The following is a 91337-nucleotide window of genomic DNA, read 5'->3' as shown; positions in this document are numbered from 1 at the left end:
AACATTTGACTTGTTGACAACGGCACTAGCTGCGTCGTAGCCTTTGAAGGTCCATGTACCGTCATTGACAGTATCTGTGTAGGTCGCTTGCGCTGGTTGTTGAGCCGAAACAGAGGCACCATTCACATATGTTGCACTGTCGCTTGGAGTCAATGCTGCGATGGCTGCTGGAAGAGCTTTATCTGCTGTCTCGCTCTCAAAGCGATAAGTAGCTTGGTACTTCTTAGCTTCAAAGGCCCATTTCCCTACAAACTCTACATCGGCCTTGTTGACAACGGCGCTAGCTGTGTCGTAGCCTTTGAAGGTCCAAGTGCCATCGTTCACTGGGTCTGTGTATGTAGTTTGAGATGGTTGCTGAGCGGAAACAGAGGCACCATTCACATATCTTGCACTGTCGCTTGGAGTCCAACCTGTGATTTCCGCTGGAAGAGCTTGACCTGATGTGGCGCTCTCGAAGCGGTAACTTGCTTGGTACTTGTTGGCTTCAAAGGCCCATTTTCCTACAAACTCAACATCGGCCTTGTTCACGACTGCATTGTCTGCGTCGTAACCCTTGAAGGTCCAGGTACCGTCATTGACAGTATCTGTGTAAGTGGTTTCCGCTGGTTGTTGAGCTGAAACAGAGGCACCATTCACATATCTTGCACTGTCACTTGGAGTCAATGCTGCGATCGCTGCTGGAAGCGCTTGACCTGATGTGGCGCTCTCGAAGCGGTAAGTAGCTTGATACTTGTTGGCTTCAAAGGCCCACTTACCTGTGAAAGTCAAATCAGCTTTTTTCACAATCTTACTTTTGGCATCATAACCAGCGAAAGTCCAGGTACCATCATTCACATCATCTTTGTAAGTCTTTGTTGTCGGCTCTTCTGGTACAACTTTTTGCGTGTTGTAATAGCTTGAGCTGTCTTTTGGTGCTTTCTTCTGGATAAATTCAGGCAAATCAACACCAGCCGTTTCGCTTTCAAAAGTATAGCTTACATGATGCGGTCTAGGCGTTACTTCCCAGATACCTGTGAATGTCACGCGCTTGCCATTATACGTCGCATTCTTCTGATCGTAACCTTTGAAGGTCCAGACATAGTCTTTTTCTTCTTCAACTACTGATTCTTTAGCAGGTTGTTTGGCTACAATGGTGTCACCAACCTTATAAGAAGCCTCATCATTTGGAAGCATTCCCAAAATACTTTGTGGCAATGGAACACGTGCGTCAGAAGATTTGAATACATATTCTGGATTTGGAGTAGGTACCCAGCTTCCAAGGAAAGTCTGTCTACCTTTTGCTACAACGATTTTTTCTTTATCGTATCCTGCAAATGTCCAAGTTACCTTGTTTGCTGTGTCAACATAAGTCGTTTCACTTGGTTGCTCAGCATCTACTTCTGTAAGGAACAGACCGCCCATCTTATAATCAATTGGGTTTTTCGGAGTCAACTTGGTGATATGATCTGGTAATACGAAATCAGGATTAGTTGATTGGAACTCATAGTCTATACCATTTGGCGTAAAGCTCCAAGATCCTGTGATGGTCTTCACTTTTGTACCTGTAATAGCTTTTCCGTATTTATCTGTATCAAAACCATGGAAAGTCCAAGTACCTGTCGGAACAGTTACTGTAGTTGTGTCCAGTTTGCTTGCATCTTTGTAATCATCAGCTCGAGCGACAAAATCAGTGCCAGCTGGAAGCATGTCGCGAATCTTATTTGGAAGAGGATAAGCAGGAGTCGAGTTAGTAAATTTATACTCTACCCTATAGATCGTATCAGACTGATCAGTCGGAACCAAAATCCATTTCCCTCTAAAGATAACGTCTCCTGCCCCGACTGTTTTCACACGTGGAGAAATAGTCGTATTATCATCTTCATAGTAGTCATCAAAGACCCAAGTTCCTCTGCCATCAGGATCCTCAAATCTTGTTTTAGACGGCATTTTAACGCGAGCTTTTTCACCCTTGACAAATTCTCTTTCGTAAGTGATTAGATTATACAAAGTTGATGGCGGATAGATCGTTTGACCAGAATCATCTTTTGAATCTGTATAGAAGTCATAATAAACACTACGCTTAGTCGGTTCAAAGGTCCAGTGGAGAGTGTAAGTAGAGTCCTCATCGTCAGTTGGCTTTTCCACTTCCTCAGGTTGCTTAAAAACCCATGTACCATCATTTTCTTCATCTGTGTATGTGTAAAAATCGCGAAGGACATTCTTGACATTATCAGAATACTCATCTGGAGATGTCGTGATAGGAGCAGGGATTTGTGCCTTCAAATCATCAGGAATAGTCTTCCCTGGAGTATCACTGACAAAATTAAAGGAAACAACCTTATCTCTGTGTGGTGTGAAGGACCAAGTACCTGTAAAGAGGACCTTATCTTTATTGACCACTTTGCTATCAGCGTCATAGCCTTCAAATTTCCAAGTTCCCTTGTTGGCAAAGTCCATGTAGGTCGTCTTAAGGGGAGCTACTGCATTTACAGTATCGCCATCATTATAGGTATTTGTATTACTTGGCGTTAGGGCTTTAACTTCCTCTGGTAGAGATAGGCTAGGATCCTTACTGATGAACTCATAGTTTTCTGAATACTTGTCTGCTACAAAAGTCCAAGTACCTGTGAACTTAAGGTTCCATCCTTTGTGATCCCACTCGCTTACTGGTTTTTCAGTAAAATCGTAGCCTGTAAAGGTCCAGGTACCCTTGTTAACTGCATCATAGTAGGACTCTTGAGTCGGTCTAACAGACTGAACCATCTCACCTTTCGGGTATTGCTTTCTCTTTGCATACTCCCATTCAGGCATATTTGTTGGCTTCAAATTATTAATTTCCGCTGGAAGAGGCTTATCTGAGCTATCGCTGACAAACTCGTAAGTCGGTTTCCGAGGAACCCCTTTAAATACAAACTCCAATGGTATTGTAACTTTTGGTATTTCCCCATATGTAGCCGCCCGCTCTAGTTCACGACTGAAGGTTAAATCTACTACATCTTCCTCAAAGGTCCAATTTCCTTCATTTTCCGCATCATAAAAGGGTTTGTAGAGATTTTGAGCTTCATCATAGCGGAGCAAAGCAGCTACCGTGTCCAGTATATCTTTAGGTAAATGCTCATCTCGTTTATCAAACTGATTGAGAGAAAGCTTGTAATCGTATAGCTTACTTTCTAGATCTTTTATCTCCTTAGGAAGAGGTAATTTATATTCGTCACGTGAGGTCTTAGGACTACTTGGTAACTTATAAAAATTCTCAAAATCGTGCTGGTTCATAGGTTTGTAGGATACAATGACATCCTCAAAGTATTTCCAAGTTCCTACAAACTCCACATCGCCATTGTTTGCCACTTTACTTGGAGCATCAAAACCAGTCAAAGCCCAATAGCCTTTTCGATTAGGAAATTCTTCTGAAGTATAAAAAACATATTCAAATTCTTTTGGTCTTACTACTTCACCCTCAGCAAATCTTCTTCTATCTTTTGGACTCCAATTTGCAACATAAGATGGCGGAGTTTTTCCAGGTGAGCCATTAACCGCTCTATAGGTAGCCTTATATGGTGTCGGCGTAAATTCCCACTTACCTGTGAAGAAAACATCATCTTTGTCAATCACCTGACTATCATGGTCATAGCCCTTAAAGGTCCATCTACCACTTCCATCATACTCTACATAAGTTGTTTCAGTTGGCTGGATGGCCTTTACTTTATCGCCCTTTTTGTAGATTTTTGTATCTTCTGGCTTCAAGTAGTTCAGAGCAAGCGGAGTTGTTTTTCCTGGTGTAGCACTTTCAAACTCATAAAGTACTGAGCGAGGAGTTTTATCCTGATCTGGGATGAACTTCGGATTTTTATCACGAAGACCAGAATTGACAAAGTTCACGAGATTGCGATAAACCTTATCAATTTCTTCTTGCTTTGTTGCAGTTTGAAGCACACCATCAGCAGCCGTCATTACGCCATTCAAGATTTCTAGACTATCGTCTGTCTTACTTGAAAAGTCCTTGCTGCGCAAGTTTTTGAGGTAGTTCTCTAAAGCGCTCTTGTTTAGACTTGCATTTGCTGAAGCAGGTTGAGCAGTGGCTGCAGCTGGCTGGCTTGTGCCTGTAGCTGGCTGAGCATTTTTAAAAGTAGTCGAATCTGTCGCTTGACTTGCCTCTGTCTCAGCAGGCGTAGCAGATTTCAATGAGGCTTGGTTATCCCCTTGCGTTTCTGTCTGTGCTGGCGCAGGAACTGTTGTTGTGATAGCCTCTTTACTTTCTACTTGCACGGGTGCAGAAGGCGTTACTGAGACAGTCTCTTGAGTTTCTGTTTTCGCTGGTTCAGAAGTTCCCACCGAGACTTGATTTTCTGACTTATTTTCTACTTGAGCTGTAGCCACAAGCTCATCCGCATGGGCTACTTGACCCGCTCCAATCGCTGCGGGTGCAAACAAAAATCCAATCGCAAGTGATACAGTAGCAACTGATAATTTGCGGATTGAATACTTTATCTTTCTATCCTGAAAAAACATCTTTTCCTCCTTTTTGCTTTTTCGATAACTATTATAGCATAAAGAAGAGGAATTGCATATATTTTGAATTATTATTTAAGGGTTTATGATTACTTATAGGATAGGAAATTTAACCTATATAACTATATGCATTGGCCTATTTTTTCAGCAAAAATTATCTCATCCAAACAAAAAAATTGAAAAAGATAGCTAGGCTACGCTTCTTCAATCTTCTTGATTTCTTTATCTAGACGCTAGCAATCAAATATTCTATTCATCCTCCGCCGCAAAACCATCTTTTTTGATGGCATACTGCTCTATGATGCCATTATGGCCAAAGAGAACTCCGTGGAGGACTCCGCCATAAACAGCTCCGCCATCCATGCCAATCTTGCCATCCTCAGTCATCCAAAGCTGATCAGTTCCCGGCGCTTCATGCAAGAGATAAAATGTCGGTGTATGGCCAAAGACAATCGTTTTGCCAGTCTGATTGCTGCCTTCATGAAATGGCGCGCGAATCCAAACCTTTTGATAATCACTGGTCTCTCGCCAGTCTTTCAGCTCCAAATCTAGGCCGGCATGGACAAAAATGTACTGCTCTGTCTCCAATAGGAAAGGCATCTGGCGAATAAAATCTACTAAATCTACCGCCTCCGTCTTGACACGTTCCGCGTCTGCCACTCCATCTACAGGAGCATTGAGAGGCCGGCCTAAAAGCGAATTAATCGTCGTATCTCCGCCATTGCGTTGGTAGTGGTCATAAGACTTTTCAGGATTGTCCAGCCAGGTCAGAAACATATACTCATGATTACCAGAAAGACAGATAGCTCCTTTCTGATCAACTAAATCCTTGACCCGCTCCAAAACTGCTCGGCTGTCCTCGCCACGATCGATCAAGTCGCCTAGAAAAACTAATTGGCTGCGACCATCCCAGTGCTGGAGCAGCTCATCTAGCATACTAGCCTTACCATGGACATCACCAATTGCAAAATATTCTGTCATATGCGCCCCTCCTAAAGGAGACCGAAACACTAGTGTCTCAGCCTCGCTTGTTTATTTCTTTAATAATTCTCTAGCCTGCGTCAAAGCAGCCTCCGTCACATCTTCACCAGCCAGCATCTTAGCAACTTCCTGAACACGCTCGTCAGCCGTCAGCAGGCGAACCGTCGAGACGGTCGAATTCTCATCCGAAATCTTCTCAATAAAGAACTGATAATCGGCAATCGCAATGACCTGCGGCAGATGGGAAATTGCCAAGACTTGACCGTTGGAGCCAATCTTGTAAATCTTCTGAGCGATGGCTTGAGCCACACGGCCAGAAACGCCCGTATCCACTTCGTCAAAAACAATGCTGGTCTTGCCTTCCTTACGAGAAAAAGCTGACTTGATAGCCAACATGAGACGGGAGAGTTCGCCGCCAGAGGCAACCTTCACCAAAGGTTTGAAATCCTCTCCCGGATTGGCTGAGATGTAAAACTCTACTTGCTCATTTCCTTCACGGTTGAACTTGCCCTTACTGAACTGTACTTTAAAGCGCGCCTTTTCCATGTAAAGTTCTTGCAACTCCTGCTTGATTTCCGCTTCCAGCTGGGCTGCTAGACCATGACGAGCCTGACTCAGCTCCTGGGCCAGCTCTACCAGCTCTCTCTCCAAGGTCTTCAGCTCTCGGTCCATATCCTCTGAGGACAAGTTGCTGCCAGTTAAAAGGCTGTATTCTTTGGAAATCTGAGCAAAGTATTCCAGCACATCATCTACTTGGCCGCCGTATTTACGGGTGATGCTGTTAATCAAGTCTAAGCGACTCTCCACTTGCAGCAGCCGATCTCCGTCAAAGTCCAGTCCATCCAAAATATCCTCTAGGCGCTTGCTGACATCTTCCAAGACATAATAAGTCTCTGACAAGCTACCAGACAGTTCCTTGTAGGCTGGATCGTAATCCTCGATAGACTCAAGGTCATTCATAGCTGAGCGGACATTGGTCAAACTGGAAAAGTCTTCATTATCCAGCATAGTATAGGCGTTGGTCAGCGTATCGGCAATTAGCTTGTGGTTGAGCAAACGATCTCGCTCCTGATGCAGGGCAGTATCTTCACCGCTTTTTAGGGCTGCACTTTCGATCTCCGCCATCTGGAACTCCAGCATCTCAATTCTGGCCTTATGCTCCTGCTGATTTTTCTGCAGAGTCAGGACTTGCTTACGCAGGCTTCGATAGCGGTCAAAGGTTTCCTGATAGCGGCCTTTGAGATGCAAAAAGTCTGCTGAGCCAAACTCATCTAGCATGGCAATATGAAGCTGGGGTCTCATCAGCTCTTCCTGATCATGCTGACCATGGATATCCACCAAGTGCTGGCCGACAGCCTTTAGAACAGATAAATTAACCATCTGGCCATTGATACGGCTGACACTGCGGCCGTTTTGCAGAATTTCCCGACGGATAATCAGCTCATCGGTCAGCTCCCAGCCCTGCTCCTCAAAAATCTCTCGCAAAGCTCGGCTATTTTCCAGCGAAAAAAGTCCCTCTATCTCAGCTTTGGGCGCTCCATGGCGAATCACATCCGTCGTCGCACGACTACCTAGCATCATGTTCATGGCGTCAATAATAATAGACTTGCCGGCTCCGGTTTCCCCGGTCAAAACCGTCATACCTTGCTCAAAATTAAGGGAAATCTCCTCAATAATGGCAAAATTTTTAATTGAAATTTCTAATAACATAGGCTTTCCTACCAATTATTGATTTCAGCCGTGACTTTTTGGGCTGCACTTTCACTCACTGCAACGATTAGGATACTGTCATTATCCGCAATGATGCTGAAAACTTCCTCAGCAAATTCTTTACTCAGATGGCGCTTGACTACCGCCGCACTCCCTGGCACCAGATTGAGATTGAGCATATTTCCTAGATTTTGACAGGCCAAAATATTATTTTCAGCCAGCTTCAGACTATTGGTAGCTGTTTTGGGAAGATCATAGATATAGGTATTATCTTTAAAAGGGATTTTTACAATCCCTAGCTCCTTGATATCTCGTGAAACCGTTGCCTGTGTCGCTGTAATACCAGACTCCCTGAGATGTTCTACAATTTCCTCTTGGGTGCCAATCTCAAACTCACTAACAAATCGTCTGATTTTCTCTAATCTATCCTTCTTCTTCATCTTTAAATTCCTTGTGGGCTGCCTCTACGACAGCAACTAAGTCTTGCTCCAGCTCATTTTTCGGCTGCTCGCTTTTCTCCAGAAAGGCTAAAAATTCAACATTTCCATGCCCGCCTTGAATCGGAGAAAAATCCAAACCTTTGACTGAAAAACCTGCTTCCAGCATAAAGGCTGTCACAGTTTCCAGCACCGCCAAATGAACTTTCTTGTCCTTGATAATCCCCTTCTTGCCAATCTGCTCGCGGCCAGCCTCGAACTGAGGCTTGATCAAGGCCACGACCTGACCTCCCTCCTCTAAAATCTGATAGAGGGCCGGCAAAATCAGGCTGAGCGAGATAAAGCTGACATCAATGCTGGCAAAGCTGGGCCGAAAGTCAAAATCAGCTGGCTCGGCATAGCGAAAATTGAACTGCTCCATGCTGACAACCCGTTCGTCTTGGCGAAGTTTCCATGCTAACTGGTTAGTCCCAACATCAACAGCATAGACCAGCTTAGCTCCATTCTGCAGCATGACATCGGTAAATCCTCCAGTTGAAGCTCCGATATCCAAGGCCACTCGGTCTGCCACCGAAAGGCCAAACACTTGCAAAGCCTTTTCTAATTTTAGGCCGCCACGACTGACATACTTGAGTTTTTCTCCCTTGAGCTTGAGCTCTGTCGCATCATCGATTTTTTCACCCGGCTTATCAAAGCGCTCTCCATTCGCAAGTGACACGACCAGACCAGCCATTACTCCACGCTTGGCCTGTTCTCGAGTCTCAAAGAGTCCTTGTCGATAAGCCAGTACATCCACTCTTTCCTTAGCCATCCAGTCTCAAACTTTCTATTATTTTTTGAATTTCTTTAGCTGAAAAATCACTTTCTTTTTCTAGTTGCCCCAGTAGACTTTTCGCTTGTTCCAGCGTTTCATCGAAAAAGTCACTGGCTCCATCTAAGCCTAGCAAGGCTGGATAAGTTGATTTCTCAGCCGCCAGATCCTTCTGCGGTGTCTTACCGATCTGCTCAAAACTAGCCGTCACATCTAAAATATCATCCCGCACCTGAAAAGCCAAACCCAAGAGCTCTCCCGCCTGACGAAGCTTCCCTAGAACTGATTGACCAGTCTGAGCAATGATCCCAGCCGCTACAAAAGGATAGGCCAAGAGCTTACCTGTCTTATTGGCATGGATGGTCTGGAGCTGATCCATGGTCAACTTGCGGCCTTCTCCCTGCATATCCAAAACCTGCCCAGCCACCATACCAAAGGAGCCAGCCGCCAGAGACAGCTCTGCTATCAGCTCCACCTTGACCTGACTAGGGAGCTCTGCCATTGCCACCAACCCATAAGGATCCAAAAAGAGAGAATCTCCAGCCAAAATGGCCATATCCTCCCCAAATTTCTTGTGGCTGGTCAGACGGCCTCGGCGGTAGTCATCATTATCCATAGCTGGCAAATCATCATGGATCAGGCTGCCAGTGTGAATCATCTCCAGAGCTGCTGCCACTTGAAAGTGGGCAGGAGTTAATTCCAGACAAAAACCCTCCAGCAACTCCAAAAGCAAGAGAGGACGAATCCGCTTACCACCAGCCTCGACAGAATAGAGAATGGTCTCAGTCAAATCCGCTGACACTTTCTTGCTCTGATAAAAATCTTGAATCGTCAGGCCAATTTGCCTGATTTTAAACTCTCTTGTCATTCCATATCCGTTTCTGTGCCATCCGCCTGCATGACCTTGACCAAGGTCTTTTCTGCCTGATCTAGCGTCTTTTGCAAATCTTTAGACAACTGCATGCCCTTCTGGAATTCAGCGATTGCTTCTTCCAAGGCAACATCTCCATTTTCCAGCTTCTGGACAATGGATTCCAAATCAGCTAAATTTTCTTCAAATTTCTTGTCTTTTGACATCTTTTACCTCAACTTGGACCTGACCATCCCGCATAAGAATCGTCAACTGGTCCTTCTCCTTGATATCCTGACTGGACTCGATTACTGTTTCATTTTTTTGAATAATAGCATAGCCCCGCGCCACAATGCGACTGGTATCCAGCATGAGTAGCGCATCAGACAGCCGCTTGGCTTCAGCCACCTTATGGTCATAGATAACCGCCATATTGCTACGCAACAAGCGCTCTTGCTGGTTCACCTGCTCCTGATAGCGCTGCACCTGACGCAGGGGTGACAAAGATTCCAAGCGATGCTGGAGAATCTTGACCTGCTGGACTTCTTCACTATAATATTCGCGAATTTTTTGCTTTAACCGTAGATTGAGCTGATCTAACTTTTGCAGATAGCCATCATAAAGCCGTTCTGGCTGACGAAAAATAACAGATGAAGCCAATTTATGCAAGCGTTCCCGCTGGTAAGCCAGACGATTGGAAGCTGCATTAGACAGACGATTTTGCTGCTGATTCAAATGCCCCAGAAGATCCAGCTTGGTGACTGGTGTCGCCAATTCAGCGGCTGCTGTGGGGGTTGCTGCTCGTCGATCTGCCACAAAGTCAGCCAGAGTCGTGTCCGTTTCATGGCCCACACTGGAAATAATCGGAATCTGGGACTCAAATATAGCTCGTACGACGATTTCTTCATTAAAAGCCCAAAGATCCTCGATGGATCCGCCACCTCGACCTATAATCAAGACATCCAAATCTTCTCGCTCATTGGCTCGACGGATATTAGCCGCTACCTCGGCGGTAGCTCCTTCGCCCTGAACCTTGGTTGGATAAAGTAGAATGTCCACACCGGGAAAACGGCGGCTGACTGTCGTGATAATATCTCGGATGACAGCTCCACTAGGACTGGTCACCACCCCAATTTTCTTAGGAAATTGAGGCAAGGCTTGTTTAAATTTATCTTGAAAAAGACCTTCTTCTCCCAGTTTTTTCTTGAGCTGCTCAAACTGAACAGCCAAGGCGCCAATGCCGTCTGGTTCAGCCTTTTCAATGACAATCGAATATGACCCACTTGGCTCATAGAGCTGGACACGGCCAATGACATTGACCTTCATGCCCTCTTCAAGTTCAAAACCAAGCTTTTTATAAACACCTGACCAAATAGTCGCCTGAATGACTGCCTTCTCATCCTTGAGGGAAAAATACTGGTGATTGGGGCGCTTACGAAAATTAGAGACCTGACCTGTCAGATAAACCCGTTCCAAATAAGGATCTCGGTCAAACTTCATCTTCAAATAACGGGTCAAAGTCGAAACCGATAAATAATCTGGCATGTCGCTCCCTTTCTATTTTCTAGTATTTGCGTAACCTTTATTATACCAAAAAATGGAAGAAGGCGGTGCTTCTAAGTTCCCAATTTTCAGGATAAAAATCACTAAGATTTTGTACTTTCCTTGATAATTTGATACATTTCTATGCGCAACTGTTGCGCAATGAACTCTAAGGTTAGTAAACTAGGAATCGAATCGCCTGCCTCAATACGAGCCAGCTGTCTGACTGTCAAACGAGTCTCATCCTCACACAGCAATTCCCTTGTCATTTTACGTTGTTCCCGCAGTTCTCGAATTTTTTTCCCAATTGCTACTTTTAGCTCTGACATGGCACTTTCCGCACTTATCCTTTTCTACTAGTTTTTATACTTTTAACTCTCATACTTTATTTTTATTATAGCACAAAAAAGTTTTCTATCGTATTAACTTTTTTCTATAAATTAAAAAAGTAATCATGTGAGAAAGTTGATGAATCTTATACTTTTCCTAACTAAGACAAGATTTCCTAATCCACAAAAAGAGGCTCGGATTTTTCCAAGCCTCCCAAGATTTATTGACTAAAATTTTTCATCCAAGTTGGAATTCGTTGACTCAGTTCTGTCGGTAATACCACATAAACCTCTTTGGCTAATTCATCCGCTATGGCTGAATGCAAGTAGGTCGCAGCTGTTACTCTTTCAAGAAGTGAAGCCTGCTGAAATTGACCTGCAAAGCCAGCAATCATACCTGCCAAGGTATCTCCCATACCACCAGTTGCTTGATAGGGACCACCAACCTGCAACTGATAAATATCCTTTTCTCCACTCTGAAAAACTCGCGTTCCATTCCTTTTCTGTACAACTAGAGTTCCCTTAGGAAATTGGTCAACAGCCTTTTGGCTAGATTTTTCGTCCTGCGACTCGATGGGCAAGCCAGACAAGCTTTCCCATTCTTTCTGGTGAGGGGTAAAAATTGTCTGGGACTTTGGAAAAGGCAGAGCTTGCTTGGCAAAAAGTGAGATAGCGCCCCCATCCATGATCAAGATTTGTTGCTTATTTACAAGCTGTAAAACCAGCTGTAGCACTGATTTCTCTAAAGAATTTTCAGCCAAACCCGGTCCGATTAAAATAACAGTAGCCTTGCGGATCTGCTCCATTAATCGCTCTCGCTCCTGCAAATCAAAGGCCATAGCCTCTGGCAGATGGGCATGGAGGGCAGGAATATTTTCCCGTTCAGTTGCAACAGTCACCAAACCAGCTCCGCTCCTTACTGCGGCCAAGGCAGCCATGATAATAGCTCCGCCATAGGGATAGGTCCCGCCAATCAAGAGCAGGCGACCATAGTCGCCTTTATGGCTGTCTGGCGATCGATTTATAATAACCTTTTTCAAAAGCCTGTCACTGACTAGTTTCATCTTTGATCCTCTATAATTATTTAAATGTTTTCAAAAACCAATATTAGCCGCTCGAGCATTTTAGCTAAAGAAACTCGACTACCATTTTCTATCTCTGATAAGCATATCTTTATTGAATTCTAGTTGCGTAAGAGAACAGTGTTGAGCCCAACAAAAAGCATTATCTTTTTTCACTTCAAAATCAAAAGCTAAAATGACTCTCCATCTCGCCAGTTACCGCCAATAAGTATTTCCTATACTTTGACAATTTTTTCCGAAATTTCCAATCTTTATTTCGACCCGAGCAATTTTTCTTCTCCCATATTTTACCATATTTTCGCTTGATACTTAAAATGAAGAAATAAATTCAGAGCAAGATTTCTGTGGGACTATTACATTGCTTACTACCACAGTACCTAAAAAAATGGAGACTTTCATCAAAGAAAACTATACCACGAAACTCTAGCCTCATCTAAAAAGGGCCCAGCGGATTTTTAAAAACATGCAGCTGCTAATGTAACTTTTTAGTTGTAATCAAAAACGACTATCGGCTCATCCAAATAAACAAATTTATCTTGAAAACAAAAAAGGTCCACTGGACCTTTTTAACCACCTAGATATGCTTTTCGGACTTCGTCAGAAGCGAGAAGCTCTTGACCTGTTCCAGATAGAACGATTTTTCCTGTTTCAAGAACATAACCACGGTCTGCGATAGACAATGCTTTATTGGCATTTTGCTCAATCAAAAGCACAGTTGTCCCCTGCTTTTGGATATCTTGAATGATATCAAAGATTTCTTGAATGAAGATTGGAGCCAGCCCCATTGATGGCTCGTCCAAGAGCAAGAGCTTAGGAGTAGACATGAGCGCTCGACCCATAGCCAACATCTGCTGCTCACCACCTGAAAGGGTTGCAGCATCTTGGTTTTTACGCTCTTCCAGGCGTGGGAAACGAGAGAAGACCTTTTTGAGATTGGCTTGATTTTCTTCACGATTTTTCTTAAGAAAAGCTCCCATTTCAAGGTTCTCCAAGACAGTCAAACCTGGGAAAATATGGCGCCCTTCTGGAACCTGTGAAAGCCCCGCAGCCACAATCTTTTGAGCAGGCACTTTTTGAATTTCATTACCTAAAAATTCAATCTTTCCAGCACTTGGGCGAACCAAGCCAGAGATCGTGCGGAGGATGGTCGTTTTACCAGCACCATTGGCACCGATAAGGGAAACAACCTCTCCTTCGTTGACTTCAAAGCTGACATCACGGACAGCCTGAATCATGCCATAGTGGACAGATAGATTTTCAACTTTGAGCATGGACATTAGGCTTCACCTCCTAGATAAGCTTCAATAACGCGCTTGTCATTCTTAATCTCATCTGGTGTGCCGTGGGCAATCAAGCGACCGTACTCTAGTACGTAGATACGCTCAGTTACTTCCATAACCAGACTCATATCATGCTCAATCAGCATGATGGTAATATTAAATTCATTTTTAATCCGACGGATCAGAGCAGTCAGCTCAGCTGTTTCCTGTGGATTCATCCCAGCAGCTGGCTCATCCAAGAAGAGAATCTTTGGCTCTGTGGCAAGCGCTCGGACAATCTCCAGACGACGCTGTTGACCATAAGCCAAATTTTTAGCTAAAGTTTCTGCTTCCTTATCCAAGTCAAAGATAGCCAGCAATTCCAGAGCTTTTGCTTTCAATTCCTCTTCATTTTTATAAAATGCTGGAAGACGGAAGAAAGAAGCCAACACATGAGGTTTATGATGATTACCGAAAGCAATCAGTACATTATCCAAAACAGTTAAATCTTTAAAAAGACGGATATTTTGGAAAGTCCGGCTGAGACCCAGTGTTGCAATCTTGTAAGGTGTTTTACCATTCAGCAAATGACCATCCAAAGTAACTGTTCCCTCACTCGGTTCATAAACACCCGTCAAAAGGTTGAAAAGAGTTGTCTTTCCAGCACCGTTAGGCCCGATAAGACCGACCAGTTCCCCTTCGTTCAATTCCAGAGTCACGTCACTAACAGCTGTTAGTCCTCCAAAATTTTTGGTTAATTTTTTCACATCAAGAAGTGCCATTATTCTTTGACCTCCTTATTCTTTTTAAAGAGCTTAGCCAAGCTAAATTCCCAAGTACCAAGCAAGCCGCCTGGACGGAAAATCATCACCAAGATTAGGGCAAGTGAATAAACAATCATCCGAACGCTTGAGATATCTTGTAAAAGCATATTGAGGATACCCAATACCACTGCCGCAACGATTGCTCCAGTCATTGATCCAAGACCGCCAAAAACGACGATAATCAAGACATTGATTGTATTAATAAAGGAATAGTCTTTTGGTACAACAGAGCCAACAAATCCAGCCTGCAAAGAACCTGCAATAGAAGCTGTAATAGCCCCAAAAACGAAAGCAATGACTTTAATTTTTGTTGTATTGACACCGACAGACTCTGCCGCAATCTCGTCCTCGCGAACAGACAAGGTGCTACGTCCGATAGGACTGCGGAGGAAGTTAAGAGTCAAAATAGTTGTAATTACGACAAAGACATAAACCAATTGCCAAGAGGTAAAGTTAGGAATGGATAGGATACCTGCCGCACCATTAGTCAGATCGCTTCCATTGACAATCAGAATCCGTATAATTTCAGAAACACCCAGCGTCGCAATTGCCAAATAGTCTCCCTTTAAGCGCAGGGTCGGAATACCAACAAGCAGAGCTACTGCACCTGCAAGCACAGCGCCAACTAACATAGCAATAAAGAAAGTGCCATAGTTTGGAGATTTAGAGCCCATGATAGCTACTGCATAGGCACCAATGGCCATAAAGCCAGCATGCCCAAGCGAGAATTGTCCAGAAAAACCAACGATAAGATTGAGGCCAACAGCCAAGATAATATTAATCCCAATCTGCTCAAAGATTTGCAGATAGAAAGGATTGAGAATACCTGTGCTAGCAAGCACTGTCATCAATAGATAGCCAAAGAGGATCAGAGCAAGCCATAACGCATTTACTTTTAAATTATTTTTCATACATTACACCTTCTCTTTCACGTTTTTACCTAGAATACCAGCTGGACGAACCAATAGAATGATAATTAAGATCGCATACACAATTGCATCACGGAAATCTGACAATCCAACTGCTGTTGCAAAAGTTTCCAAGAGACCGATTACAAAACCACCCAAAGCTGCCCCTGGGATGATACCAATTCCTCCCAAAACTGCCGCAACGAAGGACTTGATACCTGGTGTCATTCCCATCAGTGGCTCAAGCGAGTTGTAGTAAAGGGCAATCAGAACCCCTGCTGCTCCTGCCAAGGCTGAACCCAAGGCAAAAGTAAAGCTGATCGTACGATTGACATTAATCCCCATCAGCTGGGCAGCATCGCTATCCACGGAAACAGCCCGCATGGCTTTACCCATTTTCGTCTTTTGCACAATAAACTGCAAACCAACCATGAGTAAAATAGAAATTCCCAAAATCATCAGTTGAATATTGGAAATCGAAATTGGCCCAAGCGTATAACGCACTGTTTTAATCACTTGAGGGAAGGAGCGAGTATTGGCACCTACAAAGAAGACCATCCCGTACTCCAAGAGGAAAGAAACCCCAATTGCTGTGATCAAGGCTGCAATCCGTGTTGAATTGCGCAAAGGACGATAGGCTAAGAACTCAATCACTACACCAAGGATCGCTGTTCCAACCATAGATAAAATAAGGGCTACAAAGAAGTTTAGGTGAAGGGTGTTAATCAGGTAATATCCCATAAAAGCACCAATCATATAAATGTCTCCATGCGCGAAATTAATCAGTTTGATAATTCCATAAACCATGGTATAACCCAAGGCCAGAAGCGCATAAACACTCCCCAAAATCAATCCATTAGCCAATTGCTGAAGAAATTGTTCGAGCATTCCACACCACTCTTTCTAATATAAAATAAGAGCAGAAACAACAATCTCAGACGAAGCCTTGTCTTGTCGTCTCTACTCAAACATCATAAGCAAGTAAGAAACAAGTCAAAGACTGGGTTTGTCCCCAGCCTCAGACCCTTTATTCAGGTTTAACTGTTTCAACAGTTTCTACTTTACCATCTTTCAAACCAATCATCAAGGCTGTCTTCACAGGATTGTGATCTTTATCGATGGTAATAGATCCAGTAACTCCTTCAAAGTCTTTTAACTTAGCAAGGTTATCTTTAATATCTACAGATGTTTTTGCACCCTTAGATGCTTCTGCTGCCATATAAACTGCGTCATATGAAAGGGCTGCAAACATTGAAGGTTCTTCGTTATATTTAGCTTTGTAAGCTGCAACGAATTTCTTCGCTTTATCTGTCATGTCACCTGAAGTTGAGAAACCAGATACATAATAAACATTAGTTGCTGCTGCTGGAGTTGCTTGCTCAACGAATTTGGCATCGCTAAATCCATCAGGTCCAACGATTGTTTGGTTAATTCCCAAACCACGCGCTTGGTTAACCAACTTACCAGCTTCTGTGTAATAACCTGGCACAATCAGTGCATCAAAGTCTTTACCTTTGATTTTTGTCAAAGCTGCTTGGAAGTCTGAGTCACCAGAAGCGAAAGTTTCTGTCGCAACGATTTCACCCTTGTATTCTTTCTTGAAAGCTTCTGCCATTCCTTTTGCATAATCGCTTGAATTATCATAGTAAAGAACGACTTTTTTAGCTTTCAAAGTATCAGTTACATATTTAGAAATGATTTTACCTTGGTAACCATCAGTAAAGGTTGCACGGTACAAATAATCTTGTTTATTTGTCAAATCATCTTGTGTTGCACTTGGTGTTACCAAAGGAACTCCTGCTTTACCAGCATTTGCAATTGCGGCAGCGACGGCACCTGAAGTTGCAGGACCAATGATTGTGTTAACTTTGTCTTGAGTTACCAAGCTTGTAGAAATAGTTGCAGCTTCTGCAGTTTCTGATTTATTGTCTTTATCAGTTACTTCGATTTTCTTGCCATCTACACCACCAGCTGCGTTGATTTCATCAACAGCAAGTTGAGCACCGTGTTGTTCTGCAGTACCGTAAGCCGCTACAGCGCCAGTTTCTTCAAAGTTGAAACCGAATTTAAGTGTTTTACCGATTTCTGTTCCAGTAGCAGATGAGTTGTTTGTAGAAACTTCCCCACAGGCTGCTAGAAGCGCAGCACTAGCAAAAGCTACAAGCGAAAGTGCAAATTTTTTCTTCATGAATAATCTCCTCTATTTTGTTTTTTGCTATGTTTGCAAATGATATAGTAAGAATATACCGAATTATCTGACAATTGTCAACCCAAAGAAGCCATTTTTTTAAATAATAGCGTTTTCTTGGTTTCTAAATAAACTTCCAACAAAATTCGTATCCAGATTTTGGATCTCGCAAGTCTGGATTTTTTTGATATAGGACTCTTTTGACAGGCTCTCCTTCAGAGAATCCGCCTGATCTTTTGCCACATAAAGCTGCAAATAACGGTGTTTCTTAGAATGATAAATAATATCTCCAACATGAGCCAGCTTCTTTGCATCGCGATTATAGTATAGATGAATGATGAAACCCATTCGTTCCTCTTTTTTAAACATGACAATCCTCTCTGGTCATTTGTACTCTATTGATTATATCAAAAAAAGCCCACAAATGGGGCATTTTTTCCTAGTTATAAATGAAAACTAGCTAAGATTATTATTAGCCATGATTTCATCGATGAAACCATATTCCAAGGTTTCTTGAGCACTCATCCAGTAATCACGTTCGGCATCTGCGTGAATTTGCTCAACCGATTTACCAGAATTATCAGCAAGAATTTGCTCCAAGGTCTTACGAGTCTTGAGCAAATGCTCTGCTGCAATGGCCATATCTGTTTGCTGAGTACCGCCACCAGTACCACCCATTGGCTGGTGGATCATATACTCTGCGTTTGGAAGCATGAATCGTTTGCCCTTAGCACCGCTAGAAGCAATGATAGTTCCCATGCTAGCTGCCATTCCCATGACAATCGTCTGCACATCAGACTTAATGAAGTTCATAGTATCTACAATCGCCAATCCCGCTGACACAGAGCCACCCGGAGTATTAACATAAAGATAGATGTCCTTGGTGCTGTCTTGTGCATCTAGGAAAAGCAATTGCGCAATAACAGAATTAGCCATATTGTCCTCAACAGGACCTGTCAGCATGATAATACGGTCTTTTAAAAGGCGTGAGTAAATGTCATAAGAACGCTCACCACGGCTGGTTTGTTCAATAACTACAGGAATCATGAATATTTTCTCCTTCATTCGATCTATTCATTATTATATCTTTTTGGTCAAAAAAGGTCAAATATTTGCTTTCTCTGTCGGATGACAGAAAGCAGCGCTGAGATTATCTTTGGTTTAGAAAGCACAAATCCACCGGTTTGGCAGAACTTTCCTTTTTGTAACTTCTAGCTATTATTTTGTACCAAAGAGGCGGTCACCAGCATCTCCGAGACCTGGAACGATGTAGCCGTGCTCATTAAGATGATCATCAAGGGCAGCAGTGAAAATATCTACATCAGGATGAGCATCCTGCAAGGCTTTAACACCTTCTGGAGCAGACACTAAGCAGACAAAGGTGATGTTGCTTGCGCCACGTTTCTTCAGAGAATCTACAGCCAAAATAGCAGATCCACCCGTAGCCAACATTGGATCGACAACAAAGATTTGACGTTGGTCAATGTCTTCTGGCAATTTTACCAAATATTCAACTGGCTTCAAGGTTTCTTCGTCACGGTACATTCCAATGTGGCCGACTTTAGCAGCAGGAACCAAGCTCAGGAGACCATCTACCATACCGATACCAGCCCGCAAGATTGGGACAATCGCCAATTTTTTCCCTGCAATCTGCTTTTGAACTGTTTTCGTAATTGGTGTTTCAATTTCTACATCTTCAAGTGGTAAATCGCGCAAAACTTCGTATCCCATCAGCATTGCGATTTCATCTACCAATTCACGAAAAGCTTTAGTAGAGGTATCTGTACGACGCAAGATAGACAATTTATGCTGAATTAGTGGATGAGCAATAACTTCAAGTTTTCCCATGATTGGATTTCCTTCTTTCATTTTATTCTTCTTATTATATCAAAAAAGAAGAAAAAAGGCTTGCAACAAGCAAACCTTTTCATCTATTTTGATTACTTTTTGATAGAAGAGTTTGATTTCAATTTAGGCTTTATTGATAGACTATTACACCAAACCTTCTAGGAGACCTCTCATAAAGTTCTCAGAGTTAAACTCGCCGATATCGTCAATTTTCTCGCCAAAACCAATCAGCTTCACTGGAATATCCAGTTCCTGACGAATGGCAAGCACAACACCACCGCGCGCAGTTCCGTCAATCTTAGTCAGGACAATACCTGTCACAGGCGTAATTTTTGAAAATTCTTTGGCCTGAACCAGCGCATTTTGACCAGTGGAAGCATCCAAAGCTAGGAAGGTTTCGTGCGGCGCTGCTGGATCCACCCGCTTGATAATGCGACCGATTTTTTCCAGCTCTGCCATGAGATTGTCCTTATTTTGCAAGCGACCTGCTGTATCAATCATGAGAATATCGACATTTTCAGCCTTGGCCCTTTCTAAACCGTCAAACACGACACTGGCTGGATCGCTCTTTTCTGGACCAGTCACAACAGGCACATCGACTCGGCGACCCCACTCAGCCAGCTGGGCAACTGCTCCAGCTCGGAAGGTATCTGCTGCCACCAGCATCACTTTTTTACCTTCTTGCTTGTATTTATAGGCCAATTTACCGATTGAGGTCGTCTTGCCTACGCCATTTACTCCGACAAAGAGCATGACAGTCAAACCGTTTTGGAAATTGATTTTTTCATTAAAGCGGCCATCTTTCTCATAGATATCGACCAATTTTTCAATGATTAGTTGGCGCAAGGCTTCTGGTTTCTTAGCATTTTCCAGGCGTGCTTCATAGCGCAAGTCCTCAGTTAGATTGGAAGCTACCTGCACACCGACATCACTGGTAATCAGCAATTCTTCCAAGTCTTCAAAGAAATCTTCGTCAACTGAGCGGAAATTAGCAAAGAAGGCATTGAGACGAGCACCAAAGCCAGTCCGCGTCTTTTTTAGACTGCGGTCATACTTGTCTTGAACACTCTCTTCTTGGTATTCAGTAGAACTCTCAGATGTTTCTGCGGGAGTCAGTTCTTCCTCTGCCTCTTCTCCATACTCGGTCGAGTCTACTTTTGAAGAAGTGCTTGCTTCCTGCTCACTAGATACTTCTTGCTCTGATTCGTAGTTAATTTGCTCTCTCGCTGCAGCCAAACGTTCCTGTAATTCTTGGTAATAATCTCTGCTTTCAGTCGCCGCTTCTGATTCGCTACTACTTTCCAACGCTTGATTTGCTGAAGTTTCAGACTGCTCTTCTGCCTCAGCCAAAACTTGTTCAGGACTTTCCTCGTCTTCAAGCACTGGTTCAGATAAGTCAGCTTGTTGAGTAGTTGGGGCAAATTCCTGCTCAGAAATTGCTGAATCTGTAGACTCTATCTTCTCTTCTAACACAAACTCTACTTCCTGAGTTTCCGCTGTTTCTTCATTGGAAGCAGCAAGAGGCTGGGATTCTGCCTCAAATGGGACTTCAGTCTCTGTAGTCTGATAACTCTCCTCTGCCTGCTCCTCTAACTGGGGCTTTTCTTCAAGTTCCTCTTTTTTACGTCCAAAAAGACGGTCAAATAATCCCATTCTTTAGTTCTCCTTCAATACATATTTCCGAATGGCCCAAGCAACTGCATCTTCATCATTGGTCATCGGAGTGACAACTTCTGCGACTTCCTTGACTTCTGGCACAGCATTTTGCATGGCAACTCCTAGCCCAGCCCAAGCAATCATTGACAGATCATTGGCTTCGTCACCGCAGGCCATAACTTGGCTTTTATCAATTCCCAAGTGGGCAATCAGTTTCTCCAAACCAGTCGCCTTGTGGACATTTTTCGGTGACCATTCCAGCAGCATTTCCCGTGATTTGAAAATCTCATACTGGTCAAACAGTTCGGGCGCAATATGAGGAATGGCTGCATCCAGCGGTTCCTGAGCAAAGGCTGTGACGCACTTATTGTAGGTAATTTGGCTAGAAAGGTCTTCAAAAGCAATGGATTCAAAGTTCAGAGCTGGATTAAACTCCGCATAGAGCGATACTTGGTCTGATTGAATCTGATAAACCAAGCCCCCATCAATCGCATCCAGAGGCAGACCCAATTTCTCAGTCTCTTCATAAATTCTAGCTACATCATCGTAGGCAAAAACTGTTTTATCCAAAATTTCGCCTGTATTGCGCTGAACTAGACCACCATTAAAGGTAATGGTGTATTCATCTGCCTGACCATCAGTGCCCAGCTCATGCAGGAAAAATTCCATAGCCTTAAGCGGACGCCCTGTGGTCAATACAACTTTGACACCTTGCTGCTGAGCCGCTTTGAGCGCTGCCAGATTCCCTTGAGAAATCTTTTTATCCGTAGTCAAAAGCGTCCCGTCCAAGTCCAAAGCGATCAATTTAATATCAGCCATTATAAGCCCTCCATGTAGGTCATAACAGATTGGGCCGCATGGTGGCCAATCACTTCTTTCGCAACTGCCAAAATTTCCGGCCGTGCATTTTCTGGTGCAATCGGGTGCCCCACCACCTGCATCATATGCAGGTCATTGAGGTTATCGCCAAAAGCCATGACCTGGTCCATTTCTAGGCCTAGCTTCTTAGCTAGCTCGACAAGAGCCACGCCTTTATCCACATAGTCCAGCACGATATCAATCGACTTATAGCCTGTTGTCATCGCCTTGACACCTGCGACATTTTCATTGACCCAGGCTTCGCCGTCGGCCACTGTTTCTTCGCTGAAATTGGTCGTGAATTTAAAAATCTCGTCTGTAATCTCACTAAAATCAGCAACTTTTTGGATATTTTCATTATAATTAGCGCTGAAAGAGAGATAAGTCGGATCTACTGTCTCTAGCACATAACAGCCTTTTTTCCCTGTCAGAAGCAACTCATTGATATTGACAAAAGGCGACTCCTTAAGCTTGTCAAATACCTTTAGATAAAATTCTCTTGGCATGGTTGCTTCGTATAGATCTTTTCCTTGAAACTCTACTAGGCTACCATTTTCTGCGATAAAGATAATATCATCCCGAACTTCATGAAAGAGCTTCTCAAGAGAGAGAATCCCTCGACCACTGGCAACAGCAAAGTAGATGCCCTTTTCTCTAAACTGAGCTAGCAGGTGCTTGAGCCGCTCCATATCAAACTGACCCTTGTCATCTAAAAAAGTCCCGTCCATATCTGTGGCAATGAGTCTTATCATACAATTATCTCCTTTTTTGAATTAGGGGTGTGCAAAGGGCATTTAGGGTATGCATCTTTTAAGGATTTAGGCAACCCCCATCATTTCTCATCTCTGTTAATCCTTTATATTATATCATAAAACTAACACTTCATTCCACAGATGAAAAACAGTCAGATCATATTTCTATGACCTGACCGTTTTTGATATTGTTTATACTATATCTATTTACTTTTTTATTTTATAAAATAACATCACATAAACTTTTTATATATTTAGTTATCCTAAATTCAATTTATGTTTTGCTATTTGGCAAATACGTTCTGGCGAAGCGTGGTCTACAAACTGACTTAGCAGTCTTCGAGTCGCCAGCTTCCAAGGTGTTGGTTTGCCTGGCGAATGGCTTTGATTTCGGCGTGCAGCGTGGCGTCTTGTTCCTTTTCACGTAAGTTATGACCACGCCCAATAATTTCACCATTCAAGACCACGACAGCCCCGATTGGCACTTCCGCTTGGTCATAGGCTTTCTGCGCTTCCTTCAACGCTTCCCTCATAAAGAATTCTTTTTCATGAAGTCCATGTTCTTACTGATAGACGCGCTTCGTCACGACTAGACTATGCGGTCTCTCAAACTCCTTATCTAAGTAATCTTGGTACGTTCCTGGTGAAATAAATCCTCGGGCGCTTAAAATATCGGTGCCTGCTGTCCCGACAATCGTATCGGCTAGCAATACACAGTTGGTACTCATCACAAAATACGTCTTGAATTTTGAAGAGGTAAATTTATACAAGAGTGCATCTGCTTCTTGTTTGAGCTTGTAGGCATACATTGGTTCTTCTTTGTCGATTCCAGGATGCTTAGGTTTCACCATTTTCGGTGGATCCCAAGGCACTGTCAGCGACATCAATTTGGCGATTTCCTTATCGATGGCCGCGAGTTGTTCTGGAGACAAGGCAAGACCATATCCCAGTAGGGTCTTATGATTTTCGCGTTTACAAAATTCGATGTATTTTTCACGGTCGGCACTGAAAAGTACCCCGTCCCCCATCGTTCCAAAGAGGCGCTCCGAATTCGTATCGTAGTTTCCGAATGAAATAATGCGGCCCTTATAACACAGGTCGACATGCCCGATGGCTCCAAACCCGTCTTTTGTGACATGAATAAACATCTCTAAGTTTGGTTCTGCATTTTCTTTGGCACGGTCGTAAATTTCTGAAGCCGTTTCGCCTTCTCCAAGTTCCAACGCATCATTAATTTTTTGTAAGGTTACTCGAGGAATCAGTGCAGCAAATACAAGCGGCATCCCACGACGCAAGCGTCTGCGAAGGACTTTCTTTCCAACTTCGGCCTCGAAGAACCAGCCGTCCCGAATATTGCTAATCCCATACCCGATAAAATAGAGCGAAAGGAAGAACATTTGCAAATTGCCGTCGCCCCCAAGAGAAATTAAAGTGGCTACCCCGACAACTGAAAGCCAAATGGTATCAAAGAGCAAGCGAAATCGCGGGCGAATATCATCTTTGGCATAAATATAGTATGTCACACCACTAATTCCCGCCTTCATCACTTCATTGAGTCCCATCAAGATGCTTACAATCGCAATCGGCAATGACAGGAAGAATTGATTTCCTGCTAAAAATCCGTAAAGGGAAAATTTCCCTATATTCAGCCATAACGGGTCTTTAGATGCCGCTTTACTAAACCAACGGAATAAGAAATTCCATAGTTCACGGGCCCATAAGAATGTTAAAAACAGACGTAACATCAATTCTGGGAAGCTTGGTCCGAATATAAGGAGCAATATCCCAGCAACAAGGAACGCAATCCCTTCAAAGAGGAGCTTTTTCCCCGTAATCCCTAAGTCGCTAATTTTCTTCATCAATAATACCTCCTACAGCTACCACTGGAGCAGCTTGTTCATGTTTCTCCATCCATTCTTTCACGAGACGGTAAATCACGGCAAAGATTGGTGTGAAGAAAATCATTCCTACTAAACCAAAGAGATTTCCACCGATTAACGTAGTAGCAAGGGTTAGAGCCGTTGGCAACCCTACGGAACTGCCGACAACCCTAGGATAGACGACATTGCCTTCCACTGTTTGAACGACCATAAAGACGACAACCGAAATGAGTGCTTGAATTGGGCTTTCTGTAAAGATGAAGAGCATTACGATTCCGCACGCCATAAACGGCCCGATATTCGGAATGAACGAGAATACTCCGGCCAGCACCCCAACAAGTCCTGCATATGGCAACCCTACAAGAGAGTATGCGGCAAAAATCATAACCCCAACAATTCCCGCCTCGATGATTTGACTCATCAAGAAACGGTCATACGTATCCACGATGACTTCCCCGACATAAGAATGTGCTCAATTTTGTCTTTTAGCAACACCACATTGAGAATGCGAAGCGTTAAACGTGCGAGTATTTCCTTACTTACGAGAATATTAATCATGAAGAAAATCCCCATAATCACAGAGAACACATTTGAGAAGAGCCTATAATATTCGTTGTAAATCCGCCAAGGAATGTAATGACAGACGATATACGCTTTTGTATTATCTATAACCTAGTTTATTTCCATCAACATACCTGTGCCTTCAAATTATTTTTTATTTATTATCCTCATTATACCAAGAATTCTCACAATTTACTATAACTCCTACTTTCTATTGACGAAAGAAATGTTATTATGCAGTTATACTGCCTCAAGATGATTGACTTTCGAAACATGCAATTTAACGTTTAACAAATCAAGGGTGTCTCCATAGAATCAAAGTATTTCTGATACCCATTTCCTTCTATCTATAGACAGTAAAAAGCCTTGAAACAACTTATTCAAAGGCTTTCTTAGTATTCTATTGTATCAATTACCTTATTCCGATTTCTGTTGCTACTAATTTTATACTCATACTATAAACTTTCTAAATCTTTTAACTTGACCGACACAATCTTGGAAACTCCTGACTCCTGCATGGTTACTCCATAGATGGAATCTGCCGCAGACATGGTTCCCTTACGGTGGGTCACAACGATAAACTGGCTTTCTTTGTCAAAGCGATTGAGATAATCCCCAAAGCGCTTGACATTGGCCTCATCCAGAGCTGCCTCAACTTCATCCAAGATAACAAACGGAATGGTCTTGACGCGGATGATGGAGAAGAGAAGGGCTAAGGCTGACAGGGCTTTTTCTCCACCACTCATAAGATTGAGAGATTGGATTTTCTTGCCCGGAGGCTGAACCGAAATCTCTACCCCAGCTGTCAGCAGGTCGCCTTCTGTCAAGATCAGGTCAGCTGAACCGCCGCCAAACATCTGGCTAAAGGTCAGCTTGAAGCTTTCACGAATGGCTTCAAAGGTTGTTTGGAAACGTTCCTTGACTTCGTCATTCATCTCTTCAATGGTTTCCAAGAGAAGATTTTTGGCTGAGAGGACATCGTCCCGCTGACTTTTGAGGAAATTCAGTCGGTTGCTGACTTCTTCAAATTGTTCTACTGCTTCCAGATTGACCGGTCCCAAAGCACGAATAGCCTTTTCTAAGTCTTTGACTTGGGCTTCTGCAGCTGCAAGATTTTCCAAAGAACGCGCTCTTTGATCAGCCTCTTCAAAGCTGATCTGGTAATTATCCGTCAGATTAGTCAGCAGACGACGCAAGGCATCTGAAAATTTCTCTTTTTCAGCCTCTGCCTTGGCCTGACGGCGAATCAGACTTTCGTTTTGCTGACGGGCTTGATCTAAGTTCCCTAGAATATCCTCAGACTGGCCCTCTAAGTCGTCCAGCTCAAATTTGAGTCGGATGAGGCTCTGATCCAAGTCTGTCTTTTTCTCTTGGGCAGTCTTAAGCTGCTCTTCCAAGACGGAAATATCCACCTTCTGGCTGACCGCTTCTTCCTTTTGCTCTATCAAAAGCTGCAAAGTAACGACTTCCTTGTCCAGAGCAGCCTTCTCCTCTAGCAAACGCGACAAATCATTCTTCTCAAAGCGCTGGCTAGAAGTCAGCTCCGTGCTCTTCAATTTCAGTTCTGACAAGTTAGCCGATAGCTGATCGAAACGATCCTGAACAGCGTTTTTATTCGACTTGACTTGCTCGATTTCAGCAGTAATGGCTACTTTGGAAGCCTCGATAGCCGACAGCCGCTCTTCCATTTTTTTCTTTTCAGCAAGGCCTGCTGCTTCAGTCTGATTAGCCAAATCTTGCTCCTGGAGTTGCTCCAGCTGGCTGAGTTCCGCAACCCGCTCTGCAATCTGTTCGTAGGCCAACTTGACTCTTTGCTCCGTCAAGCGGGCTTGCTCACCCTCAGACTTGATGGCTTCCAAGGCTTGCTTGGCCTCTGATAGCTGAGACTGCAAGCTTTCGACTTGCTGCTCCTGAGCTTTCAGCTTCTGGGACTGCTGCTCCATTTCTCCAAGCAGGCTGTCCAGTTCAGGCTTGATAAAGATTGTGTTATTATTGCGATTGGCTCCTCCGGCGTAAGAACCGCCTGTGCGCAGTTCCGTTCCGTCCAGCGTTACAATTCTGACTTGGTAACGTACCTGACGAGCAGCCGCACGCGCATGCTCAATCGTATCAAAAATAGCGGTTGTCCCCAATAGATTTTGGAAAATATTCTCCAAACCTGGCTCATAGGTCACCAGCTCCGAAGCTATACCTAAGAAGCCTGAACTAGCCTCAATTCTGGATTGATTTTGCTCGGGAAGTTGACGAGCCTTGATGGTCGTCAGAGGTAGGAAGGTAGCCCGACCAGCCCGATTTTTCTTAAGAAAATCGATGGCTCTGGTCGCTGCCCCTTCGTCCTCAACGATGATATGCTGACTACTTGCCCCCAGCGCAATTTCCAAAGCGGTCTGGTAATGAGGATCGAAGCTCAATTTCTCGCTGACTGCCCCGACAATGCCACCCAGACGATCAGCTTCCTGCAGGACACTTTTTACACCTGCATAGAAATTACTGTGATTTTTAAGAATAGCTTCTAAACTGGCTGCACGGGCTTTTTTATTTTTCAAATCATCCAGCAGGGCAAACATGCTGGTCTGCTCATTTTGATAAGCAGTCGCCAACTTCTCGACCTGCTCCTCCTGCTGCTGATACTGATCTAGCAAGTCTCTGAGGGCAGCCTGTGCCGCTTCCAATTCTGCTTGTCGAGCCGCTTCTTCGTCTCTACCAGCTTTTAAATCAGCCTGTAGTTTGCTAAACTCTGCCTGTTTGCTGGCCGCTTGGCTCCGCTCATTCTCCAGACGATTTTCGAGCGAGGTCAAGTCGTTGGACAAATCGGCTTCTTCTTGCATGAGCTTGACGTAATGATCCCGCAGATTTTCAATCAACTGGTCTGGGTCATCTGAAAAGTCCGCCAATTCTGCTTCCAACTGGCTCATGGCCTCTTGATTTTCTGTCAACTGGACTGCTAAATCAGCTAGATGAGCTTCCTTGGAGGAAATATCAGCTGTCAGCTGCTGGCTCTTTTCTCTCAACCCAGCCAAACGTTCTTCATTTTCTAAACGGCTGCTGGCCGCCTGACTCGATTCCAACTTAGCTAGGTCTATCTGGCGTTCCAAATCACTGATCAAACGCGTCAACTCCAAAAGACTGGCCTGATCATCAGACAGTTTTTGATTCACTTCCTGGCGTTTGACTTTGATTTCTTGGTTTTCACGCTCCAATTCATCCCGTTTCGAATAATAGGCTGCTAGCTCCTGCTTGATGCTCTCCAAATCAGCCTCTGCTGCCGTCAAATCAGCTTTATTAGACTTAATTTGAGCCACCAAGACATCCAGATAAAGCTCCTGACGCTCTTGATCCAGTTCTAAAAAGCGCTTGGCCGTCTCAGCCTGCTTTTCCAGTGGCTTGACTTGACTATCCAGCTCGTAGATAATGTCTTCCAAGCGATCCAGATTGTCTTGAGTCTGTGCCAGCTTGCTTTCTGTTTCCTTGCGACGGGTCTTGTATTTGAGCACTCCAGCCGCTTCTTCAAAAATAGCCCGACGCTCTTCTGGTTTGCTGTTAAAGATTTCCTCTACCTTCCCTTGGGAAATGATGGAGAAGGAGTCTCGTCCCAGCCCTGTATCCATGAAAAGGTCATGGACATCGCGCAGACGGACTTTTTTGCCGTCAATCTTGTACTCGCTATCACCACTGCGATAGATATGGCGCTCGACACGGATTTCCTTGCCAGCCTGCTTGATAAACTGGTCCTGATTATCCAAAACCACAACGACCGAAGCATAGTTGAGTGGCTTGCGATTCTCCGTCCCTGCAAAAATGACATCGGGCATCTTACCGCCCCGCAAACTCTTAACGCTCGACTCACCCAGAGCCCAGCGCAGGCTCTCCGTAATGTTGGACTTGCCTGAGCCATTGGGACCAACAACAGCAGTCACCCCTTGGTCAAAAACCACCTTTGTCTTGTCTGCAAATGACTTGAAGCCCTGAATTTCAATTTCCTTTAAAAACATTAGCGACTTTCCTTTTCAAATGCATCCTTGGCAGCTTCCTGCTCAGCCAGTTTCTTAGAACGGCCTTGTCCCTGACCCGCTTTTTGACCATTGATCAACACAGCCACAGCAAAGTTCTTAGCATGGGCTGGCCCTGTCTCATCTGTAACCTGATAGACAATCTCCACATCCCCATTAACCTGTAAGAGTTCTTGTAGCTTGGTCTTATAGTCAGTCACCTGCTCAAAGTCACCTGCTTCCACCTTGGGAATCATGACTTGATAAATAAAGTCCTTGACAGTCTCCACGTCCTTATCTAAAAGAAGGGCACCCAAAAAGGCCTCAAATAAGTCACCCAGAATGGTATCGCGATTGCGGCCTCCTGACTTTTCCTCACCGCGACCCAGCTTGATAAATTGGTCAAACTGACAGTCCCGCGCAAAGCCAGCCAAACTCTCCTCTCGGACAATCATGGAGCGTAGTTTTGACAAATCTCCTTCTGGTTTTTTGGGGTATTTTTTATATAAATACTCAGAAATAATCAGCTGCAGAACAGCGTCTCCTAAAAATTCCAGGCGTTCATTGTGTGAAATTTTTAAGAGGCGGTGCTCATTGGCATAGCTGGTGTGAGTAAAAGCGGTCTCTAGCAGACTGCTGTCTTCAAACACCAGTCCAAACTGCTCCAGCAGTGCATCTTTTAATTGTTCCATAGTTTCTTTTTCATGCTAGGCCAAGGCAGAGCATGAGTCCAATCCATCCTTTCTAAAATGATGTTCTTTGTGAACTATCTACCATTATACCAAAAAACAAGTGCCAACGCACTTGTTTACTTGTCTTCTTAGCGTAATTCCCTGCCTACTCCTTATCTGGGATGACCTTGAAAAGATAATAAGTAATAAAGATTGTCAGGGCGAATAAGAAAATTTTCACCCAAATAATAGGCGCGAAGGTAATGGAAATTCCCATCAAGATATAGATGGACACGATAATCTTTTTCTTGCGCTCTTTGGCAATCGAGCCAGTCTCCCGAAAATCTGCGACATAGATTTGATACATTTTGGTGTGATAAAGCCAATTCTCAATCCGCTTGGAGCTGCGTGAAAAGCAAGCAATAGACAAAAGCAAAAAAGGAGTCGTAGGAAGAAGGGGCAGAAAAATCCCCAGCACTCCTAAGGCCAAAGATAGACAGGCAATCACAAAATAAATCAAGCGCATTTGGTTTCCTCACGTAAATTTTCATAGTCGTTCTTCATTTCAATTCTTTAGCTTCCTTTCTAGTATAAAAAACAAGCTGAAAAATATAAAACTAGTTTCCCATAAAAAATAATTCTTGTCAATCCTAAAAAAAGAGGTTGGGACAAAAGTCCTAGCCTCTCAATTGTCTTTGGATTGTCGAGCAAGACGCAGTGGTTGAGTGGGTTCTACTACGCTGATTTCATCAGCTTTTACAGCCCTACTCAACTGTGCGGAGGTGGGACGACGAAATCGAATTCTAAAGAATTACCGATTTCTGTCCCACTCTCTTTCTGAGCGACTGATGATTAGATATTTACCAAAGGCGTTGCAGTGTCAGGAGAAGTATCAAAGACTTGGAAATCATGACCCACTGGCAAGTCAGCTTGAGCCAGTTGATTGACCATAGTCATATGAGCCAGCTCCTTGATATTATTTTCCTTGCTCAAATGCCCCAGATAAATGCGCTTGGTGCGATTGCCAAGTGTGCGAATCATGGTTTCCGCACCATCTTCATTGGATAAGTGCCCCAAGTCAGACAGGATGCGCTGTTTCAGACTCCACGGGTAGGCACCGCTCCGGAGAATCTCGATATCATGGTTGCTCTCAATCAAATAAGCATCTGCATTCTCAATCACTCCAGCCATGCGGTCGCTGACATAGCCCGTATCCGTCAGCATGACAAAGCTCTTGTCATCCTTCATAAAGCGGTAAAACTGCGGACAGGCCGCATCATGGCTGACTCCAAAACTTTCGATATCGAGGTCACCGAAGGTCTTCATCTTACCCATTTCAAAGATATGCTTCTGACTGGCATCCAGCTTGCCCAAGTCCTTTTCCATCGCTCGCCAGGTTGCTTCGTTGGCATAAATATCTAGATTGTACTTACGCGCCAAAACCCCTACACCATGGATGTGATCCTTGTGCTCATGGGTGACCAAAATAGCATCTAAATCCTCTGGTTTCCGATCAATTTCACTTAAAAGGCTCGTAATTTTTTTCCCTGATAGACCAGCATCGACAAGCAGGCGTTTTTGGTCTGTTTCCAGATAAAAGCAATTACCACTCGAGCCTGATGCTAGAATACTATATTGAAATCCCTTAGTCATGTTCACTTTCTGCATTCACTTCATTTTCCCAGTCATCTACACGGATAGCATCGTTATCATAAGGAAGGACAATGGTAAAGGTAGAGCCTTTGCCATATTCACTCTTGGCCCAGATAAAGCCATGATGCTGCTTGATAATTTCTTTAGCAATAGCCAGACCCAAGCCCGTTCCTCCCTGGGCTCGACTGCGGGCCTTATCCACCCGATAGAAACGATCAAAAATCTTTGGCAGGTCCTGTTTGGGAATACCCAGACCTTCATCGGAAATCGAGAGAATCAGCTGAACATCTGTTGTTCTCACAGAAACCGTAATCGTCCCACCATCAGGTGAATACTTGATAGCATTGTTCATGATATTATCAATCACCTGGGTCATCTTATCCGTATCAATCTCTACCCAAATCGGCGTAATTGAATAATCCCTAATAATCTCATATTTTTTGGTCTCATCCTGATTTTTTATCTTATCAAAACGGTTGAGGATATAGGTGATAAAGGCCGTAAAATTAGTCAGCTCAACGTCCAGATGGCTGGTATTATTATCAATCCGCGATAAGCTAAGTAAGTCCGTCACCATCCGCATCATCCGGTTTGTCTCAGTTAGTGAAACTTTGACAAATTCCGGTGCAACAGGCTCTGACAGAGCGCCATCGTCTAAAGCCTCCAGATAGGATTTTACACTGGTTAGAGGCGTCCGCAATTCATGGCTAACATTGGAAACGAAAAGCCGACGCTCCCGTTCTTCCTTGTCTTGCTCCGTTGTATCGTGCAACACTGCTACCAACCCTGATATAAAACCTGACTCCCGTCTGATCAAGGCAAATCGAACCCGCAAGCTTACGTATTCGCCGTTTTCGTCTTGAGAATCAATGGTCAATTCTGGAACATTGGTGATCAATTCGCGTAGATCGTACTCATCGGCAATATCCAGCAAATCCAAAATACTAGTATTAAGCACATCATCACGTTTGACTCCCAGCTGTTTGGTCGCCATGTCATTGATAGTGATAATCTGTCCTCGACGGTTGGTCGCAAGTACACCATCCGTCATGTAAGACAGGATACTGGATAGACGCTTGGTTTCTTGTTCCAAATTTTCATGCGTCAGGCGAATCACTTCAGAAAGATCATTGATGGAATTGGTCATGTCCGTGATTTCAGGACTGCCCTGCATATCTAAAACTTCTGAATAATCTCCTGCGATCAATCCCTTGATCTTTTGATTTAACTGCACCAGCTTTTGAGTATCTCGTCGATTTTCCAGAAGTAAAAGAGCCACAACGATGATAAAGCCGACAACAATCAGTGAAAAGACAAAATCAGGAGAAAGTACAAATTCTTTTAGCGTTTCAATCATTATTTCTTATGTAATAACCGACACCGCGGCGAGTCAGGATATACTCCGGACGGCTTGGAGTATCTTCGATTTTTTCGCGCAGACGACGAATGGTCACATCGACTGTCCGCACATCTCCAAAGTAATCATAGCCCCAGACGGTTTCCAGTAAGTGCTCACGCGTCATAACCTGACCAACATGAGTCGCCAAATGGTGCAAGAGCTCAAATTCACGATGGGTCAATTCCAATTCTTTCCCATGTTTTTTCACCACAAAAGCATCTGGAAGAATCTGCAAATCCCCAATAAACAGTTCCTTTGGACTGCTCTCGTCCACATGGCTATCTGGGATTAATTCAGAACGGCGCAATAAGGCCTTGACCCGAGCCAGTAATTCACGATTTGAAAAGGGCTTGGTCACATAGTCATCGGCACCGATTTCCAGACCAATTACCTTATCAAATTCGCTATCTTTGGCCGAAAGTACAATAATCGGCACATTGCTGGTCTTGCGGATGGTCCGAGCAACATCCAGTCCATCCACTTCTGGCAACATCAAATCCAGAATTAAGATATCCGGCTGCTCTGCTTCAAACATTTCTAGAGCTTCCTTACCATCAAAGGCTGTCAGTACTTCATAGCCTTCCTTAGCCATGTTAAACTTTATAATGTCCGAGATTGGCTTCTCGTCATCTACAACTAATATTTTTTTCATTTTTTACCTTCATATCTATACAATTTTTAAGCTTAGACATCTATTGTTTTTGTACTTGTCCTACTGCTCCATAAGCACTATTATATCAAATTTTCCTTAAAAAATACTATTTTCGCACACTATATTCCAACATTCTTGTAAAAATTTCACCCTAACTTTCTTTCTCTCAAAAATTTCAGCCAAGGATGAGGAATCCTCACTAAAATCCTTGATTTTTTTCACTTTTTCTGCAAAAATAGAGGCATAGAAAGAAGGTTGAACTATGACAAAAATCAATCAAATCATCACTTATCTTGAAAATGAAAAACAGGATGTAGCTGTTATCTCCGATCCTGTAACCATTCATTACCTAACAGGCTTTTACAGCGATCCACATGAACGCCAAATGTTCCTATTCGTCTACACTGACCATGAGCCACTTCTTTTCGTACCAGCACTAGAGGTTGAGCGTGCTTCCTCTACCGTAGATTTTCAGGTTGTGGGCTATGTCGATTCTGAAAATCCTTGGGAAAAAATCAAGGCTTCCCTACCATCTCACACCTTCAAACAAGTAGCGGTCGAGTTTGACAATCTGATTTTAACCAAGTACCACGGCCTGCGTACCGTTTTTGATGGGGCTGAATTTGTCAATCTGACTCCTTACATCAACCGCTTGCGCTTGATCAAGTCAGCCGACGAAATCCAGAAAATGCTGGTAGCTGGCCAGTATGCCGACAAGGCTGTCAATATCGGTTTTGACAATATTTCACTGGACAATACTGAAACGGACATCATCGCTCAAATCGACTTCGCCATCAAGCGAGAAGGCTATGAAATGAGCTTTGAAACTATGGTTCTGACAGGCAACAACGCAGCCAATCCGCACGGCATTCCCGGAGCCAATAAGATCGAAAACAATGCCCTTCTTCTCTTTGACCTTGGCTGCATGGTTAATGGCTATGCCAGTGATATGACACGGACCGTCGCTGTCGGGCAACCAGACCAGTTCAAAAAAGACATCTACTATTTGACTCTGGAAGCCCAACAAGCAGCGCTTGACTTTATCAAACCAGGCGTCACAGCTCATGAAGTAGACCGAGCTGCCCGCGAGGTCATCGAAAAAGCTGGCTATGGTGAGTATTTCAACCACCGTCTGGGTCACGGCATCGGTATGGATGTCCACGAATTCCCATCCATCATGGAGGGCAACGACATGGTCATCGAGGAAGGCATGTGCTTCTCTGTCGAGCCTGGTATCTACATCCCTGGCAAGGTTGGTGTCCGCATCGAAGACTGCGGTCATGTCACTAAGAATGGTTTTGAACTCTTCACCGAAACCAGCAAGGACTTGCTGTATTTTAATTAACATAGCAAAAAAGCACCAAATTTGGTGCTTTTTTGCTTACACGGGTTCTTATTTTTACTTTCTGGAATGGTGAAAATATTGTAACAAAACATCTTCGAAAGATTCTCAAAAAATGACTGATATTTTGAGTAAATATTATTTTTCAGCAACCATCAGTTGGTCAGAAAATGAATAGGACTCATAATTATTATCAGGATTATCCGTCCACATTTCACATTGCTTGATAACAGTTACAATGGCATCTTCGACACCCTCCGGTGGATATTTGTATTTCCTAAGGAGCCGTTTAACAAGCATGCGCATACGAGCACGCGCAGAATGTTTTTTCTGCCAATCAATAGTTCTGCTTTTGCGCAATGTCTCCGTTAATTCATGAGTCATTGCAACAAGCTCATCATTTTCATAAAAATCTTTGACTGCTTGTGGTTGCGTCAAAGCATCATAGAAAGCTAATTCTTCATCGGTAAGACCTAAAGAATCCCCCTCTTCGTGAGCTTTCGCCATTTCTTTGGCCATTTTCATTAATTCAGCAATAACTTCTTCATTCGAAAGCATGCCATTCAGATATGCTCTCATCGCTCGCGAAAGAATTTCAGAGAACTTTTCGGATTTGACTAAATTTGTTCTTTGATATAAGGTAATCTGCTCTTGTAATAATTTTTTTAAGAGTTCTACCGCTATGTTTTTTTCCTTCATTTTAGAGATTTCATCTAAAAATTTAGGATCAAATAACGAAAATCCTGTATCAATATCTGAGAATAAATTAATGACACCTTCACTCTTGATAGAAGCTTTTAGTAACTCATTGATACGATCATTAATATCTTTCAGAGAAAGCTTTTTACCCTCCCCAGTTATTCGTGTCAGTAATGTTCTGACTGCTTCAAAATAAGCTGCTTCAAAACGTTGCTCAGGAGTAAGCAAAGAACGACAAAGTGATAACGCTTGGCGTAAGAGTAACGATTCTTTTATGAAGAGCTCTTTCTTCTTCTCCTTGTCTACACTTGACAAGAAGTTTACCCCACCACTAATTGTTTTAGCTCTGATTAAATCACTTGATTTAGAGAGCATGAATTCTGAATAGTCAAACCCATAAAACAAATCACGACAGACTTCTAGTTTTTCAACAAACTTTGGTAAAACTGTCTTAGCTATATCAGTGTCCCCAAAGTTACCTTTGTCTCGATTTGTATAATCGTTCATGGCTTGCTTTAAAGCACTTGCAATACCGATATAATCAACTACAAGTCCACCCTCTTTATTTTTGTATACACGGTTAACACGAGCGATTGCCTGCATAAGATTATGACCTTGCATTGGCTTATATACATACATGGTTGCAAGGCTAGGGACATCAAATCCAGTCAGCCACATATCAACGACGATAGCAATCTTAAATGGGCTTTCATTGTCTTTAAACCTTTTAGCCATCTCTTCTTTATGGCGTTTATTCCCTACTATATCGTGCCATTCTTCCGGATCATTATTACTAGAAGTCATGACAACTCCAATTTTTTCTGTCCAATTCGGACGCTTTTCAAGTAAGGTACGATAAATTTTCATCGCAATCGGACGAGAATAAGCAACAATCATTGCTTTTCCAGTTAATTCCTGCGCACGATTTTCTTCATAATGGGTAATGATATCTTCACACAAGGCACTAATAGTTTGATCGGCCCCTAAAATACTATCAAGACGCCCCAATTCCTTCTTGCTTCTATCAATCGCATGTGATTCAGCGCTTTGTGCCATCAAGTCATACTCTGTATCAATCAAACGCAAGATATTTTCATCTAGTTTTAAATGCATGACACGGCTTTCATAATAGACGGGCCGAGTGGCGCCATCTTCAACCGCCTGTGTCATATCGTAAACATCAATGTAATTACCAAAAACCTCTGTTGTAGACTTATCTTTAGTAGAAATAGGAGTTCCAGTAAATCCAATATAAGTCGCATTAGGCAAGCTATCTCTAATCAGTCTGGCTGCTCCGACGACTAGTTTCGCTTCTCTTTCTCCATCTTTTCCTTTGGTAATTTTAATCTTTTCTTCAAGTCCATACTGTCCACGATGAGCCTCATCAGCCATGACAACAATGTTTCTTCTATCAGAAAGCGCCTCTTCTGACTCTGAAAACTTCTGCATAGTTGTAAATATAATGCCATTGGCTTGGCGACCAGTCAATAGTTCTTTCAGATGCAAACGGCTCTCTGCCCGAATCGGTGTCTGTCTCAGAAAATCTTGGCATTTGGAAAACTGTCCATATAACTGTTCGTCCAAATCATTTCGATCAGTCAAAACGACAATAGTTGGCGAGTCTAAAACTTTCTGCAGCAGATGAGCATAGAAAACCATGGATAGAGATTTCCCACTCCCTTGCGTATGCCAGAAAACACCTCCCCGTCCATCGCTTTTAGTTGCTTTCAAAGTAGACACTGCAGCCTTATTCACTGCAAAATATTGATGATAAGCCGCTAAAATCTTAGCATCCTCAGAAAAGCAGATAAAATTCCTTAAAATATCCAGAAATCTAGTCTTATCAAAAATACCTTCAATGAACGTGGTAAAATTAGCATACTGAGTATCTTCAAAACTACCATCAGTAGTCTTCCACTCCATAAAGCGGTCTTCACCAGCAGTAATTGTCCCAGCCTTTGAAGTGGCTAGATCCGTCATTACGCAAAAAGCATTATAGTTGAATAAAGTTGGAATTTCTTTCTGATATGTTTTAAGCTGACGATAGGCATCAGAAGCATCTGTTTCTTGGCGAGAAGGACTTTTCAACTCAAAAACAACTACTGGCAAACCATTCAAAAACACTATAATATCAGGACGTTTATTGCTCTTCTCTACAATTGTCCATTGATTAATTACAGTAAAAGAATTATTATTTACATTATCGAAATCAACTAAATAAACGAGATTAGATTGTTTTCTTCCTTGATGAAAATAGGAAACTTCTATACCGTTTTGAAGATAATTTGTAAAAATCTTATTTTTTTGAAGCAAGGAACCTGTTTCAAAACGCTGTAGCTTTTCAATTGCCTCTTGAATTGCAACAGTCGGTAGCTTAGCATTGATTCTTTCTAAAGCAGGATAAAGCTCATCCAAGTATAAAGGTGTTCTATAATCACGCTCTACATCTGGACCATAAACATATGAATAGCCCAAACTATCACGAAAAAGTTCAATAACCGCATTTTCATAGTTGTCTTCAGTAAATCCCATAATGTAGCTCCTATATCACTTTTAACTTACAGGCCCAATCGTTTATATAGCACATCTGTATAACGGTAAGAACTTATTTCTCCATTTTTAAGGTATTGCTCATGCGATTTTGGCCAATTCTCAAGAGCATATTGCATCATTTTGCTTCCAAAAGGAATGAATATTGCCAACTGTCCATTCAAACTTGACGGACACAATTCATCTTTCCTTTTGTTTTTATTTAGATTAACACAGATAATTGGCAACCCTTTCTTAATAGCAAGTTCAATTTCCCATTTTACGAATTTTGTTAAGTATTTAGTGTGTTCGCCAATTAATAAAACAAAGGCCTTACTGTTAGCCATTCTTTCACGAAGCTGTCTTTTAATTGACTCTTCCTGACTTGTATCTCTAGCGCTGTTAATATCATGAGCATCATAAAAATTAAATGATGTGTTGTCATTTTGCTTCCATGCCTTCATTAACTGATAATAACGCATATCAATATCACCATCAAAAGCAACATAAGTTTTATTACGATAGGCCATTATTCATTCTCCCTTAATTCATATAAATTTACTTGGCTGAGTAAATCATTATGTATGATAATAGTTAATTTTGCAGGATATGCAAATTTAATTTTACTAATTTTAAAAGTCCAAATCATAATCCGTAACAATTCATTAATATCAATATCCTCAAAACCATTTTTAAACCTCGTTATTCCAGAACCAAATACTGGAACTATAACCGATCTTTGAGCATATAACCTATTAATTTCGTTCCAAAATGTTAAAAGAAAATTGACATATTCTTGAATAGTTAGTTCAGCTTGATTATTTTTATTAAATCGGCTAAAAGCAGTCAAAATATACTCATCGTCTATCAAAATTGAACTTCCAAGCCCATATTTTGTCGTTTTACCATGCTGCCGTCTTACTCCCTCTTCGACAATATTATTTTTTAAATCATCATCGTTTTTAATATCAGAGTTCAATTTCTCAATATCGTCAATATAGTTGATAATAAACTGGCCATTTAATGATTGTCTGGCAATTACTTTATCATCAACCATTGTATCAAAATATTCATTGAAAGCCACCGCTTTAAGTCCTTCTTCATCAAAAATATCACCAGACTTTACAAGAACCGTCGTGAGACCTATTTTAATAACTATTTGTTTCATTCTATTTGCTCTTATCCATATAAAAATATAAATAGCTAAAAGCAATGAAATATAAGCAACGCCTGCATAAAATCGACAGTTATCAGGAATATCAAGAAAAATTAGTGCTCCTGACAATATTGCAGTAAGCGTAGCACATAATTTAGAAAATTGTTTTAAAATATCCCTATTAAATATATTTACTTTCAATTTCAATACTCCTAAAATATATTATTCATCTGACTACTAAATCATCATTTAGAGCAGATGGCGCAAGCTATTTTTAAATCTTGGTTCATTGATTTTGAACCGTTTGGTGGTGTGAAGCCATTTGATTGGAAGACAGCAAATCTTACAGATATTGCTGAGTTCCTTAATGGACTAGCTATGCAAAAGTATCGACCACTTGTTAATGAGGAAAGCTTACCCGTCCTTAAAATAAAGGAATTACGGCAAGGTATTTTTGACTCATCAAGCGATTTATGTTCTGCAAATATTAAAAGACCATATATAATTCAAGATGGTGATGTTATTTTTTCTTGGTCTGGTAGCCTTCTCGTTGACTTTTGGACTGGAGGTATTGGTGGGCTTAATCAACATCTTTTTAAGGTTAGTTCTCAAGAATATGATAAATGGTTTTACTATAGCTGGACAAAGTATTATCTTGATGAGTTCATTGCAATTGCTGCAGATAAAGCAACTACAATGGGACATATAACTAGAAAGAGTTTAGAAAAAGCTGAAATTTTAATACCAAATGACCATGACTATAAATATATCGGATTATTACTAGCACCGACTTATAACCAGATCATATCTAATCGTATTGAAAATCGTAAATTGATGGAAGTAAGAAATTCATTACTTCCAAAACTCCTCTCTGGCGAAATTCCAGTTAATCAAGCCACTAAATGATGATTTATCTTTTTATTATTCTCGATTTTAAAATCAAATGCTTGTAATACGCCTATTATTTTAGACTGCATTTCAAGTGATGGAATTTCTACTTCTAACGTATTTAAAATTGCAGTTGTCAAACTAGGAACCGCACTTCCAACATTCAAACTTGCCAAATCATAGGTTTTTAACTTATAAAATAAAAATTCAGGAATTACAATTGATTCATTGATTTCTGTATAAAATAACGTATCTACTGTCCAAAATGGTTCGGTAACAAGAAAAAGATTACCTAATGAACCCTTTCGTGGAATCAATACTGATTTTTTAGAATATAATTCAGTATCAGCATACCGCATAATACCACCTGTGCCATAAACAGGAATATTTCCATCGTTTAGTTGCTTATGATCTTTTCCATATTTGATCTTTACAATATCACCTAAATTATATTTAGTCATATTATATATGAACCTTTCACCCTATATATTTCCTATGCGAATTTTTCACATTCGCTTGATTGACCATAGCGTAGTGCATGGTTGTATCTATTTTGACATGACCAAGCAAGTGCTGGACTTGTTCGATGGGCATGCCTTTATCTATGGCGCGTGTCGCCAATGTTCTTCTGAATTTATGTGGATGGACCTTATTTAAATCTGCTTTTTCACCGATTTGTCTCAATCTTGTTTCTACCCCTCCGATTAATAGTCTATTATATGGAGAAACTAAGGAAACGAATAAAGCTGGATTATCATCCTGACGACTGTCCAAGTAGTTTATCAAGTGAATCTTTGTTCTAGCGTCGAAGTAGACGATTCGCTCACTATTCCCTTTACCAAAGACAAGGCATTCTCTTTCATAAAAATTAATATCCTCTCTATTCAATCTCACTAGTTCGCCTACCCGCATTCCAGTTGAAGCCAATAAATCAATCATGGCCAAATCACGAATCTCATCGCAAGCATCTCTTAGAAGCTCCAGCCCTTCGTCAGAAAAAGTCTCTTTGATTGTTTTATCTGTCTTTATCTTGTGAATCCTACGAACAGGACTCTTTAAAATATAGTCCTCGTCTTCCAACCATCCAAAAAAACTACTAAAGATCCGACGCATGTTGTCAATCGTCACCTTGCTTGATTTTCGCTCCTGCTGGTAATGCGCAAGATAAGTTCGCAAATCGCTGGTAGTCAAATCTCTTATGGCTGTTTTAAGACTGGTAAGCATGTTTTCAATAACTATTTTATAGTATTTCAAAGACTTCTCACTGCAGCCTTCAATCCGTTTGGCTGAAATAAATAGCTCAAGTAATTTGCCATTGCTCTTCTGTTCATTAGCTGATTTAATCTCTGCAACTTCTACATTGACAAAAGCTGCCGTTAGTACCTTTTGCAGATTTTCTAATTGTTGAGCACTTAAATGCTTGGCCATAACTGTTGTAATTTGCGTGATTAATTTATCTTTCATAAGCTACCTACCTTTCGTTTTTATTATACTCTACGGGTAGCTTAAAAAGATAAATCATCATTTAGTGGCTTGATTAACAGAAATTTCGCCAGAGAGAAGTTTTGGTAAGAGAGTGTCTCGGAGATTTTGAAGATTTTCAATTTCATATATACTATCTTGTAGAGTCTTAATCAAGGGAGAGACTATTTTTGAAAAATTTTTTATAACTTTTTCTGTAGGTATTGGAATTTTTAACTCTGCTAATCCATTCTCCCAAACAGCATAAGGCATAGTCGATCCTTTGGAGGTGCTCTGAGCGTATTCAATGCTGCTTTTTAAATTACAAGTAAGCAAACAGTATTCTAGATAAATCTTATTAAATGGACGAAGAACAAAGCATGTTGAACGCGTAATTCCTGTAAAAGGAGAGATACAAACTCTATGAAAGTATACACGCATTGCTCCCAATAGAATATCATTTTTCTTAAAAGTAATTAAACTACTTTTTGCTTCATCATTTGATTTATAAGAATTCAAACTTAAAGAATGCATTGGCAAAATATCTATTGGAACATATGGGAGTTTTTGCTTGTCCTTATCATTAATACCGTTTTTAATTAACTTAAGAACATCGCTTAACTTTCCAATTGTCCAATCATTTGGCATTTTTCCTCCAAACGGTTCAAAATCAACAAACCAAGATTTAAAAATAGCTTGTGCTATCTGCTCTAAATGATGATTTATCTGTTTATTAAGAATAATTTTCTTATCAAAAGCTCTTAATACCTCTGCAATCTTCTCTTGTTCTACCAAAGAATAAATAGGGACTTTATATTTCATAATTGCCTTTTTATCACCCCTAGGCATTTTAGTTCCTTTTGAAGTTCCTACTGCATAGTCAAAAAAGTTATCACTTGATAGGACATAGTAAAGAAATCTATTTGAAATTTTTTCATTTGCTCGAACAACTAAAACATCATTCGAACAACCTCCTGATTTATCAGCTAACCAAATCTTTTTAAAATAAGGACGAATATTTGAAATTAATATATCGCCTTTTTGAAAGACAGAAATTGTTTTTCCACTTGGCAATTTGGTAGCTTTTGTTACTCCTCCTCTTTCAGAAATCATATTTTCTGTCGAAACGTAATTATCTAAATTGACTTCATCTATTCTTATCCGTTCAGAAACATAACTACTTACTTGAGACAATTCCTCAAATTTCAAACCCAATCTCCCCCAATCTTTCTCGAATCTCATCTTCTAATTTATGGGATTTAATAAAAAGTTCTGATAGTTCTGTCGTCAGTCGGTCCATCTTCTCTTCAAATGGTTCTCCGTCATCTTCTTTTTCCTCAATACCTACATAACGCCCTGGCGTAAGAATAAAATCTTGCTTTGCAATTTCTGCTGTTTCAACAGACGCACAAAAACCTTTAACATCTTCAAGGTTTCCATTTTGAAAGGCTTCAAAGGTATCTGCCAACTTCTTAATGTCTTCGTCGCTAAAGTCGCGATGCTTACGGTCAATCATTTCTCCCATATTTCGAGCATCGATAAACAGCGTCTTTCCTTTTTGTTTTTTATTTTTACTGATAAACCAGAGACAGGCTGGAATAGTTACACTGTAAAAGAGATTAGCTGGAAGAGCTATAATTCCCTCAATTAAGTCATCTTCGATAATTTTTTTACGAATGTCCCCTTCACCGCTCTGAGTCGATGAGAGTGAGCCGTTTGCCAGAACCAAGCCAACCTTGCCATTACTAGGATCCATGTGATGAATTATGTGCTGAATCCAAGCATAGTTTGCATTGCTATTAGGTGGCGTTCCGTATTTCCAGCGAATATCATCTTGCAGTTTATCTGCTCCCCAGTTGGAAATATTAAAAGGGGGATTGGCCATGATATAGTTAGCTTTTAGTGTCGGATGTAAATCATTGAAAAAGCTGTTCGCTTGGTGCTCACCAAAATCCGCATCAATACCTCGGATAACCATGTTCATCTTGGCCATCTTCCAAGTATCTGCATTAGATTCTTGACCAAAAACAGATAAATTATTAATATTCCCACTATGATTCTCTATAAACTTAGCTGACTGAACAAACATACCGCCTGAACCACAAGCAGGATCATAAACACGCCCTCTATAAGGCTTTAATATTTCTACAATCGTTTTTACGATACTGGTCGGAGTATAAAATTCACCGCCTCGTTTTCCTTCATATGCCGCAAACTGTTCAATACAATATTCATAAGCACGCCCAAGTAAATCTTTTTCATTCTCACCTTCATACATTTGAATATTAGTAAAAATGTCTACAACTTCCCCTAAAACTCGCTTATCTAAGTCTGGACTGGCATAGATCTGAGGAAGGACATTCTCTAGACTAGGATTATCCTCTTCAATTTCACGCATAGCCTCATCCAAGACTGTGCCAATTTCCGAAGAATGGGCATGACTCGCAATAAATTGCCATCTAGCTATTTCAGGGACAAAGAAAATGTTCTCCTCTGAATATGCATCAGGATCATTCTCAAATCCGTCACCCTCTGCAAGTAATTGTTGGTATTTTTCTTCAAAAGCATCTGATACATATTTTAAAAAGATTAGACCAACAATAACTTTTCTGTACTCTGACGCTGAAATGTGCCCCCGAAGTGAATCCGCAGCATCCCATAGTTCCTTTTCAAATCCAATATTTGCGTTTGATTTTTTCGCCATTTTATACTCTTTTCCCATTTTAATCACATCCATTTTACCATATTTAAAGTAAGTTAAAAAGCACCGTTCGGTGCTTTTTTAGCTTATCAATAGTTTTATTTATCCTGTTGTCTTCTCCCCAGCCTCCAACTCCAGTAGAAAGGCTTTTTTATCCAGACCGCCGGCATAGCCGGTCAATTTGCCGTCGCTTCCGACAATCCGATGACAAGGAATCAGAAGGGAAATAGGATTATGGCCGATGGCACCACCGACTGCTCTAGCCGAGCCAATTTTTCCATACTCAGCCTGCAATTCTCGCAAAATATCTGAATAGGTAGCCGTTTGCCCATAGGGAATCTTCTGCAGCACAGTCAGAACCTTGCTTCTAAACTCAGTTACTTGAGGTGCCAATGGAATTTCATTTATTGCGGGATTTTCTCCCTTAAAATAAGCGTCCAACCAAGCAAAGACGCGTCGGCTGACTTCTGTCTCTTCCTCCTCTGCTTGCTCCAAATCATAGCCTGCCCCAAAATATTTCTGTCCCTCAAGCCAAAGTCCCAACAAGGCATTTGAGTCCGTCAAGATGAGAATCCGGCCAATCGGCGATGTATAATAAGTCTTGTACATATTTTTTCTTTCTTCGATCTTCTTGATATGCCTTATTATACCACTCTTGTCTTAATTTTTGCCACAATCCCATCTGGGTCTGTGACTTCTAGCTCTTGGGAGCTAATCCATCGGACTGGCGCTTGTAAGACCTGAGCATTTTCATAAATAGCTACTAGTTCTTCTTTCCCTTCTACTTGCGCTTCAAAATAGGCTAGTCCCAGTTGCTTCGGTTGGCGATGATTCAAGTGAGAACCTCCCCATTCATTGACTGCTAAATGATGATGATAGTTTCCGGATGCCAGCCAGCTAGCAGAAGGTACAGAAAATTTATCCTCCAAGCCTAGAAGCTTTTGGTAAAAATGACTGGCTGCTCTGCTATTTTTCACAGACAGGTGGACATGGCCCATACGAGTTCCTTCGGCAATACTAAACGGCTGGATTTCCTGACCTAGTTCATAGATTTCTTGAGCCGCGAGCGCTTCCGTCACTCCGATAATGCGGCCATCTTCTCGAATATCCCAATCAGCCTGAGGCTTGTCCCGATAAAGCTCAATGCCGTTGCCTTCTGGGTCCTCCAGATAAATGGCTTCACTATAACCGTGATCCGCTCCTCCAACCATAGGAACTTTATTTTCTGATAAATGCTTCAGGATATCTGCTAAAGCTTGACGGCTGGGAAGCAAAAGTGCCAGATGATAAAGACCGTAAGCCGACTTAACTGACTGCCGGTCACTGGTTGCTAAGAGTTTCACCAGCGCTTGTCCGTCCCTGCCCAAAGCCACCTGTCCGTCCTGCTCTTCCAAAAGCTCCAGCCCTAAAACGCGCTGATAAAAGGCCTTTTGTCTTGCTAAATCGGCCACATAAAGTGCCACCTCTCCTAGATAAATCTTGCTTTGATATTCAAAAGTCATGTTCTTTCTCCTCTCTTCAGTTTTAAATGTCAGGAGTGCTCCTGCTCCATCTTTTTTTATTTCTCCAAAACAGAGATAGATTCTTTAATATGGTTTTCCACATCTCCATTTGCTCCGAAAGATTATTCAGATTGTAATTATTTGTATTACATCTATTAGTATAGCACATCTTAATGTAATGTCGATAATTACATCTTGAAAAATTCTTAACCAAAAGAACAATCTGCTCACTAGGAAACAGATTGTTCTTTAATTTCTTTTTCGGTTGCTGCGACGACTTCGTCAAGGCTGGTCTGAGCCAATTCAGCTTCCATAGCTGCCTGAATAGCCGCCAAGCGGTCGTCCAAGACATTGTGAATGTTCTTGCCGATAGGACAGTCTGGATTGGGCTTGTCATGAAAGCTAAAGAGCTGGCCGCTCTTGCCAAGACATTCAACCGCACTATAGACATCCAACAGGCTAATGTCTTTCAAATCTTTGGCAATCTCTGCTCCTCCAGTCCCACGAGCAACGGTAATCATCCCGGCATTCTTGAGCTGGGACAGGGTCTTGCGAATAATAACTGGATTGACGCCGACACTGCCAGCAAGGATATCACTTGTCAGTTTTTGTTTTTTTCCCTCCAAAGCCAGGACAATCAGCATATGGGTGGCAATGGTAAAACGACTAGAAATCTGCATTTTTTTCTCCTCCCTCATCATTTTCTCTCACTATTATATCCCAAAAAGGGTGTAACTTCAAGAGTTACGACTGGACTTTAAGAAAGCTGCAATCTCATCTGCATAGCCTTCCCGCTCACTGATTTCTCTCAGCAGGTCGTGGTTGTGGGTATGGTGGATACCATTGACCAAGCTCTCCCGATAAATCTCATAGTAAGGCAAGTGGAGCTCCCGAGCTAATCTCAGCTCCTGCTCCACATCGTAGGCTACCCGCCGCAGGTCAACATCAGCCAGACCCGTCTCATCTACCTCTAAAATGGCATACTGGGCTCGCAAATCCTGACGCAAAGCCGAATCTAGAAAGAATGGCTGACCAATAGAACCGGGATTGATAATCAGCTGCCCCTGAGTCCCATAACGGAGAAACTGTTGGTGAATATGACCATAAACAGCAACAGCACAGTCATTTCCCTCAAAAAGTCGGTCGAAATCGCTCTGCTCGCCAATATGAATCAGCTCCCGCCCCCAATTCTTATCTGGCAGATGGTGGCTGACCGCAATCTTCAAGCCTTCTACTTCTGTCAAGATCTGCAGAGGAAGTTCTTGCATGCGGTCAATCTCTTCAGGACGGATTTCCTCTAGGACAAAATGACAGAGCCGGGTCAGGTAGAGATGGCTAGGACGATCCAAATCCAGTTTTTGATGCAGAGCATGCCAGAGACTGTCTTCCCAATTCCCTCTGACCTGGAGGCTGATGGGCAGCTGCTCCATCCTATCTAAGATATTCCTGCGACCGGTTCCTGGTAGGAGCAAGTCCCCCAAAAACCAATAGTCTGTCACTTGCTGGCTTTCCGCATCCGCCAGTACTGCTTCCAAGGCTGTGCTATTCCCATGCACATCTGATAATAAGGCAATTTTTCGTGTCATCGTGTGTCTTTCTCTTTCTTTACAAGGAATATTATATCAAAGTTCAAAAAAACTTCCACCCATCAAGTGAGTGAAAGTTTTGAAATGTTTTTTTATCAATCAACAGACTTGAGTGCTTCCAGCATATCCACCCTTCTGAGGCGGTAGTTGACAAAGAAGCCAAGCAAGGTCAAGATAAGAGTCACCGCTGTTAGAGGAAACAGATAGACTGAGGGGCTTACTTGAGGGGTTAAGCTGATAATGCTAGGCGCAACCTTCTCAATCAAAAAACGATGCAGGAAGAAACCGCCTAGAAGCCCAACTGCCATCCCAATCACTGAAAGAATAATGGTTTCTCGATAGATATAGAGGGTCACTTCCTTATTATGGAAGCCCAGAACCTTGATAGTGGACAGCTCGCGAATCCGCTCGGCCACATTGATATTTGTCAAATTATAGAGAATGACGACTGCTAGAAGAACGGAAATCAGCACTAAAATCATCATCGTATTATTAAGAGAATCAGCTAGAACGTTGAACTGCTTCACCATGCTTGCATTTTGGGAAACACTCTTGACAGACTTGAGGCTCATAAATTCATTGGCCTTGTCCACAATATTTTTGCTGGAAGAATCCTTGAGCCGCACTAGATAAGCATTTTTCTCAGGCTTTTTCCCGTAAATTTTCTGGTAGTCAGTCGCCTTCATAAAGGCAAAATGGCCAAAATGATTCTCATTGACTGCTGCGATCTTGACAGGCTTGCCACCTAGCTCTATACTGCCACCGGGGCTAACTCCAGCTATGCGGGCTAATTTATCCGAAACAACCACACCGTCCTTGAGAGTCAGCTTTTGCTGGTTGTCAGGACTTTCCATAGAAATAAAAGGTTCAAAATTTTCTTTGTCTGTAACCATTAAAGTGACTGACTCTGTCTCTTTTTTTCCTTTGTATTTCTCTGTCAAGGTTTCACTGTGAATCTCCTGATAGTCTGCAATCGAGTCATCTGCCAGCATCTTTTTCAGCTTATCTTGCTCAGCTTGATTCTCCCCAGGATTGACAGCGACAATCAAGTCGTATCGCAGAATCTCCTCAAACTGACGTTTGGGAATACCACCAATAGAAGACTGAAGTCCTAGGCCGGCAAAGAGCAGGGCAACCGAACCCGCCACACCAAAGATAGTCATAAACATCCGCTGCTTATAGCGAAAGATATTGCGAGCTGTGACCTTCTGAGTAAAGCTAAGACGTCGCCAGATAAAGGGCAGTCTTTCCAAGAAAATCTTGGAGCCCTTGACCGGTGGCTTGGGCAAAAGTAAGTGAGCTGCTTCCTCTATCAGCTCCCTTCTTGCCACCAAATAGGCAGGGAGAACACTGGAAAGAAGGGAAAGCCCAAGGGCCAGTAAACTATAGGAAATATAAAAATATGCATGAGGGGCAGAGAGCACCATCCCTCTGGTAATAATAGAAGAAATCACCCCCGACAAGAAATAATGTCCCAGCAGAATCCCTATGAGGGTACCCAAACTACCCGCCACCAAACCGTAAAGAGCAAACTTGCGAATGATATCTCGGCTATGGTAGCCTAGAGCCTTGAAGACACCTGCATTTGTTCGCTCCTCATCGACAAAGCGAGTCATGGTGGTAAAGGTCACTATAGCTGCCACCAAATAGAGCACCACCGGGAAGATATTACCAATCAACGCAATACTATTCATGGAGTTTTTATACATATGATAGCCATTACCACCTGGCAGAGACTTGCGGTCATAACTATGATAGGCCGGCTCTTTCAAACGACTCAGGTCTGCCTTAGCGTCAGCTAGCTTGTCCTTGCTAGCTGATAAGTCTTGTTCCGCCTGAGCTAGCTCTGCTTTTTTCTGATTGAGCTGGAACTCAGCTTCCTGAATCTGCTGCTGGCTCTGGCTGAGCTGTGCAGGAGGGAGGATAGAAGCGGATTGAGCTGCCGCTAGCTGGTTTTTTTGCTGGTCCAGCTGACTCTGAGCTTGCTCTAATTGTTTTTTCCCTTGGGCCAGTTGACTCTCAGCTTGACCAATCTTATCTTGGCCCTTCTGAATGGTGCTTTTGGCATCCGTCTCTAATCGCTTAAACCGGGCCGCTCCATTATCTTCAAGGCTCTTGTCCAAAGCAGTCTGGTGCTCCTCCAAACGCTCCTGATAACTTGCAGAGAAGGGAGCCAGCTTTTCTAAATCATGATAGCGCAGGCGGGCAATACTGTAAACATCTGTATCAAAGGCCTTGGGGCTGACTACAGCATAGGCTGATAAAGCCCCGCTGCCACTAGTCGCATTGCCCAAATTTCTATCAGACCAGAGCTCTGCCGAGTTGACAAAACCCACAATCTTATAAGTCTTGTTTTTCAGAACTGACCGACTGCCTGCTTTCTCGGTCAGATCAATCTCCTGGCCAAGCTTGTATTTTTTAGACCAAAAGTTAGCTAGGGCAATTTCTTGCTCATTTTTAGGAAGACGGCCTGAGGTCACTTGAAAGTTTGAAATATCCTTGGTATCTGAAAATACTCGGAGGGCCTCCTCGTCTACGGTGACATCTGTCAGATAGCCAAGCTCGACATCAGCTCCCTTGATAGCTTCCAGCTCTTTCTGATCCTCCGCATCTAATCCATAGTCCGCCATAATAGCCAAGTCCATGGTTCGCTGCTCTTTCAAGTAATCTGTTGCTGTTCTGCGCATATTGGGAGGAGCGACCTTGAGTCCCACGAGAGCTAAAGAGCCTAGCATCATGAGGATTAAAATAGATAGGAAACGGCCTTTGGAGCTAGTGAAGGAGCGCAGAATATCTTTCCAATAAATCTTTCTCTTCATATCAATACTCCAATGTACTTATATCCTGTGGCTGTTCATTGACTGTAACACTCTTGACTCTCGCATCGTGCATGCGGATAACCCGGTCAGCAATGGGAGCCAAGGCAGCATTGTGGGTCACGATAATCACCGTCGCTCCTTGATTGCGAGACATGTCCTGTAAGATTTGCAGCACTTGCTTGCCGGTATTGTAGTCCAGAGCTCCTGTCGGCTCGTCGCAGAGCAAAATTTTGGGATTTTTTGCCACAGCCCGAGCAATAGACACTCGCTGCTGCTCCCCGCCTGACAACTGCGCTGGAAAATTATTGAGACGATTTTCCATACCAACCGCAGTGAGAACGGCCACTGGATCTTGAGCATCCTTGACGATTTCAGAAGCTAATTCGACATTTTCCTTGGCTGTCAGATTAGGCACCAAATTGTAAAACTGAAAGACGAAGCCCACGTCATTGCGGCGATAGTCCGTCAGCTGGTGGGAATTGTAGTCAGCAATATTCTGACCGTCTATCAGAATGTCTCCCTCATCATTGGTATCCATACCTCCGAGGATATTGAGCACTGTCGACTTGCCTGCACCAGAGGCACCCAGGATAATGACCAGTTCCCCCTTTTCAATCTCAAAAGAAATATCGTTATTAGCGACAATTTCTGCCTCACCTACCTGATAACGTTTAAAGCTATGTTTCATTTCAATATAAGCCATATCGCTTCTCTCCTTTTCAAACCCCATCTCCTTAAATCGACAAGATGTTGATTCTAAATCACAGATATTATATAATGAGCTTAGACAAAAAGCAATAATCAGAAATCAACAAAGTGTTGATTTAAGCAAAAAGGAAGAAAAAATGGCCCAGAAACGAAAAACTAGTACCAAGGAAGACATCAAAGAAGCCTTGATTCAGCTACTATCTGAGGAAAGGTTTGATACTATCTCCATCAGCAAGCTCTGTAAACGAGCAGGGATTAATCGCGGCACCTTCTACCTCCACTACCAAGATAAGTATCAAATGATTGATAGCCTCAAAAGCGACATCATTTCTCAACTTTATAGTTATAGTCTTTTTGAAGAAGAAGGCGAATATTCCAAACAGTTCATGATAGCCAAATTTCACATACTGCGTGCTAATGAACGTCTGATCAATGCCCTAACCAAGAGCCATTATATTGACTTTCGCGGGGCTATTCGAGAGTTCATAACCAGTATCATTCTGAGCGATAAGCAAAAAGCTGCTACCCAGCGTTTTTTAGAGGAGAACTTTCATATCCCTCAGAAATACGCCCTGGAAATCTTCCTATCCAGTGTTGAGGGGATTATTTCTCTTTGGATAGCCGGCGGAGCTCAGGAGGAGCCCGAAGAAATTACTCAAATGATCCTAGCTACCTACAATTATGAGTCTTGGAAATCATGACCAGCACTCCATTTTTATAGATGAAAACTCAAAAAGGCGCAGATTCATCTGTGCCTTTTCTTAAAACGTTTCTGGTGAGCAAATAGCTTTTTGGTGATGCCCATTTAGATAAAGGCAGCAAAATCCTGTCCTATTTCACCATGTCTGGATCGTAATCATAAAATCCTGTATCGAGGAAACGATTCTTCGGATGCAATTTGTGAAGCAGCTCATCTAACAAGAAAGCTTGGTCATGACTAAATTCACCTTTTTCAATCAAGTCCCTAGCCTGAACAAAGAGCTTAGCAATCTCAACAAAATTATGGCCAGGAGTATAGAGACCTTCCAACTTCCAATGCGTAAAGCCGTGGTCAACCAATTCTGTCAACTTGGTCATCAAGTCCAAATCATTATTGGCAAAAATGTGAGTCCCATGCTTGTCCTCAAAGATCGAATAATGGCTCTGAGAATCGCTTGGTTCCGCAAGAAAGAGATCCCTCTCTCTTGATTTCGCATCATCAATGTGTGTAAAGTTATAATAATTTTGCAAAAGTGGACGTTTAGAGTGGTGGATAACGCTCGCACCATAAACTAAGACTTCTGCTGGAATCTCAAGAATTTCTGGCATTTTAAAGAGTTCTGCCGATGGAATTTCCCGCGCCAAAACAGCTTCTGACACCCCAGCATTCTTGCCCCAAAAATTAATCTGGCGGCTGCTAGTAACCATGGTTGAAGCATCATAAATCGTTTTCAACTTATAACCATCCCGCTGCAAGACGTAGAATACACCTGCATCCCCAACAGTGATATAGTCCACTTCAATCTCCTGAAGAAAATCCAAATAAGGCTTGATCTGGTCCATCATGTCCTGATGCATCAAAGCATTGACGGCAACGGTCATTTCTTTTCCTGCCTGATGAACTATTTGTGAGATACGATTTAATTCGTCATAAGTGAAGTTATGTGGTAAACGAAGACCGTAGCTTTCCTCACCGACATAAATACGATCTACTCCTGCTTCCAATAAGGCTTGAACTTGTTCTATACTTTCAGCTGTTGCTGTAATAATTATCTTTTTCATATCATTATTATACCAAAAAAATAGGAATTATGATTTCTTAATTCGATTTTATTCGTTTTGTAACTATCTTGTAATATATCTAATCATAGAAACATGATAGAATGATAAGGTACTACTAGGAGAGAGACAATGGCTGTAAGAGATTTTAAACAGTTTGAATCAGCGCCACTGCATGATTCGACAGAACAAACTAAGGAAATATCCTATCAAGAATACCTGCCCCAAGCAGAATCAGCATCACAATTACGTGAGCTATTTTTCTTTATAAATATCGCTTTATTCTGTATTTTGACAGTCTTTTTTAGCTTTATTTTTTTGTCTGCAAAAATGAGCACCTTTCTATCTTTCACACTTGCTATTGTCCTAAGTCTTATGATTATTCAAGGCTATCGCACTGTTCGAAGAAAGAAACATTGATTATCTACGAATTAAATCAAACGAGATCGAAAGATCTCGTTTTTCTTTTCTTTACCAAGCGTAATTTGGTTCCTGACAAGCACACATAGCTGCCAATAATTCTTCCGGAGTTACCTTTTTCAGTCCTCCATAGACTGGATCCTGAACGGTGTAGGACGGATCAATGTAATAAACTGCAAGGACATCACTGCCATCTGCTGATAATTCATAGCCTGTCCCCACAACATTGTGTTCACCCTTGTGACCTGGGTAGATGGAGGCATTATCAATCGTATAGTAGAGCGGATATCCATCATCAATATTCTTGCGCAGGCGCTCTTTAAAGAGTCGCATATCTTCCGAATTCGAGGCGCTACTAGTCACTGTAGCAAGATGATAGCCCGCTTGACCTGCTGGCACTTCCGCATAACCAAATAAATATTGATTTAAGACACGGATTGCATTGACATTATGGGTACCGAAGGTCTCATCAGTGCCCATCGCTCGTGCTAATTCTTCCTGACTAGCCTGAACGCCCCTGTAAGCTAGAATCATACTGACAGAAGTCGGTGCGCAAGTATTCCAAGCTTGCTGGATCTGCATTGGAACTTCCAGGCGTTTTCTGATTGGAGAAGGCGCTTCTTTGCTAGAAGGCTGTGTCTCCTCCTCTCTGACCTTTTCACTGGTCTGACTGGAGCTTGCCGACTCCGCAGAAGCAGAACTCTGGCTAGGGCTAGATTGATTAGCACTAGATTGACTACTGCTAGCTGTTTTCGAGCGGGCTTGACTCGTGCTCGAAGCCTTAGAAGAAGAGTCAGAGCTTCCAGACTGAGGGGACTCTGAAGCTTTCTGCCGAGAACAGGCTAGTAAGCAGCAGCCTAAACCAAGCAAGGCAAGTACTTTTAAATTTTTCATACCAACACCCCCTTTTATTTATATGATAGCGCTTTCTTTGCCAAAAATCAAGTTAGCTGAGGGAAAACTAAATAGTAGTAATTTTTACTTCCTATACTACTGCGACAAAGCTCCAATTCGAACAAAAAATGAGGCTTGGACTCTTTTGTCCCAGCCTCATCTTGTATATCTAGTTTGAACTTACTTATCTTCTAAATCAATGATGATTTCTTCTGAAGGGGCTTTTTCTCCTTCTTCCACCACGATATCAGAAATTTCTTCTTCAAGAATTTCCTCTTCTTTTTCAAACTTTTCTTTGATTTCTTGGAATTTATCCTGTGAATAGTCTACTACTGACTTGGTCGTATCCTTGACAGACTTCAATACCGTTTCTGCTGTAATTTCGCCATTTTCAACCTTTTCCTTGGTTTGGTTGATGGCCTTGACAGCCTGATCTGAAAAGTCCTTTACTGATTGGACAACTGCTTCGTGAGTCTTATCTGGATCTTCACGATAGTCGACAACAAAGTCTTGAACTTTTTCAGTGATTTCTTTACCTTTTTTGCTAGTTAGAAAGTACGCTGCAGCTGCACCAGACACAGCACCTAATAAAAGTGATGAAATTTTTCCCATAGTAAACCTACTTTCTTATTTTTTGAATAATTTTGTAAACAAACGAAGGGCCGTTAGACCTGCTGTTGTTTTGGCTGTCGTGCTTCCTGCTGCGATTGCTTTTTTTCCTAAAACACGCGCCTGATCATTTAAATCAGAGACTGATTCGGATAGGTCTGCCACCGCATTGAAAAGCGGATCAATCGTTGCTACTTTGTGGTTGATATCATCTGTCAACACATTGACTTTGGCAATCAAATCATTGGTTTGATGCAGGGTGACATTGACATCAGAAGTCAACACTTTGATCGTATTTTCGGTCTCATCCAGCATTTTTGCAGCCTTATCACCGAGAGTTTTGACAGTGAGGGTCATGTAGATAAGAAAGACAATCAAAGCGACAGCAACTAAAGTATAAGCAATTTCAAGCATAATATTCTCCTCTCATTCTTGATAATAGGGGGCTTGTTTTTTTCTTTGGTAAATCATAATGCCGATGCCGAGTAAAATCAGAGCTGCAGACAGCCACTGAGATACACGAACACCCAAGAACATGAGACTGTCGGTCCGCATACCCTCGATAATCATCCGGCCAAAACCGTACCAAATCAGGTAAAAAGCGGCCAATTCTCCCTGACGGAAGAATTTAGACCGCCGTCGTAAGATTAGCAATAGGGCAAAGCCAAGTAAATTCCAAAGGGATTCGTACAAAAAGGTTGGCTGGCGATAAGCACCATCTATGTACATATTGTTACGGATGAAGGACGGCAGATAATTAAGATTTTTGACCACCGCTCCATAGGCTTCTTGGTTAAAGAAATTGCCCCAACGGCCGATGCTCTGAGCGATCAAGACACTAGGTGCTGCAATATCCAAGAAATCAACAGGATTGATCAGCCTTCTCTGAGAAAAGAAATAAAGGACAAGGGCACCAGTGATCAAACCGCCGTATATGGCTAAACCACCATTCCAAATCTGAAAAATCTCAATCAGAGAGTGCTTGCCATAATAAGACCATTCAAAAATTACATAGTAAAGCCGCGCTCCAAGGATGGCCAAGGGAAAGGCAATCAGAATGAAATCAAGAATATCATCTGGAATCATCTTTTTACGTGGCGCTTCCTTCATAGCTAAGTAGACGGCTAAAATCAAGCCAGTGACAATGCAGATCGCATACCAACGAATACTAAAGGGACCGACTGAAAAAGCTATTGGATCAAGCATCTTTCACCTCATTCTGGCTAATCAGATTAGTTAGTCGTTCTTCAAAAATCTTGGTGGCATCAAAGCCCATTTCCTTAGCCCGATAGTTCATAGCTGCGGCTTCAATCACTACAGAGATATTGCGTCCTGTCTTAACTGGGATGCGGATCCGAGGAATTCTGACACCAGAAACTTCCAGTTCTTCTGCATTATTGCCCAGACGGTCAAAGGTCTTATTGGTATCATAATTTTCCAGATAGACGGCAATCTGTACCTGTGAAGAATCCTTAACTGCACTAGCTCCGTAAAGGCTCATCACATCGATAATGCCGACACCGCGAATTTCCAAGAGATGACGAAGAATCTCAGCAGGCTCTCCCCAGAGAGTCATTTCATCCTTGGCAAAGATATCGACCCGGTCATCCGCCACTAAACGATGGCCCCGCTTAACTAACTCAAGACCAGTTTCACTTTTACCAATACCACTGTCTCCTTGAATCAGCACTCCCATCCCGTAGATGTCCATCAATACGCCATGGACACTGGTTCTGACCGCCAAACGTGAGTCAAGAAAACTAGAAATTTCCCCTGATAAACGGCTGGTTGATGTGCGGCTGGTAAGAATGGCGATTTGCTTTTCTTCGGCTGCTCGCCGCATTTCTTCAGGAATCTCCAGATCACGCGCCACAATGACAACTGGCGTTTCTGGTTGAAACATTTTCAGAAGGACTTGATGACGGTTGTGGGATGTCATCTTCATCAGATAAGACCACTCCTTCATCCCAATCAGCTGAATCCGTTCTGGCGTGTAGTAGTCAAAATAGCCGGTCATTTCAAGGCCCGGCCGCGAAATATCCGATGTCGAAATCTCCTTTTCTAAGAGGTCATCACTGCCGTAAACGATGCGTAAACGGACTTTTTCAATCAAATCTTTGACCTTTACAGACATTCCCTGCTCCCTTCAAATTTATCTTTCTCTATTATAGCAAATTTTTACACTAAAAGAGTTTTTAAGATTGGAAATTAAGCAGGATTTTTCCCTGGATACTTGTAAAAATATCTGCCAGCCAGCAAAAAGGCCAGTCAAAATAACTAGCCAATCCATTTTTTGAGAATTTTTTTTTGATTTTGAAAGCAAGGATGGCTCTCGATAAAGGCTGGTATTTCTCTTAAAGGCAGCCAGAGATGGGCATTGGTTTCGCCTACCTGATAGCGAACTTGGCTCTTGTCCCCAGACACCGCCGCTTCATAGAAATCAAAGTGGCACTGGTCTTCGACAGAGCACACCTGCTCCAACAGTCTGATACTGTCGGGAACCAGGCCTGTCTCTTCTTTCAATTCCCGCAGAGCGGCTGTCTGACTATCCTCTCCTGCCAATACACTGCCTCCCGCTCCGAACTCGTAGTAGCCAGGATAGAGACTTTTATTTGCCGACCGCCGCATAAAGAGAATATCACCATCCTGATGGCGAACCAAGACATTGACACAGAGATGAAACTGCCCTTCAGGAATCTTTTCTCCTCGAACTAGGAGATGCGGGAGCAGATTTCGATTCAAGTCATAGGCATTCCAAACTTCTGTCATATTTCCTCCTTGGATAAAGTCATTCATCTTTCGGTAGCAGTTTCCATATTCAGCTAGCTACACTTCCCTAGATTCTCTCTTTTCGTTTCTTCTACATCTAGCAAAAATTCGGGAATACTCTCGAATTTTATATTTGTTATTTTACCAAAACCAACCGTCATTGTCATTGATTGGCTCGGCATCTTTCATTTTACGAGGGCCGGTTCCATACATTTCTGCTTCCACGTCTTCCTTATAAGGCATCACGACAGCCAGCAAAATATAAATCAAAATGCCTAAGCCAAAATTGGAAACTGTAAAGATGATGAATAAAAAGCGTAACAAGCCAAGATCAAAGTTAAATTTATCAGCCAATCCCGACAAAACTCCTGAAATCACTCGATTTCTTCTTAATTTATAAAACTTAGTTTTCATGATGATGACCTCAACTCTCATTCTTTCTTCCATTTTATCATAGCGAGAGAACAAAAAAATCAGCCCCAAGGCTGATTCTGCATCTATTCGTTTTTTGGTTCGCTTAGCTTCCGTTTATCTCCTCTTTTAGGAATGACAATTTCCCTCTACAACGACCGCAACGATATTTTTGAAGATTGACTCTGCGTCTGCGACGGATAAGTGCTCCACAGCTCAAGCATTCATAAATGAGAAAAGTTTGCGAGTTTGACAAGGATGGAGCGTAGCGCAGACCGTCAACTTGCTTAAGGAGGTCTTTAAAATCTCGATCCCCATGGCGGTAGCCCTTGCCCTGATAATAGAGATGATAGTGGACTAGCTCATGACGGACAATTTTTCGAAAAGTTTCAAGCCCAAAAGTTTCATAAATTTTCGGATTGAAATCTAGATGTCCGTCTTTGGGAAAGAAGCGTCCGCCAGTCGTACGAAGTTGCTTGTTCCAATAAGCTTGATGGTGGAATTCCCAGCCAAAATCTTCCAGCGAAACCTGCTTAACGTAGTTAGTTAGGTTCATTTGGCGCTATCAGAGAGAGGTTGACCTTCTCCCGCTCCACATCTAGCTTATCCACCCAAACAGTAACTAAATCGCCAACAGACAGGACTTGACTTGGATGCTTAACAAAATTCTTACTGATCTTAGAAATATGGATGAGACCATCTTCGTGGATACCGATATCCACAAAGGCTCCGAAATCGACGACATTTCGGACGACTCCTTCCAGCTTTTGACCGATGCGTAGGTCCTTGATATCTAAGACATCCTGCCGCAGAACTGGCGCGTCAAAGGAATCACGCAAATCCCGGCCAGGCTTGAGCAGATCCGCAATAATATCTTTGAGGGTTTCTTCTCCCAAGCCTAGCGCTGCAACCAAACTAGCAACCTGAATAGCTTTTAATTTAGTTTGGGCTGCTTCATCCAAACTGCTGATTTCCAGACGCTTAAAGAGCTCCTCCACAGCCTTATAAGACTCTGGGTGAACGCCCGTATTGTCCAGCAAGTTATCACTTTCAGGAATTCGCAGGAAGCCGGCTGCCTGTTCAAAAGCCTTCGCACCCAGACGCGGCACTTTCTTGATGGCCTCGCGAGACCGAATCAAGCCTTCTGTTTCCCGGTACTTAACAATATTTCCTGAAATAGTCTTATTGAGACCAGCTACATGGGCCAGCAGAGCAGGACTAGCGGTGTTGATATTAACTCCGACCTGGTTGACCACGGTATCAACGACAAAGTCCAGACTTTCAGACAGTTTTTTCTGGCTGACATCATGCTGGTACTGACCAACTCCGATGGACTTAGGATCAATCTTGACCAGCTCAGCCAAAGGATCTTGCAGACGGCGGGCAATGGAAATAGCTGAGCGCTTTTCAACAGTCAAATCTGGAAACTCATGACGAGCCAGTTCACTAGCTGAGTAGACAGATGCTCCGCTCTCATTGACGATAACATAGCTGACATTTGGATGAGATTTCAAGACTTCAGCTACAAAGGCTTCGCTTTCTCGGCTGGCCGTTCCGTTTCCGATGGCAATGATTTCCACTCCAAACTGCTCAATCAGCTCTGACAACTCCTTCTTAGAAGCTTCAATCTGAGCTGGCTTTGCTGGTGGAACTGGATAGATGACATGAGTCGTCAGCATCTTGCCTGTCGCATCCACAACAGCTAGCTTGGCTCCTGTCCGAAAGGCTGGATCAAAGCCCAGTACTACGCGACCTTTTAGAGGAGCAATTAGGAGGAGATGGCGGAGGTTATCTGAGAAGAGCTGAATCGCTCCATCTTCAGCGGTCTCAGTCAGCTCGGTCCGAATTCGACGCTCCATAGCTGGAATGATTTTCTTTTTAACTGCTTGCTGGATAGCTTCGATAATATAGGCGTTTTTCACCTTGAAGCGTACTTCAAAGAAGCGCAGGATTTTCTCCAAATTGTGCTCAAAACCAACCTTGAGAACACCTAGTTTCTCACCACGGTTAAGAGCCAAGGTACGGTAGCCTTGCATAGTCGCTACTTTTTCAGAAAAATCATAATAAATCTGGAAGACCTGCTTTTCATCCAAGTCGCCGTCTTTGAGACTGGATACGATAGAAGAATTGGTCTGTATCTCGTGGTAGGTCCAAGCCCGTAGCTTAGTGTCTTCAGAAATCGCCTCAGTCAGAATATCCACAGCTCCAGCTAGAGCAGCTTCTGCTGTCGGAAAGGCTTCACTAGTCAGTTTCTCAGCTTCTTCCTTCAGATTAGCCGCATCCTGTAAGATTAAGCGGGCCAAAGGAAAGAGGCCTGCTTCACGCGCAATGGTGGCCTTAGTACGGCGCTTCTCCTTGTAAGGCAGATACAGTTCTTCCACATCAGCCAGCTTTTCAGCAGCCTCAATCTCAGAGCGCAGCGCATCCGTTAGTTTGCCCTGCTCCTCAATCTTAGCTAAGACAGTCGCTTTACGCTCAGCCAAGGCAGTCATGCTCTTATCTAAGTCAATGATTGCCTTAATCTCGACCTCATCCAGATTTCCCGTCATTTCCTTACGGTAACGAGCAATAAAAGGAATCGTATTTCCTTCAGCGGTCAAATCTAGGACCTGTGATACTTGGCTTTCTTTAAGACCCAATTTCTGGGCAATTTTTTCAATATTTAAATTTTCCATAACACTTCTATTATATCATAATATGAAGCTGAAAAATCTATAAAGACTAGTTTAATCCATCTTTTTCTTGTTAAGATGAGTCCACTGTCTCTAATCCATCATGGCTGAAGATATCATTTTTTTTCGTTTGGTAGTATAATAGAATTATTATTTTAGAAATGAGGTGGCCCTATGGCTGTGAAATTTACCAAAACAGATGATTTAGACAAGATGTTCGAGGAGTTTGCGACCCTGCCCAAGCTTGAAAAAGTAGAATTTCCAGATGACAAAAAGAAAAAAGAAGCGCAAGAAAAGGCTAAAAAAGCATGAGTTTCTTTTCTAACCTTCCTTCCAGCGTCTTACAGGCTGGTGCCATCTTTCTCTCCATCATCATTGAAGCCTTGCCTTTTGTTTTGATTGGAAGTATTATTTCCGGCTTTATCGAGGTGTATGTCACGCCAGACAGGGTTTATCACTTCCTGCCCAAGAACAAATGGGCTCGGATTTTCTTTGGGAGCTTGATCGGTATAGTCTTTCCGTCCTGTGAGTGCGGAATCGTTCCTATTATAAATCGATTTCTGGAAAAGAAAGTTCCCAGTTACACGGCTGTGCCTTTTCTGGTAACGGCTCCAGTCATCAACCCCATCGTGCTCTTTGCGACCTACTCAGCCTTTGGTAATTCCTTCCGAATGGCTCTGCTTCGTGCCTTAGGTTCTATGGTCGTGGCTATTCTTTTAGGGATCTTTCTGGGCTTCTTTGCAGACAGCAATATTCAAAAAGAAAATCGCAAGGCTGTGCATGAGCATGACTTTTCACATCTCAGTAAGGGACAAAAGCTTTTTCAGGTCTTTGTGCAGGCCATTGACGAATTTTTCGATACAGGCCGCTATCTGGTCTTTGGCTGTCTCTTCGCCAGCATAGTACAAGTCTATGTGCCAACCAGAATCCTGACCTCTATCAGCTCAACACCAGCTGTTGCTATTCTCCTGCTCATGCTGCTATCCTTCCTGCTCTCACTTTGCAGCGAAGCTGATGCTTTCATCGGAAGCTCTTTGATTGCTAGCTTCGGCTTATCGCCAGTCTTAGCTTTCTTGGTCATTGGGCCTATGCTAGATGTCAAGAATCTGCTGATGATGAAAAACTACTTTAAGACACGCTTTATCTGGCAATTTATCAGTCTAGTTACCGTCGTCGTCTTTCTTTACTCTTGGCTTGTGGGGGTAGTGCTATGATTCGATTTCTAATCTTAGTCGGCTACTTTGAGATCACCATGTATCTGCAGCTGACAGGCAAGCTTAATCAATATATCAACCTTCATTACTCCTATCTGGCCTACTTGTCTATGATTTTGTCCTTTATCTTGGCAGTCGTGCAGCTGATCATCTGGATGAAGAAGATGGAGGTTCATAGTCATTTGACCTCTCGCTGGGCTAAGTTAGGCAGCGTGCTGCTCCTTGTCATTCCGCTTTTTGTGGGAATTTTCTTTCCAACTGTCACCTTGGATTCGACCACCGTTTCGGCTAAAGGATTTCATTTCCCGCTGGCTGAGGGAACTTCAACTGCTATTCAGCAGGACGAAGGCACTACCAGCCAATACCTGAAACCAGACACCAGCACCTACTTTACCAAAGGGGCTTACGAAAAAGAAATGCGGGCAGCCGCCAAGAAATATGTCAAGCAAGATACCATTCAGGTCACAACTGAGAACTACATGGAGGTCATGGAGGTCATCTATGATTATCCCGACGAGTTTGTAGGCAAAACGCTGGAATTCACCGGCTTTGTCTACAACGACTCTAGCGACCAGAAGAGTCAATTTCTCTTTCGCTTCGGCATTATCCATTGTATCGCCGACTCAGGTGTCTATGGCCTCTTGACGACTGGAAATACCCAGCATTTCGAGAATAATACCTGGATTCATGCCAAGGGAAAACTTGCCATGCATTACCATAAAAGTCTGGGACAAAGCCTGCCAACTCTAGAAGTTGAAAGCTTTGATAAGGTAGAAAAACCGGACAATCCTTACGTTTATCGAGTCTTTTAAATCCAAGCACCTATGAAAGCCAATTTTTATAGGTGTTTCTTTTATATGCCATTCTCTACCCTTTACTCAGTTGCTCTGACCGACTTTTCTAAATTAGAAGAGACTTGATGAAGCTCGCTCTTTAATTTTTTTCTCTCCTCTCTTAGAAAATCATGCTACAATAATACTATCTCATTTGAAAAGGAGTTGTTTTTATGAATCAAGAAAAAGTAAAGAAACGAGATTTGCTTTCTATTCTGGCTGTGGCCTTAGTCACCTTTGCTGGAATTCTTTCAGAGACCAGTATGAATGTGACCTTTCCCCACCTCAGCAAAGTATTTGGTCTGAGCTTAGGAGTGCTGCAATGGATTACAACTGGCTATCTGCTGGCCGTCGCCATCACCATAACTTTAGGCGCAACTCTAGCCCACAATTGGACGGAGCGACGCATCCTCTTTACCTCACTTTCCATCTTTACCCTTGGTAATCTGATTGCTATGATTGCCCCAGACTTTACTTCCCTTATGCTGGGACGGATCCTTCAGGGGGGAGCGACTGGGATTGCCATTCCACTTATGTTTAATCTCATCGTGGAGCGGATTCCTCGGCAGAAAATCGGCTTTTATATGGGACTGAGTGGTCTAGTTATCAGTCTGGCACCAGCCATCGGTCCGACCTACGGAGGATTCATGATTGGCTCCTTCGACTGGCACATGATCTACAGCTTTATCATGCCAGTTCCCATTCTCTCTTTTTTACTGGCTTATGTTAATTTGGAAAATTCGGCAGGCAAGAGCAAGCGTCCCTTTGATGTACTGGGCTTTCTCTCGCTCGCCACAGCTCTTTCCTTTTCTCTGATGACCATCTCCAGTTTGGAAGGGGGCGATAGTGTCAATTGGCTCTATCTAGTTATTTTCCTCCTTTCCTTTGCCTTTTTCATCTGGCGGAGTCTGACTGTTCAACACCCATTTCTGGACATCCGTATCTTAAAAGAACCAACGATTTTCTTTGGAATTCTGCCCTTTTTAATCTTCCAATTCTCCAACCTTTCCAGCAATTTTCTCATTCCCAACTTTCTCGTACTGGTCAAGAATGTCTCTACTGCCCAAGCTGGATTTTCCCTCCTTCCCGGAACTATGATCGGGGCTTTTATGTCGCCTTTTCTGGGAAAATTGTACGATAGCAAAGGCCCAAAACTATCTCTGCTAGGCGGGAATTCCCTAGTCTTTCTGGTCATGATTGTCTTTAGCTTCTTTACAAGCTGGCTCAATCTGCCTTTAATCTTAGGATTTTATATCCTCTTTACTCTGGGCCGCAACATGGCCTTCAACAATACTATGGCTTTATCGGCTTCTCAAGTCAGCAGAGAAAAGACAGCGGATGTAACTGCCCTCTTTCAACTAGCACAAACCTTTGCTGGTGCCTTGGGAACGGCAATTGCAGCTGTCCTGCTTAATCAAGCACCTGACACGACAAGCGGCGTCCACAATGTATTCAGCCTCCTGCTCCTTCTCGCAATAGGCAACTTTATTTTCTACTATTTCCTGTTTCGAGCGATTCATCAGAAGAAAGAAGCCTAATTTTCTATCCCGACTTCCCCTCGGGATATTTTCTTTGGTCAAATCCAGATTTTTCAAATACAATTTTTCTGAAAATTGTGATAAAATAGAGACAATCACATTTAGATAGGTAATAGATCTCATGTCTTCAAAAGTTATTATTACAATTTTCGGTGCCAGCGGAGACTTGGCTCAGAGAAAACTTTATCCTTCCCTCTTTCGTCTTTATAAAGCTGGCAATCTTTCGCAACATTTTGCCGTAATTGGAACCGCCCGCAGACCTTGGAGCAAGGAATATTTCGAGTCGGTCGTTGTCGAGTCAATCTCAGACCTAGCCGACAGTGCAGAGCAGGCTCAAGAGTTCGCTAGCCACTTTTATTATCAAAGCCATGATGTGCAAGATACCGAGCATTATATCGAATTGCGCAAGCTGCAAAACAAGCTCAACGAGCAATACCAGGCAGAAAATAATAAACTCTTCTTCCTTTCTATGGCGCCACAATTTTTCGGAACCATTGCTAAGCATCTCAAGTCTGAGCAAATCGTTGATGGAAAGGGATTTGAACGCCTGATTGTCGAAAAACCCTTTGGGACAGATTTGGCAACTGCCAGCAAGCTCAATGAAGATCTACTGGCAACCTTTGACGAAGAACAGATTTTCCGTATCGACCACTATCTGGGCAAGGAAATGATTCAAAAGATTTTTGCCATCCGCTTTGCTAATCTGCTGTTTGAAAATGTCTGGAACCGTCAATACATTGATAATGTGCAGATTACCTTTGCTGAAAAGTTGGGAGTTGAAGAGCGCGGTGGCTACTATGATCAATCCGGTGCCCTCCGTGATATGGTGCAAAACCACACCTTGCAACTTCTCTCCTTATTAGCCATGGATAAGCCAAAGAGCTTTACCAAAGACGATATCCGAGCAGAAAAGGCCAAAGTATTTGAGCGCCTCGTTCAGCCAAGCGAGGAAGATTTGAAACGTTTCTTCATTCGCGGCCAGTACAAGTCTGGCAAAATCAACGGCCGAAAATACATTTCTTACCGTAGCGAACCAAATGTCAATCCTGAGTCTACTACTGAAACCTTTGCCTCTGGTGCTTTTTTCATTGATAGCGACCGCTTCCGTGACGTTCCTTTCTTCTTCCGAACAGGGAAACGCCTCACCAAAAAAGGCACCCATGTCAACATCGTTTTCAAACAGATGGACTCCATCTTCGGTGAGCCTCTCAAACCAAATGTCCTAACCATCTATATCCAGCCAACTGAAGGGATTTCACTCAGTCTCAATGGCAAGGAAGTTGGAGAACTCTTTAATCTAGCTCCTATCTCATTGGATTATCGGACAGATGCCACAGCTTCAGGAGCTTCTCCAGACCCTTATGAAAAATTAATTTTTGATGTCCTTAATAACGACTCAACTAATTTCAGTCATTGGGACGAAGTAAAAGCCAGCTGGGAGCTCATCGATCGCATCGAAGAACTCTGGAGCCAAAATCAAGTGCCACTCCATGAATATCCTGTCGGATCTATGGGACCAGAAGCCTCCTTCGAGTTACTCGCCCAATTTGGAGCAAGCTGGCAATGGCAACCTGATAAAGAATAATACATACAAAAAGAGAGTGGGACAGAAATCGGTCATTCGTTAGAATTCGATTTCGTCGTCCCACCTCCGCACAGTTGAGTAGAGCTGTAAAAGCTGATGAAATCAGCGTAGTAGAGCCCACTCAACCACTGCGTCTTGCTCGACAATCCAAAGACAATTGAGAGGCTAGGACTTTTGTCCCAGCCTCTTTTTTAAACTCTTAAAGCTCTGCTAGTCTTTCTATTACAGCCATTCCTTGTAACGCTTGATATAAAGGCCTTTCACAAGGGTTACGCTAACCATATAAAGCACAATAATCAAGAAAAGGCAAAGGAAATAGGTGCCATTGAGTGGGGCAGTCTTCAGAACTGACGCAAAGAGGCTATAAGGCAAGGAAGTGACAAAGAGCGCTGCCGCCATGGTCGTCACAATGACAGACAAAGCGGGACGACTTTGCACAAATGGCAGCTTAGGTGAGCGCAACATGTAGATGACCATGGTCTGGGTCCACATAGACTCAATAAACCATCCTGTTTGGAAAAGAGTGATAAAGGTCACTGCCTGTTCAGTACCAGCTTGATAGCTGCCTCCTGTGATCATAGGAACGATAATAAAGTAGAGCACCAGATAGGTCAAAACATCAAAAACGGATGAAATCGGTCCAATCCAAGCCATAAAACGGGTAATGGAACTAGCTGACCAGATATGAGGCTTCTTAAGAAATTCACTATCTACATTATCAAAGGGCAGAGCGATACAAGACAAATCATAAACTAGATTGAGGACAATCAGATGAACTGGTGCCATAGGAAGAAATGGCAAAAAGATACTAGCAAAGAGGAGAGAAAAGATATTCCCAAAATTGGAACTGACCGTCATCTTGATATACTTAGTCATATTGGCATAGACCTTGCGTCCCTCTACCAGTCCTTTCTCCAGAACCATGAGATCCTTGTCCAGCAGAATGACATCTGCCGTTTCCTTGGCAATATCGACAGCCGTATCAACAGAAATACCAACATCTGCTACTTTCATAGAAGGCGCATCATTGATACCATCACCCATGTAGCCAACCTTGTGGCCATTGGCCTTGAGCTGGAGGATGATCCGAGCTTTTTGGTCAGGTGAGAGCTTGGCAAAGACTGTCGTGTTCTCCACTGCCTGACTCAATTCCTCATTAGATAGAGCATCTACCTCTACACCTAGCAAGATATTGTCTACATCTAAGCCAACTTTTTCACAGACTGCTTGGGTTACCTTATCATTATCACCCGTCAAAATCTTAGTGGCAACACCGTATTCAGCCAAAGTTTCAATAGCTGGAGCTGCGGATGACTTAGGTGGATCTAGAAAGGCCAGATAGCCCGTCAAAATCATATCGGACTCATCCTTTACTTCATACTCATAATCTTCTTCTAGGTCTGACTTGTAGCTAACACCAAGCACGCGCAGCCCCTGCTCATTGAGTTGAGCCACTTCCGCAAGGATTTCCTGACGAATCTCTTCAGTTAGTTCTGTAATACGATTTTTGTATTCTACATAGCTAGAGATGGCCAGCATTTCCTCCAAGGCCCCTTTGGTCACCATGCTGATGACATCCTCATCATCCTTGACGATGACACTCATGCGGCGGCGTTCAAAGTCAAAGGGCAGCTCATCAATTTTCTTAAAGGTTTGGTCTAAATCACGAACAATCTCATGCTTTTCCGCTTCTTTCTCCGTCCGATTGATAATAGCCCGATCCATGAGATTTTTAAGGCCCGTTTGATAATAGGAATTGAGAAAAGCACGACGGAGCACTGCCAAGTCCAAATCACCATGAATATCCAGCGGGTATTCCAATACAATCTCGTCTTGAGTCAGTGTGCCCGTCTTATCCGTACAAAGGATATCAATAGCTCCTAGGTCCTGAATAGCGTTCAGCTTCTTAATCACGACCTTTTCCTGAGCCATAATAATGGAACCTTTAGCCAAGCTCGCTGTGATAATCATAGGCAGCATTTCTGGGGTCAGGCCGACCCCAACACTGAGGGCAAAGACACCTGCTTCCAGCCAGTCGCCGTCTGTCAGACCGTTGATGAAGAACACGACCGGAACCATGACCAGCATCAGACGAATCAAGAGCCAGGAAATACTATTCATCTCGCGCTCAAAAGAGGTCGGCTCATCATAGGTATTAAGCGTCTGCTCAATGGCTCCCATCATGGTCTCATCGCCAACCACCAGCACCAGAGCTGTAGCTCTTCCGGAAATAACATTGGTTCCCATAAAGGCCAGCGACTCTGTTTCTAAAAGGCTATCGAGATTTTGCCCATCCGCCTTGGTCAAACAGATCTTTTCTACTGCATCACTTTCCCCTGTCAGGCCGGACTGCTGAACAAAGAAATCACGCGAGTCCAGCAGCAGCACATCTGCAGGAATCATGTCTCCAGCACTGAGCTTGATGATATCTCCTACAACAAGCTCATCAATGGGCAGTTCCTGCTCTACTCCTTCTCGAATGACTGTAGCTGTGTTGACAATCAGCCGAGACAGATTGCTAGCAGCGCGGTCGCTCCGCAGTTCCTGAATAAAACGAATGCCACCGGAAATCAGCACCAGAACAACAATGATGATGGAAGTCGTCGGATCTTCCTCACCAGGCTTAGCCAGCCAGACATTAGTAACTAAAGACACGAGGGCAATCACCAATAAGATGACTGTAAAGGGGTTAATGATGGACTCGTAAATTTTCTTGAAAATAGAGTCTTCCTGACCCTTTGTGATGACATTTTCACCATAGAGGTCACGATTTTCTTCGACCTGCTCTTCTGTCAGGCCCCGAAAGGAACTCTTGTAAAATGCCAGAGTTTCTTGCACAGGAAGCTGCAGAGCAGCAACTAATCTTTCTTTTACTGTTTTCATTGGTTTCTCCTTTATGTATGATTGATAATTTTCATACACAGGGACCAATCACTTTATGAGGACAGAACGACACAAATCAGCGATTGGCTGTGTATGTGCGGTTCCGGATGATCGTCAATTTGTATCGTACTTCTCCTTTCTTAGTTTATAAAAGCAGTTAATAATCCCAAGATGCCTGCAAAACATCAAAAGTGGCATTCATCTTCTGTGTCCATTCTTGCAAGTCGGGAAAATTTTCTTTCAAAGAAAATCCAATGACTTCTTCACGTAAATTCCACCAATCTACAAGAGCAACTACTTGGATTGTTGCAATATTTAAAGAAAGTCCCTGCTCAGTAGCCAGTTTCTCTAATAAAGCCAAACTCCGGACATTTCTCTCTTCAATTTGCTGATGTCTGTCTTTCCACCAATGCTCTTTTTCATGGAAAATTTTTTCCGCAACCATCGGCATTGTGTTTTCCAAAATTCCTTCAGCAACGGACAGTATGTTTAAAACGTGCCACTTCTCTATCCCATTAGGAAAAAGCGGAGTTTCCTGACCTAGCTCGTCTAAATATTGGGAAATTAAATCACTACCATACAACCATTCTCCATTGGAAGCTTGAAAAGCAGGAATTCTACCCAAAGGATTATCTTGATTATGCGGTGAATTTTTGTCGAAAGCCACCTGAACTTTCTGAATATCCACTTGCTCCTCTAAATGATGGTGTAAAATTATAGCATAGACTTTACGCGCAAAAGGACTGGTACTAGAATACCATAATTTCATTACTATTCCTCCTTCTTTTTCTTAAGAGGCAGGCAATCAACTATTTCTACTCTTGAAATATTTTCAGCAAAAAAGAAGACCCTGCCAATTCTCGACAGGGTCGTTTGCATGTCAGGTTATTCGCTTCATTGTTTTAAACACAGATAAAACAAGCATTCACCGTTCAAGCTTTAACTCCATAAGGCGATGAAATGAGCTTAGTCTTGACCTTTGCGATCAGGACTGTTGACCAACGAGTAGTGTCTCCACTGCTTTGCGGTAGTCATCCGTATCCTTATGGTAGCCTCACCTACCGATTGACACTATTACTATACTCCTCTTTAGAAAGATTGTCAATAAAGAGAGCTATTTTTATTTTATTTTGGTAAAACTTCCGCAATCCGTCGACAAATCTCTTTGATCATAGTCTTCGGTGCAGCTGTATTGAGACGAGCATGTCCTTTGCCTTCTTGGCCAAAATCACTTCCCCGATTCAGGACAACCTTAGCCTCTTCTCGAAGCAAGTGAAAGAGCTGGTCATCTGTCAGCCCATAAGCTGAAAAATCCAGCCAAGCTAGATAAGTTCCTTGAGGCTTCATGACTCGCAGACGCGGTGCTTCCTTAGCAAAATAATTGACAACAAAATCAATATTTTCCTCTAAGACAGCCTTGAGCTCTGTCAACCAAGATTTGCCATAACGATAGGCAGCTTCCGTCGCTAAAAAGCCAAGACCCGAAATTTCATGCTGGTTATTGGCCAGTTGGCGCTTTTGAAACTCCTTCCGTAGGCTAGGATTCTCAATCACTGCATAGGAATTTTTTGTCCCAGCAATATTAAAAGTCTTAGTCGCACTGGCTAGAATCAGGCTAAAGTCCTTAAAGTCAGGCGAGACAGTATTGAAAGACTGGTGTTTATGGCCAAATAGCGTCAAGTCTTGGTGAATCTCATCTGAAACTACGAGAACGCCATACTTTTGGCAGAGACGACCAATCTTCTCTAAAACTTCCTCTTCCCAAACTCGACCGCCAGGATTATGCGGATTGCAAAGTACGTAAATCTTAACTTCATTGTCTACGATGTCCCGCTCCAGTTGCTTAAAGTCAATCTGAAAAAGACCGTCCTGTTCTATCAAGGAATTAGTAATCAACCGACGATTATTTAGCTTGACACTGCGAGCAAAAGGCGGGTAAACAGGAGTGTTGATCAGAACGGCATCGCCTTCCTCGGTAAAAGCCTGAATAGCCGTTGAAATAGCAGGTACAACTCCCTCTATAAAGACCAAGGCTGCCTGGTCAAATGTGTAGCCATGCTCATCCCGCTCCCAAGCTAGAACGGCATTGATCAACTCCTCACTAGCATAGGTATAGCCATAGACTAACTGATCAGCGTAATCATGCACAGTTTGCTGGATTTCAGGCAGGACTTCAAAGTCCATATCTGCAATCCAGGCTGGCAGGACTTGACTGTCTTTCTCCGCCTCTTTCCATTTATAAGTATGCTGGCCAATCCGATTGGGTGCTGTTTCAAAGTTATAACTTCTCATATTAGTCCTCCAAGGCTGCTCGTAAATCGTCTACCAAATCTCGACTATCCTCAATGCCAATCGACAGGCGCAGCAAATCATCAGTCAAGCCATAGGAATGACGCACTTCAACAGGAATATCTGCATGAGTCTGGGTCGTTGGATAGGTAATCAGGCTCTCCACTCCTCCTAAACTTTCCGCAAAGGTAAAGACTTTCAGGCTATTTAGGAGATGAGGAATCTTGCTTTCATCGACAACTTTAAAGGAAATCATGCCGCCTTTACCTGGATAGAGAACTTCTTTTACTGCAGGAGATGACTCCAGAAATGCAACTACTTTTTGCGCATTCTGAGTAGAGCGCTCCATACGAAGAGCTAGCGTTTTGAGACCACGCAAGAGCAGATAGCTATCAAATGGAGACAGGACTGCTCCAGTTGTATTGAGATTATAGAAAAGCTTATCATAGATGGCAGTATCATTGGTCATGATGGCCCCAGCCAAGACATCATTGTGCCCACCCAGATACTTGGTCGCTGAGTGCAGAACAATATCAGCTCCATCCTCCAGCGGTCTTTGGTAAATCGGGCTGTAGAAGGTATTGTCCACAATGACAGCTGCTCCTCGCTCATGAGCCGCTTGGGAAATGCGAGCAATGTCAAACTCTACCATAAGAGGATTGGTCGGTGTCTCGATATAGACAATATCTATATCCTCTGTTAGCTTGTTCAGGAGTTCTTCTTCCGTATTAGCATAGGTAAAGCTAAAGCGTCCTTCCGCTTCGACCTGAGCAAACCAGCGGAAAGAGCCACCATAGAGATCCCGAACAGCCAAAACCTTACTGCCGACTGGAAAGGCGCTAAAGGCCAGCACAATAGCCGACATACCAGAGCTAGTCGCTAGGGCATAATCTGCACTTTCGATAGCAGCTAGAGTCTCTTCCAAGCTAGCCCGTGTAGGGTTCTTGGTTCGAGTATAGTCATAACCTGTGGACTGGCCAAACTCAGGGTGCTGGTATGTCGTTGAAAAATGCAGGGGGGTTGTTAAGGCACCCGTTGTTGTGTCTGTTTTTACTCCCGCTTGGGCCAACAAGGTATTTAATTTCCGTTCTCTCTCCATTTAACCGTTCCTCTTTTTTTAAAATATTCTACCTTTCTATTGTAACATCTTAAGAAAGTCTTGAGCTTTTTTCTTTTCAAGAGCTAGCTATAGTCTGAAACTATAGAGTAACAATCCAAAAAAAAGAGTCGCTGAACGACTCTTCGTTTCTTATTTCATTCTCAAGCGTTGGCGCAAACTATCTGCCTTTTGTCCGATAAAACGGTCTATGAGCCGAACTTTGAGAGACAGTACGATATAGACGATCATTCCGACTCCTCCAACGGCAGCGACATAGATAAAGCTGTACATTCGATTAGTTGGCTGGAAGATAAAGCTTAGTAGATACTCGACAAGCAGAACCAAGATCACCATGGCAATTGTGAGAATCATACTCAACAGCAGACGCTTCAAGAGGTTCTTAGGATTCAAACCAACAACCTTGCGGATTTCTCTAAACATGAAGAAGATTGGCAGTAAAAGGCCGACGGTCGTTGAAATCAAGGGACCATAAGCATGGAAGAGATTGATCATCGGCACCTGCAGACTGAGCTTGACAAGAACCCCATAAAAGAAGTAGAGAATGGCCTTCTTATTTTGGAACAGAGCTTGAATCATCGGAGCCAGAACTGTATAGGTGCTGAGAATGATCGTCTGCAGCATAGCGCAGATGAAGAGCCCCAGTGCTAGACTATCTGGCTTACCATAGAAAACGGTATAGAGCGGACTAGCCACCAGAACTGCTCCCACTGTTGACGGAAAGATAAAGAAGAGCAACATGCTAAGATTATCTTGCACTAGGCGAGCAGCTGAGCGAAAGTCACCCTTGACATAATTTTCGGTCAAGAGAGGAATCCCGACACCACCGATAGAAGTTGCCACCGCAATTAAAATCATGGTGATTTTATTTGGATTAGCTGAGAAATATGCGAATTGCACTAGGAGCTCTGATTTCGTATAATCGCTAATCTGGGTCATAATGTTGATAAAGGTCGCCTGGTCAATAATCTGGAAAAGCTGAATAGCTGAGCCTGTAATGATAAAGGGAATGGCTTCTCGTATCGTATCCCAGAGGAGGGAGCGACCACTAATTCCCGCGGATTTTTTAGGCTTTCTCATGATAGAGCGTAGCATACCCGTTTTTGCTAGATAGAAAAGTAAGACGAGCATACTTGCCAGCATCCCGACAAAGGCGGCAAAAGTAGACTGGGTCACAGCTTCAACATAGTCACCTGAACCGATTTTCATAATGAAATAAGCTGTCAGTAGCATCCAGATAACCCGAATCACCTGCTCAGAAATCTGGCTGATGGCATACGGTTTAAGATTATTAAACCCTTGGAAAAAGCCCCGAATGACACTCATAGACGGAAAAATGAGCACAGCCCAAGACAAACTCTGCATGACTGGAATCAAGTCAGCCCCGCCACCAGACATTGAGGCAAAAACCGGTGCCATCAAGTACATGATGACTGCAAAGATCAATCCCAATACCAGCATGAACTTGAGGAACTCTCGAATGAGGGCAAAGCTGTGTTCCTCCTTGTCAATGGTATTGTACTTAGCAACTTGCTTGGCAACAGCTACCGGTACTCCTGCTGTGGAAACCAAAAGGAACCAAGCATAGATATTGTAGCCCATGGTAAAGAGACCATTCGCTTCCGCCCCATGCTGTCCCATCCAGATGTACCAAGGAATGATATAGACAGCCCCAAGAAGGCGGCTGATAAAATTACTAGCAGTCAGCCAGGCAGTCCCTCTTAGCATTTTCTGCTGCTGGCTTGTTGTTTCTTGGCTCATAGAAAACCTCTTCTATTTGTTCTTCTTTTATTATAAACTTTTCCTTGCCTCTTGTAAAACATAGCCTTTCGGTTTACAATAGAGATATGATAAAAATTGAATCAATACTAGATATTTTAAAAAAAGACCAAAATTTTCGTGAAATCATCGCTGATGGAGACTACTACTTCAACTATCAGGGCTTGACCTTTGACAAGATTAGCTATGATAGTCGCAAGGCAGATAGTAGAACTCTCTTCTTTGTCAAGGGCGAGCATTTCAAGCGGGAATTTTTAGAAAAGGCTGTAGCAGCTGGGCTAGGGTTTTACCTAAGTGAAACTGACTTCGAAGTCGGAATTCCAGTGCTTCTGGTCAATGATATTAAACAAGCCATGAGCCTCATTGCTATGGAATTTTACGGCCACCCAGAGCAAAAACTCAAACTGTTGGCCTTCACTGGTACCAAGGGCAAGACCACATCGGCTTATTTCGCTTATAATATTTTAAAACAAAGCCACAAACCAGCCCTGCTTTCCACTATGAATACCACTCTGGACGGCAAAACTTTCTTTAAATCAACCCTGACCACTCCTGAAAGTTTAGACCTCTTTGAGATGATGGCTCAAGCTGTAGCCAATGGTCGTACCCATCTCATCATGGAAGTCTCCAGCCAAGCCTATCTTAAAAAGCGAGTCTACGGCCTGACCTTTGATGTGGGGGTCTTCCTCAATATCAGCCCTGACCATATCGGCCCGATTGAGCATCCAACTTTTGAAGACTACTTCTACCACAAACGACTCCTGATGGACAATAGCCGAGCTGTTGTCGTCAATAGTGGCATGGATCATTTTCAAGTTTTGGCTGAGCAAGTGGCCAACTATGACCACGACTTCTATGGACCAGACTCCGCCAATAGCATCCTGCAATCGCAAGCCTTCTCCTTTAAAGCACAAGGGAAGTTGGCTGGTTCCTACGATATCCAGCTGATTGGTCGCTTCAATCAAGAAAATACTATTGCTGCTGGTCTAGCCTGCCTACGACTTGGAGCTTCTTTGGAAGATATTCAAGCTGGTATTGCCCAGACACGAGTTCCGGGACGCATGGAGGTCTTGACCCAGTCAAACGGTGCCAAGGTCTTCGTGGACTATGCCCACAACGGCGACAGTTTGGCTAAGTTGCTGTCCGTCGTACAAGAGCATCAAAAAGGGCAGACCGTTCTTGTACTAGGGGCTACTGGCAATAAGGGAGAAAGTCGACGCAAGGACTTTGGTCTCCTACTCAACCAGCATCCTGAAATCAAAGTCATTTTAACCGCAGATGATCCAAATCGTGAAGATCCGATTGCTATCGCGAAAGAAATTGCTAGCTACATCTCCTTTGAGGTGGACATGATTGCCGACCGAGAGGAAGCTATCAAAAAAGCCCTCAGCCTAACCAATGCTAAAGGCGATGCAGTCATTCTAGCTGGCAAGGGAGCAGATGCCTACCAAATCATCAATGACCAAAAGGTCCCCTATCCCGGTGATTATACACTGGCAGAAAAATACATATAAAAAAGGACTCTTGAAAGTCCTTTTTTATTATCCATTCCACATCACTAAGACGTAGAGCAAGCTGCTGCCTACCATATCAGCAAAGGCGTGTGCCAAAAAGAAAGGCAGCAAGTTTTTAACCTTGTATTTATAAAAGAAATAATAGAACAGACCAAAGACCACGCCAATCAGAAAAGCAGAGACTAGCCCCTGATAGGTATGGACAGAAAAGCGAACCAGCGTTGAAAATGCTAAAACCCACCATTTGCTTTCTTCTTTCACCGATGTGAGCAAGCCTAAGAAAAAGAATTCCTCATAAACACCATTGAAGAGAGAATAGAGAATGACGACAGGTCCTAGCGCAGCTAGTTTGTGAAAAACTTCGACAAAGGTCCAGTCGATATGCTGCAAGATTTCTAAGTCAAAATAATTATAGGAACCGACTAAAGCTGCTATCACATCAGAAGTCAGGCCGACAACCGCAAAAATCAAGGGCGCCCAAAGAATAGACCAAGACAAGCGTAGTTTCAGCTGTTTGAAATCATAATGGCGGATGCCTAGATAGATAAGTGCTAACACCAGCAGGAAAACTTGCAATTTCAAATTGCTCAGTAAGGCAAAATTTTCATCCTCTGGTCTGGGCACGATTACTTGCCCCACAGAGCTGGACATAGTCAGCCAATTTATTGTTGAGGAATAAATAAATTGACCAAACATAATAATTGCTAAAATCAACATATCGAACCATCTAAGGTTCTCCAGTGGTTGCTCGGGATAGATTTTTTTCAACATTGTCATTCTAATTCCTTTCCCAACTTCTATATACTACTATAGCACAGAATATGGCAAAATGACAGGGCAGTTTGTCTAATTTTTCCCTCACTTGAAAACAGGGAGGAAAGAAGCAAGGCTGAGATACGATTATCCCAGCCTCTGATTTTAGTCTTCTTTTTTGAAGGAGTTTTTCAAGCCTTCTACTGCTCCCTCGACAGCTCCTTTTGCATCTTCTACAACTTCCTTGGCTTTAGCAACTGTTTTTTCGACCGCACCTTCTGCTTCTGTCTTGCTATCGCCAGTGACTTTGCCAAGACCTTCTTTGAGAGCGCCTTTGGCTTGATTGAGTTTATCTTCTAGTGACATAAATCTGCCTCCATTCTTTTTCGGTCTTTGATACCGTTTACAGTATTTTAAGACTTTTCAAGGCAAAGGTCAATTATTCTGCTCATTGGCAACATATCAGTCCAATTGGAAGATTAGGCGCTCTTTGTCAAAGCTAGCCTGCAACTCATACTTGCCAGCCGCATTCTGACGAATGTAACCTAGAATCACCAGACTATCGACAAAAATATCTCGACGCTTCTGCAGGAGCTCATCCTTGCGGACATACTTGAGAAGGAAAGTCGTCATATATTTCAGGACATATTCTGGATTCACATCGCCCAAGACAGCATAGAGAGGCTTCTGCTCCTCAGACAGCGGATACTGTCGCTGCATTTTATAAAAATAATTGGACAAGGTCAGTTTATCTCTCTGAAAATCGGTCTTTTCCAGCAAAATAGCCGCATTAGTCTGATTAGCAAGCTGAGTCTCAAAGCTCAAATTCAACAATTCCTGATAGATCGGACAATCATCTCGAATAAAGATTTCCTGATCCAAAGATAGATTTTCTAGTTTCTCCAAAAGCGGGACTTGCTGATAATAGCGCTTATTCTCCCGCCGAATATAGCCCGCCTTGATACATTCCTCCATGAAGCGATCTAGATTGGGAAAGCCCGCAAACTCACGTTTGATTTCTCTTAAAATCACATCATCCTGCTGATCCAGATAATTGATTAGTTTTTCAAATAAGGTCTGTCGTGTCAGCCGAGTCGGATTGAGAATTTTAATCATGGAGCTCTCCTTTAAAAATGAGTTTGGCTGATTGAGCCAACTGACTGGGATTGGTACCAGGCTGCCCTAATGGTACAGCCACTCCCAAATCCTCATAGTAAGCCTGCCAAAATGTAGAAACAGCATTTTCACCATCAGCAAACTGCATGGGAATGGTCTCAAAAATTGACAAAATCTGAGCAATATATTCCGAGCAGTAAAATCCCTCGCTCTCAGCATAAAAACTAGCATTATAAGGCTTTCCAAGATGGGACTTGGCTTCTTTAAAGGCGGCAGAGGCATCTATCTCTGGATAAGCAAAGACATGATAGATGTCCTCTTCTTCCAAAAGCCGGCTCAAGGGCTGATGCGTCACTCCCTTTTCCTGCGTCGCGTGGTAAATTTCACCATCAAAAAAGATACCCACATGGCTATAGGAGCCCGTTGCTGTCCGAATCGCTGCTGCCATTTCGGATTTCCCAACTGTAAACAATAGATCACCATTTTGTAAATCTTGAATCTTCATTTCTCTCGTCTATCAAAAAAGGAGCCGAAACTCCTTTACGTGTGCAGAAAACCAGTGTTTCCTATTTTGAGTTATCACTCAGGAAATTAAGCATTAAAACTTTCAGTCAACTGAGGCACGACTTGTTTCTTACGTGAAACGGCACCAGCCAAGAAAGCATGGTTGTTTTCAAGTTTAAAGTTGAAGGCTGCTTCAACCTTGTCCATGTTTGCGCCAATTGCAAGGATTTCTGAGTTTGAATTCACGATGTCTGTAATCATCAAAACAAAGTCAGAATAGCCATTTGCTGCAATAGCCGCTTGCATTGCTGCCTCGATCTCTGCTTGGCGTTCCAAAACTTCAGCAATATCAACAGTGTTGACTTGGGCTACACGGACATTATTTCCATTCAATTCGAAAGTCTTGGCATCAATGTCGATCAATTCTTCAGCAGATTTGCTTGCCAAGTTTGTACCAGCCTTCAGCATAGCGAGACCGTATTCTTCCAAGTTCACACCTGCTAACTCAGCCAACTCAGGAGCAATATCCTTATCACTTGGGTGTGTCGTTGGAGATTTCAAGAGAAGTGTATCTGAAATCAAACCAGATAACATCAAACCAGCAAGCTCTTTAGGAACTGCCACACCGTGTTCTTTAAACATACGATAAACGATAGAAGACGCTGACCCAACAGGTTCCAAACGCATGTAAAGTGGGCTTGCAGTTTCAAAGTTAGCTACACGGTGGTGGTCCACCACGCCATAAACTTCCACTTCAGCAATATCTGAAACAGATTGTTGGAATTCATTGTGGTCAGTCAAGATGACTTGCTCTGCACCTTCTGCTTTAGCAGATGTGATCACGCGTGGTGCTTCTACACCAAAATAGTTCAAGACAAAGGCTGTTTCTTCATTTGGAGTCCCAAGAGCTACTGCTTCTGTATCCAAACCGTAAGCTGTTTTTGCAAGATAAGCAAAAGCTACAGATGACCCGATGGCATCTGAGTCTGGATTTTGGTGACCAAATACTAGAATCTTAGACATGATAATACCTCTTTGTTTTTAATAATATCTATTCCACTTATTTTACCACAATTATGGGTATTTCACAAAAGGAGAAGGATATTTTCTTGAGAAAAATTGTAGCTTTGCAATAGAGGGCTGAGCTGAACCTTCAAAATAATCATCCAACCTTAACCGTCGATACAAGTACCATCTCCGATGAAAGTCCCCAGAAGAAATATTTGCCTTATCATTTTTATTTTCTGTGAAAGAACAAGAAGTTTTTTATAAAAATCAGCCCTATCATAAGATAGGACTGGAAATTTTATCAATTTAAGAATATGGGCAATTGTCTCTATTGCTTAAGCGACTGTCTTTTCTCCCGCTTAGCCAAAATAGGCAAGATGACTCCCAAACTAATCAAGACAATCGGCGTCAAGATATTTGTCATCAGAGAGAAGCGCCAACCAGCTGGATCAACCGCATAGTCTACCTTAGGAACCATACCTAAAATACAAGCAAAGGCTGTGAAGAGGAAGCACCAAGCTCCAATAGCAAAGCCGACTTTTGGATTTTTAGTAAACTTGTACTCTGCATCCTTGTACTTCTTCCAAGCTTTATTGAGTAACATATAAGCCACAAACACCCAGAGATAACGCATGGGCATAACGATAGAGTTAAGATTGGTCATCCATTTAACTAGACCGTCAATTTCTTTGATTCCAAAGATAGGTAGAATAATCAAGAAGCTGACCAAAATCCCTGTCAAGATGTAACCGTTAATCAGCACACCTTTTGATGTCCGCTTGCGTAGCCAGCTTGGAACAAATTCCTCATCGGCATTATTGAGCAAGATTTGCAGAGGCGCATCAATAGAGAAGGCCAAGGCCGCAATCTGTCCGACCATATTGGTCAGGGCATAGATAACGACTAGCACATTGCCCACACCCCAGTAGTTACCCAGCATTTGGAAGGCTTGATAAGCACCATTACGCATTAAATCTTCAGGAATATTGCTACCGTCAAAGAGCATACCCATGGCTAGAGAGCCTAGAATAGCAGATGCACCAACCATGATAGCCATGACAATCATGCCCTTTGGAAATTCCTTAGCTGGATTGCGAGTTTGGTTAACGTAAGGCGAAATTTTCTCAGCCCCACCGACCGCAAAGACCAAAAGCGAGATAGTTGTAAAGTATGAAAAATCAAAATTAGGAATATAAGTGCTGAGTTTGTCCATATTAGCCGTCGCAAACTGCATGTCCGGCTTGATAAAAGGCGCGCCAACCGCTAAGAGAACAAAGAGGAAGGACATAATCAGCATGGCACTTCCAGCTAGACCGCCAATGACCTTAAGTGTGGACAGCCCCTTGGTGGACAAGTAGAGGAAGGCACCGAAAATCAGCAAGCTAAGAATAACAATCCAATGGAAATCCAAGCTGCTCAAAAAATCGCCATTGCCTTGGATAGCCCAACCTAAAGGAATCAAAACTCCCTGCGGCTTTTGAGCCAAGTAGGGAATATGCACCACCCAGTAAGTCCAAGCCGCAAAATAAGCCAAGCGCTTGGTAGAAGTCTTCTCCACCCAGTCGCTGACACCACCTCCGCTTTCCTTAAAAGTCGATCCTAACTGTCCCACGATGAGGGCATAGGGAATAAAGTAAATGGCCAGGATAAGAATCCAAGAAACAACGACTGAAATCCCCTGTTGGGAGTAGTTGTTGACCACATTTCCCAGACCCCAAACCATATTAAAGGCAATCAGGGACACCATCAGCCAAGTCAGCTGGTTCTGATCTTTTTTCATCATTCATCTCCTTTGAATATAAAATAAATAGTTCCATAAAATTATACCATGTTTTTACATTTTTGTAACCGTCTTCAGCATATTTTGTCCAAAAAAAAGAGCTACCTATAGGTAGCTCAAGTTCAATTCTTAAAGTGAGTTCACGTCAACCTTGATACCAACACCTTGAGTAGTTGTGATAGTCAAGTTTGTTACGTAAGTTCCTTTAGCTGTAGCTGGTTTTGCTTTTTGAATTGTTTCGTTGAACGCTTTGAAATTTTCAACCAATTTTTCAGCTTCAAATGATACTTTACCGATGATTGCTTGAACGTTACCTGCACGGTCAGCACGGTAAGTGATCTTACCACCTTTAGACTCTTCAACTGCTTTAGCAACATCCATTGTTACAGTACCAGTTTTAGGGTTTGGCATCAAGTTACGTGGTCCAAGGACACGTCCAAGACGTCCAACAAGAGCCATCATGTCAGGTGTAGCGATAACTACGTCAAAGTCCAACCAACCGTCGTTGATTTTAGCAACAAGGTCATCTTCACCAACAAAGTCTGCACCTGCAGCTTTCGCTTCTTCAGCTTTTGCTCCACGTGCGAAAACAAGAACGCGTGAAGTTTTACCAGTTCCGTTTGGCAATACCATTGCACCACGGATTTGTTGGTCAGCTTTTTTAACGTCGATATTCAAGTTGTAAGCAACTTCTACAGTTGCGTCAAATTTTGCAAAGTTAGTTTCTTTTGCAAGTGCTACAGCTTCTTCTACGCTGTATGCTTTTGTGCTGTCGATTTTTTCAAGAGCAGCACGAAGTTGTTTGCTTTTTTTAGCCATTTTCTATTCTCCTTGTAAGTGGTTCAATCGATTTTCATCTCCCACGTCACTTCTCGAAATGATGAAGTCTTGCGGGTTATATTGGGGGTGTTATTGATTAGTCAACAACAGTGAATCCCATAGAACGAGCAGTACCTTCGATCATACGCATTGCAGACTCAATGTTTGCTGCGTTCAAATCTGGCATCTTAGTTTCTGCAATTTCTTGTACTTGTGCACGAGTAACTGTAGCAACTTTCGTTTTGTTAGGTGTACCTGATCCTTTTTCAACACCTGCAGCTTTTTTCAAAAGAACAGCAGCTGGTGGTGTCTTTGTAACGAAAGTAAATGATTTATCTTCGTATACTGAGATAACAACTGGAATGATCATACCAGCTTGATCAGCTGTACGAGCGTTGAACTCTTTTGTGAATCCCATGATGTTGATACCAGCTTGACCAAGAGCAGGTCCAACCGGTGGAGCTGGAGTAGCTTTACCAGCAGGGATTTGCAATTTTACAAGTTTTTCGACTTTTTTAGCCATTTTTAAATCCTCCTTTGTGGTTTTGGCGGTAATTAGAGATTTTTACCTCCCACAAGTATGCTTTTTGCATACTTTTCTATTATACACTAATCTTTTCAAAATGCAAGAAAAATTCTTATATTTTCTTATTTTTATGGTAAAATGGTTACATGGTATTATTAAAAATTGCTTCTGTATTATTTATTTTTTTAACACTTATCTTATCGATTATCGCGGTGAAGGTCTTCAAGCTAAGAAAATTTGGCTTGAATTTTGCAGATTTGGCTTTCCCTTTTTTTGCTATAGAGTTGTATATCATTTCAGACAAAGCCTTCTACCATAGTCTTTTACCCCACCTATTATTCGTCTTGTCTGGCCTGTCTATCGCTATCACAGCTTATTTTCTCAGGAAAAAACGGACTTTCTACTATCCCAAGTTCTTTAAATTCTTCTGGCGAGCTGGTTTTATCTTGACTTTCTTTATGTACCTAGCCATGGTCATCGGTCTCTTTTTGTAACAACGTAAGACACGCCCCCATTGGTTATAGCCGATGGGGTTTTCGTATGCGGAACTTACAAGTCATGTTTTTACTGAGAAACAAATATCTTCCGATTCTCTTAGTCTTATTCGTGAATCTCCAGAGGCAGGCCATCGGGATCAAAGAAGAAAGCCATCTTACGACCATCAAAGTCGTCATAGCGCAGCTCGGTATGGGGAATCTCCAATCGGTCAAATTCCGCTAGCATTTCTTCAACATTTGTTACTCGGAAAGCCAGATGCCGCAGACCAGTATGCTCTGGAGCAGGCAGGGCTGGCCGCTTAGGAGCCTCTTCCTTGATGAAAATTTCCAGCGTCAGATTTCCTTTGCGGACATTAAAGAGAATGTCCTGTTTGTCTGGCCGGTGGTGCTCATCCAGCTGTTCAAAGCCCAGCTTTTCCACATAAAAATCCCTGGTCTTGGCATAATCATGGCCAATAATCGCAATATGGTGAATGCTATCTAGTTTCATAACTTTTTCCTTACTTTTTCCTTTCATTCTTCAGTAGAGAAAATCTGCCGGCTGACTGCTGACAGATTTGTTTTTATCAAATGATTATCTTGCTAGCAAACTAGTGAAAATAAAGATTAATTAGTCTGCAAAACCTTTCTCGGCTTGGTTCCTTCGGCTGGACCGATAACGCCTGCCGCTTCAAGTTCTTCCATGAGACGAGTGGCCCGATTAAAGCCGACCGAGAGTCGCCGCTGGATCATCGAAGCGCTGGCTTTCTGAGTCTCGATAACCAAGGCCTTGGCTTCTTCAAAGAGCGGATCACCTTCATCGTCGCCACCACCAGACTCCATATCACCTTCAGAGACTTCGCCAGGATCAAAATTATCATCATAGTCAGCTTCAGCTTGATTCTTGACAAAAGCTACGATTCGCTCCACATCTTCATCTGAGATAAAGGAGCCCTGCAGACGAACCGGATGGTTTTCATCAATAGGCTTAAAGAGCATGTCCCCACGACCTAAGAGCTTTTCTGCTCCATTTTCATCCAGAATGGTCCGACTGTCTGTCCCGCTGGACACAGCAAAGGCAATCCGAGACGGCACATTAGCCTTGATCAAGCCCGAGATAACATCTACAGATGGCCGCTGGGTAGCCAGAATCATGTGAATCCCAGCCGCACGCGCCTTTTGTCCCAAACGAATAATAGCGTCTTCCACTTCCTTGCTGGCCACCATCATAAGGTCTGCCAGCTCGTCCACGATGACGACGATTAAAGGTAAGGGAACTTGCTTATACTCAGATTGGGCATTGTACTCGGCTACCTTGGCATTGTAGCCAGCAATGTTACGGGCACCGACCTTGGAGAAGAGTTCATAGCGGTTTTCCATCTCGTCTACGACCTTCTGGAGGGCACGGCTAGCCTTGCGAGGATTGGTCACAACAGGGATCAGCAAATGAGGAATGTCGTTATAAACGGACAGCTCCACCATCTTAGGATCAACCATCATAAACTTGACTTCATCCGGTCTGGCCTTCATGAGAATGCTGGCGATAATACCGTTGACGGCCACAGATTTTCCAGAACCAGTAGAGCCCGCTACCAAGAGATGGGGCATCTTAGCCAAGTCAAAGGAGCGTACAGAGCCGTTGACAGCCTTCCCAAGTGGGATTTCTAGGAGCTTGCTGGCATCCGTTTTCGACTGTTCCCAAAGTTCTCGGAAGGTCACGGTCGCAATTTCAGAGTTGGGCACTTCGATCCCGACAAGAGACTTCCCAGGAATTGGTGCCTCAATCCGCACATCCTTGGCAGCAAGAGCAAGAGCCAAGTCATCCGCCAAATTGGAGATCCGATTGACCCGAACGCCGACAGCTGGCTTAACCTCGTACTTGGTGACAGAAGGCCCGATTTCAGCTCGCTCAACAGTAACCTTAATCCCAAAGCTAGCAAATGTTTCTTCCAAAATCTTGATGTTTTCTCGGACAATCCGCTTTTCTTTAGACTGATTTTTGGGCTTATCAGGCGCAAAGAGATTGATGGTCGGTAATTTATAGTCTAGACTTTCTTTGGTCGTAAAATCTACCTCTACGTCCGCCTCTGCTTCTTCTATTTCCTCTTCGCGACCAAAGTCTAGCGGCTCATGAGGATTATAGGCTCCCTCTTCAGCATAGTCCGCCTCGTCAAAGTCCATAGGCGAATAGGACAAGTCCTCGTCATCTAAAATCTCTCCCGTTTCAGAATCTACTTCAGCTTCTGCCTGCTCTACCTCAATGGCTTGCATAGCTTCCTGTGCAGCTTTCTCCTCCTGCTCAAGAAAACGAAGCTGACGTTTTTCTTCCTCTTTTTCCCTCCAATTTTGGAAAGCCACGCTAAATTTCTCAGCAAGATCATAAAGCGACCATGGACTCATGAGCAGAGCCCCCAGCAAAATCAGGAGCAGGCCAATGAAATAGGAGCCGATATTTGAAAAAAGAAAAGAAATCGGAGCATAAAGAGCCGCCCCAATCAGCCCACCACCAGCAAATGAGGACACTTTAAAGGCCAACAAATCTGTCAAGACTCGCGTAAGCGTTGTGGATAAAACCTGCCCTTTCAAATGCAAAACATGAACAAAATAGGCTTGAAAAATTAAGCTGAGTCCTAAGAAAAAGCTGATAAAGCCCGAAATCTTCCCCTCATGTTTGTGCAGCCACTTAAAGAAAAAGAGATAAAACAAGGCAGCTAGAATCGCCACATAAGCCAGACTCCCTACCAGAACCCGAATTAAGTTATAAATGGTGACTCCAAATGCCCCCAGCTTCAAGGCAGCAAACAACAAAACAATAGCCAAAACAAAGGTGACTATCATCCGTCGAATCGCTTTCTGTCTTTCTAATTCCGCTTTTGTCGGCCTTCTCGTAGTCCGACCGTTTCTTGTATTTTTCTTATTTGCCATAACTTTCATTATACCATATTTTAAGATCTTCTAAAGAGAAAACTAGCTGCCTTTTGCAACTAGTTTCTGCTTTATTCTTCTGGCAAAATCAACCAAAAAATGAGGTAGGGAAGAAGTCCAATCCCATAAGCGAAAAAGGAGACTCCCCAGATGACACGAATGATAACCGGATCTATATTAAAATACCGAGCTAAGCCGGAGCAAACTCCCGCAATGATTTTATCATCAGCACTTCTTGTTAAACGTCTTGCCATAATCAAACTCCCTTCAAATCAACGATAGATTTTTATCAAACGAAACCAATGATTTTTATCTTATTTTACCATAATTTTTCCTCAAATAATTGTTGGAACTTCACTATCGCCCTCAAAATCTTCAACTTTTTCTTAATTTGGGAAAGGTTCCTGGATACGCCCTAGTATAAAAGGCGAGAGCGGTCCAACCAAGAGGAAGTTGAGGGGGACTGCCATTACAAAGTTTCTTCCCCAAGCTCCCAAATAACGTTCCACTAACAAGGATTCACCCTAATATTTTGCCAGCGTTTATGATGATCTTTTAAAAAACGAACGGCCAATTCTTTGGCCAAGGATACTACTAAAAGAGCATCTATTTGAAAGGCCGCTATGAAACTAGATGAACAACATAGCTTCCTAAAAATTTCTAGACACAAGTGCTCCATTCCTGATGTATCACATTCATTCTAACATATATATTTTTTCTAACAAGCAGAAATTTCAAGAAAGTGTTTCTATCACTCAGATTGGTAATCCTTAGTTATTTTTGCTAGACTAAGTAGAAGAAAAGCATCGAAAAGGAGAAAACCATGCGAGCAGGTGTGATTATTTATAATCCTTTCTTGGACAAGATTTTGCTGATTCACCGCTGGAAGAACGGACAAGAGTATTTCGTGATTCCCGGTGGAACTATTGAGCCTGGAGAAAAAGCTTTAGAGGCTGCCTTACGGGAAATGAAAGAAGAAGTCAATCTTAGCTTTTCTGTCGATCAGCTGCGCACAGCTTTTTCCCTTAATAATCAGAGCAAAGAGGAGTATTATTTTTACGCTGAACTATGTACGGCCGAGACTCCCCGCATACAAGGCGAGGAGCTTGAGCGCAGTAGTCTCCAAAACATTTACCAGCCCGAATGGGTCAGCTTGCAGGATATTTACAGCCACAATCTGCGCCCAGAAAGCCTCAAATCCCTGCTCTTGGAATTTCTGACGCAGGAAAGTTTGAAAAACTAAAGCACTTATAGTAAAATAGCAATAGTGCATAAACTTATGCTCAGAAAGGTTCCTTATGAAAAAAATCATTCTTTTTAGTCTTTTATCCGCACTTGCTCTAGCAGGTTGCTCCACTAAAGAAGATTCCACTACCAAGTCATCCAGCACCCCCACACAGTCTTCTGCTGCCACTGCTACCGATACCAGCTCTGAGGCAGCTGAAATTCAGAAGCTCCGTGAGCAATACAAGGATGCCATGACAAACGAGAATGCCAACTTCCCGCAGCTATCTACAGAAGTTGCTGAAGACGAGGCTGAAGTCAAGATTATCACAACACAGGGAGACATTCGCCTCAAGCTGTTTCCTAAATATGCTCCTTTAGCTGTCGAAAATTTTCTGACACATGCAAAGGAAGGCTATTATAACGGTGTGATTTTCCACCGCGTTATCAATGATTTCATGATTCAGACCGGCGATCCTAAAGGAGATGGCACGGGTGGCGAATCCATTTGGAAAGGCAAGAATGAGTCTATTGACTCAGGAAATGGCTTCAAAAATGAATATTCTCCTTACCTCTACAACTTGCGCGGTGCATTAGCCATGGCCAATGCTGGAAAAGACACCAACGGCAGTCAATTTTTCATCAACCAAAGCAAGAAAGACTTATCCAAACAATTACCGACCGATACTTTCCCAGCTAAAATCATTGAAGCTTACAAAAATGGTGGAAATCCAAGCCTTGACGGCGGCTATACCGTTTTTGGTCAAGTCATTGAAGGAATGGACGTGGTAGACAAAATCGCTGCCACAGAAACTGGCGATAAAGATAAACCCAAAACAGATATTAAAATCGAAAAGATTGAAATTATAAAAAAATAAGATAAAGTCAACTCGAGCTCTGCTCATCTTATGAGTTAGGTCTTAGTGTCAACAAAATAAAAAACCAGTCCCCAAAAAACGAGGACTGGTTTTACTATGCATTTTTCTAATCATATAGCAGCTCAACTCCACTTTTAAAGTGAGGTATGTAGCTTCTAACTTTTGAGAATAAGGTAGACGCTAAGTCTGCAATTAGATTTTATTGGACATAATTACCACCTGTAAAATGATAATATTCTTCCAGTGTGAGACCAGATTCGGAAATTTCCTTGGCCTCTTTTCCTACATAGCGTAGATGCCAACTTTCGGGCACATAGCCAGTAGAACCCTCCTTGCCAACAGGATAGCGTACTACAAAACCATATTTATAGGCATTGTCCAAGAGCCACTGACTAGCCCCAGCTTCTTCAACTAGATTGCCGCTATTATCAATCAAATCAAAAGCTAAACCAGTTTGGTGCTCGCTGTAGCCCGGTCTCGCCGAATAACGATCAGCCGCATCCTGTCCATCTCGATTCACATAACTTTGATAAAGGCCGACTTGAGTTTGATAGCTACGAAAACCGCTATATTGGTTGCTGATAGGATAACCTTTGGACTGCATATCTGCGATTAACTTAAGTAATTCTGCTTTAGCAGTCGGATCCTCACCTGGATTGTAGTCAGCTGATAATGGATAGTGTTTATTGGCGATGACTATTTCGTCATATTTACCTTGAACGCTATAATAGCTTCCGTTGTAAGAAACATTTTTATCGATAGTTACGTCCTGTTTCTGCTCCTTCTTAGACTCCGCACTATCCGATTCACTCCTTGTATCTTGGCTAGATGAGCGGTCTTTTTCAGCCTCTTTTTTTTCAACAGATACCTTTGAGCTACTTGCCTGCTTGTTTGTACTACTTTCAGTCTTGTCTTTAGCTGCTGAGCAAGCACTTAAAAGCAAGACTGACATTGCTAGAAAAATAAGTTTATTATATTTCATTGTATTCCACTAACTTTCTGAAACTTCAATATTATAGATTGCAAAGGAATTTCCGGTCGGCTTCAAATAGTAAGTTTTATTTTTTCGATTGACACTATTTGGAGTACTATCAATATAGTGAACTGTATAGTCTTCATAAGTTGTCACAATATAGGACCCGTTCTCCTCTCTCACTTCACGGATATCCAAAGCTCCTGGATCGTAATAATCAATTTTCGCCTTCTTGACACCACCACCTGTAGTCCACTCAACCATTTCCTTGTATGCTGGACTAGAAGTGTCATAATATTGAGCATAATAATTAGAACGATTAGAAACCGATCTGAAAACAGCCGTGCGATATTCGCTAAGGAAATTGGTGATTTTTGCCTTGTTAGCTTCCACCTTTTTAGCTTCTTCGTCCTTTTCTTTGATCTTATCTGTCACTTCTTTAGGTAAAGATAAAGCAACATCAAGCGTGTCTCCCTTGACAACAATACTTTCCTTGTTGGTTACAAAAGTGTTATCAGCAACAACAAACTTAGCATAAACTTCCAGTTCTTGATGTGGGACAACTTGAATATCTGTTTCCAAGCTACTACCAATTTCCTTGCCATTTACAACAATTTTAAGGTCTGTTGCATTTGAAGCTTCTGCTGGCATAATAATCTTCAATCGTTTCTTTTCAGATTTAAGATCCAATTTAATTTCATTATTCTTAGCAGTTGCTAAATCAAGCTGAATCTTGCTCTCAATTTCTCCGACTTCCGTCTTCCCTTTCAGGGTAAATTCCTGCTTGATAAAATGATATTTACCAATATTCGTTTCAGCATTCTTACTCAAAGTAAGGCTTTTCTTATCTCCTGCTTTGATGCTCGCATTGTCTAAGTTCGTGTTAACCTTAACCTCTACAGGATAGGCCACTATTTGATATTCCTGGAAAATTCCAAATTTTTTGCTCTTTTCACTCACACCTAAAAGTTTATTCTGATTGTCATCAATATAAGCTGATTTACCCTTTGATTTAGCAATATTATCCAACTCGGTCTCAATATTGATCTCTTGACTCTCTAAGTGCTCGACTAAAGCCCTCGCGTCTGCACGTGTCCACTTATCTGAATTCGTAGAGAGAAGGTTTGCAATTCCATCATAATCCTTTTTAGTAACTGCTTTTGAAAAATCATCCGTCACTACTTTAACACCTGTCACAGATCTCAGATATAGAAAGGCTGCCACCAAAACAGAAACCAAAATAAGAGGAAAAGCAATCAGCATGGCTTTCTTCTTCGACATTCTTTTTTCTGCTTTTTTTATTGCTTTCTGTGGCAATTCCGAATCCAATAATTCAGAGCGGATGGGCAGATTAAGAAACCCTTGATTTCTAGCTTCTAAAAATTCCTCTTTAGTCGGCTTTCTACCAATATTCGTCTCGAAAGCTTGCAGCCAATTCTCCCGTTGCTCTTGGTATTGATCCGATTCTGAAATCTCTTGCTTCTCTTCTTTAGGAGAATCCACAACAGATTCTTCTTTGAAAAACTCTAGGGCTGGTTCCTCTTGCCCCAAATTTTGTTCCTGAGTCACCGAGCTTTGCTTCTCTTCAGCTGCCCCATCGTTACCTTGTCCTGCTGGAGCCGCAATAGAAATAATCTTTCTGGGATCAAAATCAGAACGTTTTCCTTCTAAAAACTCATCTGCGGTTGGCTTTCTGCCAATCACTTGCTCAAAAAGCTCAACCCATTTTTCTTTCGTTGCCATAAATCACCTCCTAAAACCTTACATCATCATAAGACTCATTAGCAATGAGAAAGCGATAAAAGTAAAGATAAATGTAATCACACCATTGACAATAATTGCCAGTAAATATTTATAAAAAGGATCCATTGACGTGCTAGATTTTGAATAAATCAAAGCAAAGGTTGCACCAACCCCAATTAACACTAAGCCGATCCATGCTAGGAAGAGGGATACAGACATAATGCCTAATAAACTAAATAAAGCAGAAAGAGCTACAAAAGGTAAGACAATCGCATAGAGCCGGCCATACCAATCAAATGCCTTATTAAAGCTAAAGCTTTCATCCTTATAAACCATGCGTTTTACAGCAAAACCTCCTAAAATAATGGAGAAAAGAACGAGAGCTACAGCTATCAGTGAGACCACTAACAGTCTAAAATTAAAAGTCGGGCCACTATAAAAGCCAAAACTCACCGAATAAATAAGATTATAAAAGTTATAATTCACCACAATAGCTGCAAAGAAAACAATCAAACCTAGAGAAAGATAGCCATTTAATTTGCTACTTTCAACTTCTGAAGTTGGCGACTTCCAAGCAGAAATAAGCCAGGCCCAGAAACCTTTCATCGTTTTAGAAAATTCACTTGGTTGCGCCGGCTGTTGCTGACTATAGTAGGCCTGTGGACCTTGCTGGAAATTCTGCGCATTGAACTGGCCTTGCGGATTGTTTTGATATTCTTGTTGGTTGAAGCCTTGCGGACCAGAAGATTGAGGCTGACCAACAAACTGGTTAGGTTGCCCACCATTTGGCTGTTGATAAGGATAGCCCTGCTGAGCAAACGATTGTGTTTGATTAGCAAAATGATTTAGGTTTTGCTGTTGCTGAGGAAGCTCTTGATATTGCTGCCCAGTTGGCTGAGCGAACGGGGCTTGTACATTCTGTCCCTGAAAAACATTTTGCGTCTGAGCATAATATTCACCGTTTGAAGGTACTCCTTGCGCTTGTGCAGTTCCTGTCATAGTTGAAGCAGCTTCATTTCCAACTTGAGTCGCACCGACCCCTTCAGGTTCTACAAACTCACCAGTTAGGAAAGCCTGTGCAATTTCTGCATCCGTCGCTGAACGGCCATTCACAGCTTCAAAATATTCAAGCCAATCTTGCTTTAGCATATAAAAATCTCCCATCAATAAATGATTATCCTCATATTAGTATACAAAAAATCAGGTGAAAATTCAATCAAGGCAATAGGCACGCATAAACACCAAAAAATATGAAGTAAGCCAAATACTTTAATCAAAAAGTAAAAAGATCACATCCTATATGGATACTATCTAATTTACTAAACCTCTAAATTATAGAAAAGCCCAAAAACAGAACCCCTAAAAAGCTCTATAATTTCTGTAGTGGGTAACACCACTGTAGGAATTATGGAGCCTATTTCCTTGTAGAAAAAGAGCCCCATAAAATATAAAAAAACAACAGCATTTAGCCGTTGTCTTTTATGAATTAGTATATCGGGAAGACAGGATTCGAACCTGCGACACCTTGGTCCCAAACCAAGTACTCTACCAAGCTGAGCTACTTCCCGATCATAAGTAAAAACGGAGCCATATGACCTCGTTTCCCTT

83 protein-coding genes, 1 tRNA gene, 2 pseudogenes and 1 riboswitch are annotated in these 91337 nt (G+C 42.6%); of the genes and pseudogenes, 13 read left to right on the top strand and 73 right to left on the bottom strand.

Going from position 1 to position 91337, the window contains the following annotated elements; genetic code table 11:
• The 30 genes and pseudogenes from O3651_RS06955 to yycF form a co-directional block, all read right to left on the bottom strand.
• On the bottom strand, positions 1-4488 hold a 4488-nt coding region (locus O3651_RS06955; RefSeq protein ID WP_371610000.1), incomplete at its 3' end, for an SHIRT domain-containing protein.
• A 249-nt stretch (positions 4489-4737) separates the two neighbouring features.
• The gene (locus O3651_RS06950; RefSeq protein ID WP_371609999.1) at positions 4738-5469 is read right to left on the bottom strand and encodes a metallophosphoesterase; all 732 of its coding nucleotides are present in this window, start codon (positions 5467-5469) and stop codon (positions 4738-4740) included.
• A gap of 51 nt (positions 5470-5520) precedes the next feature.
• Positions 5521-7179, bottom strand: coding sequence for a DNA repair protein RecN (recN, locus tag O3651_RS06945; RefSeq protein WP_371609998.1), 1659 nt, complete (start codon positions 7177-7179; stop codon positions 5521-5523).
• A gap of 8 nt (positions 7180-7187) precedes the next feature.
• Positions 7188-7619 (bottom strand): arginine repressor, encoded by a 432-nt coding sequence (locus O3651_RS06940; RefSeq protein ID WP_045501088.1) that lies wholly within the window; start codon positions 7617-7619, stop codon positions 7188-7190.
• Positions 7603-8427 (bottom strand): TlyA family RNA methyltransferase, encoded by an 825-nt coding sequence (locus O3651_RS06935; RefSeq protein ID WP_148887966.1) that lies wholly within the window; start codon positions 8425-8427, stop codon positions 7603-7605. Before O3651_RS06935 ends, O3651_RS06940 begins: the two co-directional genes overlap by 17 nt.
• Positions 8420-9295, bottom strand: coding sequence for a polyprenyl synthetase family protein (locus O3651_RS06930; protein ID WP_371609997.1), 876 nt, complete (start codon positions 9293-9295; stop codon positions 8420-8422). The genes O3651_RS06935 and O3651_RS06930 overlap by 8 nt, the downstream gene beginning before the upstream one ends.
• Entirely contained in the window at positions 9292-9504 is a 213-nt protein-coding gene (locus O3651_RS06925; RefSeq protein WP_288930362.1) for an exodeoxyribonuclease VII small subunit, read from the bottom strand. The genes O3651_RS06930 and O3651_RS06925 overlap by 4 nt, the downstream gene beginning before the upstream one ends.
• The gene (xseA, locus tag O3651_RS06920) at positions 9482-10822 is read right to left on the bottom strand and encodes an exodeoxyribonuclease VII large subunit (protein WP_371609996.1); all 1341 of its coding nucleotides are present in this window, start codon (positions 10820-10822) and stop codon (positions 9482-9484) included. The genes O3651_RS06925 and xseA overlap by 23 nt, the downstream gene beginning before the upstream one ends.
• A gap of 101 nt (positions 10823-10923) precedes the next feature.
• The gene (locus O3651_RS06915; RefSeq protein WP_005589514.1) at positions 10924-11148 is read right to left on the bottom strand and encodes a helix-turn-helix domain-containing protein; all 225 of its coding nucleotides are present in this window, start codon (positions 11146-11148) and stop codon (positions 10924-10926) included.
• Between the two features lie 221 nt (positions 11149-11369).
• Positions 11370-12212 (bottom strand): NAD(P)H-hydrate dehydratase, encoded by an 843-nt coding sequence (locus tag O3651_RS06910; RefSeq protein WP_125383650.1) that lies wholly within the window; start codon positions 12210-12212, stop codon positions 11370-11372.
• Positions 12213-12796: 584 nt separating this feature from the next.
• On the bottom strand, positions 12797-13507 hold the full coding sequence (locus tag O3651_RS06905; RefSeq protein ID WP_005589511.1) for an ABC transporter ATP-binding protein: 711 nt from the start codon (positions 13505-13507) through the stop codon (positions 12797-12799).
• Complete coding sequence (locus O3651_RS06900; protein ID WP_005589509.1) at positions 13507-14271, bottom strand: ABC transporter ATP-binding protein; 765 nt, start codon at positions 14269-14271, stop codon at positions 13507-13509. The genes O3651_RS06905 and O3651_RS06900 overlap by 1 nt, the downstream gene beginning before the upstream one ends.
• Entirely contained in the window at positions 14271-15224 is a 954-nt protein-coding gene (locus tag O3651_RS06895) for a branched-chain amino acid ABC transporter permease (RefSeq protein ID WP_048765757.1), read from the bottom strand. Before O3651_RS06895 ends, O3651_RS06900 begins: the two co-directional genes overlap by 1 nt.
• Before the next feature lie 3 nt (positions 15225-15227).
• Positions 15228-16109: a branched-chain amino acid ABC transporter permease gene (locus O3651_RS06890; RefSeq protein ID WP_005589506.1), complete on the bottom strand. Its 882-nt coding sequence runs from the start codon at positions 16107-16109 to the stop codon at positions 15228-15230.
• A 139-nt stretch (positions 16110-16248) separates the two neighbouring features.
• Positions 16249-17409 (bottom strand): ABC transporter substrate-binding protein, encoded by a 1161-nt coding sequence (locus tag O3651_RS06885; RefSeq protein WP_045501074.1) that lies wholly within the window; start codon positions 17407-17409, stop codon positions 16249-16251.
• A 99-nt stretch (positions 17410-17508) separates the two neighbouring features.
• Entirely contained in the window at positions 17509-17778 is a 270-nt protein-coding gene (locus tag O3651_RS06880; RefSeq protein ID WP_015605184.1) for a DUF2129 domain-containing protein, read from the bottom strand.
• A gap of 87 nt (positions 17779-17865) precedes the next feature.
• Positions 17866-18456: an ATP-dependent Clp protease proteolytic subunit gene (locus O3651_RS06875; protein ID WP_015605185.1), complete on the bottom strand. Its 591-nt coding sequence runs from the start codon at positions 18454-18456 to the stop codon at positions 17866-17868.
• A gap of 171 nt (positions 18457-18627) precedes the next feature.
• Positions 18628-19257 carry a uracil phosphoribosyltransferase gene (upp, locus tag O3651_RS06870; protein WP_015605186.1) on the bottom strand — a complete coding sequence of 210 codons (630 nt, stop codon included), beginning with the start codon at positions 19255-19257 and terminating at the stop codon, positions 18628-18630.
• A 144-nt stretch (positions 19258-19401) separates the two neighbouring features.
• Complete coding sequence (gene ftsY, locus O3651_RS06865) at positions 19402-20910, bottom strand: signal recognition particle-docking protein FtsY (RefSeq protein ID WP_015605187.1); 1509 nt, start codon at positions 20908-20910, stop codon at positions 19402-19404.
• A 3-nt stretch (positions 20911-20913) separates the two neighbouring features.
• Positions 20914-21732, bottom strand: coding sequence for a Cof-type HAD-IIB family hydrolase (locus tag O3651_RS06860; RefSeq protein WP_015605188.1), 819 nt, complete (start codon positions 21730-21732; stop codon positions 20914-20916).
• Positions 21732-22523, bottom strand: a complete 792-nt coding sequence (locus O3651_RS06855) for a Cof-type HAD-IIB family hydrolase (protein ID WP_015605189.1) — start codon at positions 22521-22523, stop codon at positions 21732-21734. Before O3651_RS06855 ends, O3651_RS06860 begins: the two co-directional genes overlap by 1 nt.
• A 332-nt stretch (positions 22524-22855) precedes the next feature.
• Positions 22856-23071, bottom strand: a pseudogene (locus tag O3651_RS06850) (nucleoside deaminase); the annotation flags it as partial.
• A 15-nt stretch (positions 23072-23086) separates the two neighbouring features.
• Positions 23087-24382: a hypothetical protein gene (locus O3651_RS06845; protein ID WP_371609995.1), complete on the bottom strand. Its 1296-nt coding sequence runs from the start codon at positions 24380-24382 to the stop codon at positions 23087-23089.
• Positions 24369-25053 (bottom strand): annotated as a pseudogene (locus O3651_RS06840) (AI-2E family transporter); the annotation flags it as partial. The gene O3651_RS06845 and the pseudogene O3651_RS06840, both read right to left, overlap by 14 nt.
• Before the next feature lie 366 nt (positions 25054-25419).
• Entirely contained in the window at positions 25420-28956 is a 3537-nt protein-coding gene (gene smc, locus O3651_RS06835) for a chromosome segregation protein SMC (protein ID WP_371609994.1), read from the bottom strand.
• On the bottom strand, positions 28956-29645 hold the full coding sequence (rnc, locus tag O3651_RS06830; RefSeq protein ID WP_371609993.1) for a ribonuclease III: 690 nt from the start codon (positions 29643-29645) through the stop codon (positions 28956-28958). The genes smc and rnc overlap by 1 nt, the downstream gene beginning before the upstream one ends.
• A gap of 145 nt (positions 29646-29790) precedes the next feature.
• Positions 29791-30150 carry a YbaN family protein gene (locus O3651_RS06825; protein ID WP_125373727.1) on the bottom strand — a complete coding sequence of 120 codons (360 nt, stop codon included), beginning with the start codon at positions 30148-30150 and terminating at the stop codon, positions 29791-29793.
• A 326-nt stretch (positions 30151-30476) separates the two neighbouring features.
• Positions 30477-31277 (bottom strand): MBL fold metallo-hydrolase, encoded by an 801-nt coding sequence (locus O3651_RS06820; RefSeq protein ID WP_371609992.1) that lies wholly within the window; start codon positions 31275-31277, stop codon positions 30477-30479.
• Entirely contained in the window at positions 31270-32634 is a 1365-nt protein-coding gene (vicK, locus tag O3651_RS06815) for a cell wall metabolism sensor histidine kinase VicK (protein WP_371609991.1), read from the bottom strand. The genes O3651_RS06820 and vicK overlap by 8 nt, the downstream gene beginning before the upstream one ends.
• The gene (gene yycF, locus O3651_RS06810; protein WP_005589489.1) at positions 32627-33328 is read right to left on the bottom strand and encodes a response regulator YycF; all 702 of its coding nucleotides are present in this window, start codon (positions 33326-33328) and stop codon (positions 32627-32629) included. Before yycF ends, vicK begins: the two co-directional genes overlap by 8 nt.
• Positions 33329-33590: 262 nt before the next feature.
• Here yycF and O3651_RS06805 point away from each other — a divergent pair, with 262 nt between their 5' ends.
• Entirely contained in the window at positions 33591-34673 is a 1083-nt protein-coding gene (locus O3651_RS06805) for a M24 family metallopeptidase (RefSeq protein WP_371609990.1), read from the top strand.
• Positions 34674-34808: 135 nt separating this feature from the next.
• On the opposite strand, the gene O3651_RS06800 is transcribed toward O3651_RS06805, so the two are convergent.
• From O3651_RS06800 to O3651_RS06790, 3 genes are read right to left on the bottom strand one after another with little or no spacing between them, the layout of a single operon-like run.
• Positions 34809-37901: a type I restriction endonuclease subunit R gene (locus O3651_RS06800; protein WP_371609989.1), complete on the bottom strand. Its 3093-nt coding sequence runs from the start codon at positions 37899-37901 to the stop codon at positions 34809-34811.
• A 26-nt stretch (positions 37902-37927) separates the two neighbouring features.
• Positions 37928-38428, bottom strand: coding sequence for a TIR domain-containing protein (locus O3651_RS06795; RefSeq protein WP_371609988.1), 501 nt, complete (start codon positions 38426-38428; stop codon positions 37928-37930).
• Entirely contained in the window at positions 38428-39255 is an 828-nt protein-coding gene (locus tag O3651_RS06790) for a macro domain-containing protein (RefSeq protein WP_371609987.1), read from the bottom strand. Before O3651_RS06790 ends, O3651_RS06795 begins: the two co-directional genes overlap by 1 nt.
• A 57-nt stretch (positions 39256-39312) precedes the next feature.
• Here O3651_RS06790 and O3651_RS06785 point away from each other — a divergent pair, with 57 nt between their 5' ends.
• Positions 39313-39960, top strand: a complete 648-nt coding sequence (locus tag O3651_RS06785) for a restriction endonuclease subunit S (protein WP_371609986.1) — start codon at positions 39313-39315, stop codon at positions 39958-39960.
• On the opposite strand, the gene O3651_RS06780 is transcribed toward O3651_RS06785, so the two are convergent.
• The 10 genes from O3651_RS06780 to O3651_RS06735 form a co-directional block, all read right to left on the bottom strand.
• Positions 39945-40403 (bottom strand): restriction endonuclease subunit S, encoded by a 459-nt coding sequence (locus tag O3651_RS06780; RefSeq protein WP_371609985.1) that lies wholly within the window; start codon positions 40401-40403, stop codon positions 39945-39947. The two genes, O3651_RS06785 and O3651_RS06780, sit on opposite strands and share 16 nt — an antisense overlap.
• A 16-nt stretch (positions 40404-40419) precedes the next feature.
• Positions 40420-41406, bottom strand: coding sequence for a site-specific tyrosine recombinase/integron integrase (gene xerA / locus O3651_RS06775; RefSeq protein ID WP_371609984.1), 987 nt, complete (start codon positions 41404-41406; stop codon positions 40420-40422).
• A gap of 57 nt (positions 41407-41463) precedes the next feature.
• Positions 41464-42612, bottom strand: coding sequence for a restriction endonuclease subunit S (locus tag O3651_RS06770; RefSeq protein ID WP_371609983.1), 1149 nt, complete (start codon positions 42610-42612; stop codon positions 41464-41466).
• Positions 42602-44107, bottom strand: a complete 1506-nt coding sequence (locus tag O3651_RS06765) for an N-6 DNA methylase (RefSeq protein ID WP_371610002.1) — start codon at positions 44105-44107, stop codon at positions 42602-42604. Before O3651_RS06765 ends, O3651_RS06770 begins: the two co-directional genes overlap by 11 nt.
• 99 nt (positions 44108-44206) lie before the next feature.
• Positions 44207-44713 carry a methylated-DNA--[protein]-cysteine S-methyltransferase gene (locus O3651_RS06760; protein ID WP_371609982.1) on the bottom strand — a complete coding sequence of 169 codons (507 nt, stop codon included), beginning with the start codon at positions 44711-44713 and terminating at the stop codon, positions 44207-44209.
• 35 nt (positions 44714-44748) lie between these two features.
• Positions 44749-45606 carry a VOC family protein gene (locus tag O3651_RS06755; RefSeq protein WP_371609981.1) on the bottom strand — a complete coding sequence of 286 codons (858 nt, stop codon included), beginning with the start codon at positions 45604-45606 and terminating at the stop codon, positions 44749-44751.
• Positions 45607-45836: 230 nt separating this feature from the next.
• A complete protein-coding gene (locus O3651_RS06750) occupies positions 45837-46286 on the bottom strand; it encodes an Rrf2 family transcriptional regulator (protein WP_002912933.1) in 450 nt (149 codons plus the stop codon).
• A 57-nt stretch (positions 46287-46343) separates the two neighbouring features.
• Entirely contained in the window at positions 46344-47192 is an 849-nt protein-coding gene (locus O3651_RS06745; RefSeq protein ID WP_371609980.1) for a metallophosphoesterase, read from the bottom strand.
• Positions 47193-47287: 95 nt separating this feature from the next.
• Positions 47288-50011 carry an FtsX-like permease family protein gene (locus O3651_RS06740; RefSeq protein ID WP_371609979.1) on the bottom strand — a complete coding sequence of 908 codons (2724 nt, stop codon included), beginning with the start codon at positions 50009-50011 and terminating at the stop codon, positions 47288-47290.
• Position 50012: 1 nt separating this feature from the next.
• Entirely contained in the window at positions 50013-50714 is a 702-nt protein-coding gene (locus O3651_RS06735; protein ID WP_371609978.1) for an ABC transporter ATP-binding protein, read from the bottom strand.
• A gap of 142 nt (positions 50715-50856) precedes the next feature.
• Here O3651_RS06735 and O3651_RS06730 point away from each other — a divergent pair, with 142 nt between their 5' ends.
• Positions 50857-51420 (top strand): TetR/AcrR family transcriptional regulator, encoded by a 564-nt coding sequence (locus tag O3651_RS06730; protein WP_371609977.1) that lies wholly within the window; start codon positions 50857-50859, stop codon positions 51418-51420.
• Between the two features lie 130 nt (positions 51421-51550).
• On the opposite strand, the gene O3651_RS06725 is transcribed toward O3651_RS06730, so the two are convergent.
• Positions 51551-52480, bottom strand: coding sequence for a peptidase U32 family protein (locus O3651_RS06725; protein WP_371609976.1), 930 nt, complete (start codon positions 52478-52480; stop codon positions 51551-51553).
• Between the two features lie 129 nt (positions 52481-52609).
• On the opposite strand from O3651_RS06725, the gene O3651_RS06720 reads away from it, so the two are divergent.
• On the top strand, positions 52610-52897 hold the full coding sequence (locus O3651_RS06720; protein ID WP_125390356.1) for a DUF3270 family protein: 288 nt from the start codon (positions 52610-52612) through the stop codon (positions 52895-52897).
• A gap of 51 nt (positions 52898-52948) precedes the next feature.
• Here O3651_RS06720 and O3651_RS06715 read toward each other — a convergent pair whose 3' ends face one another.
• From O3651_RS06715 to O3651_RS06675, 9 genes are all read right to left on the bottom strand, one after another.
• Positions 52949-53791: a C39 family peptidase gene (locus O3651_RS06715; protein ID WP_371609975.1), complete on the bottom strand. Its 843-nt coding sequence runs from the start codon at positions 53789-53791 to the stop codon at positions 52949-52951.
• A 180-nt stretch (positions 53792-53971) separates the two neighbouring features.
• Complete coding sequence (locus O3651_RS06710; RefSeq protein ID WP_371609974.1) at positions 53972-54403, bottom strand: YtxH domain-containing protein; 432 nt, start codon at positions 54401-54403, stop codon at positions 53972-53974.
• 15 nt (positions 54404-54418) lie between these two features.
• The gene (locus O3651_RS06705) at positions 54419-54814 is read right to left on the bottom strand and encodes a DUF948 domain-containing protein (RefSeq protein ID WP_371609973.1); all 396 of its coding nucleotides are present in this window, start codon (positions 54812-54814) and stop codon (positions 54419-54421) included.
• 12 nt (positions 54815-54826) lie between these two features.
• Complete coding sequence (gene lgt / locus O3651_RS06700) at positions 54827-55606, bottom strand: prolipoprotein diacylglyceryl transferase (RefSeq protein ID WP_371609972.1); 780 nt, start codon at positions 55604-55606, stop codon at positions 54827-54829.
• Complete coding sequence (hprK, locus tag O3651_RS06695; RefSeq protein ID WP_048792079.1) at positions 55599-56534, bottom strand: HPr(Ser) kinase/phosphatase; 936 nt, start codon at positions 56532-56534, stop codon at positions 55599-55601. Before hprK ends, lgt begins: the two co-directional genes overlap by 8 nt.
• 143 nt (positions 56535-56677) lie before the next feature.
• Positions 56678-57169, bottom strand: coding sequence for an NUDIX domain-containing protein (locus tag O3651_RS06690; protein ID WP_371609971.1), 492 nt, complete (start codon positions 57167-57169; stop codon positions 56678-56680).
• Positions 57170-57310: 141 nt separating this feature from the next.
• Complete coding sequence (locus tag O3651_RS06685; protein ID WP_037586216.1) at positions 57311-57583, bottom strand: PspC domain-containing protein; 273 nt, start codon at positions 57581-57583, stop codon at positions 57311-57313.
• Positions 57584-57686: 103 nt separating this feature from the next.
• Entirely contained in the window at positions 57687-58136 is a 450-nt protein-coding gene (locus O3651_RS06680) for a SprT family protein (protein WP_268731442.1), read from the bottom strand.
• The gene (locus O3651_RS06675; protein ID WP_371609970.1) at positions 58123-60255 is read right to left on the bottom strand and encodes a Tex family protein; all 2133 of its coding nucleotides are present in this window, start codon (positions 60253-60255) and stop codon (positions 58123-58125) included. The genes O3651_RS06680 and O3651_RS06675 overlap by 14 nt, the downstream gene beginning before the upstream one ends.
• A 171-nt stretch (positions 60256-60426) precedes the next feature.
• On the opposite strand from O3651_RS06675, the gene O3651_RS06670 reads away from it, so the two are divergent.
• From O3651_RS06670 to zwf, 5 genes are all read left to right on the top strand, one after another.
• Positions 60427-60564 (top strand): SPJ_0845 family protein, encoded by a 138-nt coding sequence (locus O3651_RS06670; RefSeq protein ID WP_125388326.1) that lies wholly within the window; start codon positions 60427-60429, stop codon positions 60562-60564.
• Positions 60561-61466 (top strand): permease, encoded by a 906-nt coding sequence (locus tag O3651_RS06665; RefSeq protein ID WP_149555788.1) that lies wholly within the window; start codon positions 60561-60563, stop codon positions 61464-61466. Before O3651_RS06670 ends, O3651_RS06665 begins: the two co-directional genes overlap by 4 nt.
• Entirely contained in the window at positions 61463-62278 is an 816-nt protein-coding gene (locus O3651_RS06660) for a TIGR03943 family protein (RefSeq protein WP_371609969.1), read from the top strand. The genes O3651_RS06665 and O3651_RS06660 overlap by 4 nt, the downstream gene beginning before the upstream one ends.
• A 194-nt stretch (positions 62279-62472) precedes the next feature.
• The gene (locus O3651_RS06655; RefSeq protein WP_371609968.1) at positions 62473-63837 is read left to right on the top strand and encodes an MFS transporter; all 1365 of its coding nucleotides are present in this window, start codon (positions 62473-62475) and stop codon (positions 63835-63837) included.
• Positions 63838-63958: 121 nt separating this feature from the next.
• Positions 63959-65422 (top strand): glucose-6-phosphate dehydrogenase, encoded by a 1464-nt coding sequence (zwf, locus tag O3651_RS06650; protein WP_371609967.1) that lies wholly within the window; start codon positions 63959-63961, stop codon positions 65420-65422.
• A gap of 222 nt (positions 65423-65644) precedes the next feature.
• On the opposite strand, the gene mgtA is transcribed toward zwf, so the two are convergent.
• The 5 genes from mgtA to O3651_RS06625 form a co-directional block, all read right to left on the bottom strand.
• Complete coding sequence (gene mgtA, locus O3651_RS06645) at positions 65645-68305, bottom strand: magnesium-translocating P-type ATPase (RefSeq protein ID WP_371609966.1); 2661 nt, start codon at positions 68303-68305, stop codon at positions 65645-65647.
• Positions 68306-68462: 157 nt separating this feature from the next.
• Positions 68463-69074, bottom strand: coding sequence for a glutathione S-transferase family protein (locus O3651_RS06640; protein ID WP_125388333.1), 612 nt, complete (start codon positions 69072-69074; stop codon positions 68463-68465).
• A 148-nt stretch (positions 69075-69222) separates the two neighbouring features.
• A riboswitch (M-box (ykoK) riboswitch) is annotated at positions 69223-69378 on the bottom strand.
• A gap of 52 nt (positions 69379-69430) precedes the next feature.
• On the bottom strand, positions 69431-70597 hold the full coding sequence (locus O3651_RS06635) for a MalY/PatB family protein (RefSeq protein ID WP_371609965.1): 1167 nt from the start codon (positions 70595-70597) through the stop codon (positions 69431-69433).
• Between the two features lies 1 nt (position 70598).
• Positions 70599-71693 carry a cystathionine gamma-synthase gene (locus O3651_RS06630; RefSeq protein WP_371609964.1) on the bottom strand — a complete coding sequence of 365 codons (1095 nt, stop codon included), beginning with the start codon at positions 71691-71693 and terminating at the stop codon, positions 70599-70601.
• Between the two features lie 150 nt (positions 71694-71843).
• Positions 71844-73472: a polysaccharide biosynthesis protein gene (locus O3651_RS06625; RefSeq protein ID WP_125388338.1), complete on the bottom strand. Its 1629-nt coding sequence runs from the start codon at positions 73470-73472 to the stop codon at positions 71844-71846.
• An 86-nt stretch (positions 73473-73558) separates the two neighbouring features.
• On the opposite strand from O3651_RS06625, the gene O3651_RS06620 reads away from it, so the two are divergent.
• Positions 73559-75004: a UDP-N-acetylmuramoyl-L-alanyl-D-glutamate--L-lysine ligase gene (locus O3651_RS06620; protein WP_371609963.1), complete on the top strand. Its 1446-nt coding sequence runs from the start codon at positions 73559-73561 to the stop codon at positions 75002-75004.
• Between the two features lie 27 nt (positions 75005-75031).
• Here O3651_RS06620 and O3651_RS06615 read toward each other — a convergent pair whose 3' ends face one another.
• From O3651_RS06615 to rplK, 8 genes are all read right to left on the bottom strand, one after another.
• Entirely contained in the window at positions 75032-75781 is a 750-nt protein-coding gene (locus tag O3651_RS06615; protein WP_371609962.1) for a CPBP family intramembrane glutamic endopeptidase, read from the bottom strand.
• Between the two features lie 141 nt (positions 75782-75922).
• Positions 75923-76123, bottom strand: a complete 201-nt coding sequence (locus O3651_RS06610; RefSeq protein WP_371609961.1) for a CsbD family protein — start codon at positions 76121-76123, stop codon at positions 75923-75925.
• A gap of 96 nt (positions 76124-76219) precedes the next feature.
• Entirely contained in the window at positions 76220-76873 is a 654-nt protein-coding gene (locus tag O3651_RS06605; RefSeq protein ID WP_371609960.1) for a DUF1803 domain-containing protein, read from the bottom strand.
• On the bottom strand, positions 76866-77378 hold the full coding sequence (locus O3651_RS06600) for a YiiX/YebB-like N1pC/P60 family cysteine hydrolase (RefSeq protein WP_371609959.1): 513 nt from the start codon (positions 77376-77378) through the stop codon (positions 76866-76868). Before O3651_RS06600 ends, O3651_RS06605 begins: the two co-directional genes overlap by 8 nt.
• An 86-nt stretch (positions 77379-77464) precedes the next feature.
• On the bottom strand, positions 77465-78400 hold the full coding sequence (locus O3651_RS06595; protein ID WP_062004654.1) for a manganese-dependent inorganic pyrophosphatase: 936 nt from the start codon (positions 78398-78400) through the stop codon (positions 77465-77467).
• 313 nt (positions 78401-78713) lie between these two features.
• Positions 78714-80165 carry an APC family permease gene (locus O3651_RS06590; RefSeq protein ID WP_371609958.1) on the bottom strand — a complete coding sequence of 484 codons (1452 nt, stop codon included), beginning with the start codon at positions 80163-80165 and terminating at the stop codon, positions 78714-78716.
• Between the two features lie 129 nt (positions 80166-80294).
• Positions 80295-80984 (bottom strand): 50S ribosomal protein L1, encoded by a 690-nt coding sequence (gene rplA, locus O3651_RS06585; RefSeq protein WP_001085675.1) that lies wholly within the window; start codon positions 80982-80984, stop codon positions 80295-80297.
• 97 nt (positions 80985-81081) lie between these two features.
• Positions 81082-81507: a 50S ribosomal protein L11 gene (gene rplK / locus O3651_RS06580; protein WP_001085808.1), complete on the bottom strand. Its 426-nt coding sequence runs from the start codon at positions 81505-81507 to the stop codon at positions 81082-81084.
• A gap of 149 nt (positions 81508-81656) precedes the next feature.
• Between rplK and O3651_RS06575 the strand changes: the two genes are divergently transcribed.
• The gene (locus O3651_RS06575; RefSeq protein WP_125380369.1) at positions 81657-82004 is read left to right on the top strand and encodes a DUF3397 domain-containing protein; all 348 of its coding nucleotides are present in this window, start codon (positions 81657-81659) and stop codon (positions 82002-82004) included.
• Between the two features lie 106 nt (positions 82005-82110).
• Here O3651_RS06575 and O3651_RS06570 read toward each other — a convergent pair whose 3' ends face one another.
• From O3651_RS06570 to O3651_RS06560, 3 genes are all read right to left on the bottom strand, one after another.
• Positions 82111-82497: a VOC family protein gene (locus tag O3651_RS06570; RefSeq protein ID WP_125380370.1), complete on the bottom strand. Its 387-nt coding sequence runs from the start codon at positions 82495-82497 to the stop codon at positions 82111-82113.
• Positions 82498-82613: 116 nt separating this feature from the next.
• On the bottom strand, positions 82614-84911 hold the full coding sequence (locus tag O3651_RS06565) for a DNA translocase FtsK (RefSeq protein WP_371609957.1): 2298 nt from the start codon (positions 84909-84911) through the stop codon (positions 82614-82616).
• Between the two features lie 71 nt (positions 84912-84982).
• Complete coding sequence (locus O3651_RS06560) at positions 84983-85165, bottom strand: PspC domain-containing protein (RefSeq protein ID WP_125447208.1); 183 nt, start codon at positions 85163-85165, stop codon at positions 84983-84985.
• 569 nt (positions 85166-85734) lie between these two features.
• Here O3651_RS06560 and O3651_RS06555 point away from each other — a divergent pair.
• Positions 85735-86154: an NUDIX domain-containing protein gene (locus tag O3651_RS06555; RefSeq protein ID WP_371609956.1), complete on the top strand. Its 420-nt coding sequence runs from the start codon at positions 85735-85737 to the stop codon at positions 86152-86154.
• A gap of 55 nt (positions 86155-86209) precedes the next feature.
• The gene (locus tag O3651_RS06550) at positions 86210-87013 is read left to right on the top strand and encodes a peptidylprolyl isomerase (RefSeq protein WP_371609955.1); all 804 of its coding nucleotides are present in this window, start codon (positions 86210-86212) and stop codon (positions 87011-87013) included.
• A 199-nt stretch (positions 87014-87212) separates the two neighbouring features.
• Here O3651_RS06550 and ldcB read toward each other — a convergent pair whose 3' ends face one another.
• From ldcB to O3651_RS06530, 4 genes are all read right to left on the bottom strand, one after another.
• Positions 87213-87995 (bottom strand): LD-carboxypeptidase LdcB/DacB, encoded by a 783-nt coding sequence (gene ldcB, locus O3651_RS06545; protein WP_371609954.1) that lies wholly within the window; start codon positions 87993-87995, stop codon positions 87213-87215.
• Between the two features lie 9 nt (positions 87996-88004).
• Complete coding sequence (locus O3651_RS06540; RefSeq protein WP_371609953.1) at positions 88005-89729, bottom strand: hypothetical protein; 1725 nt, start codon at positions 89727-89729, stop codon at positions 88005-88007.
• An 18-nt stretch (positions 89730-89747) separates the two neighbouring features.
• Positions 89748-90878: a DUF6574 domain-containing protein gene (locus O3651_RS06535; RefSeq protein WP_371610001.1), complete on the bottom strand. Its 1131-nt coding sequence runs from the start codon at positions 90876-90878 to the stop codon at positions 89748-89750.
• Between the two features lie 345 nt (positions 90879-91223).
• Positions 91224-91297: transfer RNA gene (locus O3651_RS06530), tRNA-Pro, on the bottom strand.
• Positions 91298-91337 lie beyond the last annotated feature (40 nt).

It is taken from the genome of Streptococcus sp. 27098_8_73 (assembly GCF_041432495.1).
Lineage (GTDB): Bacteria > Bacillota > Bacilli > Lactobacillales > Streptococcaceae > Streptococcus.
This window is presented reverse-complemented; position numbering and strand designations above follow the sequence as displayed.

What these genes read in the sequence shown, in the direction of transcription:
- O3651_RS06885 (WP_045501074.1), bottom strand. Translation starts at nt 17,409, where the DNA reads ATGAAGAAAAAATTTGCACTTTCGCTTGTAGCTTTTGCTAGTGCTGCG.
- O3651_RS06620 (WP_371609963.1), top strand. Translation starts at nt 73,559, where the DNA reads ATGATAAAAATTGAATCAATACTAGATATTTTAAAAAAAGACCAAAAT.
- O3651_RS06915 (WP_005589514.1), bottom strand. Translation starts at nt 11,148, where the DNA reads ATGTCAGAGCTAAAAGTAGCAATTGGGAAAAAAATTCGAGAACTGCGG.
- O3651_RS06875 (WP_015605185.1), bottom strand. Translation starts at nt 18,456, where the DNA reads ATGATTCCTGTAGTTATTGAACAAACCAGCCGTGGTGAGCGTTCTTAT.
- O3651_RS06755 (WP_371609981.1), bottom strand. Translation starts at nt 45,606, where the DNA reads ATGACTTTTGAATATCAAAGCAAGATTTATCTAGGAGAGGTGGCACTT.
- mgtA (WP_371609966.1), bottom strand. Translation starts at nt 68,305, where the DNA reads ATGAAAACAGTAAAAGAAAGATTAGTTGCTGCTCTGCAGCTTCCTGTG.
- O3651_RS06600 (WP_371609959.1), bottom strand. Translation starts at nt 77,378, where the DNA reads ATGAAGATTCAAGATTTACAAAATGGTGATCTATTGTTTACAGTTGGG.
- O3651_RS06555 (WP_371609956.1), top strand. Translation starts at nt 85,735, where the DNA reads ATGCGAGCAGGTGTGATTATTTATAATCCTTTCTTGGACAAGATTTTG.
- O3651_RS06625 (WP_125388338.1), bottom strand. Translation starts at nt 73,472, where the DNA reads ATGAGCCAAGAAACAACAAGCCAGCAGCAGAAAATGCTAAGAGGGACT.
- O3651_RS06905 (WP_005589511.1), bottom strand. Translation starts at nt 13,507, where the DNA reads ATGTCCATGCTCAAAGTTGAAAATCTATCTGTCCACTATGGCATGATT.
- O3651_RS06660 (WP_371609969.1), top strand. Translation starts at nt 61,463, where the DNA reads ATGATTCGATTTCTAATCTTAGTCGGCTACTTTGAGATCACCATGTAT.
- O3651_RS06735 (WP_371609978.1), bottom strand. Translation starts at nt 50,714, where the DNA reads ATGGCTTATATTGAAATGAAACATAGCTTTAAACGTTATCAGGTAGGT.
- O3651_RS06590 (WP_371609958.1), bottom strand. Translation starts at nt 80,165, where the DNA reads ATGAAAAAAGATCAGAACCAGCTGACTTGGCTGATGGTGTCCCTGATT.
- O3651_RS06595 (WP_062004654.1), bottom strand. Translation starts at nt 78,400, where the DNA reads ATGTCTAAGATTCTAGTATTTGGTCACCAAAATCCAGACTCAGATGCC.
- O3651_RS06940 (WP_045501088.1), bottom strand. Translation starts at nt 7,619, where the DNA reads ATGAAGAAGAAGGATAGATTAGAGAAAATCAGACGATTTGTTAGTGAG.
- smc (WP_371609994.1), bottom strand. Translation starts at nt 28,956, where the DNA reads ATGTTTTTAAAGGAAATTGAAATTCAGGGCTTCAAGTCATTTGCAGAC.
- ftsY (WP_015605187.1), bottom strand. Translation starts at nt 20,910, where the DNA reads ATGGGATTATTTGACCGTCTTTTTGGACGTAAAAAAGAGGAACTTGAA.
- O3651_RS06730 (WP_371609977.1), top strand. Translation starts at nt 50,857, where the DNA reads ATGGCCCAGAAACGAAAAACTAGTACCAAGGAAGACATCAAAGAAGCC.
- lgt (WP_371609972.1), bottom strand. Translation starts at nt 55,606, where the DNA reads ATGCTTGATCCAATAGCTTTTTCAGTCGGTCCCTTTAGTATTCGTTGG.
- O3651_RS06880 (WP_015605184.1), bottom strand. Translation starts at nt 17,778, where the DNA reads ATGTTTAAAAAAGAGGAACGAATGGGTTTCATCATTCATCTATACTAT.
- O3651_RS06795 (WP_371609988.1), bottom strand. Translation starts at nt 38,428, where the DNA reads ATGGCCTATCGTAATAAAACTTATGTTGCTTTTGATGGTGATATTGAT.
- O3651_RS06675 (WP_371609970.1), bottom strand. Translation starts at nt 60,255, where the DNA reads ATGGAAAATTTAAATATTGAAAAAATTGCCCAGAAATTGGGTCTTAAA.
- O3651_RS06710 (WP_371609974.1), bottom strand. Translation starts at nt 54,403, where the DNA reads ATGGGAAAAATTTCATCACTTTTATTAGGTGCTGTGTCTGGTGCAGCT.
- O3651_RS06950 (WP_371609999.1), bottom strand. Translation starts at nt 5,469, where the DNA reads ATGACAGAATATTTTGCAATTGGTGATGTCCATGGTAAGGCTAGTATG.
- rplA (WP_001085675.1), bottom strand. Translation starts at nt 80,984, where the DNA reads ATGGCTAAAAAAAGCAAACAACTTCGTGCTGCTCTTGAAAAAATCGAC.
- O3651_RS06670 (WP_125388326.1), top strand. Translation starts at nt 60,427, where the DNA reads ATGGCTGTGAAATTTACCAAAACAGATGATTTAGACAAGATGTTCGAG.
- O3651_RS06805 (WP_371609990.1), top strand. Translation starts at nt 33,591, where the DNA reads ATGACAAAAATCAATCAAATCATCACTTATCTTGAAAATGAAAAACAG.
- O3651_RS06575 (WP_125380369.1), top strand. Translation starts at nt 81,657, where the DNA reads ATGGTATTATTAAAAATTGCTTCTGTATTATTTATTTTTTTAACACTT.
- O3651_RS06615 (WP_371609962.1), bottom strand. Translation starts at nt 75,781, where the DNA reads ATGACAATGTTGAAAAAAATCTATCCCGAGCAACCACTGGAGAACCTT.
- zwf (WP_371609967.1), top strand. Translation starts at nt 63,959, where the DNA reads ATGTCTTCAAAAGTTATTATTACAATTTTCGGTGCCAGCGGAGACTTG.
- O3651_RS06845 (WP_371609995.1), bottom strand. Translation starts at nt 24,382, where the DNA reads ATGAAGAAAATTAGCGACTTAGGGATTACGGGGAAAAAGCTCCTCTTT.
- O3651_RS06705 (WP_371609973.1), bottom strand. Translation starts at nt 54,814, where the DNA reads ATGCTTGAAATTGCTTATACTTTAGTTGCTGTCGCTTTGATTGTCTTT.
- O3651_RS06860 (WP_015605188.1), bottom strand. Translation starts at nt 21,732, where the DNA reads ATGGCTGATATTAAATTGATCGCTTTGGACTTGGACGGGACGCTTTTG.
- O3651_RS06605 (WP_371609960.1), bottom strand. Translation starts at nt 76,873, where the DNA reads ATGATTAAAATTCTCAATCCGACTCGGCTGACACGACAGACCTTATTT.
- xseA (WP_371609996.1), bottom strand. Translation starts at nt 10,822, where the DNA reads ATGCCAGATTATTTATCGGTTTCGACTTTGACCCGTTATTTGAAGATG.
- O3651_RS06760 (WP_371609982.1), bottom strand. Translation starts at nt 44,713, where the DNA reads ATGTACAAGACTTATTATACATCGCCGATTGGCCGGATTCTCATCTTG.
- O3651_RS06750 (WP_002912933.1), bottom strand. Translation starts at nt 46,286, where the DNA reads ATGCAGATTTCTAGTCGTTTTACCATTGCCACCCATATGCTGATTGTC.
- O3651_RS06570 (WP_125380370.1), bottom strand. Translation starts at nt 82,497, where the DNA reads ATGAAACTAGATAGCATTCACCATATTGCGATTATTGGCCATGATTAT.
- O3651_RS06630 (WP_371609964.1), bottom strand. Translation starts at nt 71,693, where the DNA reads ATGGAGAGAGAACGGAAATTAAATACCTTGTTGGCCCAAGCGGGAGTA.
- O3651_RS06635 (WP_371609965.1), bottom strand. Translation starts at nt 70,597, where the DNA reads ATGAGAAGTTATAACTTTGAAACAGCACCCAATCGGATTGGCCAGCAT.
- rplK (WP_001085808.1), bottom strand. Translation starts at nt 81,507, where the DNA reads ATGGCTAAAAAAGTCGAAAAACTTGTAAAATTGCAAATCCCTGCTGGT.
- vicK (WP_371609991.1), bottom strand. Translation starts at nt 32,634, where the DNA reads ATGATTGAAACGCTAAAAGAATTTGTACTTTCTCCTGATTTTGTCTTT.
- O3651_RS06820 (WP_371609992.1), bottom strand. Translation starts at nt 31,277, where the DNA reads ATGACTAAGGGATTTCAATATAGTATTCTAGCATCAGGCTCGAGTGGT.
- O3651_RS06765 (WP_371610002.1), bottom strand. Translation starts at nt 44,107, where the DNA reads ATGGCGAAAAAATCAAACGCAAATATTGGATTTGAAAAGGAACTATGG.
- O3651_RS06640 (WP_125388333.1), bottom strand. Translation starts at nt 69,074, where the DNA reads ATGAAATTATGGTATTCTAGTACCAGTCCTTTTGCGCGTAAAGTCTAT.
- O3651_RS06690 (WP_371609971.1), bottom strand. Translation starts at nt 57,169, where the DNA reads ATGACAGAAGTTTGGAATGCCTATGACTTGAATCGAAATCTGCTCCCG.
- O3651_RS06800 (WP_371609989.1), bottom strand. Translation starts at nt 37,901, where the DNA reads ATGGGATTTACTGAAGACAACTATGAAAATGCGGTTATTGAACTTTTT.
- yycF (WP_005589489.1), bottom strand. Translation starts at nt 33,328, where the DNA reads ATGAAAAAAATATTAGTTGTAGATGACGAGAAGCCAATCTCGGACATT.
- O3651_RS06655 (WP_371609968.1), top strand. Translation starts at nt 62,473, where the DNA reads ATGAATCAAGAAAAAGTAAAGAAACGAGATTTGCTTTCTATTCTGGCT.
- O3651_RS06910 (WP_125383650.1), bottom strand. Translation starts at nt 12,212, where the DNA reads ATGAAACTAGTCAGTGACAGGCTTTTGAAAAAGGTTATTATAAATCGA.
- O3651_RS06610 (WP_371609961.1), bottom strand. Translation starts at nt 76,123, where the DNA reads ATGTCACTAGAAGATAAACTCAATCAAGCCAAAGGCGCTCTCAAAGAA.
- O3651_RS06560 (WP_125447208.1), bottom strand. Translation starts at nt 85,165, where the DNA reads ATGGCAAGACGTTTAACAAGAAGTGCTGATGATAAAATCATTGCGGGA.
- O3651_RS06680 (WP_268731442.1), bottom strand. Translation starts at nt 58,136, where the DNA reads ATGAACCTAACTAACTACGTTAAGCAGGTTTCGCTGGAAGATTTTGGC.
- hprK (WP_048792079.1), bottom strand. Translation starts at nt 56,534, where the DNA reads ATGTCTGTAAAGGTCAAAGATTTGATTGAAAAAGTCCGTTTACGCATC.
- rnc (WP_371609993.1), bottom strand. Translation starts at nt 29,645, where the DNA reads ATGGAACAATTAAAAGATGCACTGCTGGAGCAGTTTGGACTGGTGTTT.
- O3651_RS06665 (WP_149555788.1), top strand. Translation starts at nt 60,561, where the DNA reads ATGAGTTTCTTTTCTAACCTTCCTTCCAGCGTCTTACAGGCTGGTGCC.
- O3651_RS06925 (WP_288930362.1), bottom strand. Translation starts at nt 9,504, where the DNA reads ATGTCAAAAGACAAGAAATTTGAAGAAAATTTAGCTGATTTGGAATCC.
- O3651_RS06745 (WP_371609980.1), bottom strand. Translation starts at nt 47,192, where the DNA reads ATGACACGAAAAATTGCCTTATTATCAGATGTGCATGGGAATAGCACA.
- O3651_RS06895 (WP_048765757.1), bottom strand. Translation starts at nt 15,224, where the DNA reads ATGAAAAATAATTTAAAAGTAAATGCGTTATGGCTTGCTCTGATCCTC.
- O3651_RS06930 (WP_371609997.1), bottom strand. Translation starts at nt 9,295, where the DNA reads ATGACAAGAGAGTTTAAAATCAGGCAAATTGGCCTGACGATTCAAGAT.
- ldcB (WP_371609954.1), bottom strand. Translation starts at nt 87,995, where the DNA reads ATGAAATATAATAAACTTATTTTTCTAGCAATGTCAGTCTTGCTTTTA.
- O3651_RS06535 (WP_371610001.1), bottom strand. Translation starts at nt 90,878, where the DNA reads ATGCTAAAGCAAGATTGGCTTGAATATTTTGAAGCTGTGAATGGCCGT.
- O3651_RS06780 (WP_371609985.1), bottom strand. Translation starts at nt 40,403, where the DNA reads ATGACTAAATATAATTTAGGTGATATTGTAAAGATCAAATATGGAAAA.
- O3651_RS06855 (WP_015605189.1), bottom strand. Translation starts at nt 22,523, where the DNA reads ATGATAAGACTCATTGCCACAGATATGGACGGGACTTTTTTAGATGAC.
- O3651_RS06935 (WP_148887966.1), bottom strand. Translation starts at nt 8,427, where the DNA reads ATGGCTAAGGAAAGAGTGGATGTACTGGCTTATCGACAAGGACTCTTT.
- upp (WP_015605186.1), bottom strand. Translation starts at nt 19,257, where the DNA reads ATGGGAAAACTTGAAGTTATTGCTCATCCACTAATTCAGCATAAATTG.
- xerA (WP_371609984.1), bottom strand. Translation starts at nt 41,406, where the DNA reads ATGAAAGATAAATTAATCACGCAAATTACAACAGTTATGGCCAAGCAT.
- O3651_RS06565 (WP_371609957.1), bottom strand. Translation starts at nt 84,911, where the DNA reads ATGGCAAATAAGAAAAATACAAGAAACGGTCGGACTACGAGAAGGCCG.
- O3651_RS06740 (WP_371609979.1), bottom strand. Translation starts at nt 50,011, where the DNA reads ATGAAGAGAAAGATTTATTGGAAAGATATTCTGCGCTCCTTCACTAGC.
- O3651_RS06825 (WP_125373727.1), bottom strand. Translation starts at nt 30,150, where the DNA reads ATGCGCTTGATTTATTTTGTGATTGCCTGTCTATCTTTGGCCTTAGGA.
- O3651_RS06685 (WP_037586216.1), bottom strand. Translation starts at nt 57,583, where the DNA reads ATGAAAACTAAGTTTTATAAATTAAGAAGAAATCGAGTGATTTCAGGA.
- O3651_RS06715 (WP_371609975.1), bottom strand. Translation starts at nt 53,791, where the DNA reads ATGAAAAATTTAAAAGTACTTGCCTTGCTTGGTTTAGGCTGCTGCTTA.
- recN (WP_371609998.1), bottom strand. Translation starts at nt 7,179, where the DNA reads ATGTTATTAGAAATTTCAATTAAAAATTTTGCCATTATTGAGGAGATT.
- O3651_RS06725 (WP_371609976.1), bottom strand. Translation starts at nt 52,480, where the DNA reads ATGAAAAAGATAATTATTACAGCAACAGCTGAAAGTATAGAACAAGTT.
- O3651_RS06900 (WP_005589509.1), bottom strand. Translation starts at nt 14,271, where the DNA reads ATGGCACTTCTTGATGTGAAAAAATTAACCAAAAATTTTGGAGGACTA.
- O3651_RS06540 (WP_371609953.1), bottom strand. Translation starts at nt 89,729, where the DNA reads ATGGCAACGAAAGAAAAATGGGTTGAGCTTTTTGAGCAAGTGATTGGC.
- O3651_RS06785 (WP_371609986.1), top strand. Translation starts at nt 39,313, where the DNA reads ATGGCGCAAGCTATTTTTAAATCTTGGTTCATTGATTTTGAACCGTTT.
- O3651_RS06550 (WP_371609955.1), top strand. Translation starts at nt 86,210, where the DNA reads ATGAAAAAAATCATTCTTTTTAGTCTTTTATCCGCACTTGCTCTAGCA.
- O3651_RS06720 (WP_125390356.1), top strand. Translation starts at nt 52,610, where the DNA reads ATGGCTGTAAGAGATTTTAAACAGTTTGAATCAGCGCCACTGCATGAT.
- O3651_RS06890 (WP_005589506.1), bottom strand. Translation starts at nt 16,109, where the DNA reads ATGCTCGAACAATTTCTTCAGCAATTGGCTAATGGATTGATTTTGGGG.